General features: G+C 55.5%; 112 protein-coding genes and 3 pseudogenes (2 of these 115 cut by a window edge). 63 read left to right on the forward strand and 52 right to left on the reverse strand.

Going from position 1 to position 112,314, the window contains the following annotated elements:
- Positions 1 to 16: the end of a LysR family transcriptional regulator gene (locus tag MX657_RS10560; RefSeq protein ID WP_080327271.1), read on the forward strand. It extends 869 nt beyond the left edge of the window; only the last 16 of its 885 coding nucleotides appear in the window; its start codon lies off the left edge, out of view; the stop codon is at positions 14 to 16.
- 194 nt (positions 17 to 210) lie between these two features.
- Here MX657_RS10560 and MX657_RS10565 read toward each other — a convergent pair whose 3' ends face one another.
- From MX657_RS10565 to MX657_RS10580, 4 genes and pseudogenes are all read right to left on the reverse strand, one after another.
- On the reverse strand, positions 211 to 3,282 hold the full coding sequence (locus MX657_RS10565; RefSeq protein ID WP_346808400.1) for an efflux RND transporter permease subunit: 3,072 nt from the start codon (positions 3,280 to 3,282) through the stop codon (positions 211 to 213).
- Positions 3,279 to 4,427, reverse strand: coding sequence for an efflux RND transporter periplasmic adaptor subunit (locus MX657_RS10570; protein WP_346808402.1), 1,149 nt, complete (start codon positions 4,425 to 4,427; stop codon positions 3,279 to 3,281). The genes MX657_RS10565 and MX657_RS10570 overlap by 4 nt, the downstream gene beginning before the upstream one ends.
- 78 nt (positions 4,428 to 4,505) lie before the next feature.
- A pseudogene (locus MX657_RS10575) lies at positions 4,506 to 5,702 on the reverse strand (sensor histidine kinase).
- On the reverse strand, positions 5,699 to 6,394 hold the full coding sequence (locus MX657_RS10580; protein ID WP_080327267.1) for a response regulator: 696 nt from the start codon (positions 6,392 to 6,394) through the stop codon (positions 5,699 to 5,701). Before MX657_RS10580 ends, MX657_RS10575 begins: the two are co-directional and overlap by 4 nt.
- A 124-nt stretch (positions 6,395 to 6,518) precedes the next feature.
- Between MX657_RS10580 and MX657_RS10585 the strand changes: the two genes are divergently transcribed.
- Positions 6,519 to 7,304, forward strand: a complete 786-nt coding sequence (locus tag MX657_RS10585; RefSeq protein WP_080327266.1) for a MipA/OmpV family protein — start codon at positions 6,519 to 6,521, stop codon at positions 7,302 to 7,304.
- 28 nt (positions 7,305 to 7,332) lie between these two features.
- Here MX657_RS10585 and yajD read toward each other — a convergent pair whose 3' ends face one another.
- Complete coding sequence (gene yajD, locus MX657_RS10590; RefSeq protein ID WP_003857471.1) at positions 7,333 to 7,680, reverse strand: HNH nuclease YajD; 348 nt, start codon at positions 7,678 to 7,680, stop codon at positions 7,333 to 7,335.
- A 176-nt stretch (positions 7,681 to 7,856) separates the two neighbouring features.
- Here yajD and MX657_RS10595 point away from each other — a divergent pair, with 176 nt between their 5' ends.
- The gene (locus MX657_RS10595) at positions 7,857 to 8,882 is read left to right on the forward strand and encodes an LLM class flavin-dependent oxidoreductase (protein ID WP_217479658.1); all 1,026 of its coding nucleotides are present in this window, start codon (positions 7,857 to 7,859) and stop codon (positions 8,880 to 8,882) included.
- A gap of 28 nt (positions 8,883 to 8,910) precedes the next feature.
- A complete protein-coding gene (locus MX657_RS10600) occupies positions 8,911 to 9,858 on the forward strand; it encodes a zinc-dependent alcohol dehydrogenase family protein (RefSeq protein WP_346808545.1) in 948 nt (315 codons plus the stop codon).
- A 3-nt stretch (positions 9,859 to 9,861) separates the two neighbouring features.
- On the opposite strand, the gene MX657_RS10605 is transcribed toward MX657_RS10600, so the two are convergent.
- Positions 9,862 to 10,896, reverse strand: coding sequence for an AI-2E family transporter (locus tag MX657_RS10605; protein WP_080327264.1), 1,035 nt, complete (start codon positions 10,894 to 10,896; stop codon positions 9,862 to 9,864).
- A 133-nt stretch (positions 10,897 to 11,029) separates the two neighbouring features.
- Between MX657_RS10605 and MX657_RS23690 the strand changes: the two genes are divergently transcribed.
- The 3 genes from MX657_RS23690 to mdtI all read left to right on the forward strand — a co-directional run bounded on the left by MX657_RS23690 (position 11,030) and on the right by mdtI (position 11,995).
- A complete protein-coding gene (locus tag MX657_RS23690) occupies positions 11,030 to 11,200 on the forward strand; it encodes a hypothetical protein (RefSeq protein ID WP_429844846.1) in 171 nt (56 codons plus the stop codon).
- 116 nt (positions 11,201 to 11,316) lie between these two features.
- Positions 11,317 to 11,679: a multidrug/spermidine efflux SMR transporter subunit MdtJ gene (gene mdtJ / locus MX657_RS10610; protein WP_080328146.1), complete on the forward strand. Its 363-nt coding sequence runs from the start codon at positions 11,317 to 11,319 to the stop codon at positions 11,677 to 11,679.
- Positions 11,666 to 11,995: a multidrug/spermidine efflux SMR transporter subunit MdtI gene (gene mdtI, locus MX657_RS10615; RefSeq protein WP_025758607.1), complete on the forward strand. Its 330-nt coding sequence runs from the start codon at positions 11,666 to 11,668 to the stop codon at positions 11,993 to 11,995. Before mdtJ ends, mdtI begins: the two co-directional genes overlap by 14 nt.
- Before the next feature lie 37 nt (positions 11,996 to 12,032).
- Here mdtI and MX657_RS10620 read toward each other — a convergent pair whose 3' ends face one another.
- From MX657_RS10620 to MX657_RS10630, 3 genes are all read right to left on the reverse strand, one after another.
- A complete protein-coding gene (locus MX657_RS10620; RefSeq protein WP_333015970.1) occupies positions 12,033 to 12,854 on the reverse strand; it encodes a trypsin-like serine peptidase in 822 nt (273 codons plus the stop codon).
- 280 nt (positions 12,855 to 13,134) lie between these two features.
- Positions 13,135 to 13,509 carry an acid resistance repetitive basic protein Asr gene (gene asr / locus MX657_RS10625; RefSeq protein WP_032642591.1) on the reverse strand — a complete coding sequence of 125 codons (375 nt, stop codon included), beginning with the start codon at positions 13,507 to 13,509 and terminating at the stop codon, positions 13,135 to 13,137.
- 148 nt (positions 13,510 to 13,657) lie between these two features.
- A complete protein-coding gene (locus MX657_RS10630) occupies positions 13,658 to 15,145 on the reverse strand; it encodes a carboxypeptidase M32 (protein ID WP_346808405.1) in 1,488 nt (495 codons plus the stop codon).
- 264 nt (positions 15,146 to 15,409) lie between these two features.
- Between MX657_RS10630 and MX657_RS10635 the strand changes: the two genes are divergently transcribed.
- On the forward strand, positions 15,410 to 16,000 hold the full coding sequence (locus tag MX657_RS10635) for a hypothetical protein (RefSeq protein WP_346808407.1): 591 nt from the start codon (positions 15,410 to 15,412) through the stop codon (positions 15,998 to 16,000).
- A gap of 73 nt (positions 16,001 to 16,073) precedes the next feature.
- On the opposite strand, the gene MX657_RS10640 is transcribed toward MX657_RS10635, so the two are convergent.
- Entirely contained in the window at positions 16,074 to 17,327 is a 1,254-nt protein-coding gene (locus tag MX657_RS10640) for an MFS transporter (RefSeq protein WP_346808409.1), read from the reverse strand.
- A 121-nt stretch (positions 17,328 to 17,448) separates the two neighbouring features.
- On the opposite strand from MX657_RS10640, the gene MX657_RS10645 reads away from it, so the two are divergent.
- From MX657_RS10645 to bioD, 3 genes are all read left to right on the forward strand, one after another.
- Positions 17,449 to 18,345 (forward strand): LysR family transcriptional regulator, encoded by an 897-nt coding sequence (locus tag MX657_RS10645; RefSeq protein WP_346808411.1) that lies wholly within the window; start codon positions 17,449 to 17,451, stop codon positions 18,343 to 18,345.
- Between the two features lie 130 nt (positions 18,346 to 18,475).
- On the forward strand, positions 18,476 to 19,696 hold the full coding sequence (gene mlc, locus MX657_RS10650) for a sugar metabolism global transcriptional regulator Mlc (RefSeq protein WP_119914688.1): 1,221 nt from the start codon (positions 18,476 to 18,478) through the stop codon (positions 19,694 to 19,696).
- Positions 19,697 to 19,826: 130 nt separating this feature from the next.
- On the forward strand, positions 19,827 to 20,522 hold the full coding sequence (gene bioD / locus MX657_RS10655; protein ID WP_346808414.1) for a dethiobiotin synthase: 696 nt from the start codon (positions 19,827 to 19,829) through the stop codon (positions 20,520 to 20,522).
- Here the strand turns inward: bioD and clcB are convergent.
- From clcB to MX657_RS10695, 8 genes are all read right to left on the reverse strand, one after another.
- Positions 20,457 to 21,767, reverse strand: a complete 1,311-nt coding sequence (gene clcB / locus MX657_RS10660; protein WP_080327257.1) for a voltage-gated ClC-type chloride channel ClcB — start codon at positions 21,765 to 21,767, stop codon at positions 20,457 to 20,459. The two genes, bioD and clcB, sit on opposite strands and share 66 nt — an antisense overlap.
- A gap of 102 nt (positions 21,768 to 21,869) precedes the next feature.
- Positions 21,870 to 23,018 (reverse strand): osmoprotectant ABC transporter ATP-binding protein OsmV, encoded by a 1,149-nt coding sequence (gene osmV, locus MX657_RS10665; protein ID WP_119914686.1) that lies wholly within the window; start codon positions 23,016 to 23,018, stop codon positions 21,870 to 21,872.
- Positions 23,018 to 23,665 (reverse strand): osmoprotectant ABC transporter permease OsmW, encoded by a 648-nt coding sequence (gene osmW, locus MX657_RS10670; RefSeq protein ID WP_006808875.1) that lies wholly within the window; start codon positions 23,663 to 23,665, stop codon positions 23,018 to 23,020. The genes osmV and osmW overlap by 1 nt, the downstream gene beginning before the upstream one ends.
- A gap of 8 nt (positions 23,666 to 23,673) precedes the next feature.
- Complete coding sequence (osmX, locus tag MX657_RS10675) at positions 23,674 to 24,573, reverse strand: osmoprotectant ABC transporter substrate-binding protein OsmX (RefSeq protein ID WP_080327255.1); 900 nt, start codon at positions 24,571 to 24,573, stop codon at positions 23,674 to 23,676.
- Between the two features lie 18 nt (positions 24,574 to 24,591).
- Positions 24,592 to 25,302 carry an osmoprotectant ABC transporter permease OsmY gene (gene osmY / locus MX657_RS10680; RefSeq protein ID WP_080327254.1) on the reverse strand — a complete coding sequence of 237 codons (711 nt, stop codon included), beginning with the start codon at positions 25,300 to 25,302 and terminating at the stop codon, positions 24,592 to 24,594.
- Positions 25,303 to 25,575: 273 nt separating this feature from the next.
- Positions 25,576 to 26,319 (reverse strand): YoaK family protein, encoded by a 744-nt coding sequence (locus tag MX657_RS10685; protein WP_252001505.1) that lies wholly within the window; start codon positions 26,317 to 26,319, stop codon positions 25,576 to 25,578.
- A gap of 197 nt (positions 26,320 to 26,516) precedes the next feature.
- Entirely contained in the window at positions 26,517 to 27,701 is a 1,185-nt protein-coding gene (locus tag MX657_RS10690) for an MFS transporter (RefSeq protein ID WP_346808417.1), read from the reverse strand.
- 49 nt (positions 27,702 to 27,750) lie between these two features.
- Entirely contained in the window at positions 27,751 to 28,878 is a 1,128-nt protein-coding gene (locus MX657_RS10695) for an alpha/beta hydrolase (protein WP_080327252.1), read from the reverse strand.
- Positions 28,879 to 28,993: 115 nt separating this feature from the next.
- On the opposite strand from MX657_RS10695, the gene MX657_RS10700 reads away from it, so the two are divergent.
- Positions 28,994 to 29,878, forward strand: coding sequence for a LysR family transcriptional regulator (locus MX657_RS10700; protein WP_346808546.1), 885 nt, complete (start codon positions 28,994 to 28,996; stop codon positions 29,876 to 29,878).
- A gap of 112 nt (positions 29,879 to 29,990) precedes the next feature.
- Positions 29,991 to 30,950 carry a hypothetical protein gene (locus MX657_RS10705; protein WP_346808420.1) on the forward strand — a complete coding sequence of 320 codons (960 nt, stop codon included), beginning with the start codon at positions 29,991 to 29,993 and terminating at the stop codon, positions 30,948 to 30,950.
- A 107-nt stretch (positions 30,951 to 31,057) separates the two neighbouring features.
- On the opposite strand, the gene MX657_RS10710 is transcribed toward MX657_RS10705, so the two are convergent.
- Positions 31,058 to 31,375, reverse strand: coding sequence for a YebG family protein (locus MX657_RS10710; RefSeq protein WP_346808422.1), 318 nt, complete (start codon positions 31,373 to 31,375; stop codon positions 31,058 to 31,060).
- Positions 31,376 to 31,448: 73 nt separating this feature from the next.
- On the reverse strand, positions 31,449 to 31,799 hold the full coding sequence (locus MX657_RS10715) for a helix-turn-helix domain-containing protein (RefSeq protein WP_346808423.1): 351 nt from the start codon (positions 31,797 to 31,799) through the stop codon (positions 31,449 to 31,451).
- A 335-nt stretch (positions 31,800 to 32,134) separates the two neighbouring features.
- Here MX657_RS10715 and MX657_RS10720 point away from each other — a divergent pair, with 335 nt between their 5' ends.
- Together MX657_RS10720 and oqxB are read left to right on the forward strand one after the other, a co-directional pair.
- A complete protein-coding gene (locus MX657_RS10720; protein WP_080327249.1) occupies positions 32,135 to 33,310 on the forward strand; it encodes an efflux RND transporter periplasmic adaptor subunit in 1,176 nt (391 codons plus the stop codon).
- Positions 33,311 to 33,334: 24 nt separating this feature from the next.
- Positions 33,335 to 36,487: a multidrug efflux RND transporter permease subunit OqxB gene (gene oqxB, locus MX657_RS10725; RefSeq protein WP_119914679.1), complete on the forward strand. Its 3,153-nt coding sequence runs from the start codon at positions 33,335 to 33,337 to the stop codon at positions 36,485 to 36,487.
- 63 nt (positions 36,488 to 36,550) lie between these two features.
- On the opposite strand, the gene MX657_RS10730 is transcribed toward oqxB, so the two are convergent.
- The 3 genes from MX657_RS10730 to MX657_RS10740 form a co-directional block, all read right to left on the reverse strand.
- Positions 36,551 to 37,030: an RrF2 family transcriptional regulator gene (locus MX657_RS10730; protein WP_080327247.1), complete on the reverse strand. Its 480-nt coding sequence runs from the start codon at positions 37,028 to 37,030 to the stop codon at positions 36,551 to 36,553.
- 137 nt (positions 37,031 to 37,167) lie between these two features.
- On the reverse strand, positions 37,168 to 38,556 hold the full coding sequence (locus tag MX657_RS10735) for a sensor histidine kinase (RefSeq protein WP_252001509.1): 1,389 nt from the start codon (positions 38,554 to 38,556) through the stop codon (positions 37,168 to 37,170).
- Positions 38,556 to 39,233 carry a response regulator gene (locus MX657_RS10740; RefSeq protein WP_119914677.1) on the reverse strand — a complete coding sequence of 226 codons (678 nt, stop codon included), beginning with the start codon at positions 39,231 to 39,233 and terminating at the stop codon, positions 38,556 to 38,558. The genes MX657_RS10735 and MX657_RS10740 overlap by 1 nt, the downstream gene beginning before the upstream one ends.
- A 203-nt stretch (positions 39,234 to 39,436) precedes the next feature.
- On the opposite strand from MX657_RS10740, the gene MX657_RS10745 reads away from it, so the two are divergent.
- The 3 genes from MX657_RS10745 (at position 39,437) to MX657_RS10755 (ending at position 41,711) form a co-directional block, all read left to right on the forward strand.
- On the forward strand, positions 39,437 to 40,273 hold the full coding sequence (locus MX657_RS10745) for a MipA/OmpV family protein (protein WP_333015952.1): 837 nt from the start codon (positions 39,437 to 39,439) through the stop codon (positions 40,271 to 40,273).
- Positions 40,274 to 40,370: 97 nt separating this feature from the next.
- Positions 40,371 to 40,967, forward strand: coding sequence for a nucleotidyltransferase family protein (locus MX657_RS10750; RefSeq protein ID WP_346808426.1), 597 nt, complete (start codon positions 40,371 to 40,373; stop codon positions 40,965 to 40,967).
- A 186-nt stretch (positions 40,968 to 41,153) separates the two neighbouring features.
- Complete coding sequence (locus MX657_RS10755) at positions 41,154 to 41,711, forward strand: hypothetical protein (protein WP_252001512.1); 558 nt, start codon at positions 41,154 to 41,156, stop codon at positions 41,709 to 41,711.
- Between the two features lie 583 nt (positions 41,712 to 42,294).
- On the opposite strand, the gene MX657_RS10760 is transcribed toward MX657_RS10755, so the two are convergent.
- Positions 42,295 to 42,696, reverse strand: a complete 402-nt coding sequence (locus MX657_RS10760) for a cell envelope integrity TolA C-terminal domain-containing protein (RefSeq protein WP_346808428.1) — start codon at positions 42,694 to 42,696, stop codon at positions 42,295 to 42,297.
- 298 nt (positions 42,697 to 42,994) lie between these two features.
- Between MX657_RS10760 and MX657_RS10765 the strand changes: the two genes are divergently transcribed.
- Complete coding sequence (locus MX657_RS10765) at positions 42,995 to 44,710, forward strand: SulP family inorganic anion transporter (RefSeq protein WP_252001513.1); 1,716 nt, start codon at positions 42,995 to 42,997, stop codon at positions 44,708 to 44,710.
- Positions 44,711 to 44,750: 40 nt separating this feature from the next.
- On the opposite strand, the gene dmsD is transcribed toward MX657_RS10765, so the two are convergent.
- The 4 genes from dmsD to MX657_RS10785 form a co-directional block, all read right to left on the reverse strand.
- A complete protein-coding gene (gene dmsD / locus MX657_RS10770; RefSeq protein WP_119915522.1) occupies positions 44,751 to 45,365 on the reverse strand; it encodes a Tat proofreading chaperone DmsD in 615 nt (204 codons plus the stop codon).
- A 93-nt stretch (positions 45,366 to 45,458) separates the two neighbouring features.
- A complete protein-coding gene (ynfE, locus tag MX657_RS10775; RefSeq protein WP_346808430.1) occupies positions 45,459 to 47,897 on the reverse strand; it encodes a selenate/tellurate reductase subunit YnfE in 2,439 nt (812 codons plus the stop codon).
- A 131-nt stretch (positions 47,898 to 48,028) separates the two neighbouring features.
- A complete protein-coding gene (locus MX657_RS10780) occupies positions 48,029 to 48,295 on the reverse strand; it encodes a DUF1161 domain-containing protein (protein WP_080327238.1) in 267 nt (88 codons plus the stop codon).
- A 101-nt stretch (positions 48,296 to 48,396) separates the two neighbouring features.
- Positions 48,397 to 49,251 (reverse strand): benzoate transporter, encoded by an 855-nt coding sequence (locus tag MX657_RS10785; RefSeq protein WP_346808433.1) that lies wholly within the window; start codon positions 49,249 to 49,251, stop codon positions 48,397 to 48,399.
- Between the two features lie 191 nt (positions 49,252 to 49,442).
- On the opposite strand from MX657_RS10785, the gene MX657_RS10790 reads away from it, so the two are divergent.
- Positions 49,443 to 50,153 (forward strand): YnfC family lipoprotein, encoded by a 711-nt coding sequence (locus MX657_RS10790; protein WP_119915525.1) that lies wholly within the window; start codon positions 49,443 to 49,445, stop codon positions 50,151 to 50,153.
- 17 nt (positions 50,154 to 50,170) lie between these two features.
- Here MX657_RS10790 and speG read toward each other — a convergent pair whose 3' ends face one another.
- Together speG and MX657_RS10800 are read right to left on the reverse strand one after the other, a co-directional pair.
- Positions 50,171 to 50,731 (reverse strand): spermidine N1-acetyltransferase, encoded by a 561-nt coding sequence (gene speG / locus MX657_RS10795; RefSeq protein ID WP_023335540.1) that lies wholly within the window; start codon positions 50,729 to 50,731, stop codon positions 50,171 to 50,173.
- Complete coding sequence (locus MX657_RS10800; RefSeq protein ID WP_063145673.1) at positions 50,731 to 51,069, reverse strand: DUF1283 family protein; 339 nt, start codon at positions 51,067 to 51,069, stop codon at positions 50,731 to 50,733. Before MX657_RS10800 ends, speG begins: the two co-directional genes overlap by 1 nt.
- Before the next feature lie 152 nt (positions 51,070 to 51,221).
- Between MX657_RS10800 and MX657_RS10805 the strand changes: the two genes are divergently transcribed.
- The 5 genes from MX657_RS10805 (at position 51,222) to MX657_RS10825 (ending at position 57,033) form a co-directional block, all read left to right on the forward strand.
- Positions 51,222 to 51,548 carry a YnfA family protein gene (locus tag MX657_RS10805; protein ID WP_080327235.1) on the forward strand — a complete coding sequence of 109 codons (327 nt, stop codon included), beginning with the start codon at positions 51,222 to 51,224 and terminating at the stop codon, positions 51,546 to 51,548.
- Between the two features lie 110 nt (positions 51,549 to 51,658).
- Positions 51,659 to 52,873, forward strand: coding sequence for a D-mannonate dehydratase ManD (gene rspA, locus MX657_RS10810; protein WP_217479624.1), 1,215 nt, complete (start codon positions 51,659 to 51,661; stop codon positions 52,871 to 52,873).
- Positions 52,874 to 52,887: 14 nt separating this feature from the next.
- Positions 52,888 to 53,907: a Zn-dependent oxidoreductase gene (locus MX657_RS10815; RefSeq protein ID WP_346808436.1), complete on the forward strand. Its 1,020-nt coding sequence runs from the start codon at positions 52,888 to 52,890 to the stop codon at positions 53,905 to 53,907.
- Positions 53,908 to 53,980: 73 nt separating this feature from the next.
- Positions 53,981 to 55,348: an MFS transporter gene (locus tag MX657_RS10820; protein ID WP_252001520.1), complete on the forward strand. Its 1,368-nt coding sequence runs from the start codon at positions 53,981 to 53,983 to the stop codon at positions 55,346 to 55,348.
- 221 nt (positions 55,349 to 55,569) lie between these two features.
- Complete coding sequence (locus MX657_RS10825; protein ID WP_346808438.1) at positions 55,570 to 57,033, forward strand: mannitol dehydrogenase family protein; 1,464 nt, start codon at positions 55,570 to 55,572, stop codon at positions 57,031 to 57,033.
- A gap of 43 nt (positions 57,034 to 57,076) precedes the next feature.
- On the opposite strand, the gene ydfZ is transcribed toward MX657_RS10825, so the two are convergent.
- On the reverse strand, positions 57,077 to 57,280 hold the full coding sequence (gene ydfZ / locus MX657_RS10830) for a putative selenium delivery protein YdfZ (protein ID WP_080327230.1): 204 nt from the start codon (positions 57,278 to 57,280) through the stop codon (positions 57,077 to 57,079).
- A 286-nt stretch (positions 57,281 to 57,566) separates the two neighbouring features.
- Between ydfZ and MX657_RS10835 the strand changes: the two genes are divergently transcribed.
- Positions 57,567 to 57,998, forward strand: a complete 432-nt coding sequence (locus MX657_RS10835) for a universal stress protein (protein WP_346808440.1) — start codon at positions 57,567 to 57,569, stop codon at positions 57,996 to 57,998.
- A gap of 33 nt (positions 57,999 to 58,031) precedes the next feature.
- On the opposite strand, the gene MX657_RS10840 is transcribed toward MX657_RS10835, so the two are convergent.
- The gene (locus MX657_RS10840) at positions 58,032 to 58,718 is read right to left on the reverse strand and encodes a GntR family transcriptional regulator (protein ID WP_346808442.1); all 687 of its coding nucleotides are present in this window, start codon (positions 58,716 to 58,718) and stop codon (positions 58,032 to 58,034) included.
- Between the two features lie 91 nt (positions 58,719 to 58,809).
- Entirely contained in the window at positions 58,810 to 59,556 is a 747-nt protein-coding gene (gene ydfG, locus MX657_RS10845) for a bifunctional NADP-dependent 3-hydroxy acid dehydrogenase/3-hydroxypropionate dehydrogenase YdfG (protein WP_080327227.1), read from the reverse strand.
- A gap of 142 nt (positions 59,557 to 59,698) precedes the next feature.
- Between ydfG and dcp the strand changes: the two genes are divergently transcribed.
- Together dcp and MX657_RS10855 are read left to right on the forward strand one after the other, a co-directional pair.
- The gene (gene dcp / locus MX657_RS10850) at positions 59,699 to 61,732 is read left to right on the forward strand and encodes a peptidyl-dipeptidase Dcp (RefSeq protein WP_346808444.1); all 2,034 of its coding nucleotides are present in this window, start codon (positions 59,699 to 59,701) and stop codon (positions 61,730 to 61,732) included.
- 182 nt (positions 61,733 to 61,914) lie between these two features.
- Positions 61,915 to 63,123 (forward strand): MFS transporter, encoded by a 1,209-nt coding sequence (locus tag MX657_RS10855; RefSeq protein WP_346808445.1) that lies wholly within the window; start codon positions 61,915 to 61,917, stop codon positions 63,121 to 63,123.
- A 19-nt stretch (positions 63,124 to 63,142) separates the two neighbouring features.
- On the opposite strand, the gene MX657_RS10860 is transcribed toward MX657_RS10855, so the two are convergent.
- Positions 63,143 to 64,132 carry a 2-hydroxyacid dehydrogenase gene (locus tag MX657_RS10860; protein ID WP_346808447.1) on the reverse strand — a complete coding sequence of 330 codons (990 nt, stop codon included), beginning with the start codon at positions 64,130 to 64,132 and terminating at the stop codon, positions 63,143 to 63,145.
- Positions 64,133 to 64,342: 210 nt separating this feature from the next.
- Here MX657_RS10860 and MX657_RS10865 point away from each other — a divergent pair, with 210 nt between their 5' ends.
- The 3 genes from MX657_RS10865 to MX657_RS10875 are packed head-to-tail and all read left to right on the forward strand — an operon-like array spanning position 64,343 to position 67,489.
- On the forward strand, positions 64,343 to 66,982 hold the full coding sequence (locus MX657_RS10865; protein ID WP_346808449.1) for a YdbH family protein: 2,640 nt from the start codon (positions 64,343 to 64,345) through the stop codon (positions 66,980 to 66,982).
- The gene (locus tag MX657_RS10870) at positions 66,979 to 67,164 is read left to right on the forward strand and encodes a YnbE family lipoprotein (RefSeq protein ID WP_080327221.1); all 186 of its coding nucleotides are present in this window, start codon (positions 66,979 to 66,981) and stop codon (positions 67,162 to 67,164) included. The genes MX657_RS10865 and MX657_RS10870 overlap by 4 nt, the downstream gene beginning before the upstream one ends.
- Before the next feature lie 7 nt (positions 67,165 to 67,171).
- On the forward strand, positions 67,172 to 67,489 hold the full coding sequence (locus MX657_RS10875; RefSeq protein WP_080327220.1) for a YdbL family protein: 318 nt from the start codon (positions 67,172 to 67,174) through the stop codon (positions 67,487 to 67,489).
- Here MX657_RS10875 and feaR read toward each other — a convergent pair whose 3' ends face one another.
- Positions 67,490 to 68,398 (reverse strand): transcriptional regulator FeaR, encoded by a 909-nt coding sequence (feaR, locus tag MX657_RS10880; protein WP_119915799.1) that lies wholly within the window; start codon positions 68,396 to 68,398, stop codon positions 67,490 to 67,492. It lies immediately after the preceding gene.
- A gap of 241 nt (positions 68,399 to 68,639) precedes the next feature.
- Between feaR and MX657_RS10885 the strand changes: the two genes are divergently transcribed.
- Entirely contained in the window at positions 68,640 to 70,139 is a 1,500-nt protein-coding gene (locus tag MX657_RS10885) for an aldehyde dehydrogenase family protein (protein WP_346808452.1), read from the forward strand.
- Positions 70,140 to 70,189: 50 nt separating this feature from the next.
- On the opposite strand, the gene MX657_RS10890 is transcribed toward MX657_RS10885, so the two are convergent.
- Both MX657_RS10890 and MX657_RS10895 read right to left on the reverse strand, forming a co-directional pair.
- Positions 70,190 to 70,804: an FMN-dependent NADH-azoreductase gene (locus MX657_RS10890; protein ID WP_346808454.1), complete on the reverse strand. Its 615-nt coding sequence runs from the start codon at positions 70,802 to 70,804 to the stop codon at positions 70,190 to 70,192.
- Positions 70,801 to 71,565, reverse strand: a complete 765-nt coding sequence (locus MX657_RS10895; RefSeq protein WP_429844865.1) for an alpha/beta fold hydrolase — start codon at positions 71,563 to 71,565, stop codon at positions 70,801 to 70,803. The genes MX657_RS10890 and MX657_RS10895 overlap by 4 nt, the downstream gene beginning before the upstream one ends.
- 154 nt (positions 71,566 to 71,719) lie before the next feature.
- Between MX657_RS10895 and MX657_RS10900 the strand changes: the two genes are divergently transcribed.
- A complete protein-coding gene (locus tag MX657_RS10900; protein ID WP_346808456.1) occupies positions 71,720 to 72,673 on the forward strand; it encodes a GlxA family transcriptional regulator in 954 nt (317 codons plus the stop codon).
- 9 nt (positions 72,674 to 72,682) lie between these two features.
- Here the strand turns inward: MX657_RS10900 and MX657_RS10905 are convergent, their stop codons facing one another.
- From MX657_RS10905 to paaZ, 6 genes and pseudogenes are all read right to left on the reverse strand, one after another.
- Entirely contained in the window at positions 72,683 to 73,789 is a 1,107-nt protein-coding gene (locus MX657_RS10905) for a GGDEF domain-containing protein (protein ID WP_346808458.1), read from the reverse strand.
- Positions 73,790 to 73,907: 118 nt separating this feature from the next.
- Positions 73,908 to 76,181 carry a primary-amine oxidase gene (gene tynA, locus MX657_RS10910; RefSeq protein WP_346808460.1) on the reverse strand — a complete coding sequence of 758 codons (2,274 nt, stop codon included), beginning with the start codon at positions 76,179 to 76,181 and terminating at the stop codon, positions 73,908 to 73,910.
- Between the two features lie 286 nt (positions 76,182 to 76,467).
- Complete coding sequence (locus MX657_RS10915; protein WP_346808462.1) at positions 76,468 to 76,863, reverse strand: hypothetical protein; 396 nt, start codon at positions 76,861 to 76,863, stop codon at positions 76,468 to 76,470.
- Entirely contained in the window at positions 76,841 to 77,245 is a 405-nt protein-coding gene (locus MX657_RS10920) for a polymorphic toxin type 44 domain-containing protein (protein ID WP_346808464.1), read from the reverse strand. Before MX657_RS10920 ends, MX657_RS10915 begins: the two co-directional genes overlap by 23 nt.
- Positions 77,245 to 77,726, reverse strand: a pseudogene (locus MX657_RS10925) (Hcp family type VI secretion system effector). Before MX657_RS10925 ends, MX657_RS10920 begins: the two are co-directional and overlap by 1 nt.
- 215 nt (positions 77,727 to 77,941) lie before the next feature.
- Entirely contained in the window at positions 77,942 to 79,981 is a 2,040-nt protein-coding gene (gene paaZ / locus MX657_RS10930; RefSeq protein WP_346808466.1) for a phenylacetic acid degradation bifunctional protein PaaZ, read from the reverse strand.
- Between the two features lie 285 nt (positions 79,982 to 80,266).
- On the opposite strand from paaZ, the gene paaA reads away from it, so the two are divergent.
- From paaA to paaK, 11 genes are read left to right on the forward strand one after another with little or no spacing between them, the layout of a single operon-like run.
- Entirely contained in the window at positions 80,267 to 81,196 is a 930-nt protein-coding gene (paaA, locus tag MX657_RS10935; protein ID WP_244288133.1) for a 1,2-phenylacetyl-CoA epoxidase subunit PaaA, read from the forward strand.
- Between the two features lie 12 nt (positions 81,197 to 81,208).
- On the forward strand, positions 81,209 to 81,496 hold the full coding sequence (gene paaB, locus MX657_RS10940; RefSeq protein WP_003857353.1) for a 1,2-phenylacetyl-CoA epoxidase subunit PaaB: 288 nt from the start codon (positions 81,209 to 81,211) through the stop codon (positions 81,494 to 81,496).
- An 8-nt stretch (positions 81,497 to 81,504) separates the two neighbouring features.
- The gene (gene paaC, locus MX657_RS10945) at positions 81,505 to 82,251 is read left to right on the forward strand and encodes a 1,2-phenylacetyl-CoA epoxidase subunit PaaC (protein WP_346808470.1); all 747 of its coding nucleotides are present in this window, start codon (positions 81,505 to 81,507) and stop codon (positions 82,249 to 82,251) included.
- Between the two features lie 11 nt (positions 82,252 to 82,262).
- The gene (paaD, locus tag MX657_RS10950) at positions 82,263 to 82,760 is read left to right on the forward strand and encodes a 1,2-phenylacetyl-CoA epoxidase subunit PaaD (protein ID WP_346808472.1); all 498 of its coding nucleotides are present in this window, start codon (positions 82,263 to 82,265) and stop codon (positions 82,758 to 82,760) included.
- 7 nt (positions 82,761 to 82,767) lie between these two features.
- A complete protein-coding gene (gene paaE, locus MX657_RS10955; RefSeq protein ID WP_346808474.1) occupies positions 82,768 to 83,838 on the forward strand; it encodes a 1,2-phenylacetyl-CoA epoxidase subunit PaaE in 1,071 nt (356 codons plus the stop codon).
- Positions 83,835 to 84,602: a 2,3-dehydroadipyl-CoA hydratase PaaF gene (paaF, locus tag MX657_RS10960; protein ID WP_346808476.1), complete on the forward strand. Its 768-nt coding sequence runs from the start codon at positions 83,835 to 83,837 to the stop codon at positions 84,600 to 84,602. Before paaE ends, paaF begins: the two co-directional genes overlap by 4 nt.
- Complete coding sequence (gene paaG, locus MX657_RS10965) at positions 84,602 to 85,390, forward strand: 2-(1,2-epoxy-1,2-dihydrophenyl)acetyl-CoA isomerase PaaG (RefSeq protein WP_346808548.1); 789 nt, start codon at positions 84,602 to 84,604, stop codon at positions 85,388 to 85,390. Before paaF ends, paaG begins: the two co-directional genes overlap by 1 nt.
- A gap of 1 nt (position 85,391) precedes the next feature.
- On the forward strand, positions 85,392 to 86,816 hold the full coding sequence (gene paaH, locus MX657_RS10970; RefSeq protein ID WP_346808478.1) for a 3-hydroxyacyl-CoA dehydrogenase PaaH: 1,425 nt from the start codon (positions 85,392 to 85,394) through the stop codon (positions 86,814 to 86,816).
- Positions 86,806 to 87,228: a hydroxyphenylacetyl-CoA thioesterase PaaI gene (gene paaI, locus MX657_RS10975; RefSeq protein ID WP_080327202.1), complete on the forward strand. Its 423-nt coding sequence runs from the start codon at positions 86,806 to 86,808 to the stop codon at positions 87,226 to 87,228. Before paaH ends, paaI begins: the two co-directional genes overlap by 11 nt.
- Positions 87,228 to 88,433 (forward strand): 3-oxoadipyl-CoA thiolase, encoded by a 1,206-nt coding sequence (pcaF, locus tag MX657_RS10980; protein WP_346808479.1) that lies wholly within the window; start codon positions 87,228 to 87,230, stop codon positions 88,431 to 88,433. Before paaI ends, pcaF begins: the two co-directional genes overlap by 1 nt.
- Before the next feature lie 26 nt (positions 88,434 to 88,459).
- Positions 88,460 to 89,776 carry a phenylacetate--CoA ligase PaaK gene (gene paaK / locus MX657_RS10985; protein ID WP_080327200.1) on the forward strand — a complete coding sequence of 439 codons (1,317 nt, stop codon included), beginning with the start codon at positions 88,460 to 88,462 and terminating at the stop codon, positions 89,774 to 89,776.
- A gap of 56 nt (positions 89,777 to 89,832) precedes the next feature.
- Here the strand turns inward: paaK and MX657_RS10990 are convergent, their stop codons facing one another.
- Positions 89,833 to 90,669, reverse strand: coding sequence for an SIS domain-containing protein (locus tag MX657_RS10990; protein ID WP_346808480.1), 837 nt, complete (start codon positions 90,667 to 90,669; stop codon positions 89,833 to 89,835).
- Positions 90,670 to 90,887: 218 nt separating this feature from the next.
- Between MX657_RS10990 and MX657_RS10995 the strand changes: the two genes are divergently transcribed.
- The 7 genes from MX657_RS10995 (at position 90,888) to paaY (ending at position 97,888) form a co-directional block, all read left to right on the forward strand.
- Entirely contained in the window at positions 90,888 to 91,973 is a 1,086-nt protein-coding gene (locus MX657_RS10995; protein ID WP_119915553.1) for a porin, read from the forward strand.
- Between the two features lie 59 nt (positions 91,974 to 92,032).
- On the forward strand, positions 92,033 to 92,602 hold the full coding sequence (locus MX657_RS11000) for a DUF2057 family protein (RefSeq protein WP_346808481.1): 570 nt from the start codon (positions 92,033 to 92,035) through the stop codon (positions 92,600 to 92,602).
- A 9-nt stretch (positions 92,603 to 92,611) separates the two neighbouring features.
- Positions 92,612 to 93,526 carry an N-acetylmuramic acid 6-phosphate etherase gene (gene murQ, locus MX657_RS11005; RefSeq protein WP_346808482.1) on the forward strand — a complete coding sequence of 305 codons (915 nt, stop codon included), beginning with the start codon at positions 92,612 to 92,614 and terminating at the stop codon, positions 93,524 to 93,526.
- Positions 93,526 to 94,947, forward strand: a complete 1,422-nt coding sequence (murP, locus tag MX657_RS11010) for a PTS N-acetylmuramic acid transporter subunit IIBC (protein WP_346808483.1) — start codon at positions 93,526 to 93,528, stop codon at positions 94,945 to 94,947. Before murQ ends, murP begins: the two co-directional genes overlap by 1 nt.
- A gap of 14 nt (positions 94,948 to 94,961) precedes the next feature.
- The gene (pbp4b, locus tag MX657_RS11015; protein WP_346808484.1) at positions 94,962 to 96,260 is read left to right on the forward strand and encodes a penicillin binding protein PBP4B; all 1,299 of its coding nucleotides are present in this window, start codon (positions 94,962 to 94,964) and stop codon (positions 96,258 to 96,260) included.
- Positions 96,261 to 96,346: 86 nt separating this feature from the next.
- Positions 96,347 to 97,282, forward strand: a complete 936-nt coding sequence (gene paaX, locus MX657_RS11020; protein WP_119915558.1) for a phenylacetic acid degradation operon negative regulatory protein PaaX — start codon at positions 96,347 to 96,349, stop codon at positions 97,280 to 97,282.
- A 9-nt stretch (positions 97,283 to 97,291) separates the two neighbouring features.
- Positions 97,292 to 97,888, forward strand: coding sequence for a phenylacetic acid degradation protein PaaY (gene paaY / locus MX657_RS11025; RefSeq protein WP_346808485.1), 597 nt, complete (start codon positions 97,292 to 97,294; stop codon positions 97,886 to 97,888).
- Here paaY and MX657_RS11030 read toward each other — a convergent pair.
- Complete coding sequence (locus MX657_RS11030) at positions 97,797 to 99,068, reverse strand: serine hydrolase domain-containing protein (RefSeq protein WP_346808486.1); 1,272 nt, start codon at positions 99,066 to 99,068, stop codon at positions 97,797 to 97,799. The two genes, paaY and MX657_RS11030, sit on opposite strands and share 92 nt — an antisense overlap.
- A gap of 200 nt (positions 99,069 to 99,268) precedes the next feature.
- On the opposite strand from MX657_RS11030, the gene MX657_RS11035 reads away from it, so the two are divergent.
- The 4 genes and pseudogenes from MX657_RS11035 to MX657_RS11045 all read left to right on the forward strand — a co-directional run bounded on the left by MX657_RS11035 (position 99,269) and on the right by MX657_RS11045 (position 102,296).
- Complete coding sequence (locus MX657_RS11035; protein WP_346808487.1) at positions 99,269 to 100,045, forward strand: isocitrate lyase/PEP mutase family protein; 777 nt, start codon at positions 99,269 to 99,271, stop codon at positions 100,043 to 100,045.
- A complete protein-coding gene (locus MX657_RS11040; protein WP_346808488.1) occupies positions 100,029 to 101,075 on the forward strand; it encodes a bifunctional transcriptional activator/DNA repair enzyme AdaA in 1,047 nt (348 codons plus the stop codon). Before MX657_RS11035 ends, MX657_RS11040 begins: the two co-directional genes overlap by 17 nt.
- A 72-nt stretch (positions 101,076 to 101,147) precedes the next feature.
- Positions 101,148 to 101,260, forward strand: a pseudogene (locus MX657_RS23695) (MarR family transcriptional regulator); the annotation flags it as partial.
- A 109-nt stretch (positions 101,261 to 101,369) separates the two neighbouring features.
- Positions 101,370 to 102,296, forward strand: coding sequence for a LysR substrate-binding domain-containing protein (locus MX657_RS11045; protein WP_119915563.1), 927 nt, complete (start codon positions 101,370 to 101,372; stop codon positions 102,294 to 102,296).
- 46 nt (positions 102,297 to 102,342) lie between these two features.
- Here the strand turns inward: MX657_RS11045 and MX657_RS11050 are convergent, their stop codons facing one another.
- The gene (locus MX657_RS11050) at positions 102,343 to 102,813 is read right to left on the reverse strand and encodes a hypothetical protein (RefSeq protein ID WP_080327187.1); all 471 of its coding nucleotides are present in this window, start codon (positions 102,811 to 102,813) and stop codon (positions 102,343 to 102,345) included.
- Positions 102,814 to 103,105: 292 nt separating this feature from the next.
- Between MX657_RS11050 and MX657_RS11055 the strand changes: the two genes are divergently transcribed.
- Complete coding sequence (locus MX657_RS11055) at positions 103,106 to 103,582, forward strand: WbuC family cupin fold metalloprotein (RefSeq protein WP_346808489.1); 477 nt, start codon at positions 103,106 to 103,108, stop codon at positions 103,580 to 103,582.
- Between the two features lie 51 nt (positions 103,583 to 103,633).
- On the opposite strand, the gene MX657_RS11060 is transcribed toward MX657_RS11055, so the two are convergent.
- The 3 genes from MX657_RS11060 to MX657_RS11070 form a co-directional block, all read right to left on the reverse strand.
- Positions 103,634 to 104,233, reverse strand: coding sequence for an NAD(P)H-dependent oxidoreductase (locus MX657_RS11060; protein ID WP_346808490.1), 600 nt, complete (start codon positions 104,231 to 104,233; stop codon positions 103,634 to 103,636).
- 74 nt (positions 104,234 to 104,307) lie between these two features.
- Positions 104,308 to 104,901 (reverse strand): TetR/AcrR family transcriptional regulator, encoded by a 594-nt coding sequence (locus MX657_RS11065; protein ID WP_119915566.1) that lies wholly within the window; start codon positions 104,899 to 104,901, stop codon positions 104,308 to 104,310.
- Positions 104,902 to 104,990: 89 nt separating this feature from the next.
- Positions 104,991 to 105,458: a DUF1348 family protein gene (locus MX657_RS11070; protein WP_346808491.1), complete on the reverse strand. Its 468-nt coding sequence runs from the start codon at positions 105,456 to 105,458 to the stop codon at positions 104,991 to 104,993.
- 104 nt (positions 105,459 to 105,562) lie between these two features.
- On the opposite strand from MX657_RS11070, the gene MX657_RS11075 reads away from it, so the two are divergent.
- Positions 105,563 to 106,138, forward strand: a complete 576-nt coding sequence (locus MX657_RS11075; protein WP_346808492.1) for a TetR/AcrR family transcriptional regulator — start codon at positions 105,563 to 105,565, stop codon at positions 106,136 to 106,138.
- A 54-nt stretch (positions 106,139 to 106,192) separates the two neighbouring features.
- Here MX657_RS11075 and MX657_RS11080 read toward each other — a convergent pair whose 3' ends face one another.
- Positions 106,193 to 106,972 (reverse strand): SDR family oxidoreductase, encoded by a 780-nt coding sequence (locus MX657_RS11080; protein ID WP_119915569.1) that lies wholly within the window; start codon positions 106,970 to 106,972, stop codon positions 106,193 to 106,195.
- 89 nt (positions 106,973 to 107,061) lie between these two features.
- On the opposite strand from MX657_RS11080, the gene MX657_RS11085 reads away from it, so the two are divergent.
- Positions 107,062 to 107,439, forward strand: a complete 378-nt coding sequence (locus MX657_RS11085; RefSeq protein ID WP_080327179.1) for a winged helix-turn-helix transcriptional regulator — start codon at positions 107,062 to 107,064, stop codon at positions 107,437 to 107,439.
- A 75-nt stretch (positions 107,440 to 107,514) separates the two neighbouring features.
- Here MX657_RS11085 and MX657_RS11090 read toward each other — a convergent pair whose 3' ends face one another.
- Both MX657_RS11090 and MX657_RS11095 read right to left on the reverse strand, forming a co-directional pair.
- Positions 107,515 to 108,303, reverse strand: a complete 789-nt coding sequence (locus MX657_RS11090) for a hypothetical protein (RefSeq protein ID WP_080327178.1) — start codon at positions 108,301 to 108,303, stop codon at positions 107,515 to 107,517.
- A 1-nt stretch (position 108,304) separates the two neighbouring features.
- Positions 108,305 to 108,502, reverse strand: a complete 198-nt coding sequence (locus MX657_RS11095) for a hypothetical protein (protein ID WP_024908361.1) — start codon at positions 108,500 to 108,502, stop codon at positions 108,305 to 108,307.
- Positions 108,503 to 108,759: 257 nt separating this feature from the next.
- Between MX657_RS11095 and MX657_RS11100 the strand changes: the two genes are divergently transcribed.
- The 5 genes in view from MX657_RS11100 to MX657_RS11120 are tightly spaced (at most 1 nt apart) and all read left to right on the forward strand, a layout consistent with a single transcriptional unit that may run on beyond the window.
- Positions 108,760 to 109,194 (forward strand): nuclear transport factor 2 family protein, encoded by a 435-nt coding sequence (locus tag MX657_RS11100; RefSeq protein WP_080327177.1) that lies wholly within the window; start codon positions 108,760 to 108,762, stop codon positions 109,192 to 109,194.
- A complete protein-coding gene (locus MX657_RS11105; protein ID WP_346808493.1) occupies positions 109,191 to 109,910 on the forward strand; it encodes an SDR family NAD(P)-dependent oxidoreductase in 720 nt (239 codons plus the stop codon). Before MX657_RS11100 ends, MX657_RS11105 begins: the two co-directional genes overlap by 4 nt.
- Positions 109,907 to 111,166 carry an NAD(P)/FAD-dependent oxidoreductase gene (locus MX657_RS11110; protein ID WP_346808494.1) on the forward strand — a complete coding sequence of 420 codons (1,260 nt, stop codon included), beginning with the start codon at positions 109,907 to 109,909 and terminating at the stop codon, positions 111,164 to 111,166. The genes MX657_RS11105 and MX657_RS11110 overlap by 4 nt, the downstream gene beginning before the upstream one ends.
- Before the next feature lies 1 nt (position 111,167).
- A complete protein-coding gene (locus MX657_RS11115) occupies positions 111,168 to 111,890 on the forward strand; it encodes a DUF1365 domain-containing protein (RefSeq protein ID WP_346808495.1) in 723 nt (240 codons plus the stop codon).
- Positions 111,887 to 112,314, forward strand: partial view of an SAM-dependent methyltransferase gene (locus MX657_RS11120; RefSeq protein WP_252001554.1) — the 5' end (the start) only. It continues 793 nt past the right edge of the window; only the first 428 of its 1,221 coding nucleotides appear in the window; its start codon is at positions 111,887 to 111,889; the stop codon falls past the right edge of the window. The genes MX657_RS11115 and MX657_RS11120 overlap by 4 nt, the downstream gene beginning before the upstream one ends.

A 112,314-nucleotide genomic window follows, 5' to 3' on the forward strand; every position in this document is an offset into this window, starting at 1 on the left:
GGAAAGTTTAGTGTAAAACCGCCACCGGAGAGGAGCCGCCCGTTCATGACACCGCGCGCCAATCCGTTCCATGGCATTCAGCAGGCGAGGCGTGGGTTCGTTTGCGCAGTTTAGCCGCAGCAGCTGACGGAGGATGAGATCCCCCGGATCCTGAGGAACCGTTTTGCGCTGACTGCTGCGTAATCTGCCGGGGAACGATTGAGCCTCAGCTCACCTTTCTTCTGCGGCTTTGCGCTGAGTCCCCCACTGTAACAGCAGGCTAAACGACGCGGGTAATACGGTCAGCGTTACCAGCGTCGCGACCAGCAGCCCGCCGATAATCGCATAGGCCATTGGCCCCCAGAATACCTGATGAGAGATCGGGATCATACCCAGAATGGCGGCGCATGCGGTCAGACAGATGGGCCTGGCCCGATGCTCCGCGGCCGCCACAATCGCGGCATCGTTTGCCATCCCCTGCGCAAGATTACTGTCTACCTCGCTAATCAGTATCACCGCGTTACGCACGATCATCCCCGCCAGGGCGATGACGCCCAGCAGCGCGACAAACCCCATCGGCGTGCCGCCGGGCAGCATAGCCAGCACGATCCCCGGTAAACCAAACGGGGCCATCAGAAGCGCCAGCAGCATCCGGGAATATCGGCGCAGCTGAAGCATCAGCAGCATCAACATGATGACAAGCGTCACCGGAAGAACGCTAAAAACGGAACTGTTCCCCTTATCTGATTCGGCAACCGCGCCGCCTTCTTCTATGCTGTAACCGGCAGGCAGCTCCGCGCGCAGCGTGTCGATCGCCGGACGCAGCGCCGCCGATACCGCTTCGGCCCTCAGCCTCGGCGCAAGGTCAGTTTGCACCGTAATAAAAGGCAACCGCTGTCGACGCCAGATGACCGGATCGTCCACGCTCCAGACCGGCGTCGCGACGGCGCTGAGCGGAATTTTTTTACCGTCATTCCCCTGAACGGTCAGCGAGGAGAGGGTGGCGGTGCTGTGACGTTCATTGTCCGTGGCCCGCAGCACCACGTCGACAAGGCGATCGTTATCCCTGACTGAGGTGACAACACTGCCGGACCAGAGGGTATTCAAGGTGCGGGCGAGAGCTTCTGACGATATTCCTGCCGCCCTGGCCGCCGTCTGATTCACCTTCAGAGTAATGATCCTCTCCGGCTCTCCGGCCGTCTGGTTAACCTCGCGCGACAGCGGCGATTGGCCAATCGCGTCGGCCAGACGGTTCGCAAGCGCCCGGACCTGCAGATAATCAGGCCCGCTCACCCGGTATTTGATTGGCCAGCCGACGGGCGGCCCAAGCTCCAGGGGCGACACGCGCGTGATGATGTCGCTAAACTGCGCCGCCAGCAGCCTGTTCAACTGCCCATGCAGACGATCCCGCGCCTGAAGATCCTTCGCCACCACCACAATCTGGGCGATGTTTTCATTTTCCAGCAGCACGTCCATCGGCAGGTAAAAACGGATGGCTCCTGACCCGACGTACGTCGAGTAGCGCTCAATATTGCTGTTGCCGGCCAGCGCGTGTTCCAGCTTTTCCACCTCTCTTAACGTTTCCGGCTGCGACGCGTTGGCCGGAAGCGTCAGGCTGACCAGCAGCTCAGGCCGGTCCGACGCCGGGAAGAACTCACCCTGCATAAACGTGGTGCCGTACACGGACAGCCCCAGCGCGGAAAGCGCAATCAGCACGGTGGCGAGGCGGTGACGCAGCGCCAGCCCTAAAAGCCGCCCGTACCCGCGCGCGATCCTTCCGGGGCCTGCCGCGCGATGTCTGACCTTCTCCGGCAGCAGCCACGTGCCCGTCAGCGGCGAAAACAGGATCGCGACAACCCAGGAGCAGAGCAGGGCAATCAGCACTACCGCAAACAGGGAAAAACAGTATTCACCAGCGCTGGAGGCCGCAAAACCAACGGGAATAAACCCGGCAATCATCACCAGGGTTCCGGTGAGCATCGGGAAGGCCGTCGTTTTGAATGCATGGGTGGCCGCATGCCGACGGGAATCCCCGGCTTCCAGTCGGGAGACCATCGTTTCGACGGCGATCATGGCGTCATCCACCAGCAGACCCAGCGCAATGATCAGCGCCCCAAGCGAGATACGCTGAAGCCCGATGCCGGCGAGCATCATGCCGGCAAACGTCATGGCGAGCACCAGCGGAATGGTCGCAGCCACCACCAGCCCCGCCCGCAAACCCAGCGAGACAAATGAAACCGCCAGCACGATAACAACTGCTTCAATAAGCACCCGGACAAAACCGCTTACCGCGTCACTGACCACCGCCGACTGATCGGCAACTTTCACCATCTCAATACCGTGCGGCAGCCCGGCGCTGAGGGCCGCCATTCTGGCGTTCAGCGCAGCACCGAAACGCAGCATGTTGCCCGTTGGTGCCATCGACACCGCCAGCCCGATGGCCGGTTTGCCGTTTACCCGGTACGCGGGGGCCGGCGGCTCGGCGGCTTCCCGGGTGACGGTGGCGATATCGGTCAGCGGAATATAGCGATTGTTAATGTGCAGCGTGACGGCGCGTAAACTCTCTTCGGACGTGAGCGCCCCGCTGACCTTGATCGCGATGTTATCCTGCCCGGTACGCATAACGCCAGCCGGGACAACCGCGTTTTGCGCCCGCAGCGCATCGGCGACCGCCTGAATATCCAGCCCCATACCCGCCAGACGGGCCGGAGAAAAGGCGAGAACGATCTGCTCCTGCTGTTCGCCCAGCAGGGTGGTTTTGCCGATATCCGGCAAGGAGGCGAGCTCACGACGTATTGTCTCAACGCGGTCCCGCACTTCCCGTAAGGTGTAGCCGTCGGGAATAAAGCCGTAAATCGTGCCGAACGTATCGTCAAATTCGTCGTTCACGGCCGGGCCCTGAACGCCTTCCGGTAAAGACGGCGCGATGTCCTGCATTTTTTTGCGGATCTGATACCAGATGTCCTGCACCTTTTGCGGCGGGGTATCGTCGCGAAGATTCACATGGATAACCGCGCTCCCGGCGCGGGTTTCACTTTCGAGATAATCAAGCCAGGGCGTTTCCTGCAGCTTTTTTTCAAGCGTATCGGTCAGCAGACGGGTGGTATCCGTTACGGACGCGCCCGGCCACTGCGCGGAGACGACCGCCGTTTTAATGGTAAAAGCCGGGTCTTCATTACGCGGCAGTTTTTCATAGCAGAATACGCCCATCGCCACGATCAGCAGCATGAAGAAACTGACCATCTGCTGATGGTTAAGCGCCCATGCGGACAGGTTAAATTTCGCTTCCGGTTTCGTGTTCATGGCTGAACCTCCCCGGGTACCACCGGCTCTCCGGAACGGAGTTTGCTCACGCCAGCCGTAATCACCCGGTCGCCTGGCTCAAGGCCGGAGGCGATAATCACCGAGGAGGCCGTATAGCAGGCGGGTACCACCGCGCGCAGCTGCGCCTGCGAATGCGGGTTAATCACGAACACCGCCGGTCTATCGCCTGTTCGGCTCAGCGCCGATGCGGGAATGACGTAACCTCGCGGGCCAGTGGAGGGCAGGGTGACGGTGACGCTGGCACCCAGCGCCATCGCCGCTGGCGGGTTTATCAGGGTGGCCCTGACGCGCCAGGTGCGGGTCTGAGGATCGGCCTGCGGGGTGATATCCCGCAGCACGGCAGATGCCTGTACCGACGGGTCGCTGAGCAGGGAAACCCGCACTTCCGCCTTATCCAGCGGCGGTATCGCATTGGGCGTGGCGATATCAAACGCTACGTCGCGAGCCTCACCGGTTGCCAGCGTAAGCACCGTCTGTCCCGCGCTGACAACCTGGCCCGCAGAGGCGCTCACCTCGGTGATCGTGCCGGTTTGTGGGGCGATCAGGCGCGTCCAGCCAAGGCTTTCGCGGGCGTTACGCCATGCGGCCTCGCTGCTTTTTAATCGCGCGCGGGCGACAAGCCAGTCCGCGCGGGCGCTGTCGAGTTGCGTGCGGGCTATTGCGCCCGTCGGCATGAGCTTTTGCATTCGGCTGACGTTAAGCGCGGCAACCTGCGCTGAGGCTTTGGCCCCTTCATAGTCGGCCGTTGCGCTGTCGAGCTGATTTTGTCCGGTGGTATTTTCAAGCGTGGCCAGCAGCTGTCCGGCGGTGACACTGTCACCAATATCAACGCTACGCGTCAGTATCCGGCCACCGGTGCGAAAGCTCAGCGTCGTTTCATCGTGGGCATGGATCTCACCGGTTCTTTCCAGCGCGGGAAGGGATTGGGCGGTGCCAACGACAACGTAGCGCACCGTACGCACTGGGGCAGGCTTGTTTTCCTGTTTGTCACCGCAGCCGGTGAGCGGAAAAATCACCAGCGCGAGCAGGACCAGAGGGAGAAAATTTACCCAGGAAAGGGTGCGCGCCACGCCGTACAGATGGTGCAGGCAGTGGCGGAGGGAGAGAACAAATTCGTCTGACATAACGCCGCTCCATAAAGATGAGGGCGTTATTAAATGCGCGCTACGTCGAGAAAGATTCGATGTTCTGTCAAGGGTTTATCAAGAGTGGATATTTTCATTACCGGACGGCTGCCAGGGTAACAAAATACGCACCGCAAGGCCGCCCGTTTCCGGTAATGAGGCCTCTATCGTGCCCCCATGTGCCTGACAAATCGCCCGGGCGATAGACAAACCGAGGCCGCTGCCGCCGGAATGCCGCGCGCGGGACTGCTCCTCACGGCTAAAGCGCCTAAACATGTCCGGTAAGAACTGGGGGGATACGCCCGGTCCGTCATCGTGAAATTCAATGGCTTAATGCCCGCTGGCGTAGTGCAGCGCCACCTCAAGATGGCCGCCTTCGCGCCCGTAGCGTAGTGCATTTTCCATAAGGATAGTAAATACCTGCCCCATGCGGAACGCATCGCCTCTGAACGGGCACGTACGCGGGTTACGTAGCGTAATCGTAAAATGATGCGCTTCGGCCTGCGGCATGATCCAGGCCGCCCGCTCCTGAATCAGCTCATCCAGAGAAAAGGCCTGCTCTTCCAGCACCAGATTTCCCGCGTCCGCTAACGAGAGAAGGTGAAGCTCATCGGTCAGGCGATTGAGATGCTGAAGCTGTTTCATCACCATTCCCAGCTGCACCGGGCTGGCATCAAACACACCGTCCAACATGCCCTGCAGACGACCAATGGCGGCCGTCAGGGGCGAGCGCAGCTCGTGCGCCATCGCGACGTGCGAGGCGCGGAGCTCTTTTTCATAGCGGGCGAGTTGCCCCGTCATGGAGTTAAAGTCGTTTGCAAAGCTGACCATTTCCGCTGGCGCATCCTTGACCAGTTCCGCCTGACGGCCAAACTGCCCGTCGGCGACATCTTTGGCGGCATCGCGAAGACGGCTGAACTGCAGCGCCAGCGGTCGGGCGTGTTTTAACCCCATCACCACAATAAACGGGATCATCACCAGCACCAGCAGGGCCACCGTAACCCAGTCCGCAGAGGCGATGGATGGCGTGGAATAACTCAGCCCCCACCAGGTATCCACAATGCTGTGGAAGCGGGCCGGATCGGCCTGTGGGTTCTGGCTGAGCGTCAGAAATTCCTGCCGGACCGCCGCTGGCATTCTGCCCATTATCCAGTAGTTCTGTACCGCATAACGTAGCCACATGCAGGTGGCAATGACGATCACGCTGCCGATGGCCAGTGCCAGGATACGCGCGCAAATCCAGCGCCAGAGAGAGGAGTGTCGGTTTTTTATCATGGTTGTCTGAACCTGTATCCCACGCCGCGAACGTTAATCAACACGCCGGAAATACCCGACGCTTCGAGTTTTTTACGCAGGTTATAAATATGGGTGTCCACCACGCGCTCCAGCGCCTCGCTTTCCGGCAGACAGTGTTCCAGCAGGTACTGACGGGAAAAGGGGCGTGCGGGAGAGCGCAGCAGCGTTGCCAGAAGCGAGAATTCCGTTGGCGTAAGATCGAGCATCACGGGCGCGTCGCCGCCGTTATCCACGCTCGCCACAATGGCGGCCACATCCACCTCCAGCGTTTGCCAGCGAAGGATCTCGTCGTCTGTCTCTTTTTTACTGCTGCGTCGCAGCACCGCCTGTACGCGAGCCACGACTTCTCCCGGATGATAGGGTTTCACAACATAATCATCGGCACCGTACCGCAGGGCACCAATGCGATCGGGGGTGTCGCCCATGGCGGTGACCATGATCACCGGTACATCGCTTTTACGACGCAGTCCGGCCAGCACTTCGGTGCCGTTAAGCCCGGGCAGCATCACGTCCAGCAGGATGAGGTCGGGTTTCCACCGCTGCGCCATATCCAGCCCGGAAAGGCCGTCTCCGGTAATGGTGACATCGTAATTTTCACGACGTAAATAGGCTTCAAGCACGCCAGCCGCATCGGCGTCATCTTCAATAATCAGCACTCTTCTGGACAACATCCGTTCACCTTGACCGTTTCTTAACACTATCCCGACGATTCATTGATTTAGCCAAACCATACTGCGCCAACATTGTGTGGCAGACCCTGAATCAGCAGACGCCCGCGTCTGCGTGGAGAACAGTATGATAGCGATAAAAAAAGGCCTGTATATGACCGTTCCGCTGCTGATGGCCGTTGCCTCAGGTGTGCAGGCGGATGATGACGCCGCTTCCGGCACTTTAACCGTCGGGCTGGGCGGTCACTATGCCCCCCGTTATTCAGGTTCAGACAAGCAGGTGTGGCAGGTGGTTCCTGTGCTGCAGGGGCGCAAGGGTGCTTTCTTTATTGATGCACAAAAAGGAGTGGGATATGACCTGCAAAACGACAGCGGTTGGTACCTGGAACATACGCTGGGTTACGACCTCGGGAGGGCAGAGAAAAATTCTGGCTGGCGTGAGGGCGCAAACAATCTGAAGGGGATGGGGGACATTGATGCCACCCTGAATACCGGCCTGGCCGTCGGCTGGCAGGCTGCGTCCTGGCTGAGCGTTGAGGGTAAGGCGACGCTACCGTTAACGGACAGCCAGGGCGTAAGTTATCAGGCGTCCGTTACGTTGATTCCCCTACAAAACAGCGAGGACACGATCGCCCTTCAGTCTGCGGCTCTGTTTGGCGACAGCCGTTATCTGAATACCTGGTATGGGGTCAGCGAGCAGCAGAGCCGCCGCACCGGCTATCGCCGCTATTCAGCGCCGGGGGGATTTTATGGCGTCGACACCAGCCTGACCTGGAGCCACCAGTTCGATGCTCACTGGGGGACGGTCCTGAGCGCGGATTATACCTGGCCTGGCGACCATGCGAATGAAAGTCCAATAGTGATGCGGCGCAATGAGGGGTCTGCAACCGCCGCTATCACCTGGACATTTTAAAATCGCGGAGCACGAGCGGACGAGAAGATTATTTCTTCTTATCCATCATCGCTTTTAAATCGGCAAACGGGTTAAACGTGGCGACACCCACGTCTTTTTGCGCGTCTTCACCGGCGACCACGGTGGTGCCGTACTGATCCGCTTCGGTGTATTTCGAATGCTCGTGATCGTGACAAAACAGGCACAGCAGCTCCCAGTTGCTGCCATCTTCCGGGTTGTTAGTATGGTCGTGATCGATATGGTGAACCGTCAATTCACGCAGATTGGAATAGACGAACTCCCGCGAGCAGCGTCCGCAGACCCAGGGATAGATTTTTAATGCTTTCTCGCGATAGCCGCTTTCCAGTCGCGCGTAGTTTTTAGGGATCAGAGCCATTGCCGGTTTTACCTGCCATGAAAAAGTGGGGGATATTATATCCATTATGGGGCGGAATGACGAACCCCTCTATTCCGTCAATTTATTTGATGCTTTCCGTTAAATAAACGGCATTTATTCTTACGGGGTAATGCGTAAAGTGGACAGAACGCAACGCATTATCAGGACACAGGGTTATGAAAAAGATCGGGTTTTTATCGTTTGGTCACTGGACGCCTTCGCCGCAGTCCGGCACGCGTTCGGCGGCGGATACGCTGCTGCAGTCCATCGACCTGGCCGTGGCCGCCGAAGAGCTGGGGGCGGACGGCGCCTATTTCCGCGTGCACCACTTCGCCCGTCAGCTGAGTTCGCCGTTCCCTCTGCTGGCGGCAATAGGCGCGAAAACGAAAACCATTGAAATCGGTACGGGCGTGATTGATATGCGCTATGAAAACCCGATGTATATGGCCGAGGATGCGGGCGCGGCAGATCTGATCTCCGGCGGCCGTTTGCAGCTTGGCATCAGCCGCGGCTCCCCGGAGCAGGTCATTGATGGCTGGCGTCATTTCGGCTATGTCCCGCAGGAAGGGGAAAACGAATCGGACATGGCGCGCCGTCATACCGAGGTGCTGCTTGAGGTGCTGCGCGGCGAAGGGTTTGCAAAGCCGAATCCACAGCCGATGTTCCCCAATCCGCCTGGGCTGCTGCGCCTGGAACCGTATTCCGAAGGGTTGCGGGAGCGCATCTGGTGGGGCGCCGGTTCGAATGCGACGGCGGTATGGGCCGCTAAGCTCGGCATGAACCTGCAAAGCTCAACCCTGAAAGACGACGAAACCGGCGAACCGTTCCATATTCAGCAGGCAAAACAGATCCGCGCGTACCGTCAGGCGTGGAAAGAGGCAGGGCATACGCGGCTGCCACGCGTCTCGGTCAGCCGCAGTATTTTTGCCCTGATGGACGACCGCGACCGGATGTACTTCGGCGCCAGCCGCAACGACAGCGATAGCGTTGGGTATCTTGATGAGAAAACGCGCGCGATATTCGGGCGCAGCTATGCCGCGGAGCCTGACAGGCTGATTGAGCAGTTGAAAAAGGACGAGGCGATTGCCGAGGCAGATACGTTATTACTGACCGTGCCGAACCAGCTCGGTGTGGATTATAATGCGCACGTGATTGAGTCCATTCTCAAACATGTCGCACCGGCAATGGGCTGGCGCGATTAAGTATTCCGCCTTCAGCCATGAGATTGTGATGGAAAACCTGGCCCTCTGGTATCGCCGTTTTGGCGAGCCGGAATCTGTTCTGCAACCTGAAGCCGCGCCGCTGGAGACGCTTGCGCCGGGTCACCTGCGCGTGCAAATGCTGTATGCGCCGGTGAACGCGTCCGATCTCATTCCCATTACCGGTGCCTATCGCCACAGAACCCCGCTGCCCGCCGTCGCGGGGTATGAAGGCGTCGGCGTTGTCATTCAGGCGCCCGCGTCGTTTGCGCATCTGCCGGGTAAACGCGTTCTGCCGCTGCGCGGGCCGGGCACGTGGCAGCACTATGTTGATTGCCCGGCAGAGTATGCGATCCCCGTGCCGGACGATATCGATTCACGCCTGGCCGCGCGGGCCTATATCAACCCGCTGGCGGCGCAGATGATGCTGGCCCACTTCCCGCCGCAGGGAAAACGGGTGCTGCTGACGGCCGCCGGTTCGGATTGCGCCATTCTGCTCGGGCAGTGGGCGCATCTGACGGGGGCAGAGGCGGTGTACGGTATTCATCGTTCGCCCGTTCACGCTGAACGGCTGGAGGCGATGGGGATCGTTCCTGTCGCACAGCATGACATGCAGCGGATTCGCTCCGTTGCCGCACGTGCCGACGTCGTTTACGATGCAACCGGCGGGACGCTGGCGGACGCAATCCTGAGCGTGATGCCTGAGCAGGGCGTATTTGTTTGCTACGGGCTGCTCTCCGGGCAGACCTTCCGCCAGCAGCGGCCCCTGCCGCGCGTAGCGTGGTTCCATATTCGTAACTATCTGGATGGGCTCAGCGCAGAGGCGTGGCGCGCTGAGTTTGACCAAATCTGGCCCCGGATGCGCGCCAGTGAGTACAGCCCCGGTACGGTGTACCCCCTGACGGAATGGCAGAGGGCGCTCAGCGCGTATCGTGAAGGGGGAAGGGCAAGCAAGCCCCTCCTGTCGATGGCGGAATGACGGCTATTGATGGCTCATGTCGCTCAGCAGCACGGCGATGCTTTGCCCGCCCGCCGTCTGTTCCAGGCCAATCTTCACGATAATGGTCAGCGGAACGGAGAGCAGCATGCCTACGGGGCCGAGCAGCCAGCCCCAGAAAATCAGGGATAAAAAGACCACTAGTGTGGAAAGCCCCAGCCCGCGTCCCATCATCCGCGGCTCAAGAATATTCCCGAACACCAGGTTAATCGCCAGATAGCCTGCCAGCAGAACCAGCGCGTCATAAAACCCGCTGAACACCAGCACCTGAAGGATAGGGGGGATCGCCGCCAGCACGGAGCCGATGTTGGGAATATAGTTGAGCGCAAACGCCAGTAAACCCCAGACGAACGCAAAGCGGACGTCCAGCGCCACCAGCATCCCCCAGACGACCAACCCGGTGACCAGACTAATGGCGGTTTTCAGCACCAGATAACGTGAAACGCTGTCCAGCGCGCGCTGAATAGCTCCCATTCCTTCAACCGGACGAACCATCATTTGCTGTAACTTTGCGGGCAACTGCGGCACCTCCAGCAGCATGAACACCACCGTTAAAAACAGCAGGAAAATGGAGGTCATGGCATTGGAAAGCTGTGTTAACAGGCTGGTGACAATGGTCATCGCCGCGTTGGGATCGATATATTTAAGAAGATCTTCAACCGAGATTTCTATTCCCGCGCGCTGCAGCCAGGGTTCAAGTTGCAGCAGCGGTATCGCCAGCGAGGAACGGTATTTCGGCAGCGTTCGCGCCAGTTCGTTCAGGGAGTTACCCAGATACGCAACCAGTAATACCATGGCGACAATAATGACGCTAATCAGCAGGGTAATCGCCAGCACGCGCGGGATGCGCAGCCGCGTCATGCGCTGGACCAGCGGGTTAAGGATCACCGCAACAAACAGGGCCAGAATAAAGGGCACGATGATATCGGCGGCAAAACGAACGCCCGTGAGTATAATCACCAGCATGCCCAGCATGATGACAATTTTTAACCCGTTCAGGGTAATAATGGGTTTAGCCATGGTGACTCCGAAATACGCTTTTTATTTATAATAAAGGGTAAACGCCTTGCAATAAACTAACCAAAATCAAACGAGATGGGTAAAGAATTGAAAAGACTTTGAGTAAATTCCTGGCTTATGGTACAAATCTGGTGTGTTCAACTACCGAGGACAATTTTCATCCGCAAAGACGAGAAGCAACAACGCGGATAATTGTAATTTTATGGACAATTTGTTCAGGACGTATTCTTCAAACAACACTGCTGCATTTTCTACCTCCTTCTGCCTGATTGCTGGTGAGCAACACTGGCGCACCGCACTATAGTCACCTCTTCTGCCTGAGCTGGCGCTACGCGCTTAGCTGTCTGATTTAATTTCATATTTTTGGTTTGCTGCATGCGGCGGGCCACGATGGATTATATTCTCAAGCAGGAGATAAACATGTTTTACTGGATCTTATTAGCCCTGGCAATTCTCGCTGAAATTACCGGCACGCTGTCTATGAAATGGGCAAGCATCAGTGAAGGCAATACCGGTTTTATTTTAATGCTGGTAATGATTTCCCTTTCCTATATTTTCCTCTCGTTTGCGGTGAAGAAAATTGCGCTGGGTGTGGCCTATGCGCTGTGGGAAGGGATCGGTATTTTATTGATTACGCTGTTCAGCGTTCTGATATTCGACGAAACATTAACAACAATGAAGGTCGCCGGGTTAACGACGCTGGTTGCGGGTATCGTGCTGATTAAATCAGGTACCCGTAAACCGACAAAACAGCAGAAGGAGCAGAACCATGCAACAGTTTGAATGGGTACATGCGGCCTGGCTGGGGCTCGCCATCGTGCTGGAGATCCTGGCAAACGTTCTGCTGAAGTTCTCTGACGGTTTTCGTCGTAAAGTTTACGGCCTGCTGTCGATTGCCGCGGTGCTGGGGGCGTTCAGCGCCCTGTCTCAGGCGGTGAAAGGGATCGATCTTTCGGTGGCCTATGCGCTGTGGGGCGGTTTTGGGATCGCCGCTACCCTGGCCGCGGGCTGGGTGCTTTTCGGGCAGCGTTTAAATAATAAAGGCTGGATAGGGCTGATCTTGCTGCTGGCGGGCATGATCATGATAAAACTGGCCTGATATGTAGTGATCCTGATTTTCAGGCCTCCGCGCTGGCTTACTCTTTAGCCAGCGCTTCCAGCTTATCGCGAAAACCGGTGACGGAGAGAGCCCGGTTATCGGCTCGCCAGCGGTCTTTCGCCGCCGGAGCGGAGCTTTGGACCCCAATCAACTGCCAGCCATTATCAGTTTTCAGCATCAGCGGTGAACCGCTGTCACCGGGCAACGTATCACACTGGTGGGAGAGCACGCTGGTCTGCGCCCAGCCCGTCACGATACAGTCCGTATGGGTGTAAAGCACATCAAGATGATCGACAGGGTAACCTGACTGCGTTACCTTGCGGTCGGCGGCTTTCAGCGCAGCGGTGAGCGCCGCTTTATCGCCGTCAAATAACGGCAGCGGCGTAATGCCTGAAGGTGGGTAGCGCAAAATAATCAGGCCAAAATCCCACGAGGCCGCCGCGGGCGGCACAATCCAGCCGTCTCCATCCGCTTTCAGACGCTTACCGAGCGACGCATCCACCCGGCCTTCAATGCCGTGGATTTCATAGCGCCAGATCCCTTTTTGCGACACGAATCGTAAGGCAACTGCTTTGTCTGGCTTGCCGTTGGGGGGCGTCAATAAGCAGTGGCCTGCCGTCAGGGCTAATTGCGGGGTGATCAGCGTTGCGGTACACAGGTTACCGCTGGCGGTTTCTAGCTGCCCTATAGCGTCCCAGGGCGCCTGAGTAGGATCGCTGACGCGAGTACGATCGTCATGACCGAAAAAAAGCGTCTTTAGCTCTTTCGCGCTAATGGCATCATCACCGCCATCATCCGCCTGTGAAAATCCAGAAAAAAGACCAAACGTTCCCAGCAACAACACAACAGATTTACGCATATCACACTCTGGTGGGGGTAATTATGATTATTAAAAGTGAACCCTATGAAAATACTATAGACGGGACAGCGCTAAAGTGGGAGTAAAATCAGCGTGCTACAATCAGGAAAGATAAAAATGGCTTGCGATGAGCGCGCATAAAATAAGCAGGATAAGAATCAGCTCAAACCGATAGCGTCGCAGCATACGCCCTCCGGATAAAAAAAAACGGCGCAGAACCTTTTCCGGTTCAGCGCCGGTTTACCAACGTGCCCCGAAGGGCACGGTTAAGCTTGTACGCTTACGCAGCTGGCTGTGCAGCTGGTTTAGCAGCTTCGTGTTTTACTGCTTTTTTGTGATGCTTTTTCGCAGCCTGCGCTTTCTGCTCTACGGCTGGTTTGGCGGCTTTCTTGTGGTGCTTTTTCGCAGCCTGAGCTTTCTGTTCTACAGCTGGTTTAGCGGCTTTTTTGTGGTGCTTTTTCGCAGCCTGCGCTTTTTGTTCTGCAGCCGGTTTAGCGGCTTTGTGGTGTTTCTTGTGATGTACGGTTTTTGCTGGCGCAGCGGTGGTTGTTGCAGCAGGTGCCGCAGCAGCGGGTGCAGCAGTGGTTTCAGCAGCAAACGCAGCAGAAGACAGACCCATAGCAGCGGCAACAACCAGAGCTAATACTTTTTTCATGTTCATACCCTCGAATTTGGTTTTTCATTTAACCCCACTGCGGGGCCGTTGAAATAACTATAACCCTGTAAATTCGGGGTTTCCGTGAGTGATTGGTATCGGCGTGTAACCATATGTACAAGGCCGGGGAAGAACCCCGGCCCTGTCATTACAGGTAGCGTGAGGTGAGGTGTTCGCGGAAGTAGCGGATATTCAGATCTTCCCCCGTCGCCTGGGTGATTAACTGCGACGTGCTGAAGCGGCTGCCGTGCTGCCAGATGTTCTGACGCAGCCAGTCAAACAGCGCCGAAAAATCACCCTCAGCGATGGCGGTCTGCAGGTCAGGAAGCGCGGTCTTTGCTGCATGGAACAGCTGCGCGGCGTACATCGCGCCCAGCGTGTATGACGGGAAGTAACCAAATCCGCCGTCGGTCCAGTGGATATCCTGCATACAGCCGTTTCGGTAGTTCTCTTTGGTGGATAAACCGAGCCACGCCTGCATTTTCTCATCCCACAGGGCCGGAATATCGTCCACCTCGATCTCGCCGTTAATCAGCGCGCGCTCAATCTCATAGCGCAGTACCACGTGTGCCGGGTAGCTCACTTCGTCAGCATCGACGCGGATATAGCCTGGCTTCACGCGCTGGTTCCAGGCGATAAAGTTCTCTTCGCTGAACGCCGCCTGGGTGCCAAAGCGGGCGTGGATCGCAGGGAGAAGGTGTTTGAGGAAGGCTTCACTGCGTCCCAGCTGCATTTCAAAGAACAGGCTCTGGGATTCATGGATCGCGGTTGAGCGGGCGAGGGCAACGGGCTGGCCTGCCCACGCACGTGGAAGGTTTTGTTCGTAGCGCGCGTGCCCGGTTTCGTGGATCACGCCAAACAGCGCGCTGAGCAGTTCATCCTCGTCATAGCGCGTGGTGATGCGTACGTCTTCCGGTACGCCGCCGCAGAACGGGTGCGCGCTCACGTCCAGGCGTCCGCCGTTAAAATCGAAGCCAAGCATCTTCATCGCTTCCAGCCCCAGCTCGCGCTGGGTTGCCGTCGGGAAGGGGCCCTGCGGCGGAACAAATGACCGCTGAGCCTGCTTCTCTACCACGTTCGCCAGCAGGTCCGGCAGCCAGGTTTTCATATCACCAAACAGCACGTCCAGGCGCGCGCTGGTCATATCCGGTTCAAAAATATCCAGCAGCGCGTCGTACGGCGTGCTGCCTTTGGCCTCGGCGCGCAGACGGGCCTCTTCACGGCTGAGTTTCACCACTTCTTTTAAATTGGCGGAAAAACCCTGCCAGTCGTTGGCGGGGCGCTGAGTACGCCAGGCGTGCTCGCACCTGCTGCCCGCCAGCGATTTGGCTTCCACCAGCGATTCCGGCAACAGGGTAGCCTGCTGGTAGTGGCGCGTCATTTCACGCAGGTTGGCTTGTTCGACGTCATTCAGATCTTCCCCTGCTGCGGCCGCTAACAGGTCGCCGACTTTTTTATCGGTCAGGATCTGATGTTGCAGGACGCTCATCTCCGCCAGCGCTTCACCGCGCGCGGCGCTGCCGCCTGGCGGCATCATGGTGAACATGTCCCAGCTGGCGATGGAGGAGAGGTGGGAGAAGCGGGAGAGACGCTGGAAGGTTTTAGTAAGCGATTGATAGGAATAATTATTTTTCATTCTATATTCTCGTTGTGTTTGAAGGTCGTAACGAGCATACAGATATTCAGATCTGATTAAAACAGATGTTACTTACCCAAATGATGTTAATGCTTACCATATTCAAATATAGGTGACAAATGAATGTAGCTATTTATATTCACCTTATGAATTATTCAAGAGTTAAATATAGCTCTTAGAGTCAAATACAGAATCGCACATAAGAATATTCTTAACCGGCGCGATTTTCATAGCGTCAAAATCAATTAACAGGCAACTCATATAATGAATAAATTTATTTTCTGCGCGATTTCAGCAGCTTTGTTAGCCGGCTGCGCGATGCAACCCATCCCTTCCCAGTACAGGAATGCCACAATTACACTTGTTGGGCAAAGTAAGGCAGAAGCGATGACTGATTTAGGGATACCAACACGAACAATGCCCGTCAATGGTAGCCAGACAATGTATCAATGGGACAGCAATCAAGGTACAACTTCTGCTGGTTCGTTTAGCACAGACACCAATGGTGTGGCGGTCGGTAATTCCACTTATCAGGGATATGGTAATGGTTTCTCCGGGGGGGCGGTTGGAACATCTGAGAACACTGGAAATTATGGTAGTGCTACTGCTACTCATATTTGTGCATTGTCATTATTAATAGATAATAAAACGGATAAAGTGCTTTCAGGTACATTTAATGGAACTGTTGATGATGCTTGCATGAGCCATTTCAGCAATGTTATTACATTAGACCCTAATGCAGTTAATGCTAATAAAGCAGCAATAATGCATAACCAACATGTGAAAGAGGCTAAAGCAGTGGTTGGTGTATTGGCTATAGTAGGCGCAGGTGTTGCAGCCTACAATAATCGCTGAGCTAATTCACGCAAAACGAAGGCCGTATATTTCGGCCTTTCGTAATATGCCATAACGGTTGTTCAATAAAATGTTAATGCAAACGCTGATGCAGACTTCCCCCCACCAGCAGCGCCGCGCACAGCATCAGCGCGATAAACCCGCCCACGCCGTTCCAGCCGTAGTGATGCCAGAACACGCCACCGAGCGTCCCGGCGATGCTGGAACCCAGGTAATAGCTAAACAGATACAGCGACGATGCCTGTCCTTTGGCGCGACGCGCGCGAGGGCCAATCCAGCTGCTAGCGACGGAGTGAGCGGCGAAGAACCCTGCTGAGAAGAGCAGCATCCCGGCAAAGATGAGCCACAGGGAAGAGAAGAGCGTCAGCAGCAGGCCGAGCAGCATCACCCCTGTAAACACCAGCATCACCGGCCCGCGACCAAAGCGCGCCGTCATTGCCCCGGCTTTCGGCGAGCTCCACGTGCCGGTGAGATAGGCCACGGAAAGCAAACCCACAACGGCCTGATTCAGATGCCAGGGCGAGAGCATCAGCCGGTAGCCAATATAGTTAAACAGCGTGACGAATGAACCCATCAGCAGGAATCCCATCAGAAACAGTCGTGGCAACCCTTTGTCGCGCCAGTGCAGACGGAAGTTGATAAACAGCGTTTTCGGGCGCAGAGAGGTCGGGCGAAAATGACGCGATTCCGGCAGGATTTTCCAGAACATCAGCGCAGATGCCAACGCGAAACATCCGATCACCGCCAGCGCGATGCGCCAGCTGAAGAAGTCAGTAAATATCCCGCTCAGCAGACGCCCGCTCATGCCGCCAATTGAGTTCCCGCTGATGTACAGCCCCATCGAAAAGGCAACGAAGCTCGGGTGGATCTCCTCGCTGAGATAGGTCATCCCGACCGCCGCCACGCCGCTGAGCGATAGCCCAATCAGCGCGCGCATCACCAGAATGCCGTGCCAGCTGGTCATCATCGTAGAGAGCAATGTACAGACCGAGGCCAGCATCAGGGCGGTAACCATCACCTGTTTACGGCCAATAGCGTCGGAGAGCGGGCCGGTAAAGAGCAGACCAATCGCCAGCATCGCGGTTGAAATAGAAAGGGAAATACTGCTGCTGGCGGGCGATACGCCAAACTCATGCGAAAGAACGGGCAGGATCGGCTGAACGCAGTAGAGCAGGGCAAACGTTGCCAGACCGGCCGAAAAAAGCGCCAGCGTGACGCGCATAAATTGGGGGGTACCGCGTTTGATGTACTGAACCGGCTGCGATGCTACAGGCAAATCATTAATATCTCTGGCCGGATCGATATCAATGGTAGTTGTACGACTCACACAATTTCCTTGCTTAAACATCCCCGTGATTTCTGGTGACGGGTATGACCACCTGTTCAGGGTAGGAAAATGTTAATATTCTGTCTAATATATTAATAATCTCAAATGATACTTTAAAAATATGAATATCGAGCTGCGTCATCTTCGCTACTTTGTAGCCGTCGCTGAGGAACTTCATTTTGGCCGCGCGGCGGCAAGGCTGAATATCTCTCAGCCGCCGCTCAGCCAGCAGATTCAGATCCTTGAACAGCAGGTGGGGTCGCGTCTTCTGGCCCGCACTAACCGCAGCGTGAGCCTGACGGCAGCGGGAAAACAGTTTCTGGCCGACAGCCGCCAAATCCTGAGCATGGTCGACGACGCCGCCGCGCGGGCGGAACGGCTCTATCTCGGGGAAGCCGGAGAGCTGCGGATCGGGTTTACTTCGTCCGCGCCGTTTATCAGCGCCGTATCGCAGACGCTTTCGTCATTCCGCCGTCATTTTCCGGATGTGCATATTCAGACGCGCGAAATTAATACCCGCGAGCAGATTGCGCCGCTGAATGAGGGGGCGCTCGATCTGGGATTGATGCGTAATACCCAGCTGCCGGACACGCTGGCGTGGGAGGTGATCCTGCGTGAACCGCTGATGGCGATGATCCCGCAGGATCACCCGCTGGCAACGCGTCCGACAGTTTCGCTGGCAGAACTGGCAAAAGAGCCGTTTGTCTTTTTTGACCCGCAGGTCGGAACGGGACTGTATGACGATATTCTGGGGCTGATGCGCCGCTACGATCTTGCCCCGGTCATCACCCAGGAGGTGGGAGAAGCGATGACCATTATCGGTCTGGTTGCCGCCGGGCTGGGCGTGTCGATACTCCCGGCCTCCTTTAAGCGGGTACAATTGCGTGAAATGCGCTGGGTTACCATCACCGAAGAGGATGCCGTTTCGGAGATGTGGCTGGTGTGGTCAAAACATCGTGAACAGAGTCATGCTGCGCAGCGCTTCAAACAGCAGTTAATTCGCGCCTCAGTCGTCTGATATTTTGCATGAAAAACGGGTAAAATTGTGCGGTAAATCACATGGCTAAGTAAATATTTGACGGCAACCATGGAAGTGCTTCACCATAGCCAAAAGTTTATTTCGAAGCTCGAAAATAAGGGAGTACGAGGTGGTTGCTGATAGTCAGCCAGGGCATATCGATCAGATTAAGCAGACCAACGCTGGCGCGGTGTATCGCCTGATTGATCAGCTTGGTCCGGTTTCGCGTATCGATCTTTCGCGCCTGGCACAACTGGCACCTGCCAGTATCACCAAGATTGTCCGCGAAATGCTGGAAGCGCACCTGGTCCAGGAGACGGAAATTCAGGAGCCGGGCAGCCGTGGCCGTCCGGCGGTCGGGCTGGTGGTTGAGACGGAAGCCTGGCACTACCTGTCACTGCGCATCAGCCGCGGGGAGATCTTCCTGGCACTGCGCGATCTCAGCAGCAAGCTGGTGGTGGAAGACCAGCTCGAACTGCCGCTCAACGCCGAGGAACCGCTGCTCGATGCGATTGTCTCCCATATCGATCGCTTTTTTATCCGCCATCAGCAACGGCTTGAACGCCTAACGGCGATTGCCATCACCATGCCCGGCATTATTGATACCGAAAATGGTATTGTTCACCGCATGCCGTTTTACGACGATGTTAAAGAGATGCCCCTGGGCGAAGTGCTGGAAAACCATACCGGCGTGCCGGTCTATATTCAGCACGACATCAGCGCCTGGACGATGGCGGAAGCGCTGTTCGGCGCGTCGCGCGGTGCGCGGGATGTCATTCAGGTGGTCATCGATCATAACGTCGGCGCGGGGGTGATTACCGATGGACGTCTTCTCCACGCCGGAAGCAGTAGCCTGGTTGAAATCGGCCATACCCAGGTCGATCCGTACGGTAAGCGCTGCTACTGCGGGAACCATGGCTGTCTGGAGACCATTGCCAGCGTGGAAAGCGTGCTGGAGCTGGCGCAGGTGAGGCTCAGCCAGTCCATGAGCTCCTCGCTGCACGGCCAACCCCTGACGGTGGATTCACTCTGCGCCGCCGCGCGCCAGGGGGACTTGCTGGCGAAGGACATTATTACCGGCGTAGGGAATAACGTGGGCCGCATTCTGGCGATTATGGTGAATCTGTTCAATCCCCAGAAAATCCTGATTGGCTCACCGCTGAGCCAGGCGGCGGAGATCCTTTTCCCGGCGATTACGGCCTGTATTCAGCAGCAGTCGCTACCCGCCTACAGCAGGAATATTGCCGTGGAAAGTACTCAGTTTTCCAATCAGGGCACAATGGCAGGTGCGGCGCTGGTCAAAGATGCCATGTACAACGGCTCGCTGCTTATCCGCCTGTTACAGGGTTAACTCTTTTCCGCAGATGTAAGAAAAATTGCGCTATCTCAAGCCGGGTAGCGCACGCATCCCGTAGACTTCCTCCACTGAATTATTTACCTGGTTGATATTTTCGAAGCATACCCAAGAGGTGGAGTGAGTCATGCTTAAGCGTTTCTTTGTTACTGGTACAGATACCTCTGTCGGCAAGACCGTTGTATCCCGCGCATTGCTGCAGGCTCTGGCAGCAAGCGGTAAACGCGTCGCAGGGTACAAACCGGTCGCAAAAGGCAGTAAAGAGACGCCAGAGGGATTGCGTAATAAAGACGCCCTGGTGCTGCAAAGCGTCTCGTCGCTGGAACTGCCTTACCACGCGGTCAATCCCATTGCGTTAAGCGAAGATGAAAGCAGCGTGGCGCACAGCGGCCTGATTAATTATCCCCTGTTATCCGACGGCCTGGCGAACCTGAGCGAGAAGGTTGATCACGTCGTCGTCGAAGGGACGGGGGGCTGGCGTAGCCTGATGAATGATTTGCGCCCGCTGTCTGAATGGGTCGTGCAGGAACAGCTGCCGGTGGTGATGGTAGTGGGTATCCAGGAAGGGTGCATCAACCACGCGCTGCTGACGGCGCAGGCGATTGCCAATGACGGCCTGCCGCTGGTTGGCTGGGTGGCAAACCGCATTAATCCGGGCCTGGCGCACTACGCGGAGATCATCGACGTGCTGAGCACCAAACTGCCTGGCCCGCTGGTGGGCGAGCTGCCTTATCTGCCTCGCGCCGAGCAGCGTGAGCTAACGCAGTACATCGATCTCTCTGCCCTCGGTAGCGTGTTGACCGTAGATCGAGTCGTGGCGTAACGTCCGCGACAGTACGGACGCCATCACGCAGGCGACCAGTAAACCGGGCAGTAAAACATACTGCCCGGTCATTTCACAGACCATCAGCGCCGACATAATGGGCGCATGCGTGGTCGCAGCGAGCAGCGTTGCCATTCCCGCCAGCCCCAGCAGAATCGCCGTCTCTGAACCCGGCAACCACAGCGCGAACAGCTGCGCGAACAGCATCCCCGTTGCCATACCGACAAACAGCGTGGGCGTAAACACCCCGCCCGGCGCCCCCGAACCGCTGCTTGCCAGCACCGCCAGTAATTTACAGATAAACACCCCGGCAACCACCGACAGCAGCGGCGGCGCGAGCAGAAAAGCCTGAACCACGCTGTAGCCGTTCCCCCACACCTTTGGCGTCAGAAGTGACAGCAGGCCGACGATCAAGCCGCCGAGCGCCAGCTGCCACGGCGGCGAAAGCTTAAGACGCAGGAAAAGCCCGTGGCTGAACGCCATCAGCCACATCAGCAGCGGCCCGCAGAGACCTGCCACCAGCCCCATCGCGACCAGCAGGGCATAATCCGCCGCGGTGAGGATGCCACTCAGATGGACCTCGTAGAGCGTACCGGCACCGGGTGCCAGAAGCTGCGTGGTAAGAAGTGCCACCACCGCCGCGATAACCACCGGGCCGAGCGAGGCCAGCATCAGCGTGCCAAACAGAATCTCAGCAATGAACAGGCTTCCGGCTAAGGGGGCGTGGTAGGCGCTGGCCATCCCGGCGGCGGCACCACAGGCGATCCATAATTTCCATTCGGATTTGGGCGTAAAGCGCCGGGCGAAAAAGGAGGCGGCGAGGGCGGCAAGCAGGATCATCGCCCCTTCGCGGCCGATGGCGCTTCCGCTGGCAACGACCAGCAGCGACGCAAGGGATTTCACAAGGCTGGCGCCGTAGTCAAACTGGCCGTCACCGGTCTCCAGCGCTTCCATATAATCGGTCGGCGCGTGGGGACGCTGGGCGTTCAGGCGCTGCCATCCCCAGAGCAGCAAACCGGCAGCCAGCCCACCCAGCGCTGGCGTTAGCGCGCGTCGCCAGGGTGAGAGCGACGCGGCGGCATTCACCAGGCTGCCGCTGTCGTTGCTGAGAAGCAGCCACTCCAGCAGGTACATGCTGTGACGGAATACCGCAACGGCCAGCGCGGCCAGCACGCCGGTGACGGTGGCAATCAGCAGTCTGCGAAACATCGCGCGGATGTCGGGATAAGCGTGAAGACGTTGCATGGGTCGCGATTAAACGGGGACGATACGATATTGTGGCGGGAAATCGCGGGGTTAGCAAAAGGTATGCGTGCGAAAAAGCCGGGCGATGCCCGGCAGGAAAGATTAACTCTCGCTATGAATATTCAGCGCCCGGCGCGTACGCCCTGAGCTCAGGTACTCAGCAATATAGTCCTGAGAAATCTCGCCGTTGTAGCGCCCGTCCTCGTCCACGATCGGCATCCAACTGGTGTTGCTCTCATACAGACGGGAAAGCACCACGCGCAGGTTGTCCTCGGCCTTGCCGGTCATGCGGAACGGATGCAGAATGTCGGCGCAGGTACCGCTGGCGTTGCGGGCTTCGCGACGCTTAACAAAGCCCAGCGGCTTGCCATGCTCGTCAACCACGGTAATTGCGCGAATATCGTTATCGTCCATGGTGGCAAACGCGTCAGGAAGCGGAGTAGATCCCCTCACCGTAATGGTTGGCTGCTGGTCGGTGACGTCGCCTGCGGAAACCAGCAGCAGGCGCTTCAGCGTGCGGTCCTGACCAACAAACGAGCCGACAAACTCATTCGCCGGTTTCGCCAACAATTCGTCAGGGCTGGCGCACTGGACGATTTTCCCCTGACGGAACACCGCAATACGGTCGCCGAGCTTCAGGGCTTCGTCGATGTCGTGACTCACCAGCATGACGGTTTTCTTCAGCTTGCGCTGCATCTCCAGGAACTGGTTCTGGATCACCTCGCGGTTGATCGGGTCCACCGCGCCGAAGGGTTCATCCATCAGCAGTACGGGAGGATCCGCCGCCAGGGCGCGGATGACGCCGATACGCTGCTGCTGGCCGCCGGACATCTCGCGGGGGTAGCGGTGGAGGAACTTGTGCGGATCCATTGCCACCATGTCCATCAGCTCTTCGGCGCGGGTTTTGCAGCGCGCTTTATCCCAGCCCAGCATGCGCGGCACGACGGTGATGTTCTCTTCAATGGTCATGTTCGGGAACAGACCAATCTGCTGGATCACATAGCCAATGTTGCGGCGCAGGGTCACGGTGTCCATCCCGCTGGTGTCCTCGCCGTTAATCAGGATGTTCCCGCTGCTTGGGGTGATGAGGCGGTTAATCATCTTCAGGGTGGTGGTCTTCCCGCAGCCGGACGGGCCGAGCAGGACGCACATTTCCCCTTCGGGCACGTTCAGGTTGACGTTGTCGACGGCTTTAAAGGTCTGGCCGTGTTTCTGTGAAAATTGTTTGGTGAGGTTTTCCAGTTTTATCATTATCGAATCCCCTTTGGAGTCAGAACCACCTGCAGACGGTGCAGCAGCCAGTCGAGCACAATCGCTAAAAGACAAATCATCAGCGCGCCCGCAATCAGCATACGAATATCGCTTCCGCCGATGCCGTTAAGCAGCAGCAGGCCAAGCCCGCCCGCGCCAATCACGGCGGCGATTGCCATCACGCCGATGTTCATCACCACCGCAGTGCGGATCCCGCCGAAAATCACCGGCAGCGCCATCGGAATTTCGACCCAGCGCAGACGCTGCCAGAAGGTCATGCCGATGCCGCGTCCGGCTTCGCGCAGGCCCGGCGGCAGGCTGTCGAGCGCGGTATGGGTGTTACGCACAATCGGCAGCAGCGAGTAGAGAAACACCGCCGTGATCGCGGGCAGGGCACCAATACCCTGACCGATCAGTGAAAACAGCGGGATCATCAGGCCAAACAGGGCGATGGACGGAATGGTCAGTACGATGGTGGCAATCCCCAGCACCGGCGTCGCCAGCCACTTGTGCCGCACAATCAAAATGCCCAGCGGGACGCCGATGATAATCGCTAAGCCCACGGCCAGCGCCACCAGCCACAGATGCTGCAGCGTCAGGGTTAACAAGTAATCCCAGTTGTCCAGAATGTAGTGAATCGTCTCCATAGCGCCTCCTACAGCAGCTGCTTGCTACGCAGAAAATCGCGGGCGACCTGCTGCGGCGACTGATGGTCGATATCCACCTTCTTGTTCATTTCGGTGATAACGTCGTTGTTAAGCTGGGCGGAGAGGGTGTTGAGCGCCTCTTCCAGGCCGGGGTTGGCCTCCAGCGTGTCCTTACGCACCACCGGCGTCACCGCGTAGCTCGGGAAGAAGCCTTTGTCGTCCTCCAGCACCTTCAGGTCGAAGCCCTTCACCCGCCCGTCGGTGGTGTACACCAGCCCGGCATCGACGAAGCCGTCGCGCACCGCGTTATAGACCAGGCCTGGGTCCATCTGGCGAATTTGCGGGCGATCCAGTTCCATGTTGTACGCCGCCTGCAGCGGCTTCATGCCGTCGCTGCGTCCGGCAAACTCCAGGTCTAAGCCCAGCAGCCAGTTTTTGTCCGGGTTGGTTTTACGGATCTGCTCAATTTTCGCCACCATCTCCGACATGGTGTTGATATGCTCCGCCTCGGCGCGCTTGCGCTGCATGGCGAAAGCATAGGTGTTGTTCATGTCGGCGGGCTTGAGCCACACCAGACCGTGCTTCGCGTCGAGTCGCTTCACTGTCTCGTATGATTCCTGCGGCGACATGCGCTTGTTGATGTGGTTGAAGATGATCAGCGACGTGCCGGTGTACTCCCAGGTCATATCAATCTGCTTGTTGATCATCGCGTTGCGGGAGATCACCGTGGCGATATTGGTTTTTGGCTGAACCTGGAAACCTTTCTTTTGCAGGTACTGTACGGTCATCGCCGAAAGAATGTGCTGTTCGGTAAAGCTCTTGGTCGCCAGAATCAGCGGGGCTGACATCGCCTGGCCGGTGAACAGCGCGGCGGCACAGAGCGCCGTCAGGCTGGAAAACAGTCTCATAAAAGCTCCTTGTTATTGTTATCGAGCGAGATGGGGGCTCATCACGCGACCCAGCGCCGCCAGCAGGGTGTCGAGGATCAGGGCGAACAGGGCGGTGGCCGCCGCGCCGAGGATCAGGGTCGGGAAATCGTTCAGATAAATGCCCGGGAAAATCAGTTCGCCGTAGCTGCTGGCGCCAATCAGGAACGCCAGCGGTGCGGTACCGACGTTAATGGCGGTGGCGATGCGGATCCCTGAAAGCATGACCGGCCAGGCACTGGGCAGCTCAACCTGACGCAGGCGCTGCCATTTGGTCATCCCAATGCCGTTTGCCGCTTCCAGTAACGACGCGGGAACCGAGCACAGCCCGGCGTAGGTATTGCGCACAATCGGCAGCAGCGAGGCGAGGAACAGGGCGATGATGGCGGGCGTATCGCCGATACCAATCACCACCATCGCCAGCGCCAGAACGGCCAGCGGCGGTAGAGTGTTGCCAACGTTGAAGATTTGCATCACGTATTCGGCGACGCCCCGTGCGGCCGGGCGGCTCAGCAGAATACCGGCCGGAATACCCACCAGCAGGGCAAAAAACATCGACGAGAAAACCAGAATCATATGCTGTTGCCCGAGATAGACCAGGTCAACCTGGCGCGCCTTGATTGTCTCAAGCCCGATCCCCCAGACGAGGAGGGCGAGGACCACGATGATAGCGCCGACAAACAGCAGCGAACGTTTGAGTAATGGGTGCATTGCGGTGTGTCTCCCTGTGCGCATGCGTTATAGCAACCATCGGTTGCCTGTTGTTATGCCATGTTTCGGCAGGGGTATCTCACCTATAGCAAGCGTTTGGGAAGGGTTCCAGCGAAGGGGGAAAATCAGTAACCCCATGAAACTAGTGACAACCTAAGGTCAGGCCTTATGGCGTAAGGCCTGATTATGGGGCAGGCAGAATAGTCCTAAAGCATGTTTCATAAAGTGACGGTGTCACGTTTATTACTATCTCGTCACACCCACAAGCAATCATTATCTGTTTAGCAGAGGACGAACGCGGCGTACACGCACTGAGATGTTTATTATGGACGCCGTCGCGATTACGGCAAGCATCAACCCGAGCGCCAGCATGGCGTTAAACCCAACCCACCTGAACAGCAGCAGTCCCGCGATACCGCCCGTCATAAACGAGAACAGGGTGGTTAAATGGGTTTTCAGCTGACTTTTTTGCGCCGCCGTATCTTTGGAGTAATCCCTGCGCAGCATCGCCACCAGTACGGAGGCCAGGGATATCCCCGCGTCCGTCAGCGTGCCGGTTATGTGCGTCGATCTCACCCGTCCGCCGGAAAGCTGCGTGGAGGTGGAGTTGTGAATGCCCATCAGACCGCAGAGAAAAAGAATAATTTCGCGGTTGCTGGTGAGGGCATGAAAATACATTTCGTAAAACGAGACGCCGGTCAACAATATCCCCTCGACAAACAGGATCTGGCAAAAAACCAGCCTGACGTTATGGATAATGCCCCATATTACAATCATGCGGGCAAGAATAGCGCCTGCGACAAAGGAGAGAATAATTGAGCCGAAGAAAATAATATCGCTCAGGTCGGTGGAGGAGACTTCGCTGGATAATTGTGAGGTGTTACCGGTCATATGTGAGGGAAAAAAACCAAACGCCCCGAGAGCGATGGCATTCAGCAAACCTGCCGAGGTCGCCAGCCAGAGAGCAAGCCGACGATCCTCCTGGTGCGTGCGTTCTTTCTTGAGTCTAATCAGCAAGAATACCTCCGGGTTGAGCTTTGCCTGAATAGTCAGGCTAGCAAAGCGGTGCAACGGGCTGTCCAGGATATGGCTTAATTATTATTCCCTCTGACGCGCTTAAGGGTTTAGTAATTAAATAAAATATCCTTGCTCAAGATGCGGATGTGAATAATGAAAACCTTGCCGTTATTTCCGTTCCCTTTAACCCCGCCGCGCTATCGGTGGAGACGTAAAAGCATAAACGTCAGCACAGCTGCACTGAGGAGCAATATTCCACTTAGGGCAAACGTGCTCTGCCAGCCGAGATGATCGAACGCCACACCGCCCATCGTTGAACCGAGCGCAATGGCGAGCTGGATCACCGCGACCATCAACCCGCCACCAGCTTCGGCATCTTCAGGCAGCGTTCGCGCGATCCATGTCCACCATCCCGTGGGCGCCGCCGTCGCCAGCAGTCCCCAGAAGCCTAAGAGCAGGGGGACGATCCAGATGCTGTGTCCGGTCAGGAGCAACGCGCCTGCAATCGCGGCCATCAACAGGGGGATCGCCATTAACGTCAGGTAAAACGCCGCGTTAAGAACCAGGGCGACGAGCAGGGTGCCAACGAAACCGGCAACCCCGATGGCGAGCAAAATCATCGATAACCCGGAGTCGCTAACCTGCGTGACAGTCTCAAGAAACGGACGCACATAGGTAAACAGCGCAAACTGTCCCATAAAGAACAGGCCGCAGGCCGCCAGACCGACGGAAACCGCAGGGCGGCGGAATAGCCGAAAGACGCTTCCCCGCGATGCACCGTTTTTATTTCCTTTCATATCCGGCAGGCTAAACCACTGCCAGAAGAAAGCCGCTATCGCCACGGGCACCAGACAAAGAAAGGCACCGCGCCAGCCAAGTGTGGCACCCAGGTAGCTGCCAAGAGGGGCGGCCACCACCGTTGCCAGCGCGTTACCGCCATTGAAAATGGCAAGCGCGCGAGCGACCTGATGTTGCGGCACAAGGCGAATGGCCGTTGCGGCAGACAGGGACCAGAACCCGCCGATAGCAATGCCGATCAGGGCACGACCGAGCATATACATCAGATAGTTCGGGGCGAAACCAATAATGATCCCCGAGAGCGCCATCAGTAGGGTCATTCCCAGCAGAAGGTATTTACGATTTATATTCCCGGCAAGCTGTGCAAGGAAGAGGCTGGTCAGGACCGCCAGCGCGCCAGATATGGCAATCCCCTGGCCAGCAAGCCCCTCCGTAACGCTTAAATCTCTGGCAAGCGGGGTGAGCAGACTTACGGGCATAAATTCCGAGGCAATCAGAACGAATACGCAGAGTGTCATGGCAAAAATGCCGCCCCAGTGCGCGTGTTCCTGATTTTGCGAGGTGGTGTGGTTTAATATGGACATAGTCAGATTTCGCGAAGAGCCGCCCGGTGAAAACGGGCGGCAGAGGAGTTTATTTCAGGCTGGTTTTAAAGAACTGCTCAAACTGTGCAAAAGGGATCTTCCCGGCAACGTTGTCGTAAAGATCGACATGATTTGCGCCTGGAACAATCACCAGCTCTTTATGCTTGCTGCCGACTGCTTTAAACGCATCTTCAGCAAAATAGCGGGAGTGCGCTTTCTCACCGGTTACAATAAGCGTTGGGATAGTAATTTCCCCGGCATAGCTCAGCAGTGGCATGTTCATAAACGATAGCGGCATGGTCGCTGTCCATGCACCAGTGGAGTTAACGGAGCGGACATGGAAGCCGCGTGGCATGCGGTAGTAGTCGTAGAACTCTTTCAGTACCGGATGCGGATCCGCGGGCAAGGTCTCCGGCAGAATACGTTCAGCCGCCGTTACCTTGCCGTTCTCATCGACATAAATGTCATGGCCGCCATGCGCGAAGGTACCGTTCTCTGCATCTTTCCAGCGCTGTTCGTTCAAATACTGCAGAACGGCACGGCGGTCAGCTGTTGAATAGCGATCTTTACCGTCGCCCACGCCGTGACCCATCGCCCGGCTCATATCATACATTACGCTGGTGGCGACCGCTTTTACGCGCGTATCCATGGATGCTGCATTCAGTGCCATGCCGCCCCAGCCGCAGATGCCGAGAATACCGATGCGGTTACGGTCGACTTCACTCTGCAGTCCCAGGAAATCCACTGCCGCGCTAAAGTCTTCGGTGTTGATGTCCGGCGAGGCGACGTTACGCGGCTCGCCGCCACTTTCGCCCGTATAGGATGGATCGAACGCCAGGGTAACAAACCCTTTTTCCGCCAGTGTCTGCGCATAGAGTCCGCTGGACTGCTCTTTGACCGCGCCAAACGGCCCGCTGACCGCAATCGCCGCCAGCTTACGGTCACCACGGTTTTTAGGAAGATAAAGATCGCCCACCAGGGTGATACCGTAACGGTTCTGGAAGGATACTTTGCGGTGGTCGACCTTATTACTTTCGGCGAAGGTTTTGTCCCATGTTGTCACCATTGAAACAGGCGCGTTTGGGTTGGTGGTTTCTGCATAACTCATTGAGGTCACTCCACTTAATGATGCGCATAGCAGCATCGCTAAAGACAATTTTTGGGTGATTGTTTTCATGAAAAGGGGCCCTGTGTTGTTGTGGTACAGGAATTATAATTAGCAGAAATAGTGCTGATTAGAGGTCAAATGCTGCTAGAATTAATACCATATTGTTATAGATTGGTTGGGCATGATGGCAAAGCGGGAAAACTATAATGAGCTGTACCTGTTTATGCAGGTTGTAAGAGAGGGGAGCTTCACGGCGGCTGCGCAAAGACTTGGGCTGGCGCAATCCGGGATCAGCCGTTCGGTACGCGAACTGGAAGAGCGGCTGGGCGTTCAGCTTCTGGTTCGCACTACCCGTAAGCTGTCGCTGACCCACGCCGGGGAGCAGCTTTATAAAACCGCCGAGCCCGCCTTCGATACGCTGGATTCAGGCCTGGCGACCCTGGCCCATTACCGCCAGACGCCGTCCGGCACGGTGCGTATTAATGCCAGCCAGCACGCTATCGACAAATGTCTCCTGCCAAAGCTCGCCATTTTTAAACAGCGTTACCCCGACATCAGGCTGGAACTGATGAATGAAAGCCGCTTCGTAGACATTATCGCCGAACGTTTCGATGCGGGTGTCCGATTGGGCCCGGAGGTGGGACAGGGTATGATCGCGGTGCGCATCACGCAGGATATGGAAATGGCTGTGGTGGGCACGCCGGAACATTTTCGGCGCTACGGTTTTCCGCAAGTGCCGGCAGAACTAAATGCTCATCCCTGCATTGCTTACCAGTTTGCCGATGGCAATTTATATCAGTGGGAGCTCGTACAGGACGGCAAGAAAATAACCCACTCCCCGGTAGGGCAATGGGCGCTGTCGGACAGCTATATGGAAGCTGAAGCGGCTCGTCTGGGGCTCGGTCTGGCCTATGTTCCGGTGGAACTGGTGGCTGACGATCTGGAGCGCGGCACGCTTATTCGGGTGTTGCAGCGCTATAGCCTGCGCATGGACGGGCTGTACCTCTATTATCCGCACCGTAACGTGTCGCCAGCTCTGAGGGCGGTGATTGATACGTTGAAAATTTAGATGGGGGTATTCTCTACGATAAATGAAATGAACATTGGCAAAATTCTCTATTCTCTGGTGAATGGAGAGCATGATGTGGCTTTTTACGCTTAACTAAATAGAGTACTTCATAATGATTAATGAAAAAGTTCATGCGGATCCCATCGACAAACTGGCAGCAGAGTTTGATGCGAGTGAGAACGCAAGGTACCTGTATACGAAAGAGAAATCTACCAAGCAGGTAATAAAAGATATACGAGATACCGTCTTACTCCTTAAAAGAGAAAACGATGATGATAAATTCAATAAGGAATGGAGTTCATCTATAGCACTTAACATATTAGCTTTTGTGGCGATAATGATATTTTTATTCTCTACGGGTAATCGAAGTGATTCTGATTTTATAGAGGAGTTGAAGTTGCCCGCATACATTATATCAATAATGTTATCAACGGCATGGATAGGGATTAATATTGAAAAAACGCTGGTATTCAAAGAGATTTGGAAATTTAATACGGCGAAAATTATACTTTCTTTATCGTTTACCGGATTGATTGTCTATTGTACCTCAGAGGCTTCTGCTATAATAAATGAAGTGTTTAATATCGACCCCTCATTTTTTCCTTTTACAAGAAGCTTTCTTGTTGCTTATCTTTTCTTCAAAAAAATTTCTTTTCTCGTTTATCTTCTCGCTATTGCTGGCGTTGTTTGTGTTATAAATATACTGGCTTACTTTAAGTCAAAATGGGACGGAAAAAATGAGGTGGAATTTTCTTTTGGGGCACTCCTTTATATATTCTTTACATGCATGTTTAGTTACTTTGCCCTGGGGTGGGTGAGTAGTGATTTCAATGATGAAGTATTAAACAGAAAAGTATATTTATTAGCTCATCAACTAGATTTTAACAAAAAAAACGCGTGCTCAAATTTAAAAGATGGCGAAGCGAGTGTAATTTATCTGGGACCAAACCAGGATAAAGTGCTTGTAGATTTCAATAACGAAGAAATATTAACGGCGTCCAATTTCCTTGAGGGAACATACTGGTACGCAAATAACAATAAAGAATTAAAGATCTTACCATGCCTGCATTAATGCAGCTCTCTCGTTGCTGGAGAACGCTTACAGAGCAAGAACATCAAAAAAGCCGCAAGCAGCTTTCTGCTTGCGGCGACAGGAACGATGTTAAGCTGGGCTGACAATCAGGCCGCTTTCATAGCCCTGATTTTTTTCGTGTCAGCCGCGTCGGATTCTGTTTTATCCGCTGCAGCTTGAGCGTTGAGGTCGGGAAGCTTGCTGGTACGCAGAATATGCTGCACGGTCTCTCTCTGCTCGGCGAGATACATGCCAAGATTTTCAGCCTGCGTTTCATCCATCTGCATGCCGCTTTGCAGCAGCCAGTCGGTGAACGCGTCTGCCATATCGAGCAGTTTGTCGTGAGCATCGGCCTCTTTCTTGCTGGCAAAAGTCATTTTCTCTACACCTTTTCTTACGACAACAAATTTTGTTTCAACAGCCATCGTGCACCTCGCTATACTGTATTTATATACAGTATAGCAGCAACAAATCGACGTTGCAGCAAAATATGTATTATTAGCGTAGCTGCTGCGTTTCCGGGCCACCCATGCTCCGCCGCCATGCCCCGGGCGCCTGACCATATTGACGCTTAAAGCTGCGGTTGAAGGACTGCTGGGAGTCAAAGCCCAGCGCGATCGCCACGTTCAGAATCGGCTCGTCACTGTGGGTTAAGCGCTCCATCGATTTTTGCAGCTTCTGCGCGCGAATATACCCGGCGAGGGGATAGCCCGTATGTTCCTTGAACAGACGCTGGAGGTGCCATTTTGAATAGCCGGAACGCCTGGCGACGGACTCAATGTCCAGACGGCTATGCAGGTTGTTGTCGATCCAGTCGAGTAGATCATGCATAAATGCGCCAGTGTTCATCTGATTACTCCCACGCAGCATAGTAAAAGTATCTTTGTCTGTTGCATTAAAAGGTGGCGCGTTTTTGAGTTAATTGCAAGTTTTATTGTTGCATTTAAATCCCTGCCTGAAACGGGTCTTTTAACATCGACTCAAATAGCACATAAAGTGCAACAATTATTCTTGCACTTAGTTAAGCGCCTTCCTACAATCGCCGCGATAGTGTATTCGCAACTGTTACAGTTTTGTGGCGATGAACGACACAAATGGCCTTAAGCCAGCTACCGGACAAAGGAAGTGGCGCGGCGTCTCCCGCAGCGTCTTGCCCGGCGGCTACAATTACCGGAATAAAAATAATGAGCCTGCAAAAAACCTGGGGTAACTATCATCTGAGCGCGCTGGGGGCGGTGTTACTCTCCCTGGTGCTCGCCGGGTGTGACGACAGCGTCGCGCAAAATGCCGCGCCGCCTGCGCCTGCCGTCAGTGCCGCTGACGTGGTGGTAAAATCCATTAGCCAGTGGGATAGTTTTAATGGTCGGATTGAAGCGGTAGAAAGCGTTCAGCTGCGCCCGCGCGTCTCCGGATACATCGATAAAGTGAATTACACCGACGGCCAGGAAGTGAAAAAGGGCGAGGTGCTGTTCACGATAGATGACCGAACCTATCGCGCGGCGCTGGAACAGGCGCAGGCGAACCTGGCAAGAGCCAAAACGCAGGCGAGCCTGGCGCAAAGTGAGGCTAACCGTACCGATAAGCTGATTAATACTCATCTGGTCTCACGGGAAGAGTGGGAGCAGCGTCGTTCGGCTGCCGTTCAGGCGCAGGCCGACATTCGCGCCGCGCAGGCGGCGGTGGACGCCGCTCAGCTCAACCTGGACTTCACCAAAGTGACCGCGCCTATCGACGGCCGCGCCAGCCGGGCGCTGATCACCAGCGGGAACCTGGTGACTGCGGGCGACACCGCCAGCGTGCTCACCACGCTGGTTTCGCAGAAGACGGTTTACGTCTATTTCGACGTGGATGAGTCAACCTACCTTCACTACCAAAATCTGGCCCGCAGCGGGCAGGGGGCGTCCAGCCACCATACGGCGCTTCCGGTTGAGATTGGCCTGACGGGCGAGGAGGGTTATCCCCATCAGGGCAAGGTAGATTTCCTGGATAACCAGCTGACGCCGAGCACCGGTACCATCCGTATGCGCGCGCTGCTGGATAACGCGCAGCGTCAGTTCACGCCGGGGCTCTTTGCCCGCGTCCGCCTGCCGGGCAGCGCGGAGTTCAACGCCACGCTTATCGACGACAAAGCGGTGCTGACCGATCAGGATCGTAAATACGTTTATATCGTGGATAAAGAAGGGAAAGCGCAGCGCCGTGACATCACGCCCGGGCGGCTGGCCAACGGTTTACGCATCGTGCAGCAGGGTCTGAAGCCAGGCGATAAAGTCATCATCGATGGTTTACAAAAAGTGTTTATGCCGGGTATGCCGGTTAACGCCAAAACCGTTGCTATGACCGCCACCAGCGCCCTCAACTGATCCCTTGACCTGAGAATCCTACCCATGGACTTTTCCCGCTTTTTTATCGACAGGCCGATTTTTGCCGCGGTGCTGTCGATTCTGATTTTTATTACAGGATTGATCGCCATCCCGCTGCTGCCGGTGAGCGAATATCCTGACGTCGTGCCGCCAAGCGTGCAGGTGCGCGCGGAGTATCCGGGCGCCAACCCGAAAGTAATTGCCGAGACCGTGGCGACGCCGCTGGAAGAGGCGATCAACGGCGTTGAAAACATGATGTACATGAAGTCCGTCGCGGGCTCCGACGGCGTGCTGGTGACTACCGTCACCTTCCGTCCGGGTACCGATCCGGATCAGGCGCAGGTGCAGGTGCAAAACCGCGTCGCGCAGGCCGAGGCGCGTCTGCCGGAAGACGTGCGGCGTTTGGGCATCACGACACAGAAACAGTCCCCGACGCTGACTTTGGTTGTGCATCTGTTTTCGCCAAACGGTAAGTACGATTCCCTGTATATGCGCAACTACGCCACGCTAAAGGTGAAGGACGAGCTGGCGCGCCTGCCTGGGGTCGGCCAGATCCAGATTTTCGGCTCGGGTGAATACGCGATGCGCGTCTGGCTGGATCCCAACAAGGTGGCGGCGCGCGGGCTGACGGCCTCGGACGTGGTCACCGCGATGCAGGAGCAGAACGTGCAGGTGTCCGCCGGGCAGCTTGGCGCGGAGCCGCTGCCGAAAGAGAGCGACTTCCTGATCTCCATTAACGCCCAGGGCCGTCTGCATACCGAAGAAGAGTTCGGCAATATTGTCCTGAAAACGACGCAGGACGGTACGGTCGTCCGCCTGCGCGACGTGGCGCGTATCGAAATGGGGTCCGGCAGCTACGCGCTGCGTTCCCAGCTGAACAATAAGGACGCGGTCGGGATTGGTATCTTCCAGTCGCCGGGGGCGAACGCCATTGATTTGTCTAATGCGGTACGCGCCAAAATGGACGAGCTCTCCACGCGTTTCCCGGAAGATATGAAGTGGGCGGCACCTTACGATCCGACGGTTTTCGTGCGTGACTCGATCCGTGCGGTGGTGCAAACGCTGCTGGAAGCGGTGGTACTGGTCGTGCTGGTGGTGATCCTGTTCCTGCAAACCTGGCGCGCGTCGATCATTCCGCTGATCGCGGTGCCAGTGTCGGTGGTGGGAACGTTCAGTATTCTCTACCTGCTCGGCTTCTCGCTGAATACCCTGAGCTTGTTCGGGCTGGTGCTGGCCATTGGTATCGTGGTGGACGACGCCATCGTGGTGGTGGAAAACGTCGAGCGAAATATCGAAGAGGGGCTGGCGCCGCTTGCGGCGGCGCATCAGGCGATGCGGGAAGTGTCCGGGCCGATTATCGCGATTGCACTGGTGCTGTGCGCGGTGTTTGTGCCGATGGCGTTCCTCTCCGGCGTAACCGGGCAGTTCTACAAGCAGTTTGCGGTGACGATCGCGATTTCCACGGTCATCTCCGCCATTAACTCGCTGACGCTCTCTCCGGCGCTGGCGGCACTGCTGTTAAAACCGCACGGCGCGCCGAAAGACTTCCCGACCCGGCTTATCGATCGTCTGTTCGGCTGGATTTTCCGTCCCTTTAACCGCTTTTTCCATCGCAGCTCAAACGGCTATCAGGGGCTGGTGGGCAAAACGCTGGGACGACGCGGGGCGGTATTTGTGGTGTATCTGCTGCTGCTCTGTGCTGCAGGCGTGATGTTTAAAGCGGTTCCCGGCGGGTTTATTCCGACGCAGGATAAGCTGTACCTGATTGGCGGCGTGAAAATGCCGGAAGGTTCGTCGCTGGCGCGCACCGACGCGGTGATCCGCAAAATGAGCGAAATCGGGATGAATACCGAAGGCGTGGACTACGCGGTCGCGTTCCCGGGACTCAACGCGCTGCAGTTCACCAATACGCCGAATACCGGGACGGTGTTCTTCGGCCTGAAACCGTTCGACCAGCGTAAACATACTGCTGCAGAGATAAATGCTGAAATCAACGCGAAAATCGCGCAAATCCAGCAGGGCTTTGGCTTCTCCATTCTGCCACCGCCGATTCTGGGGCTGGGTCAGGGGTCAGGCTACTCGCTGTACATCCAGGACCGCGGTGGTCTGGGCTATGGCGCGCTGCAAAACGCGGTGAACACCATGTCCGGGGCGATTATGCAGACGCCGGGAATGCACTTCCCGATCTCAACCTATCAGGCTAACGTTCCGCAGCTGGACGTGCAGGTTGACCGCGATAAGGCGAAAGCGCAGGGCGTGTCGCTGACCGATCTCTTCGGGACGCTGCAAACCTATCTGGGCTCGTCGTACGTGAATGACTTCAACCAGTTCGGGCGTACCTGGCGAGTGATGGCGCAGGCCGACGGGCAGTTCCGCGACAGCGTGGAAGATATCGCGAATCTGCGCACCCGCAATAACCAGGGCGAAATGGTACCGATTGGCAGTATGGTGAATATCAGTACCACCTACGGGCCGGACCCGGTGATTCGCTACAATGGTTACCCGGCGGCGGATTTGATTGGCGATGCCGACCCGCGCGTACTCTCGTCCACACAGGCGATGACGCAGCTGGAAGGGATGTCGAAGCAAATCCTGCCGAACGGGATGAACATTGAATGGACGGATCTGAGCTTCCAGCAGGCGACGCAGGGCAACACGGCGCTGATCGTCTTCCCGGTCGCGGTACTGCTGGCGTTCCTGGTGCTGGCGGCGCTGTATGAAAGCTGGACGCTGCCGCTGGCGGTGATCCTCATCGTGCCGATGACCCTGCTCTCCGCGCTGTTTGGTGTCTGGCTGACCGGCGGCGATAATAACGTCTTCGTGCAGGTGGGGCTGGTGGTACTGATGGGGCTGGCCTGTAAAAACGCGATTCTTATCGTGGAGTTTGCCCGCGAGCTGGAAATTCAGGGCAAAGGCATTATCGAAGCCGCGCTGGAAGCGTGTCGCCTGCGTCTCCGTCCGATTGTGATGACCTCCATTGCCTTTATCGCCGGGACCATCCCGCTGATCCTCGGCCACGGGGCGGGGGCAGAAGTGCGCGGCGTCACCGGGATCACGGTCTTCTCCGGAATGCTGGGCGTGACGCTGTTTGGTCTGTTCCTGACGCCGGTCTTCTACGTCACGCTGCGTAAATTCGTGACGCGCGGCAAAGTAGAAAGAGAGGTTCTTCCCGCGTAGAACGTTGCAGATAACAAAAAACCGCCTTCACAGTGAAGGCGGTTTTTTTGCACTCAAGAAAAGTTAAAGGGCTTCTTTATATTTGGCGATAAGCTCAGGCACCGGATCGCAGCCGCTGGTATCGGCCTTTTTGACCTCTTCCAGGGCACTTGCCACGGTGTGGCGGGCTAATACCGCTAACGAAGCCTCTTCGGCTTCTTCGGAGATAGATTTGAAGTACCAGCAGGCGTTAGCGCTGACCACGCAGCGGGCCGGTACGTCAGGGCGCGACGCCCACAGTTTTTTATCTTCGATGACCGAAAGGTAGATGTCGCGCAGAGTGATCTCTTCCGCCGGGCGACCAAGATGAATTGAGCCGTTACGGCCAAGCGTCGAAACAATAATGCCGTCACGCGTCAGCGGAACCATCAATTTTCGGATGAAGCTCGGGTTGGCTTCCAGGCCGTAAGCCAGAATCGCACTCGTCGAACGTTCTCCTAGTTGCTCCGCCATCGCTACGCTGAGAACCATCTGCAAAGCTGTCGGGAAGCGGTAATCTAACATTTCTCTTTCCTGGGTTGCGGTGAATCTTGTTCTTTTTGGCACCGCAGAGGTGAATAAGCAATAAACAACAATATAACAAATACGGGAATTTTTTTGGAGCAATCTGCGGCATTTGCGATCGAACCCCCTGTTCCTGTTTAGCTAAACGTGCGGTCCGGGAAGTCAACCGTCACCAGGAGGCCACCTTCCGCTGAGGTACACAGGTTTACGCTGCTGTTATGTTGCTGCGCCACCGCTTTAACGATGGCAAGCCCCAGTCCGCTCCCGCTTTGCACCTGATTAGGGTCGCGGAAAAACCGGTCGAACACGCGCTCTCGTAGTTCAACCGGAATGCCAGGCCCCGCATCGGAGACGCGAAGCTGGGCTACTTTATCTGATGAGCGAACATCAACCTGAATCCGCCCGCCTTCAGGACTGTACTTCACGGCATTTTCAATCAGATTATCTATCAGCGACATCAGGCGTTCCCTGACGCCAGCGATCCAGACTTCATCCTCAGAGAAGAATTCCAGTTCAATCCTGCGCCCGGATGCCAGCGGCTCCAGCGCAGCCATCCGCTCTTGTATGAGCGTGGTTAGCGGCACGGGCTGCATATCCGTGTCAATGCGCGCTTCGCTGTGCATCATCAGCAACAGCTGGTTGACGAGACGGGCGGCCCGGCTGTTGCTGCGCACAATCCCTGCAAGCAGCTGCCGCTGGCTTTCGCTGCTCACCCAGGACTGCAGCGCCTCAACGTTGATTCGCATCGCCGCCAGCGGTGTACGCAACTCGTGCGCCGCGTCAGCAATGAAAACCCGCTCCCGTTCAGCGCTTTCACGCACTCTGGCAAGAAAATCATTAATCGCGTCCACCATCTGGCGGAGCTCCTTATGCCCAGGAACAGCCTTTAAAGGGGAGAGATCGTCTGGCGAACGTAATGAAATTTCATTAACCACCTTGCTCCAGGGGCGCATCGCAATGCGGATTGACAGCCACGCAGGAAACAGAAGAAAAGGAATGCACACCAGCAGCGGCATAATGTAGTAGCCCCGCGAGTTCAGGTAGATAAAGAAGTTCCAGCTTCCGGCAGGGGTGAAAAGGGTGACCTCCACGTTGGAGTGGGGGGATTTGAGCGTGCGGCTCGTCCAGGCGTGACCTTCACTCTGAACGCGCTGCATTTCGCCCAGTCTGGTGTTTTTTACCCCCGTAGGTGCACCCTCAGATGAGAAAATGACCTCGTTGTTTTTGCGAACGATCAGGTTAATCGACAGCTCAGGATCTTCACCGCCTCCATAGCCTTCCCGCAACGCTTTGCTGAACGCTTCCAGGACATCATTACGATCCTGCGGGCGCTCGTCACTGAGCTCAACCAGCGTAAAAATGGTTTCGTAGGTCTTACTGCCCGTGAGTATCGGGGGGCTACGCAGGTCTTCCAATAAAATAAAGGTCAAAAAAAGACACCACAGCAGGGTAAGCAGCAGCATCTGGGCGATGATAATTCGCCGTACCAGCGTTGGACGCCTCAGTTGGTGCCAGACATTTCGCATTAATCTGTCACCTTCTGGATAGCGACGGTATCAATGACATACCCGACGCCCCGCACCGTTCGTACATAGCCGTCGCCGATTTTTCGCCGCAAATTCCCCATATGCACGTCGAGCGCATTGCTGAGATTTTCCTTTGCGCCAAATATCCTCTCTTCCAGGAACCGTCGCGTAATCACGCGATCAGCGCGCAGCATTAATGTTTCAAGCAGCGCGTATTCGCTTGCCGTCAGCTCAACGTGACGCGCGCTCACCGTCACGCGCCGCGTAGGCGAGTGGAGGGACAACCCCCGAATTTCTATCGCTTCATTTTCAAAACCGTAGCTGCGCCGCGCAAGGGCTCTTACTCTCGCCAGCAGTTCGGCGAGAACGAAGGGTTTGACAAGATAGTCGTCTGCGCCAGCATCCAGCCCGCACAGGCGATCCTGCAGCGTGCCTCGCGCCGTCAGGATGATGACCGGGATCCCCTTAAGCTGCTGGCGCAAGCGCGTCATCAGGCTCATGCCGTCGCCGTCGGGCAGCCCCAGGTCGAGCAAAATAAGTTCCGGCACGCAGACGTCAAGCTGATGCAGCGCATCCTCTTTACGGCGGACCCATATGACATCAAATCCTTGATCTGCAAGGGCGATACGTACGCCATTGCCGAGATCCAGGTCGTCTTCGATCAGTAAAATTTTCACACTGGTAACTGTATCAACCGTGAATGAAGAACAACTTAAGAAAAAAACGGTATCAGGAAATCTGCCAGGTTGACAGCGCCCGCACGTACTTCAGCGTTTCTTCATTTTCGGCTCATAAGAACCTCAGGGTGAGTATTCAGAATGAGTGCTCTGGCGTGTAAACCGCTTGTATTGCAATCATTTGAATCCAAAGGACTTCTTCAATGAGAAACATCGAACTGCGTCATACGTTCCCCTATTTACTCCCGGGCCGCAGCCTGAAAAACATCGTGCCGGGCGTCATTCTGGCGCTACTGGCCACCCCGGTACTGGCGGCAGAGCAGAAGCAGGGCAACGTGCTAACTCTGGGGGGAGGCGTGGACGTAGCGCCACGCTACTCGGGTTCGGATAAAAGCCGGGTCTCAGCAGCTCAGGTAGTGGATTATTCCATGGCAAATGGTTTCTTTATCAGCACCACGCGGGGCATTGGTTACGGAAACAACATTGGCAACCTGGATTACAACGCCGCAGTGAGCTACCGAACGGGCCGTAAAGATAAAGATGTGAGCAGCGATTCGATCAGCTCCGGCAGCGACTACCTGCGGGGGATGGGCGACATCAAAGGCTCTGCTATCGTGGTGCCAGGTCTGGGATATAAGGTGACCGACTGGCTCAATCTGCAGTTGCAGGCTGAGATCCCGGTTTCAGAGAGAGACAACGGTGAAGCGGTGCATTTCGGCATTAGCAGCCCGCTCTATACGTCATCGACAAATGAGGTTACGCTGGCGCTGACCGGCAGCTGGGGCTCCGACAAGTACATGCAAACATACTATGGGGTCAATGCCACCCAGTCGGCCGCATCGGGTTTTGCCCGACATGACGCCGGGGCCGGAATTTATGCTTATTCAATGAACCTTGACTGGACCTACAGGCTCACTTCACGCTGGAGCGTCCTTACCTCCGCGGGCGTTACGCAGCTGACGGGGGATGCGGCCGACAGCCCGATCGTGCAACGTAAAACGTCCCCAACGGGAAGCCTGAAGGTGACGTACAGCTTCTGATTGCGGTTTGTTTATGGATATGAGCGCGCAATAGCGACATATATAAGCCGCTCCGCTTAAGATAGCGGGGCGGACCCGTTTACTGACAGGAATAATCATGGACTATCTCAATTCATTGCAGAGAATATTGTCAGTGGATCCTTCACGAATGCGGGTTCTTAATGCGGTCCGTGATTTGCAACTTCGTGACTGCTGGGGCGGGGCGGGTTTCGTCAGGGATGCCGTATGGGATCATATGCATGGAGACTGGCATCATTCCTTATCCGGCGATGTTGATGTCGTCTGGCACGATCCCGCACGTTGTACGCCAGACGATGAACGTCATCTGGAAAAAGAACTTAAACAGCGGTTACCCGCTTTTGACTGGTCCGTAAAGAATCAAGCCAAAATGCATCTGCGCAATGGCGATAATCCCTACCACTCAACAGAAAATGCGCTGCTGTACTGGCCAGAAACCGCGACGGCCGTGGCCGTCAGAGTGGGCGATAACGATCTGATTGAGGTTATTGCACCCTATGGTCTTAATGACCTGGTTGAATTGCGGTTAAGACCGACGCCCGCATTTGAGCGTGAGAAGTATGATGTCTTTAGGCGACGGGTTGATGAGAAGCGTTGGCTAGCGCGTTATCCTCAGTTGCAGGTCGTTACTCTACTGATTGAACCACAATCTGATGAGATGCCTCATGTAGCTTAAATAACCGCTCATGAAATCCTTTTTTTTGCCGATATAATACGGGTGCTTATTTAGGGTGAAAACAAAGCCTTTGCTTCACCTGTTTACCCATTTGCAACCTTGCTGACTATCACCAGATAAATTGAAGTTGTAATTTCAGCTGGTCAATGCAGCGGGAGCAAAACAATCTCGATAAGGAGTGATTAAGTGGCAGTTGTACAAATTGAGTGGGACTGGCTGCACTGGAACTGCCGTCAGACCTGGAAAAAAGACGTCCTCCCAGAATTACAAAGCAGAGGCGTTACTCAGGAAGATCTGAAACGGTGCGTTTATGTTATCAGGCTTAATGGTCTGTTTGCTATTGAGTACCCACGCGGCATTTCCCCCACAGTCTACATTGGTGAAGGAAACTTTGAACAACGCATTACTCAGCATAAGAACTGGTTGATGGACCTTGCGGACCTGCAAGGCGAGTATGAGTTCCTCATTGGCTATTGTTTCCCTCGGGCGAGAAACGCCTCAAAGGTTTATTCTGAGTTCGAAGCGATGCTCATTCATGAATTCCGCGACATTTACGGCGCGGCGCCATTGCGCAACAAGCAAATGGAATTTCAGAAGTCAAATCACGAGTTTTATCCAATCAGCGAAATACGTAGCGCTATAATGATTGGCAAAGGGACACGTTTTCATTGGTCGGTAAAACCTATGAAAAGTTCATCCATGTATGATGTTTACCAACTCACTCAGGAACAGGCTATCATTTAATAAGATAATCTTAATAAAATATTATTTGAAATACCAATTTAGGTCCTCAAGTTACCTGTAATGAAGGTCCGATGTGAGCGAAAAGCGGACACGATTACCAACTTCAGCTATTATGGTTTACGAAGTTTTGTTTAAGGCGTTCTTTCCCCTTCAGGTAGATGCTCGCAAGAAACATCAGTTGTTTTTCTTATCGCATCATTCCTGATTGGACAGCAATTTCGATTAAAGGAGGAATCAATGTCACATTCATCATCAAAAAGAAAAGTCTTAGACATAGAAGGTCCTCTTGCGCATAGAGCATCACACGCACGGAGTTGCGCAAACCACGTTGCGAATAGATTGGGAATCACCCGCAGCGAGCTATTGATGAAGGTTGAGAGTGATACAGGCGCAAGTCTGATATCGCCACTCACAGAAGATGAGTTAATGAAAGCGTTTTATTATATGGAAAACCTTTAAGAGCGACTGCTATGAGCGATCTGCAGACTTTCAAAATACATGCTTTCATCGTTCAGACTAACATAGCCTGAAGCAAGAGTGCGGCGGTGAGCAAAGCGCGGTCATTCAAAACATTATCATGGTACTAACCGCGCATATCGAAGCGGGTTTTTTGAAAATCTCTATAAACTTCCGGATTGCTGAAGGCCGGGAATTTGGCTTTATGGGCGGCCGATATTATCGCTTCGCAATAGGCTCTATTGCCATTGCTGGTTGAGATGCTTAAAGGCGTGCCATCCTGAGCAAATTCCATATGCAACCTGCATTTTTTCCCTTTCCAGTTTTGCGGCTCTTCAATTTCGGCATTGATGGCCGCCCTGATTGCCCGCGCTTGCGCGCCCCATTCATCCTGATCGTCCCAGCGTCCTGAACCGCAATTACCGGTTGCCGTGGTCTTATGGCAACCGGAAGGGTGTAGCGGCGCGCAACCCGCGGCCAGGTTCACCAGTATAGCCACCATAGCGATTTTCTTTACTGATTGAGACATTCCCACTTCTCACCCCGCAATCCATTTAAACTTCAGTAATATTTAAGTATTGTTCCGTAATTCCTGGCCTCTTTTCAACTACCAATAACGGTTTACAACGTCGGCAACCGGGCTGCCGGGACCCCCTCCGACTAACCGGTCGTTTTTGAATTATGTTTAACACCAGTCTGAATATTAAAATAGTTAAGCATTTATAGGGCCTGAGCGGCGGGGCCTTCGTCCGGAGCATTTGAAAGCCAGAACCTCACTTAAAAGTGTGCCAACATTTCGCGGGTAATATTAATGTCCGGAGAATAACGTGTTCGGAAAGCTATTGTTGAACTACATGCCAGGGTTACAAAATTTGCTAGCCTACGATAAAAGCTGGCTAAAAGATGATGTTAAAGCCGGGTTATCCGTTGCGGCTGTCGCGCTTCCCGTTGCTATTGCTTATGCTGAGCTGGCGGGGGTTGGGGCAATAGTAGGGCTGTATTCCTGCGTTTTACCGATGATAGCTTACGCACTGTTTGGCTCTTCACGTCAGCTTATTGTGGGTCCTGATGCCACGACCTGCGCGGTGATTGCGGCCGTCGTGTTTCCTCTTTCTGCGGGAAATCCAGAACTGCACTGGCAGCTGACGATCGTCATGACATTGATGATGGGCGGATGGTGCCTGCTGGCCAGTAAATTTCGCCTGGGCGCGCTTGCCGATCTGCTTTCTCATCCCATTCTTACTGGTTTGCTTAATGGCGTAGCCGTGACGATTATTGTCGGGCAATTAGGCAAGGTTTTGGGAATAAAGCTAGATGAAGCACAGGTTATTGAGAAAATAATGGCCTTGCCAGGCCGAATTTTAGACAGCCATCTATTAACAATAGGAATATCGCTTTTAACGTTAATTATTTTAATGGTTATCAAAACGTATCGTCGCCACTGGCCGGCACCTCTGATTGCCATTGTAATAACAACGCTACTGGTATGGGGAACATCTGCGCAACAGTACGGTATCGCTACCATTGGGGGGGACGGCTTCCAGTCTGGTTTACCTGTCGTTCACTGGGGGGCGTTCCAGCCCGGTCCCATGCGTGATTTAGTGATCCCGGCGCTGAACCTGGCTTTGGTCAGCTTTGTCAGCCTGATGCTGACCGCGCGCAGTTTCGCCGCGAAAAATGGCTATGAAATTGATGCCGATGCTGAGTTCAGGGCGCTGGGTATTGCGAACCTCATGTCAGGATTATCTCAGGGGTTTGCTATCAGTGGCGCCGATTCCCGGACTGCGGTTAATGATTCCGTTGGGGGGAAAAGTCAGCTGGTTTCCATTGTTGCAGCCTTACTGATAGGTTTAGTCGTGGTATTTTTCACTCAGCCATTACAATTTATTCCGGTATCTGCATTAGGTATTGTTCTGATGTACGCCTCCTGGTCATTAATTGATCTGCGCGGATTATGGAACCTGAGGCGCAGAAATAAACAGGCATTTCGCCTGGCCTTTTTCACGTTTGGCTGTGTGTTAATTATCGGCGTTATCCAGGGGATCGGCCTTGCGGTGTTGCTTGGCCTGTTACAGTTCCTGCGTACAGTATTTCGTCCCTCTGAGCACTTACTGGGCACTGACGAAAATGGGATGATTCACTCATTAGGTAATACAACCGATATTAAAATGGTTCCAGGCGTGCTGATGTATCGATTTAACTCACCGTTGACCTATTTTAATGTAGCTTATTTTAAACGCCGGGTGTTGAACTTAGTTGATGGTGCAGCATTACAGCCTAAATGGGTGATTATTGATGCAGTGGCTTGCTTCACCTATTCAGACATTAGTGTCCTGGCAACCATAAATGAGTTAAAGCGCGACCTGAAAGCTCGGCAGGTTACGTTAATCCTGGCGGGCAGGAAAACGGAATTAACGCGCTGGTTTAAAGATAGTCGGCCAACAATGAATGATGATGACATGATTCTGGCACCAGACCTCTATCTCGCACTTCGGTTCATTCAAAGCAAAGAGAGTATGAGTGAATCAGGTGGTGATGCATAAATTAAAGGCTTGCCCGCCACCCGCAAGCAAGCCACCTCTCTTAACGATACAGTGTCTTTTCCGCAACCGGAACAAGCAACCCGGTTCGCCAGTCCGCGAGCGTCAGCTGCGCAAGTTTGGCCAGCGCGGTATAGAACGGATGCCCGGCGTTATCGACAAACACCGAGAGGAAGCGAGTGCTCCACGGCAGCAGGTGCCATGCCAGAAGCCGATCGCACTCCGCCTCGCGGCCATTCTCAGCCAGCCACGCCGCCAGCAGCAGCAGCGTACCGAAATGATCTTCCGGTTCGTTTTGCTGCATCTCAAAAGCGATGCCGTTTTCGCGCATCCACTGGCGCAGCGCGAGCGTTGACTCACCAAACAAGACGGATTCGCGGTCCAGCCAGACGGAACCCCAAGGCGGAGCGGGCAGGGCATAAGGGCCAATAAATAGCCGTTGCCACGCGTCCGTAAGCGGTTCATCGGCAGGCTCGGCAAACGTTTTAGCGACAGGCAACAGGCTTTCGCGAGGCAGGGGCCAGTCCTCAATCCATTCGCCAGCCGTAAGTGCCTGCACCAGCGGCGCAGTCTGCTCGTTATCTGGCGCAAAATAAAACAGCGCGCCCAGTACGCGGGCGCTGAACGCGAACGAGTCACGGTGTGAGACGTCTTTCATTAAACCTTCCTTGCTCGCGCGGAGTCAGCCCGCGCGACTGTGTTAACCAATTTTACAGACCATAGAATAAACCACGGTCGCACATTTCACCCTCTAGACCTTCTCGATCTGCACCAGATTGGTGTGCTGAGGGTTGCCTTTTGCCAGCGGTGACGGACGATGCGTGGTCAGGGTGTTGATGCATGAGCCGTGATCGATGCGGTCGCCATTCATATTGGCGTCGTGCCAGGCTCCCTGGCCCATGGCGCTTACACCGGGCATGATGCGTGGCGTCACTTTCGCTTCAATTCGCACCTCACCGCGAGCGTTAAAGACGCGCACGATATCGCCGTTTTTAATGCCACGTTTCGCGGCATCAACGGGATTAAGCCAGACCTCCTGGCGACAGGCGGCTTTCAGCACGTCGACGTTACCGTAGCTGGAGTGGGTGCGGGCTTTGAAGTGGAAACCGAACAGCTGCAGCGGGAACTGCGCTCGCTCCGGAGCATCCCAGCCGTCAAAGGTCGAGGCGTAGACGGGGAGAGGGCTGATGGTTTCGTCTTTTTCCAGCTCCCAGGTGGCCGCAATATCCGCCAGCATGCTGGAGTAAATTTCTATTTTCCCGGATGGCGTTTTCAGCGGATTGGCTTCCGGATCCTCGCGGAATTTTTTATAGGCCACAAAGTGTCCGTTTGGATCTTTGCGCTTATAAATACCCATTTTTTTCAGCTCGTCATAGGACGGCAGTTTGGGGTCTTTTTCGAGCATTTTGGCATACAGATACTGCAGCCACTGCTCCTGCGTGCGGCCTTCGGTGAATTTCTGATGAATATCCGGCCCGAGGCGTTTCGCCACTTCGCTCATGATCCAGTAGATGGGTTTGCGCTCAAACTTCGGTGCGGTCACGGGCTGGAGGAAAATCAGGTAGCCCATATTGCCCGCATAATCGTTAGGAATGATGTCTTCCTGCTCGACGGTCATCAGGTCCGGCAAGACGATATCGGCATACTTCGCTGACGAGGTCATGAAATTGTCAATGACGACAATCATTTCGCACTTGCTCTCGTCCTGCAGGATATCGTGCGTTTTATTGATGTCGGAGTGCTGGTTAATGATGGTATTGCCCGCGTAGTTCCAGATGAACTTAATCGGCACGTCCAGCTTCTCTTTGCCGCGCACGCCGTCGCGCAGGGCGGTCATTTCCGGTCCGCGGGCGATGGCATCCGTCCAGCTGAAGCAGGAAATTTGCGTTTTAACCGGGTTTTCCGGCAACGGCATACGTTCAATGGTGATGGTGTACGTCGATTCGCGCGCGCCGCTGTTGCCGCCGTTGATCCCCACGTTACCCGTGAGGATCGGCAGCATCGCGATGGCGCGGGACGTCAGTTCACCGTTCGCCTGACGCTGTGGTCCCCAGCCCTGACAGATATAGGCCGGTTTGGCGGAGCCGATTTCGCGGGCAAGCTTAATGATGCGATCCGCTGGAATACCGGTGATGCGCGAGGCCCACTCCGGCGTTTTCGCGGTGCGATCGTCGCCCTGGCCGAGAATATACGCTTTGTAGTGACCATTCGCAGGGGCACCTTCCGGCAGCGTTTTTTCATCGTAGCCGACGCAGTATTTATCGAGGAACGGCTGGTCCACCAGGTTTTCGTCGATCAATACCCACGCAATACCCGCAACCAGGGCGGCATCGGTGCCTGGACGGATCGGGATCCACTCGTCTTCGCGTCCGGCTGCCGTGTCGGTATAGCGCGGATCGATGACGATCATGCGGGCGTTGGAGCGCTCGCGAGCCTGCTCCAGATAATACGTGATCCCGCCGCCGCTCATGCGGGTTTCCGCCGGGTTATTGCCGAACATCACCACCAGTTTGGTGTTTTCGATATCGGAAGTGCTGTTGCCATCGTTGCTGCCGTAGGTGTATGGCATCGCACAGGCGATTTGCGCCGTGCTGTAGGTGCCATAGTGGCTCAGGAAACCGCCATAACAGTTCATCAGGCGCGCCACCAGCGAAGCGTAAGGGGAGGAGCGGGTGATATTGCCGCCGACAATGCCAGAGGAGTAGTTAATGTAGACCGCTTCGTTGCCGTATCTGGCGATTACGTCTTTCAGGCTGGCAGCGATCGTGTTCAGCGCTTCGTCCCACGAGATGCGCTCGAACTTGCCCTCACCGCGTTTGCCCACGCGTTTCATCGGGTAGTTCAGACGGTCAGGATGGTTGATACGACGGCGAATAGAGCGGCCGCGCAGGCAGGCGCGAACCTGATGATTGCCATAGGTATCGTCACCGGTATTATCCGTTTCGACCCAATAGACCTCATCATCGCGAACATGCAGGCGCAGCGCGCAGCGGCTGCCACAGTTGACCGAGCAGGCGCCCCAGACCACTTTATCTTCTGTCGGTTTGATTGCGTTTTGTACCGCAGCGGCGGCGCTTTTCAGTCCAAAAGGCAACGAGATGCCACCGGCGGCAAGCGCCAGAGAGCCTATCGCCGTGGATTTAACGAGTGTTCGACGGCTAATCCCGCCGTGGTGTTCAACATCGGACATGGCTCACCCCATCATTATCATTGCGTATTATTTTTCCCGTAATTACAACCGGGCTAATGATGGGGTGAGTGTTACTTATTTGGGGTTACTAAATATTAATCCTTATCAAATCAAAGGAAATTGAGGGCAAATTACTGAGCCTCAGCGGCCCCGCTGCCTGAACGGGTGTACAAAATTTTAAAGGTGTCGTTGGCGCAGTGACCCACCACCTGCGTACCTGGCTGGTCGGCCTGGTCGTTCGGCACAATGCTTAGCGTAAAACCTGATTCAGGCACGCCGTTGTTGATAATTTTCTGCTGAATGTCGCTTTTCACGCGTTCGCAGGAGTCCGGGGCAGCCAGGGCGGCCGTTGAAGCACTCATTAACAGCAGGGCGGTAATCCAGGGTAACCGTTTCATCTGTAGCTCCTTTTCTCTGTGTAGAGGATAAGCATAGCAGGATTTAGGTAAGCTTTTGTTTTATGACTATCTTTCTGAATAGTCCTGGTGCTTTGCCAAAATCATAAGATGAATTGCGAATACTTATGCTGATTTTCTACCAGATAGGAAGGCAGGGTGCGTGTGGAGACTTCTTTTTTGACCAGTTTTCGGTCACGTCCCCAGATGTCTTCTGCATTGCTGATAACCTTCATAATATGTTCCGGGTTATTGAATTCCGGCAGATCGTATTCAGTATGGGAAATGGTCGACATCTTCTCGGAAATTCTCTCAGGGGTCATTACCCATGAAAAATGCCAACCGCCATCCCGTACAATCCTGTTATTGATTTTTAACCAGTTCCATTTGAACCATGACCAGTTTTTATCTTTGCGGGCTCGCTTCCAGTTTCTGAACGATTCAGGTTCACCGTGGAAGAAATGTTTAAGGTTGTAATAAGACGTGGCGCGAGGCAACGTGCATTTTCTCGGCGTATCATCCATGTTATGAACTTGCAGATTGAACTGATAATTGAACACATTTTGATGAATGGTTGTGCAAAGTGCTTTCGGATTAATAGCCTGAACCGTTTGGGGCATAAAGATTTCATCAACGTCTGAGACGAGAATCAGATCGTCATCAGACGCGTTTTTTAAGCCGTTCATAATAGAGTTGCGAAGTGCTGCTTCATTTGCCCAAGCGTCAACCTCGTTATTATTCGCGTTTTTTAAGATGGGTTGTTCATCAAATGGCACATAAATAATTTTGTCTTTAAATTTTGCGAATTTCTCAATGTCGAAGTGCAAACTTCGCGGTTTACCCGTAAAGGAGTGTGTTGCTTCAACAATGACAAAACGGTCAACGACATTAGCAAGAGTATGTAATCTGATGTCGAGTAACATATCTTCGTCATAGTACAAAAAGCAGTCGTAAATCATGATGTTAACCCGAAAATAGCCGAATAAGATTTATAAAAGTATTGAAACCTGCGCGCCCAAAGTAGTCATTTTGACCTGTCACGTCAATGCAAATGGGGAAATTAAAAAGAGTGAATAGATCAAGGATTTTCTGTTCTGTAAGTTGCTGTATTTGCTAATATGTCCTTATCTCTATCCGAACGGTAAATGATGTGAAGAAATACGCAGCGATAACGCTCCTGGCAGCTACTCTCGCGGGTTGTGACAACAACTCCGCACCGCTGTCGTTTACGCCCGAGATGGCGAGTTTCTCGAACGAGTTTGATTTTGATCCTTTGCGCGGCCCGGTCAAAGACTTTACCCAGACGCTGTTCAACGAGAAAGGCGAAGTGTCCAGGCGGGTCACCGGCACCGTGTCGACGGAAGGGTGTTTCGATACCCTGGAACTGCACGACCTGGAAGCGAATACCGGCGTTGCGCTGGTGCTGGATGCCAATTACTACATCGATGCTGAAACCCAGCAGCGAAAAGTGAAGCTGCAGGGAAAATGCCAGCTGGCTGAACTGCCGTCAGCTGGCGTGACGTGGGATACCGACGATAACGGTTTTGTAGTAGCGGCGCACGGTAAAGAGATGGAAGTGAAGTACCGCTACGATGCCGATGGCTATCCGCTGGGCAAATCCACGGTCTCCGGAGATCAGCATTTATCGGTCCAGTCGACGCCGTCTAAGGATGTCCGCAAAAGAATGGATTACTCGGCAGTAAGCATGTTAAACGACAAGCCGCTGGGCAACGTGAAGCAGAGTTGCGACTACGATCGACACAATAACCCCGTAAGCTGCGATCTGACGATCACGGACGATAGCGTCAAACCCGCCGTTGAGCGCAAGTACACCATCAAAAACACGATTGAATATTACTGAGAATGAAACCGCGCAAATTACTGCGCGGTTGGTTTCAGCAGGCTGGCGCCTGACGGCTTGTGACCGGCCAGATGCTGATGCTGGAAAATGCACATGCGAATGGTGTTGCGGTACTCACCGTTGATAAAGAACTCGTGAATCAGTTCTCCCTCCACCATAAAGCCCAGCTTGCGGTAGATATGGATCGCTTTTTCGTTCTCCTTATCCACAATCAGGTAAAGCTTGTAGAGGTTCAGGACGTTGAATCCGTAATCCATCGCCAGCTTTGCCGCCCGTGAGGCGAGACCTTTCCCCTGATGCTCGGGCGAAATGATGATCTGGAACTCCGCCCGGCGGTGAACGTGGTTGATTTCAACCAGCTCCACCAGCCCGGCTTTTTCGCCTTCACACTCCACCACAAAACGACGTTCGCTCTGATCGTGAATGTGTTTGTCGTAAAGATCCGACAGTTCGACAAAGGCCTCGTAAGGCTCTTCGAACCAGTAACGCATCACGCTGGCGTTATTGTCGAGCTGGTGGACGAAGCGCAGGTCTTCCCGCTCCAGCGGACGGAGTTTCACGTCGCAGGAAGCCGACATTATGGGGCTACCGTACGACCAGTGCGGCGATCCAGGCAGCGCAGGGTGTTAGGCTCCCAGTAGGCGTTGACGTTCGCACTTTGCTGACACTTATCGCGTGCGTCAAAAGCGACATCTTCTTTGTCCCACTCTTTCTCAGCACGTTTGTTGACCTTCTGGCGAAGGCTGCGGGTGTCATTCCATTGTTCTTTGTCCATGGCGGCGTTCTGACGGCTTTGCGCGCTGTCACCAGACTCGATAACGAGCTTGCTGGTTTCCGCTGTCGCAGAGGCGGCAAAGGCGAACGATGACAGCGCCAGCAGGGCTGTCAGACAAAGGCGTTTGCTTAATGTAGTCATAGCGTTTCCTTTTAAATGGGTGCAGATGAGCAGGTTTCCCCGTTCAGATTCTACACCAAAGAGCAATAACGGCATACCCGCGGAGCAAGCATGGGAAAGTAAAGGTCATTATCAGGTATGATGCCTAAATAGATCCTCACCTGACGTTAACTATGTTCAAAACGACGCTGCTTTTTTTTGCTACCGCGCTATGCGAAATCATCGGCTGCTTCCTGCCCTGGCTCTGGCTGAAGAAGGGAGGGTCCGTATTGCTGCTCATCCCGGCTAGCGTCGCGCTGGTCCTCTTTGTCTGGCTGTTAACGCTGCATCCGGCTGCCAGCGGTCGCGTCTACGCCGCTTACGGTGGTGTCTATGTCTGTACTGCGCTGCTGTGGTTACGCGTGGTGGACGGCGTCAAGCTCAGCGCGTACGACTGGACCGGCGCGCTGGTTGCCCTGTGCGGTATGCTGATCATTGTGGCAGGATGGGGGCGTACCTGAGTCCCCGGGTTTTGTGATCGTTCGCTAATTTTACGATCATTATACTTGTATGGTAGTAGTGCAGATGAGTAAATTTCCAACATCACAACGAACGATGTAAGGAATGGATTATGAAGATTGTCGGGGCTGAAGTGTTTGTAACCTGCCCGGGGCGTAACTTTGTCACCCTTAAAATCACCACCGATGAGGGGATTGTGGGGCTCGGCGACGCAACGCTGAACGGGCGTGAGCTCTCCGTTGCTTCCTACCTGAAAGATCATCTCTGCCCGCAGCTGATTGGTCGCGATGCGCACCGTATCGAAGATATCTGGCAATTCTTCTATAAGGGCGCCTACTGGCGCCGTGGTCCGGTCACCATGTCGGCCATTTCCGCCGTGGACATGGCACTCTGGGACATCAAAGCCAAAGCGGCCAACATGCCGCTCTACCAGCTGCTGGGCGGGGCATCCCGTGAAGGGGTAATGGTCTACTGCCACACCACCGGGCACACCATTGACGACGTGCTGGAAGATTACGCTCGTCATAAGGAGATGGGTTTTAAGGCGATCCGCGTGCAGTGCGGCGTGCCAGGTATGAAAACGACCTACGGCATGGCTAAAGGGAAGGGGCTGGCCTACGAGCCTGCCACCAAAGGTGACTGGCCGGAAGAGCAGCTCTGGTCCACCGAGAAATACCTCGATTTTACGCCAAAACTGTTTGACGCGGTGCGCAGTAAATTTGGCTTCAATGAACATCTCCTGCACGACATGCACCACCGTCTGACGCCCATCGAAGCGGCGCGTTTCGGCAAGAGCATCGAAGAGTTCCGTATGTTCTGGATGGAAGATCCAACGCCTGCGGAAAACCAGGAGTGCTTCCGCCTGATCCGCCAGCATACCGTCACGCCAATCGCCGTGGGCGAAGTGTTCAACAGCATCTGGGACTGCAAGCAGCTGATCGAAGAGCAGCTCATCGACTATATCCGCACCACCATCACCCATGCGGGCGGGATCACCGGGATGCGCCGCATCGCGGACTTCGCGTCGCTCTATCAGGTGCGTACCGGCTCACACGGCCCGTCCGATCTGTCACCGATCTGCCACGCGGCCGCGCTGCATTTCGACCTGTGGGTGCCGAACTTTGGCGTGCAGGAATATATGGGCTACTCCGAACAGATGCTTGAGGTCTTCCCGCACAGCTGGCGCTTTGATAACGGCTATATGCATCCGGGTGACAAGCCGGGGCTGGGCATTGAGTTTGATGAAAAACTGGCGGCGAAATACCCGTACGATCCGGCTTATCTGCCGGTGGCCCGCCTTGAAGACGGCACGCTGTGGAACTGGTAACCGAGGAGCGAACGATGAAAAGCGTAGTGATTCAACAGCCGAATCAACTGGTGATTGAAGAGCGCCCGCGCCCGGAGCCAGGCGCAGGGGAAGTCCGCGTCAAAATCAAACTGGCCGGGATCTGCGGGTCAGACAGCCACATCTACCGTGGACATAATCCGTTTGCTAAATATCCGCGCGTGATCGGCCACGAGTTTTTTGGCGAAATCGACGCCGTGGGCGAGGGCGTAGAACCGTCCCGGTTAGGGGAACGCGTTTCGGTGGATCCAGTGATCAGCTGCGGGCACTGCTACCCGTGCTCCGTCGGTAAGCCTAACGTCTGCACTTCACTGGTGGTGCTGGGCGTTCACCGCGACGGCGGATTCAGCGAATATGCCGCCGTACCCGCGAAAAATGCCTGGCGCATCCCGGATGCGATCCCGGATAAACACGCCGTCATGGTTGAGCCTTTCACCATTGCCGCCAACGTGACCGGGCAGGCGAATCCCACCGAACAGGACGTTGCGCTGATCTACGGCGCAGGGCCGATGGGGCTGGTCACCGTACAGGCGCTGAAAGGCGTCTACAACGTGAAGCAGGTTATCGTCGTGGACAGAATCAATGAGCGTCTGACCATGGCCCAGCGCAGCGGTGCGGACTGGGTATTCAACAACGGCGAACAGTCGCTGCAGGCCGCGCTGGAGGAAAAGGGCATCAAGCCGACGCTGATTATTGACGCCGCCTGTCATCCGTCGATTTTACAGGAGGTGGTAACCCTGGCTTCTCCCGCTGCGCGGATCGTTTTGATGGGCTTTTCCAGCGAACCGAGCCAGGTTGTCCAGCAGGGCATCACCGGCAAAGAGCTGGCGATTTTCTCTTCGCGCCTGAATGCCAACAAATTCCCGGTCGTCATCGACTGGATGCAAAAAGGGCTGATCGACCCGGAAAAACTGATCACCCATACCTTTGACTATCACCATGTAACAGACGCCATCGAACTGTTTGAGAAAGACCAGCGGCAGTGCTGCAAAGTCTTACTGACGTTCGGGCAATAACCCTACACGCGGTTAAGAGCCCGCGAAGACGGGCTCTCAGTGGTACGCATCTTACCTTTTAGAGATAGCCATTATGACGCAAGCACAACCTCAAAGAACCACCTCCGATCTGGTGAAAGCCGCCGTCTCCGGCTGGCTGGGCACCGCGCTGGAATTTATGGATTTCCAGCTCTACTCGCTGGGGGCGGCACTGGTATTTCATGAAATCTTCTTCCCGGAACAGTCGGCCGCGATGGCGCTGATCCTCGCGATGGGGACCTACGGCGCAGGGTACATCGCGCGTATTGTCGGGGCCTTTATCTTCGGCAGAATGGGCGACAGCATTGGCCGTAAAAAAGTGCTGTTTATCACCATCACTATGATGGGTATCTGCACCACGCTGATTGGCGTGCTGCCAACCTACGCGCAGATCGGCATTTTTGCCCCCGTACTGCTGGTGACGCTGCGTATTATTCAGGGGCTGGGCGCCGGGGCGGAGATCTCCGGGGCTGGGACCATGCTGGCGGAGTACGCCCCGAAAGGGAAGCGCGGCATCATCTCCTCGCTGGTAGCGATGGGGACTAACTGCGGGACGCTAAGCGCAACGGCGATCTGGGCCATCATGTTCTTCGCCCTTGACCGTGAACAGCTGCTCGCCTGGGGCTGGCGCGTGCCGTTCCTCGCCAGCGTCGTGGTGATGATCTTCGCCATCTGGCTGCGAATGAACCTCAAGGAGAGCCCGGTCTTTGAGAAGGTGAACGATGCACAAACAGCGCAGCCGGACACCTCGCTGGGTTCAATGGTAAAAAGCAAATCCTTCTGGCTGGCGACCGGTCTGCGTTTCGGTCAGGCGGGCAACTCGGGTCTGATCCAGACGTTCCTTGCCGGTTATCTGGTCCAGACGCTGCTGTTTGATAAGGCCATTCCGACCGACGCGCTGATGATAAGCTCCATTCTCGGGTTTATCTCCATCCCGCTGCTGGGCTGGCTTTCCGACAAAGTAGGCCGCCGGGTGCCGTACATCATCCTTAATATCTCCGCCATCATTCTGGCGTACCCGATGCTGTCGATCATCGTCGATAAAAGCTATGCACCCGGGACGATCATGCTCTGCATCATCGTTATCCATAACTTCGCCGTCCTGGGGCTGTTTGCCCTGGAAAATATCACCATGGCGGAGATGTTTGGCTCGCGGAACCGCTTTACCCGTATGGCTATCTCCAAAGAGGCGGGCGGTCTGGTGGCGGTGGGCTTTGGTCCGGTACTGGCGGGGATCTTCTGCAACATGACAGGTTCCTGGTGGCCGATTGTTGCCATGCTGGTGGCCTATTCTGTGATTGGGCTGGTCTCGGCGATCCTGATGCCGGAAGTGCGCGACCGTGACCTCAGCGCGGCGGAAGATGCTGCGGAGGCCGCGCCAAAAGAGAGCGTGGCTTACGGTGCGGTCTCCACGCGGCGCTAACGGTTTATATCTCGCGTGACTTATCACACAACTTTTTGTTTATGTCACACCACTTGAGCAAAAGTTAATATAAATCAAAAACACAAACGGCAGTATCAGTATGGTTGATGGCAGTTATTTTTTCACCCCAACTGCCATTCTAGTTGGTGTAGTCAGCAGGCACGGCCGCGCTTGAATAGCGCGGCCGTGATTCACAGCTTTCTAATTAACGAGTCTTAATCATGGAAAACCGGTTATTACAGGCGAAAGCGACGCTTCCTCAGTACGATCGCAGCAGCCTTAATGCACGCATTGTTCATTTAGGGTTTGGCGCATTTCACCGTGCGCATCAGGCGGTGTATGCCGACATTCTTGCGGCGGAACACGGCAGCGACTGGGGCTACTGCGAGGTTAACCTGATTGGCGGCGAGCAGCAGATTGCCGACCTGAAAGCGCAGGATAACCTCTACACCGTGGCGGAGATGTCCGCCGATGCGTGGACATCCCGCGTGGTTGGCGTGGTCAAAAAAGCACTGCATGCGCAGGTCGATGGGCTGGAGAGCGTGCTGGCGGCGATGTGTGAACCGCAGGTGGCGATCGTTTCGCTGACCATCACCGAAAAAGGCTACTGCCACTCTCCGGCAACCGGGCAACTGATGCTCGATCATCCTTTCATCGTCGCCGACCTGAAAAATCCGCATCAGCCGAAATCCGCACCGGGCGTGGTGGTGGAAGCGCTGGCACGACGCAAAGCGGCGGGGCTGCCTGCGTTCAGCGTGATGTCCTGCGACAACATGCCGGAAAACGGTCACGTCATGCGCAACGTAACCTGCGCTTACGCGCGGGCGGTAGACAGTGAACTGGCGGACTGGATCGACGCGAACGTCACTTTCCCGTCAACCATGGTGGATCGCATTGTACCGGCGGTCACTCCCGATACGCTGGATAAAATCGCGCAGCTGACCGGCGTTCGTGACCCGGCAGCGGTGGCCTGCGAGCCGTTCCGCCAGTGGGTCATTGAAGATAACTTTGTGGCCGGGCGTCCCGAGTGGGAAAAAGCCGGGGCTGAGCTGGTGTCAGACGTCATTCCGTTTGAAGAGATGAAGCTGCGGATGCTCAACGGCAGCCACTCGTTCCTGGCGTATCTTGGCTATCTGGCCGGTTACCCGCATATCAACGACTGTATGGAAGATGAGAACTACCGCATCGCCGCTCGCGCGTTGATGCTTAACGAGCAGGCGCCGACCCTAAAAGTAAAAGGCGTCGATTTAGAACACTACGCCGATCTTTTGATTGCCCGCTACAGCAACCCGGCCCTGCGCCATCGTACCTGGCAAATCGCGATGGACGGCAGCCAGAAGCTTCCACAGCGTATGCTCGATTCCGTGCGCTGGCACCTGGTACATCAGAAGCCTTTCCCGCTGCTTGCGCTGGGCGTGGCAGGGTGGATGCGTTATGTTGGCGGCGTGGACGAGCAGGGTAACGCCATTGACGTGAGCGACCCGCAATTGGCGGCGATCCAGGCGGCGGTGAAGGGGAGCGCGGAAGGGGAAAGTCGGGTTAAGGCGCTGCTCGGCATTGAGGCTATCTTTGGTAAAGAGCTGCCGCAGGAAAACGTCTTTGTCGCGGCGGTGATGAGCGCATACGAGTTGTTACTGCAGAGGGGGGCGAAGGCCGCGGTGGCTGAACGCGTGTCTCACCTGTAATCCCTGATATGCCGCCGTTTGCGGCGGCATAACACGCGCACGTTTAGTGCATACCCAGGCGAATCAGCTCGATCGGTTCGAACTTACCGTCGCATCCTTCCACTTCCACCGTTTTGCCACGACGCACCTGCGCGGCATCAAGCCCTTCGCTGTGGATCGCCTTAATCACACCCGTTTTGCCTGTGCCGCTGATCATGACGCGGCTGCCGGTGGTGATTGCATTGCGGTTACGGTCGTATGTCATCATGGTATTTTCTCCTCTCTAACCGGTCGTTACGGCGCTATTTCAGGTTTTGCCGTTCACGGGGCATATAAATACGCCTGTCTGCATTTCATTTTTTTGTTTTTGATCAAACTCACACTTTTTTCTTTATTCAGCGACGCGCTGACGGTTCACGACAGCAATTTACAAAGCAGACACTTATTTTCCATTGCTGATAGTTTCGCGGTGGGATCGTTGAGGGTTGGTTTATATTGCCGATGCCATTCTGGATACAGGAAATAACCCTTCATCGGAATAAGGAGCCAGGCTTATGTATAAGAAAATTTTGATGCCTGTTGATGTGTTTGAAATGGATTTGAGCGACAAAGCGGTTCGCCACGCGGCAAACCTTGCGAAGGCTGAGGGCGCATCGATTACCCTGGTCAACATTTTGCCTGCCAGCAGTCGGTCTCTGCTGCGCGGATTCAACGCCGATATTAAAAAGTTCGAAGAGTATATGACCGCAGAATCCGGAAAGAAAATGAACGAGTTAAAAAGACTGTTCGATATCGCCCCGGAGAATATTCACTCTCTGGTTCGTTTTGGCAATGTCCGCGATGAAATTATCAAGCTGAGCAGAGAAGGGGAATATGATGCGATCGTCATCGGGTCAAAAAATCCAGGCATTACGACCCATCTGCTGGGGTCAAATGCGGAATCAATTCTGCGTTACGCCACGATTCCGGTGCTAGTCGTTCGTTAATCATCTCGCCGCTCCCGAAAGGGGCGGCGAAAATTACTCTTCGCTAAACCACTCGCTATTTTCCTGGCGAATAAGCTGCACGGATTCGCTAATTTCCTGCAGATGGAGCGTCATGGCTTTTTCCACACCTTCCGGGTCGCGTTTTTCAAGCGCGCTGAAAATATCATGATGCTGGCGGAGCAGCATTTCCGGCGGTGATACATGATCCAGGCTCATGTAGCGCACCCGGTCAATGGTGGCCTTGATGTTTTCAATCGTATCCCAGGCTAACTGACAATCTGCAATCTGCGCCAGCTTCTGGTGGAATTCATCGTCAAGCTGAAAGAAATCGTTGAGCTGCTTACGGTCAATCGCAATGCGCTGCTGGTGAAGGTTCTGCTCCAGCAGGTAACACTGGTTGTCGTTGACGAGCGTTGCGGCACGGCGCGCTACCGCGCATTCAATAGCCTGGCGAACGAAACAGCCATTACGCACCTGAGAAAGGGAAATTTTATTTACATAGCTGCCGCGCTGGGGGCGGATCTGAATCAGGCCATTCTCGGCAAGTTTAATAAACGCCTCGCGCACCGGCTGACGGGAGACATCAAAACGCACGGACACCTCTTTTTCAGAGAGCGGCGTTCCCGGCGGGATCAGGCAATGGACGATATCGCGGCGTAAAATACGATAAATTTGCTGATTAACGGGCTGGGTAGGGTTGAGTTGCGATTCAGCGGCCATGGGTTGTGATTTCTCAGAGAGTTAACCCGAACATACTACCATTCTTTTACCCGGCATCACATACCCGGCCCGCAGGCCGGGAGAGCATCATTTAGCCGCGATGGACGTTAAGCCCGGCGAAACTCTGGCTGACCGGCATCATTTCCACGGTATTGATGTTGACGTGTTTTGGCAGCGTCGCGACCCACCAGACCGTTTCGGTGATGTCCTCTGGCGTCAGGGCATTGGCGTTTTCGTAGGTTTTATCCGCTTTCGCATCGTCGCCTTTGAAGCGTACGTTGGAGAATTCGGTGCCGCCCACCAGGCCCGGCTCGATATCGGTAACGCGAATGGCGGTGCCGTGCAGGTCGGTACGCAGGTTGAGGCTGAACTGGCGCACAAACGCTTTCGTCGCGCCATAGACGTTGCCGCCCGCGTAAGGCCAGCTCCCGGCGGTAGAACCGATGTTGATAATGTGGCCACGGTTGCGCTCGACCATGCCCGGCAGCACCGCGCGGGTCATATAGACCAGCCCTTTGTTGTTGGTGTCGATCATGTTTTCCCAGTCTTCAACGCTGGCTTTGTGAGCGGGCTCCATGCCCAGCGCCAGACCGGCGTTGTTGACCAGCACGTCGATGGCGCGCCACTCTGACGGCAGGTTAGCAATCATCTCTTCAATGGCCGCGCGGTTACGCACGTCCAGCTGCGCGGTCAGGATGCTGTCACCTAAATCGTCCTTCAGCTCCTGGAGGCGCTCCTGACGGCGGCCCGTTGCAATCACCTTATGCCCGTTGGCGACGAAGCGACGCGTGATACTTTCACCAAAACCCGCCGTTGCCCCGGTAACTAAAATAATCATCTCACTGTTCCTCAACGCTTTTTGTGTTGTACTAACATAGCACGGCCGCAGAGGATGCGTTAAGGCCACATTTGTATGACGGCATTGCAGCCAGTGGCGGCCTGGCCTACTCTGGGAAGATACCCGTACTCAGGAGTGAAAGATGTCGGTCACGAATCCCTTTTTTGACATTAGCCTGTTGCCTTACCAGGCTCCGCGTTTTGATGAAATCAACGACAGCCACTATCGCCCGGCCTTCGACGAAGCGCTTCGCCAGAAGCGCGCGGATATTGACGCTATCGTTACTCAGTCCGCTGCACCGGACTTCAACAATACCGTGCTGGCACTGGAAAAAAGCGGCGTTATGCTCTCGCGCGTCAGCAGCGTATTCTTCGCTATGACCTCCGCGCATACTAACGGTTACCTGCAGGAGCTGGAGGAGCAGTTCTCCACTGAACTTGCCGCGCTGGCGAACGATATCTGGCTGAACGACGCGCTCTTTTCCCGCGTGGAGAGCGTCTGGCAGGATCGCACCGCGCTGGACGCCGAATCACGTCGGCTGGTCGAGGAGACGTACCAGCGCTTTATTCTTGCCGGTGCGCGCCTGAACGAGACAGAAAAAGCCGAGCTGAAGGCGCTGAATACCGAGGCTGCAACCTTGACCAGCCAGTTTAATCAGCGCCTGCTGGCTGCCGATAAGGCGGGCGGGCTGGTGGTGGATTATGCGCACCAGCTTGAAGGCCTCAGCGCAGATGAGATCGCTACCGCTGCGCAGGCCGCCGCGGAGCGTGGGCTGAACGATCGCTGGCTGATCCCACTTCTGAATACCACTCAGCAACCCGCGCTTTCAGCGCTGCGCAATCGTCAGACGCGCGAAAATCTGTTTAACGCAGGCTGGACGCGTACCCAGAAAGGGGATGAAAACGACACCCGAGCGCTCATTCTCCGCCTTACGGCGCTGCGCGCGCGGCAGGCCAGCCTGCTGGGCTTTAAGGATTACGCGAGCTGGAGCATCGCCGACCAGATGGCGAAAACCCCGGAGGCCGCGCTGACCTTTATGCGCGGCATTGTGCCCGCGGCGCGTGCCCGTGCAGAGCGCGAGCAGGCCGATATTCAGAAAGTGATTGATGACGAGCAGGGCGGCTTCACCGTGCAGGCCTGGGACTGGGCCTTTTATGCCGAGCGTGTGCGCCAGGCGAAATACGCCCTCGATGAGGCGCAAATCAGGCCCTATTTTGCGCTCAATACCGTATTGCAGGATGGCGTATTCTGGGCGGCCAGCCAGCTGTTTGGCATCCGCTTTGTGGAACGGTTCGATATTCCGGTTTACCACCCGGACGTCCGCGTATGGGAAATTTTCGACCACACCGGTGAGGGCATGGCGCTGTTTTACGGCGACTACTTTGCCCGCGATTCCAAACAGGGCGGGGCCTGGATGGGCAATTTCGTCGAGCAATCCTTCGAGTTTGCTGCCCGCCCGGTGATCTATAACGTCTGTAACTACCAAAAACCGGCTAACGGCGGCGTTGCGCTTCTCTCCTGGGATGACGTGATAACCCTGTTCCACGAGTTTGGTCACACCCTTCACGGCCTGTTTGCCAGCCAGCGTTTCGCCACGCTCTCCGGCACCAATACCCCGCGTGATTTCGTTGAATTCCCGTCGCAAATCAACGAGCACTGGGCCAGCCATCCGCAGGTGTTTACCCACTATGCCCGCCACTACCAAACCGGTGAACCGATGCCGGACGCGCTGCGGGAAAGCATGCTTAATGCAACCCAGTTCAACAAGGGTTATGACATGACCGAGCTGCTGGGCGCCGCACTGCTGGACATGAACTGGCACGGCATCGGTGAAGCGGTTTCGAGCGTGGAGGATTTTGAAGCAGCAGCGCTGAAAAAAGAGGGGCTGGATCTGCCCGCCGTACCACCGCGCTATCGCAGCAGCTACTTTGCCCATATCTTCGGCGGCGGCTACGCGGCGGGGTATTACGCCTACCTGTGGACGCAAATGCTGGCGGACGATGGCTATCAGTGGTTTGTCGAAGAGGGCGGATTGACGCGTGAAAACGGGAAAATATTCCGCGAGGCGATTTTGTCGCGCGGGAATAGTACTGATTTAGCTGAACTTTATCGAAACTGGCGCGGGCACGATCCGAAGATTGAGCCGATGCTTAAAAACCGCGGCCTGGAGGACTGAGCCAGCCGCCCGGCGGCGCTTCGCTTGCGCGGGCCTGCGGATGCCGTAGGCCAGCTAAGCGCAGCGTCGTCCGGCCAGAAACGCTGTGCCTATTATTAGATCACGTAGTTTTTGGGTTTGCTGCGGGCTGTTAAACTCAGCTTACCTTTTTGTACGATCCCCCTGGTTCAGGCCGACGCTCTATGTCTCTTCGTTCGCTGCGGGCGTTATGCCTCACAAGTTTTTTCATTGCCGACGTCCGCGACGGCCTCGGTCCTTTTCTCGGCATCTTTCTGACAGAACGCCACTGGACGCCTGATGATATCGGCATTCTGATGACTGCCGGTGGGCTGGCGGGATTACTGGCTACGCTCCCGGCGGGGGTGATTACTGACACGTCGCGGAACAAACGCACCGTGCTGGCGCTGCTCTGCATTTTGATCACCCTGAGCACGCTGCTGCTCTGGTTTAGCCAGCAGACCAGCCTTGTCGCCGTCTCGCAAATCGTCACCGGCATCTGTGCGGCGTTTGTCGGGCCGCTGGTCGCCGGGATAACGCTGGGCCTGACCGGCCAGCGCGGGTTTAGCGCGCAGATGGGTAAAAACGAGGCGTTCAATCATGGCGGTAATTTTGTCACCGCCGTGATAGCAGGCGGCATTGCCTGGTACTGGGGCGTCGGCGGGATTTTTCTGCTGATGACCTGCACGACGCTGCTGACGCTCTGCGCGCTGCTTGCCATCCGTAACGGGGACATTGATAACGATGCGGCGCGAGGGCTTTCATCTTCAGGTAACGTTCCTGTCCCCGGCTTCGCGGTGTTAATTAAAAACCGGGCGCTGTTTGTGACCGGGCTGACGCTGCTGCTGTTCCACCTGGCGAACGCCGCACTGCTTCCGATGCTGAGCATGAGGGTTGCCGCGGCACCCGCCTCGATCAACCCTGGCCTGTTCGCGGCAGGCACCGTTATCATCTCGCAGGCGGTGATGATCCCCGTTGCCATCTGGGTTGCAGGCCGAATAGAACGTTACGGCTACTGGCACCTGATTATGCTGGCATTGCTGGTGATGCCGGTGCGCGCGGTGCTGGCAGCCATCACGGACGCACCGTTGATGATGGTTCCGGTACAAATTCTCGACGGACTGGCCGCCGGGATCCTGGGCGTCGTGGTACCGTCGTTTATCGTGGTGTTATTGCGCGGGAGCGGGCACGTCAATGCCGGGCAGAGTGTGGTGATGCTGATGCAGGGCATTGGCGCATCCATGAGCCCGGCGTTAACCGGCACGATTGCCGGTCATTACTCTTTTGCGACGGCATTCAGCGTGCTGAGCGCGATTGCGCTGGGGGCCGTTCTGCTCTGGTGGCGGGTTGCGCACCGAAGCTGGGAAACCGACAGTACGCCGGGTGGTGCATAGCCATCACCCGGCGTCACGCTTATGCCAGTTCGTTAAGGCACGCTTCACCTTTTTCCAGCTGCTTCAGGTTACCGAGCGTGGTTTCAGAAATGCTGATCAGCGCTTCGGCAGTCAAAAACGCCTGGTGGCCAGTAAACAGGACGTTATGACAGGCTGACAGACGGCGGAACACGTCGTCCTGGATCACATCGTTGGACTTGTCTTCGAAGAACAGATCGCGCTCGTTCTCATAAACATCCATCCCCAGCGCGCCAATTTTCTGGGTTTTCAGCGCTTCGATAGCGGCCTGAGAGTCAACCAACCCGCCGCGGCTGGTGTTGATGATCATCACGCCATCTTTCATCTTGTCAAACGCCGCCTGGTTAAGCAGGTGGTAATTTTCCGGTGTTAGCGGGCAATGCAGGGAGATCACGTCAGACTGCGAGAACAGGGTCGGCAGGTCGACGTATTCCACGCCCAGCTCCAGCGCCGCAGCGCTTGGGTAGGGGTCGAACGCCAGCAGACGCATGCCGAAGCCTTTCAGAATGCGCAGGGCAGCCACGCCAATTTTACCGGTGCCGATCACGCCCGCGGTTTTGCCGTACATGGTAAAGCCGGTCAGCCCTTCCAGAGAGAAGTTGGCATCACGGGTGCGCTGATAAGCGCGGTGAATACGACGGTTAAGCGACATCATCATGCCAATCGCATGTTCCGCCACCGCTTCCGGGGAGTAGGCCGGGACGCGCACTACCTTCAGACCCAGCTCTTTCGCCGCGTCGAGATCCACGTTGTTAAAGCCCGCACAGCGCAGGGCGATGTACTTCACCCCCTGTTTTTTCAACTCTTCCAGCACCGGGCGACTGCCGTCGTCGTTAACAAAAATGCAGACGCCTTCACAGCCGTGCGCCGTTTTGGCGGTTTTTTCGGACAGCAGAAAGTCGAAAAATTCAAGCTCAAACCCGTAAGCCTCGTTAACATGTTGCAGATACTTTTTGTCGTACTGCTTTGTGCTATATACCGCGAGTTTCATAAGACTTTCTCCAGTGATTTTGCATTCACGTTAGCATGATTAAAATTATCTTACAATTTATAAAATATTATTGAATTCAATAAGTTCTATCAATTATTCTAGAACATCTATCCTTAAAAATGGCATTCCCTTCAACTGACTGGCTAAACATGCGACAATATTCGGCATTGCCGGCTTAATTCTTTCGAAAAATCAGGATATTAACTGCCCATGAAGGGTAAATACAAAGCCGCCATTGCGGTTTTACTGCTGTTGATTTTGGTGCCGCTGACGCTGCTGATGACGCTCGCCCAGTGGGTGCCGACGCTCGCCGGGATCTGGCTTCCGGTTGGAACGCGCATCGCTTTTGAAGAGAGCCCCAAACTCACCCGTCACGCGCTGGTGATCCCCGATCTCCGCTATCTGGTGGAAGAGTGCGAAATTGCCCGCATTGATAACGTGACGCTGTCACATCCGAGCCGCTGGAAGCTGGATATCGGCTCGCTGGATCTTAACGCCGTCTGTCTGAGCAAGATTCCCCAGTCTGCGCCCTCAACCGTCGCGCCCAAAACGCTGGCACAATGGCAGGCGGTGTTACCGAACACCTGGCTCACCATTCACCGTCTGACGCTCTCTCCCTGGCAGCAGTGGCAGGGCGAGCTTAATGCGTCACTGACGCCCTCCAGCCAGGAGATCGCTTACAAAGGCGAGCAGGTCAGCATTAAAGGCACGCTTCGCGGTCAGACGCTCTCGGTCAGCCAGTTTGATGTACAGCTCCCGGACCAGCCGCAGCCCATTAAGCTGGTGGGTGAGTTCACGCTGCCGCTGGTTCCGGACGGCGTGCCGGTGAAAGGCCACGCGGTAGCCACCTTTAACGTGCCACAGTTAACGTCCCTGGTCGATGCCGATCTGGACTGGGAAGATAATCAGGGACAACTGGTGGTCATGGCGCGGGACAACCCCGATCCGCTGCTTGACCTGCCGTGGCAGGTCACGGCGGAGCAACTGAACATCAGCGACGGACACTGGAACTGGGATCTCTCCGGTATGCCGCTCAGCGGTCGGGTTTCCCTGCGTGCCGAAAACTGGCAGCAGGGGCTGGAAAAAGCCACCCTGACCGGACGGCTGAACGTATTGACGCAAGGCGATGCGGGGAAAGGCAACGCGGTACTGAATATTGGGCCCGGCAGGCTCAGTATGGAAAACAGCGACATGCCGCTGCATCTGAGCGGCGAGGCGAAGCAAAACGATCTTATTCTTTACGCCAAATTGCCCGCCAGACTAACCGGCAGCCTGTATGAACCGCAGCTCGACTTCCAGCCCGGCGCGCTGCTCCGCTCGCGCGGGCGCATTATTGACTCACTCGATATCGATGAAATCCGCTGGCCGCTGGCGGGCGTGAAGCTGACGCAAAAGGGCGTGGACGGCCGTCTACAGGCTATTCTGCGTGCTCATGAAAACGAGATGGGCGATTTTGAACTCCATCTGGACGGTCAGGCCAACGATTTTATCCCCGATAACGGCCTGTGGCAGTGGCGCTACTGGGGAAAAGGCGGCTTTACGCCAATGAATGCCCGCTGGGATGTCGCCGGGAAAGGCGAATGGCGGGATAAACTCATCGAGCTCACCGCGCTCTCCACCGGTTTTGACAAGCTCCAGTACGGCACGATGGAGGTCAGCAAGCCGCGCCTGGTGCTGGATCATCCGGTGCGTTGGCTTCGCGATCCGGAAAAACCGACCTTTAGCGGCGCGCTGTCGCTCAATGCCGGGCAAACCCGGTTCGCTGGCGGCAGCGTTTTGCCGCCGTCGGTCCTGACATTCAGCGTCGACGGCACCGACCCGACGATTTTCCAGTTTAAGGGCGATCTCCGTGCGGAAAAAATTGGCCCGGTACAGGTAAACGGCCGCTGGGACGGGGAGCGCCTTCGCGGACAGGCCTGGTGGCCGAAACAGTCGCTCACCGTCTTCCAGCCGCTGATCCCGCCGGACTGGAAAATGACGCTACGCGACGGGGAACTCTATGCGCAGGTCGCCTTCTCGGCGGCAGCCGAACAGGGCTTTGAAGCGGGCGGGCACGGCGTGCTGAAATCCGGCAGCGCCTGGATGCCGGATAACCAGATTAACGGCGTCGATTTTGTGCTGCCGTTCCGCTTCAGCGAGGGGACCTGGTCCCTGGGCACGCGCGGCCCGGTTACGTTGCGCATCGGCGAAGTGGAAAACCTGGTGACCGCGCGCAATATTACCGCGGACCTGCAGGGGGATTATCCCTGGACAGAGGACAATCCGCTGCTGCTCACTAACGTGAAGGTGGAAACCCTCGGCGGGAAGATCACCATGCAGCAGCTGCGGATGCCGCAGCACGATCCGGCGCTGCTGCGCGTGGACAATATCTCCTCCAGCGAGCTGATTAGCGCCGTCAATCCGAAGCAGTTTGCCATGTCAGGCCCGGTCAGCGGGGCGCTGCCGTTCTGGCTGGACAATGAAAAGTGGATCATTAAAGATGGCTGGCTGACCAACCCCGGGCCGATGACGCTGCGTGTTGACAAAGATACGGCTGACGCCATCGTGAAAGATAATATGGTTGCGGGCGCGGCGATTAACTGGCTCCGCTACATGGAAATTTCGCAGTCGTGGACGAGAATCAATTTAGATAACCTGGGTGAATTAACCATGCAGGCGACCATCAAGGGGACCAGCCGCGTGGACGGCAAAAGCAGCTCCGTCAACCTGAACTATACCCATGACGAGAATGTCTTTACCCTGTGGCGCAGCCTGCGTTTTGGTGACAACCTGCAAACCTGGTTTGAGCAACACGCGGCGATACCCGCTCTGCGCAGTTCGACTGGCAAGGAAAGTGAGGAACAACAATGAAAAAGATGGCTGGTGCGCTCACCGTTGCCGCGCTACTGACCGGCTGTACGCCGCGCATTGAAGTCGCTGCGCCAAAGGAGCCGATTACCATCAATATGAATGTCAAAATCGAACATGAGATCCACATCAAGGTCGATAAAGACGTTGAAACCCTGCTGAAATCGCGCAGCGATCTGTTCTGAGGACGCCATGAAACGATTAGCGTTGATTTTACTGGCCCTGAGTATAAACGTGCAGGCGGCTGGGCTGACCTTAAACGATGCCCGGGCGCAGGGGCGCGTGGGGGAAACCCTCAGCGGTTATCTTGCTCCGATCCAACAGGATGCTGAAACGCTGGAGCTGGTGAGCCGCATTAACGCGGCGCGCACGGAGAGCTATCAGAAGCTCGCCGACAGCAATAATTTACCGGTCGATGAAGTGGCGAAAATGGCGGGGCAAAAACTGGTTGCTCGGGCGCAGCCGGGCGAATACGTCAAGGGCATTAACGGAAAATGGCTTAAAAAGTAGCTAGCGGTAGCGCTTGCGGTATTCACCCGGCGAGACGCCAAAACGCTGCTTAAAGGCCGTTGAGAAATGGCTATGGTCGGTAAACCCCCAGCTGTAGCCAATGCCCGCCAGCTTTTCATCATCGCCGGTGGATTGCAGTACCTGCGCACAGAGATCCAGACGACGGTTTTTAATGTACTGCGCTACCACCAGTCCCTTCTCGGCAAACATGCGGTAGAGGCTGCGCACGGACATTCCGCTCTCGGCAGCAATCCATTCCGGGCGCAGCGCTTCAGACTGAATATGGTCGTCAATCAGTGCCACCACATGCTGGAACTGGCGCTCCTTACGCGGCTGCATCACGTCGCGCTGCTGAAAAGCGGGGCGCAGCAGGCAGATCATCGCTTCGAGCGCCGCTTCACTCTCCCGGTCACTCAGGTCGGCATTGCTCATGCTCTCCATCAGCAGGCGATGGCTCAGCTGTACAGTGGGCAAGGTGCGGGAAAGGGCCGTTGCGCAGTTTATCTCCTGAAAGCGGCACTGCTGCTCAATAATCTGACGGGGAACCAGCAGCGAAATCTGGCGGGATTTTTCCCGCCAGTTGATTGAGCAGGGGCGCGATGCGTCAAGCAGCGTAATATCACCGGTTTTAAGCAGCGCGCGACGGTCATCCTGCTCAATTTCCGCGCTGCCTTCAAGCTGGAAGACGGTGTAGAACCAGGCATCATTACTCTGCTGGATCTCCTGATGAGAGCGGAACAGGTTTACCCCGCCTGCAGTGACGGTACTGAGCTTCAGGCTGCGCGCATAGCTGGTCTCCAGCTCACCGAAGAATTTGCCCCCGGTGGGCTGGGCGTTAAAACGCCCGCAAACCTGGTTAATTTGCGCCAGCCACTGCTGATACTTTTCCTGGTCACTTGCACACGCCATCGCTTCTCTCACTGCACCGTCAACGTTTTCGCATTGTTGCATTTGTGTTGCATTTTGTCAGAGCTATGAGGCTGACTATAGGAAAGAACACTCACCGGTAACAGCGATATAAGCGGCAATTATCGCGAATTGCGGCACCTGTCACAGGTGGCAAAGCGAATGTCACAGAGACAAAAGCGAGAATGCAAAACCCCACTTAGACTGGATTAACACCCTGAGAATAACAACGAAGGAGTATCCTATGTCTGAATCACAGGTGGCCATTCTGCCTGCCGTGCAGCAGTTTTTAGACCGACATCATGGCCTGTGGATTGAAGGGCGTCAGGCCGCGTCAGACAGTGAAAAGCGGCTGAATGTCTACAACCCGGCCACGGGTGAGGTGATTGCCTCGACCGCCGATGCCAGCGTCGATGACGTTGACCGCGCGGTGATGTCCGGCTGGCGCGCGTTTGTTGCCCGCAGCTGGGCCGGAAAATTACCGGCGGAGCGCGAGCGGATCCTGCTCCGTTTCGCCGATCTGGTCGAGCAGCACGGCGAGGAGCTGGCCCAGCTTGAAACGCTGGAGCAGGGGAAATCGATCAACATCTCCCGTGCCTTTGAAGTCGGCTGTACCCTGAACTGGATGCGCTATACCGCCGGGCTGACCACGAAAATAGCCGGTAAAACCCTCGATCTCTCCATCCCGCTGCCGCAAGGTGCGCGCTACCAGGCGTGGACGCGCAAAGAGCCGGTTGGCGTGGTGGCCGGGATTGTGCCCTGGAACTTCCCGCTAATGATCGGGATGTGGAAAGTGATGCCAGCGCTGGCCGCGGGCTGCTCTATTGTCATTAAACCGTCTGAAACCACGCCGCTGACCCTGCTGCGCGTGGCGGAGCTGGCCAGTGAAGCGGGCATTCCGGACGGGGTATTCAACGTGGTGACCGGGAGCGGCGCGGTGTGTGGCGCAGCGCTGACCTCGCACCCGCATATCGCGAAGGTGAGCTTTACCGGCTCAACGGCTACGGGTAAGCAAATTGCCCGCGCGGCGGCGGACACGCTAACCGGGGTGACCCTGGAGCTGGGCGGGAAAAACCCGGCCATCGTGCTCAAGGATGCGGACCCGGCGTGGGTGATAGAAGGATTAATGACCGGCAGTTTCCTCAACCAGGGGCAGGTGTGCGCGGCGAGCTCCCGCATTTATATTGAAGCGCCGCTGTTTGACACGCTGGTCAGCGGGTTCGAACAGGCGGTGAAATCCCTGAGCGTCGGGCCGGGCATGTCGCCGGAGGCGTTTATCAACCCGCTGGTGTCGCGCGCGCACTGCGATAAGGTGCAGACCTTCCTCGACGAAGCGACGTCGCGCAACGCGGAGCTGATCGTGGGTAACCGCGGCCCGGAAGGCAAAGGCTATTACGTCTCGCCTACGCTGGTGGTGAACCCGGATGCCGCGCTGCGGTTAACCCGGGAAGAGGTGTTTGGTCCGGTGGTCAACCTGGTACGGGTATCCGACGGGGAAGAGGCGCTCCAGCTGGCAAACGACACCGAATATGGCCTGACGGCCAGCGTCTGGACGCAGAACATCAGCAAGGCGCTGGAGTATACCGACAGGCTGCAGGCGGGCACCGTCTGGGTGAACAGCCATACGCTGATTGACGCCAACCTGCCGTTCGGGGGCATGAAGCAGTCCGGTACAGGACGTGATTTTGGCCCGGACTGGCTGGACGGCTGGTGCGAAACCAAGTCGGTTTGCGTGCGGTATTGAAAACACTGCCGGGTAACGCTGCGGTTACCCGGCAGGCTTTAACCCGGCGGCTATTTTAATGCTGCGGCGATGACCGATGGAATAGCGTCAAACGCCTGTGCAACGCCTTTAGTCCGGATCTCCTCACTGCGCGTCGCCCCTTCGGCACGAACGAATTCCACTCTGTCGATGCCCAGAAAGCCAAAAAATTTCTGCAGGTATCGCTCCTGAAAATCCATGTCTTCGATTGGCGTACCGTGATATATCCCACCGCGGGTTGAAACGACGACAATCCTTTTTCCGGTCGCATGCCCCACCGGGCCCGTCGGGGTATAGCTGAAGGATTTTCCCGGCTGGGCCAGTCGATCTAACCAGGCCTTAAGCTGCGTTGAGACGGAGAAGTTATACATAGGCGCACCTATCACGATGAGGTCGCTATTGAGAAATTCGTTCACAAGCTCCTCGGACAGCGCGTGTTCGCGGACTTCTTCAGCCGTAGCGTCCGCGGCTATCAGCAGCGGTCGGAAGCCCGCAGCAACGGTGCCGGTGAGATGGGCGATGGGGGTTTTAACGACGTCGCGATAGATCACCCGATCTGACGCGAGCTGGCGAACCACCTCTGCCGTCAGCTGACGTGAAAGTGAGAACTCGCCGTTAATGCTTGAATCTATATGCAGGATATTCATTTTTTTGTTTCCTTTGCGTCGGTCTGGGTTGCTTGTTCGATAAACTGGCTGACGGTATCCGGGTGGGAAATCATCGACATATGGCTGCTCTTAATACGCATGACGGTGGCGTTCATGGCGCCGGCAAGCTGCTGCTGGACGCCGGGAGAAAGGGCGCGATCGTCTTCGGTTATCAGATACCATGAGGGTTTTTCGCGCCAGGCGGCATGTTCTACCTTCTCGCTAAAGGCGTTTGCCGCGATGGGCTGCTGCGTTGCCGTCAGCAGCTTTACGCGTTTGAGAGGCAGGTCATTGGCCATCGTGCGCTGATAGGCATCGGGATCGTCCAGCCAGATCAGTCCATTTTTATCCGGGCGCATGTCGGCCATCGGGGCGTTAATGCGGGTAAGAAGAGAGGTGACCGATTCACCGCTGTCGGGGGCAAGGGCGGAGAGAAAAATCAGCTTTTTCACCTTCGGGTTATTGCCTGCCTGAGCGATGACCGCGCCAGCCCAGGAGTGACCGACAAGGATCACTTCCCCTTGCTGACGGTCAATGACACGCTCAGTGGCGGCGACGTCATCTTTCAGCGAGGTCAGAGGGTTCTGCACTGCCGTGACGTGGTAGCCTCGGGTCTGCAAACGGTCTATCACTTCCTGCCAGACGCAACCATCGGTAAAGGCACCGTGCACCAGGATGATGTTATTAATCCGCGCCTGAACAGGCTGCGATGCAGCCATGCAAAGCAAAGAAAGAAGAACGGGCAAGCGTGTCGGTTTCATAGGCGTGACGTAATTTCCTGAGAGACGTTGAAGCACAGTGTAACGAGAGGCGCAAAGAAGCTTGTAGTGTCTGAAATGACGGTTAACATACGAAATCAGACATTTTATTCGGGCCTGAATCATGAGAATTGGCATTTTAGCGTTACCCGGAAGTATGAAATCCGCCGTGGCTGGGCTCTGCGACATGTTCTGGCTCGCTAACGAGGTGATTGCCCAGCAGCCGGACGGCGAGGGCATATCGCCATTTGAGGTGGTCATCATCACGGCGGAAGGAAAGCCGGTCCCGGACGCGCAGGGTCGACTGATCGAGACCGATGAGGGCTTTGTCACCGGGGGAACCTTCGACCTCGTGATTGCCTGCGGGATGAAGCTTGACGAGCAGAAACGCCCGGTCTCGTTAGCGGCGGTCCACGAGGCTGGCGCATGGCTGCGCGGCCAGTATGATAAAGGCGCGATGCTTGCGGGAGCCTGTGCCGGTGGGTTGGTTCTCGCCGAGGCGGGGGTGCTCAATGGGCGGGCATGCACGACGACTTGGTGGCTTTACCATACTTTCCGCCAGCGTTACCCGCTCAGCAAACCCGTCTGGGGTAAAGCGCTGGTGCAGGACGCGCGGGTTATCACCTCCGGCGGCCCGCTCTCGTGGGTTGACCTGGCGCTGCATATCATCCGTCTGCACGCGGGGCAGAAGCTGGCGCGTCTGACGGCCGACATGGCCGTGGCGGACAGCCAGCCGTTGTCTCAGCAGGTTTACGCGCCAGCAGGTTTTTTAAATTCGGTACATCCGATGATAATGAAAGCGGAACATATCGTCCGGTATGAAAATCCGGCGATTACCGTAGAGCAGCTTGCCCGGGCGCTGAATATGACCACTCGAACCCTTCACCGAAAAATGGCGGAGGAGATGAATGAAAGCCCTAAAAACTTTTTGACGCGCATGCGTATTGAAAAGGCGATGCGTCTCCTGGAGCAGCCGGGGTACGTCATAGCGCAAATTGCCGGCGATTGCGGTTACGCTGACGACACGGCATTCAGGCGCGCATTCACTGGCGTGACGGGAATGTCGCCCGGCCAGTATCGCAAGTGGATCGCCGGGCGTCATGCGGAATAGCCGCCTTTCTCACCGGCATGCTCGATCCCGCCCGGCCTCCTTCGCCCGATACAGCGCCGCATCGGCGCGGGCAATAATCTCGGTACCCGCAAGCCCCTCGACCATACCCGCAATCCCCATGCTCACGGTGACATGGTCGCTAACGGTTGACGCGCCGTGCGGTATGGACTCCGCGCGCAGGCCGTCCTGAATGCGTATGGCAACCTTTTCGGCGATATTTTCCGGGCAGTTAAACAGGATCACCACAAACTCCTCGCCGCCGTAGCGTGACACTACATCGTCAGGCGTTCGTACTGACTGCTTCAATACCCGCGCCACGCGCGTCAGACATTCGTCACCCGCCTGATGCCCGTAGGTATCGTTGTAACGTTTGAAATAGTCGATATCCAGCATGATCAGCGAGAACGGTTTCTTCTGCTCAACCGCGTTCTCCAGCACCACCTCCATCTTCCGGCGATTGGCGGTTTTGGTTAACGGATCCTGATGCGCCAGCGCATCCAGTCTGGAGATCAGCAGCTGATTTTGCTGGTTACGCCGCCAGGCTTCGTCAAACCAGCTCAACAGGATGAAACGCCCGCAAACCAGGATCAGCGAAAACACGCTCCAGATGACCACGAAGTGAAGATTCAGGCCGTTATTCAGTGTCCAGCTGGCTACCGGCAGGGTGATCCAGAGCGGGAGCACAAAGGCGAGCAACCCTTCAGGATAAAAATAGAGCGCCGTTAAGCCAGCGAGTAATAAAATGACGCACAGCGGCCAGACGTGTGGCAGCAGTAATTGGGTGATAAACCAGAAGCAGGATATCGACCAGATAGCGCTACAGATAAACAGCACCACGCTGATACCGGCAATGCGCCGCCAGGCCATCAGGATCAACGCGGCAGAGAGGATAATAATGCCGAGCATGGATGCATCGACCATTTTTGTCAGCTGCGGCGAGTGGGGATAAAGGGGATCGCTGGCGTTAAGCAGAACGTGGCGCAGCAGAATCATCACGGCAAAGCTGATGTTGACGAAGGCCAGCCAGGGCAGGTTCATCGCCAGCCCGTGCATAACCATGGCGTGGCGCGTCGGCCAGGTTGCGCGCTCAAGTGTCGGTTTTTTTCTTTTTTCCATAAAATTCTTTCCCGTCCGGGGGATAAATCATTCAAATGAGATATCAGTAACTATAAGCAAGCCCGGACGATCCTCAAACGCCGGGGCAAAAAAAACCGGGCTATTGCCCGGCAGGTGGTTATTTTTCGTCTTTCTTCTTCCCGAGCGTTGGCGTCTCGTCGAAGAAATTCCACGGTTTAAGCAGGGTATGCACCCATTCCGTTGGCATGATCGGCCACTCTTCCGCGCGGGCGACGTGGGTGGTGCCAGTGGTCATCCAGACCACGTCATCCTGGTCGTTCAGCGATTCGTTATCCTTGCTGTACTGCCCCAGGCCCGTGTCGTGGATGGAGCGGTTCGGGAATTTTCCTTCCGGGTAGAGTTCATCCGGGTGGTAACGGGTCACCCACAGCTGTTTGTCCATAAAGCTCAGGCGATGGTAGATCCACTCGTCCGGCGCAAACTTCGCGCCGGTTGCCACGGGGTGCGTACCGCCCGCGTAAGGGATGATCTGGTACGAGACCGGGTTGCCCATGCGGTTCTCTTTGCTGGTGTTGCTCAGCAGGCGAATGGTGCCCGGATCGAATTTCTGCGCCGCCTGCTGTTCAGTATCAATGTCATACTGGTTCACCTGCATGGTGCTGGTGCGCGGTCCACCGGCGGTATTCGGCTTCACTTCCGGGTCCATCGCCACCAGCTTGTTGTTGATGCCATCCACGTCCATATCCAGGCGGAAGTTATAGATGTGCTGGTGAGTGGTGCCCACAATGTTATGGTCGATCAGCGTACCGTAACGGGTGTCATCTTTCGCGGTGGCATCGTGCATGGTTTTCGCCTGAACGCCTTTTACCGCCTCGATACCGGTTGCGCCAGCATCAATGCCGATGGTGCCGTTTTCGTGGAATACCCAGTCGAAGATGTAATCGTAGTTGCCAACGGTACTCACCCAGCGCACCACCAGCTCGCGACGCTCGGCGCTGACGTTGGGCTGGCCCATCTCCTGATGCTTATATTCCGGCCCGGCATAGCGTTCAAAAATGGCGATTGCGCACGGGATCTCCATCGGCGCGCCGGTGTAGTCTGGGATGGTTTCGTTAAGCATTACGGCGTTGGACGGCACGTCCTTCCCGCGCACCAGTGGGGAAGTCAGGGTACCCATGCCGTAGTCACCGGAGTCGAGATAGGCCTTAAAGTACCAGCCCACGTCCGGATCGCCATAAGGGACAATCATGCCGCCGAGCGAACCCTGATACATCACCTGACGCTTTTTACCGTTGTCGTTGTAGGTGACGGTCGAAATCATTGGGCCGACGCGGGAGTCCAGGCTCAGGTGGAAATCCCAGTTCTGCCAGTGCACCATGTCGCCGGTGATGGTGTAGTTCTTGCCTTCCGGCTCGATAATTTCCAGCGGTTTTTTCGGCGTCTCTACGCGGTCGCGGCCATCATACGGGCGCGGGGCGAGCGGAACCGGGATGACCGGGCCTTCTTCAATTTTCTGGATCTTCTTCTGCTCAAGGTCGACCACGGCCACCAGGTTCTCGATCGGATGCGCCCAGTAGTTGCCGTCGCCGACGTCCAGATAGCTCACCACCTTCAGCAGGCGGTCTTCCTGTTTCAGGCCGTCTTTACCGTCGAAATAGCCGACGGTCAGCGGCGTGGTAATCACTTTTTTCGGGTCGGTGATGCCGTGTTTTTTCAGCACCTCAGCAAACTCTGTGCTCTCGTTGATAATCTGCTGAACCGCGGTGAAATCATCCAGCAGCACCATGCCGTGCGCGTCTTTCACCGCTTCCCAGCGCAGGATTTTTTTTTCCTTCAGGTCCACCACGCTTTCGATAACGTGCTTGCCGTCGAGCATGACGATCTTCGCCTGGCGAGGGGCATCCACTGCCGTACCGTTGAGCACAAAGTCCCACACTTTGGCTTTCGCTGGTTCCGCAAGGGCGATCTGGGTAAAGCGGGTGTTTGGTTTAAAATCCGCAGAGGCTTTCACGATCTCCACGGCCTGCTTAATTTCGTCCGCCGTTAGCGCGTTCAGCGGGTGAGGGCGTTTTTCAACCTGGAAGGTCTGGTCAAGGCCGGACTGGAAAACATCGTTGATGAAGGTCTCTGGGATAAAGGCTTTTTTGCCCTTCATCACTACCGGCACCTCGAGTTTGAGGGTTTGACCGTTGACGATGGCGGTTTTTGCGCCCGGTTTGACCTTCACAAAGGCACCGTCTTTCGCAATGGTGAACATCTGTGCGTAATCATCCCACTGCACGTCCGCGCCAAAATCCTGCAGCGTTTTGTCCATCGGGACCATATGTGCCTCGCTGCCGTGGGCGAAAACAGGGGATTGCCAGGCGCAACACAGCGCAACGGCCATGGCCAGCGCCGTTCTACGGGCAGAAAAAGAAGAATTGCTTCCCATCGTAGACCTCATCTTGTTGTGTTTATACCCGTCATACTTCAAGTTGCAGGTGCGTTGGCTGCGCTCACTCACCCCAGTCACGTACTTATGTACGCTCCCGGGGATTCGTTCCCTTGCCGCCTTCCTGCAACTCGAATTATTTAGGGTATATTGTGTTGTGACAGCCTTATCCTGACAGGCCCATGAGAAAAGCGTTTGCCTGCATCTGCCAGGTTATTTGTTGATCTTGCCAGGTTAAAAAAAGAGCGGGGATAGGTCACATCCCCGTTATAAAGACCTAATGTGATTAATAAGCTGATCTATCGAGATGAATACGCACATCGAGCCCAACAGCAGTGAAGGAGTAAATATTTCCGCGAACACGAAAGTAAATTTCTCCATTTGTGACCGTTGCAGCGGCCTTTGCATCGTTGGTAATCATGACAGGTTCGATATCTGATACGTGAGACATAAACTCTTCGGTGCTTTTTCTTGCATCATAGAGATAAAAATGAAACGTATCTTTAGATAAAGAACTTGCTTCTACCTGGGTGATATACAGAGTTAAACGATCATTAACCCTAATTCTTTCCTTAAAATTTTCATACGCGGTAAAAAGATCGCGGAAAGGGTACAAGATAAACCCCAGGAAAATGAAAACCACTACCCCGATTCGCCAGTTAAAACCCCGAGCGTCGCGCATAATCTATTCCTGCTCTAATCCATAACTGATCAACGGGGTCATCTCCACAAGCACTGGCACCCTGATATTTTGCAAATTCTACCGGATCGCTTGTGCCTGCAAGGATCTGCGCAGTACCTGCGCCGCGCAGCAGCACTCCATCAGGTATGCCCGCCGCCGCGCCAACCGCACCGTAATGGAAATTGCCAAAGTTGGCATATTCCGCACGGCCCTGCTTATAATCCCATGGACCATGGTTCCTCACCATTTGATAAAACCAGACGTAAGTCATCAATGATGCGCCACCATGAAATCGAGCGATAACCATATGGCTGACAACATCAACGCCTGGTGGCGAAAATGAAGAAATATCATATGGAGTAAAATACAAAGAAGTCCGCATTAACGTTCTGCCCAGCTATCTGCGAACTGCAAATTACCGTCGCGATACGTCCAGGTTATTTTGTCGTAGCGTAGTTCCACGACTTCAAGATGGTTGTGTTTTTCTTTCATCAGGTCTTTTGTGTCATGCATTAATGGCGTAACGGAAACCACGCGAATATTATCGAGATGCATATTGTAATATTCTATTTCCTGTCCGGCGTCATTAATGCGATACCACCTGAACTCCGCTGTTTTAAGGTTTGCCCAGTAGCAACTGCTTTCATCAGGTAGGGCGAAGATGAATCAATTTCTTTTTGAAAAACGACTGGCGCATGGTTGCGTTTACTGGTGATTTTACCGGTCAGTGGATCCGTTGGCAGGCGGAGGTTGTGCGTAAAGCCGGTGACTTCAATGCTTCCCTCGCGGTCACGAATATCCACTGAGCCTGTGATTTTTGCTCCGCCATCATCAGTTAAAAAAAGATAACCAGGGATTGCCATAATCTATTACTCTTCCATGTAATTTAATCCGGGAACATTCCCGTTGCTAAATAATAACCATGCTAATTACGTGGTCAATTTGCTTAATGTTTCTGGTTGTAACTTATCCAGACTATGCTGACTGGATGATTTGGTTAACAAAATCCATCCAGTCAGGTTTTCGCTTAAGGCTGTTTTGATGCGCTCAAATCATTAAAGCAAATAGTTGCTTTTGATTAATCATCACCCCGCTGGCGCGCCACCAGCGTCAGAATGGAGTAGAGCGCCACGGCCTGCTGGTGCTGGTTGAAAATCTCAACCGCCCACTCTACCACGCCGGTCGGTTTCTCCTCGGCGGTACGCTGTTTCTTCAGCGTTTTACGTTTGCAGGTCAGGCGCACCTGAATGGTGTCGCCCGGCTTGACCGGCTCGATAAAGCGCAGGTTTTCCATACCGTAGTTGGCAATCACCGGCCCGACGCCCGCGTCGACAAACAGTCCCGCCGCGGCGGAGATCAGGAAGTAGCCGTGGACCACGCGTTCGCCAAAGATCGACTCTGCCGCACCGATCTTGTCCATATGGGCGTAGAAATGGTCTCCGCTCAGGCAGGCAAAGTTCACAATGTCCGCTTCCGTGAGGGTGCGGCGCGGCGTAAGCAGGCTGTCGCCCGGCTGTAGCTCCTCGAAGTATTTGCGGAACGGATGCACGCGATCTTCCTGCACCGTTGCGCCACGCACCCACTGTTTGCCAATGGCGGCCAGCATCGACGGGCTGCCCTGAATCGCGGTGCGCTGCAGGTAGTGTTTCACCGCGCGCAGGCCGCCCAGCTCTTCGCCGCCGCCCGCGCGCCCCGGGGCGCCGTGGACCAGCTGCGGCAGCGGGGAGCCGTGGCCGGTGGACTCTTTCGATGACTCCTCGTTAAGGATCTGAATACGCCCGTGGGCGCGCGCCGCGCCGGCAATAAACTGGCGGGCAATCGCCGAATCGGCTGTGACCAGCGTCCCCGCCAGGCTGCCGCCGCCCGCGCGGGCAAGCTGCATGGCGTGGTCTGCGCTGCGATACGGCATCAGCGTAGCGACCGGGCCGAAGGCTTCGGTATCGTGCACGGCAGGCGTTTCATCCGGCTGAGGGCAGAACAGCAGGGTCGGCGGGAAGAACGCGCCCGCGGCCTGTAGATCCGTTTTGCCGCCAAGACGGATTTGGCAGCCTGCGGCGATCAGCTGATCCACTTTCTCCTGCACGTCCGCCCGCTGTTCGGCGTTGACCAGCGCCCCCATCTTCACGCCTTCCTGCGCCGGGTCGCCCACCACCACCTTTTCCAGGCGGGCAATCAGCGCCTGGCTTACGGCATCAACCTGGCTTTGCGGGACGATAATCCGGCGAATGGCGGTACATTTCTGCCCGGCCTTGGCGGTCATCTCGCGGACCACCTCCCGGATAAACAGCGCAAATTCCGGCTGTTCCGGCGTGACGTCTTCCCCCAGCACGCAGCAGTTCAGGGAGTCGGCTTCCATGGTAAACGGTATTGAATTCGCCACAATATTCGGGTGCACGCGCAGGCTTTGCCCGGTGCTGGCGGAGCCGGTAAAGGTCACCACGTCCTGGCTGTCGAGCTGGTCGAGGAGATCGCCCGCGCCGCCGCAAATCAGGCTGATGGCGCCGTCCGGCACCAGCCCGCTGTCCACGATGGATTTCACCATCGCCTGAGTCACCTGCGCGGTAGCGGTGGCGGGCTTGATGATGGCGGGCATTCCGGCCAGCCAGGTCGGTGCCAGCTTTTCCAGCATCCCCCAGCAGGGGAAGTTAAAGGCGTTGATGTGCACCGCCACGCCGGATTTTGAGGTGAGGACGTGGCGCGCCGCAAAGCCGCCTTCTTTCGACAGCGGGATCAATTCATCTTCCGGCCACAGCGTGTCGTCAGGCAGCTCGCGGCTGCCCAGACTGGCGTAAGTGAAGAGGGTGCCGATGCCGCCCTCAATATCGACCCAGCTGTCCGCTTTCGTCGCGCCCGTCTGGGCGGACAGGGCATAAAACGTCTCTTTCTCGCTAAGCAGGTGCTTCGCCACCGCTTTCAGCATGGCGGCACGTTCGATAAAGGTCATGGCGCGCAATGCCTCGCCCCCATGCTCAATGGCATAGCGACGGGCGGCCGCCATGTCCAGCCCTTCGCTGGTCACTTCCCAGAGTGCTTCGCCGCTGATGGCGTGATGAATCGCGCGTTCGCGGCCCCGGCCAGATTGCCAGGTACCGGACAAGAAGCTGGCTAACTGCTGCATCGCTTATCTCCAAATGTTTCGTTATTTCACTATTAATAGTTTGATCGTGAATCATAAAAATCAAGCTGTGTTTTTAATGAATTGTTAACGTTGTGATCTGGCTGGACGAATCGCCTCGCGTAAACGCGCTTTGCAAAAGGCCTGAAGTAAAAGCCTTGCGAGCAGCATCACAAAACCGGGAAACAATTCTTGGGGTTATATTTAACCTTTGTGTAACTTTTAAAAAACAAAGTGATTCAACATTTCGCTTTAATTTGCAAACTAACGAATCATAAAGGTGATGACGTGACGCAAGAACAACGGTTTGAGCAGCGCATAGCGCAGGAGACGGCGATTGAGCCTCAGGACTGGATGCCGGACGCCTACCGTAAAACGCTGATCCGCCAGATTGGTCAGCACGCGCACTCCGAAATTGTCGGCATGCTGCCGGAAGGGAACTGGATCGCCCGCGCGCCAACGCTGCGCCGAAAGGCGATCCTGCTGGCGAAAGTGCAGGACGAAGCCGGACACGGGCTCTACCTCTACAGCGCGGCGGAAACGCTGGGCTGCGCGCGGGAAGACATCTACCAGAAGATGCTCGACGGCAAGATGAAATACTCCTCCATCTTTAACTATCCGACCCTGAGCTGGGCCGACATTGGCGTGATTGGCTGGCTGGTGGACGGTGCGGCCATCGTCAACCAGGTGGCGCTGTGCCGGACCTCGTACGGCCCGTATGCCCGCGCGATGGTGAAAATCTGTAAAGAAGAGAGTTTCCACCAGCGCCAGGGCTTTGAGGCCTGCATGGCGCTGGCGCAGGGGAGTGAAGCGCAGCGTCAGATGCTGCAGGACGCCATCAACCGCTTCTGGTGGCCGGCGCTGATGATGTTCGGGCCGAACGACGACAATTCGCCAAACAGCGCTCGCAGCCTGGCCTGGAAAATCAAGCGCTTCGGTAATGACGAGCTGCGCCAGCGCTTTGTCGACAACACGGTGCCGCAGGTGGAGATGCTGGGCATGACGGTGCCGGATCCGGATCTGCGTTTCGATGAAGAGAGCGGTCACTACCGCTTCGGTGAAATCGACTGGCAGGAGTTTGACGAGGTCATTAACGGGCGCGGCATCTGCAACCACGAGCGCCTGGCCGCCAAGCGTAAAGCCTGGGAAGAGGGCGCGTGGGTGCGGGAAGCCGCGCTGGCGCACGCCGAAAAACAACGTACCCGTCAGGCCGCATAAGAGGAAATAACCATGAGCAATGTCTACTGGCCGCTGTACGAAGTGTTCGTACGCAGCAAACAAGGGTTATCGCACCGTCACGTGGGCAGCCTGCATGCCGCCGACGATCGCATGGCGCTGGAAAATGCGCGCGATGCCTACACCCGCCGCAGCGAAGGCTGTTCTATCTGGGTGGTGAAGGCGAGCGAGATTGTTGCCTCCCAGCCGGAAGAGAGCGGCGAGTTCTTCGACCCGGCGGAAAGCAAGGTTTACCGCCATCCGACGTTCTACACCATCCCTGACGGCATCGAGCATATGTGAGGCAAAGAATGAATTCAGTGACTGCCTATGCCCTGCGTCTGGGCGACAACGGTCTGGTGCTTTCCCAGCGTCTCGGTGCCTGGTGCGGCCACGCGCCGGAGCTGGAGATTGACCTCGCGCTTGCCAATATCGGCCTCGACCTGCTGGGGCAGGCGCGCAATTTCCTGGCCTACGCCGCGCAGTTAGAAGGCCAGGGCGATGAAGACACCCTGGCGTTTGGCCGCGATGAGCGCCAGTTCCGCAACGTCCTGCTGGTGGAGCAGCCGAACGGCAGCTTCGCCGACACCATTGCCCGCCAGTACCTGATGGATGCCTGGAACGTGGCGCTGTATGAGCGTCTGGTTCAGAGCACGGACAGCCAGCTGGCCGCCATTGCCGCCAAAGCGATTAAAGAGGCGCGCTACCACCTGCGCTTCAGCCGCGGCTGGCTGGTGCGGCTGGGCGACGGGACCGAAACCTCCGCGCAAAAAATGCAACAGGCTATCGACAACGTGTGGCGTTTTACGGCGGAGCTGTTTGAAGCCGATGACGTCGAGCTGGCGCTGATTGAATCCGGCGTGGCGGTGGACCCGCGAACTCTGCGCCAGCCGTGGGAAAGCGAGGTGTTTGCCGGTCTTCACGAAGCCACCCTGAGGATCCCCGAAGAAGCGGCGTACCGCACCGGGGGCAAGAAGGGGCTCCATACCGAACATCTGGGCCCGATGCTGGCGGAAATGCAGTATCTCCAGCGCGCGTATCCCGGTCAGCAGTGGTAAAGGAGAACGCTATGCAACGCCTCGTCGACATCGCGCCCGCGCAAATACCTGAGATCTGGACACTGCTAAGCCAGATCCCCGATCCGGAAGTGCCGGTGTTAACCATCACCGATTTAGGCATGGTGCGCAGCGTGAAGGCGCAGGGGGAAGGCTGGGTCATTGGCTTCACGCCCACCTACTCGGGCTGTCCGGCAACCGAACACCTGCTGGGGGCGATCCGCGATGCGATGACTAAACGCGGCTTTACCCCGGTGCATATCGTGCTCCAGCTTGAACCCGCCTGGACCACCGACTGGATGACCGCCGACGCGCGCGAGCGCCTGCGGGCGTACGGCATCAGCCCACCTGTGGGGCATAGCTGTCACGCGCACGCGCCTGTGGAGGTGAGCTGCCCGCGCTGCGCCAGCTCCGACACCTCGCTTATCAGTGAATTTGGTTCGACGGCCTGCAAAGCGCTCTACCGCTGCAATACCTGCCGCGAGCCCTTCGACTATTTCAAATGTATCTGAGGCTGCCATGACAACGTTTCATTCATTAACAGTGGCAAAAGTGGAACCCGAAACCCGCGACGCGGTGACCATCACCTTTGCGGTGCCGCAGGCGCTGCAGGAGGCCTACCGATTCCGTCCCGGCCAGCATCTGACCCTGAAAACGACGCTGGGCGAGGACGAGCTGCGTCGCTGCTACTCCATCTGCCGGAGTACCGCCCCGGGCGAGATCAGCGTGGCGGTGAAAGCTATCGACGGCGGGCGCTTTTCCCGCTATGCCCGGGATGAGATCAAAGCGGGTATGGCGCTTGAGGTGATGGTTCCGCAGGGGCAGTTTGGCTACCAGCCGCAGGCTGAACGTGAAGGCCACTACCTGTCGATTGCGGCAGGCTCCGGGATCACCCCGATGCTGGCGATTATCTCCGCCACGCTTGCGACCGAATCCAACAGCCATTTCACCCTGATCTACGGCAACCGCAGCAGCCAGAGCATGATGTTCCGCCAGGCGCTGGCGGACCTGAAGGACAAATATCCGCAGCGTTTACAGCTGATCTCCATCTTCAGCCAGGAGCGGCTGGACAGCGATCTGCTCTTTGGTCGCATCGACGGGGAAAAGCTGCGGGCGCTGGCGAAAACCCTGATCAACTTCCGCCAGTACGACGAGGCGTTTATCTGTGGCCCGTCGGCGATGATGGACGATGCCGAGGCCGCGCTGAAGGCGCTGGGGATGCCGGAGAAATCCATTCACCTTGAGCGCTTTAACACCTCCGGAATCACCGTTAAGCGCGCGGTGCACGTACAGGCCGACGGACAGAAAGTGACCGTGCGCCAGGACGGGCGCGACCGTGAAATCACCCTGACGGCGGACGACGAAAGCATCCTGGATGCCGCCCTGCGTCAGGGGGCGGATCTCCCGTATGCCTGCAAGGGCGGCGTGTGCGCCACCTGTAAATGCAAAGTGCTGCGTGGGAAGGTGGACATGGCGACCAACTACAGCCTGGAGCCGGACGAGCTGGCCGCCGGATACGTGCTGAGCTGCCAGTCGCTGCCGTTAACCGCCGACGTGATTGTCGACTTCGACGCGAAGGGGATGGCATGAGCGAACTGATTGTTACCCGTCATGGCCGCGTGCTGCAGCTGACGCTCAACCGTCCGGCGGCGCGCAACGCCCTCAACAATGGGCTGTTGACGCAGCTTGCTGAGCAGCTTGAGGCTGCCGCCGTGGATGCCGACATCGCCGTCTGTGTGATTTACGGCAGCGAGCGCTGCTTTGCCGCCGGGGCCGATCTCAATGAAATGGCAGAGAAAGACCTGCCCGCCACCCTGAACGATATCCGCCCGCAGCTGTGGGCGCGCATTAACGCGTTTAACAAACCGCTGATTGCCGCCGTGAACGGCTTCGCGCTGGGCGCAGGCTGTGAGCTAGCGCTGCTGTGCGACGCGATCATTGCCGGTGACAACGCCCGTTTCGGCCTGCCTGAAATCACGCTGGGCATTATGCCCGGCGCGGGTGGCACCCAGCGTCTTATCCGCAGCGTGGGTAAATCCCTTGCCAGCAAAATGGTGCTGACCGGCGAGAGTATTACCGCAGAGCAGGCGCTGAGCGCCGGGCTGGTGAGCGATGTCTACCCGGCAGCGCTGACGCTGGAGTACGCCCTGAAACAGGCGGGGCTGATGGCGCGCCACTCTCCGCTGGCGCTGCAGGCGGCGAAGCAGGCGCTGCGCCAGTCGCAGGAGGTGCCGCTCCAGGCCGGACTCGCGCAGGAACGCCAGCTGTTTACGCTGCTTTCCGCCACCGAAGACCGCCGGGAAGGTATCGACGCCTTCTTACAAAAACGCACCCCCGACTTTAAAGGACGCTAATTGTGGAATTTATTCTCAGTCACGTAGAACAGGGCGTAATGACCATTACGCTGAACCGTCCGGAGCGCCTGAACAGCTTTAACGACGTGATGCACCAGCAGCTAGCCGAATGCCTGAAACAGGCCGAGCGGGATGACACCGTTCGCTGTCTGCTGATCACCGGGGCAGGACGCGGATTCTGCGCCGGTCAGGATCTGAACGACCGCAACGTCGACCCCAACGGCCCGGCGCCGGATCTGGGGATGTCCGTAGAAACCTTCTACAACCCGCTGGTGCGCCGCCTGGCAAAACTGCCGAAGCCGGTCATTTGTGCCGTAAACGGCGTGGCGGCTGGCGCGGGGGCGACGCTGGCGCTCGGCTGTGACATGGTGATTGCCGCCCGTTCCGCCAACTTTGTGATGGCCTTCAGCAAGCTCGGCCTGGTGCCGGACTGCGGCGGTACCTGGCTGCTGCCGCGCGTGGCCGGACGCGCCCGCGCCATGGGGCTGGCGCTGCTCGGGGACAAACTCAGCGCCGAACAGGCGCAGGCGTGGGGGATGATCTGGCAGGTGGTGGACGACGACCAGCTCTCCGCCACCGCACAGCAGCTGGCGCTGCATTTTGCGTCTCAACCGACCTTTGGGCTGGGGCTGATCAAGCAGGCCATCAACGCCGCGGAAACTAACACCCTGGACGCGCAGCTCGATCTTGAGCGCGACTATCAGCGCCTGGCCGGACGCAGCGACGATTACCGCGAGGGCGTCAGCGCTTTCCTGGCGAAGCGCGCGCCGAACTTTACGGGGAAATAAGATGCTGAACATACGGACTGTCGCCGTGATTGGCAGCGGCACGATGGGCGCGGGGATTGCCGAAGTGGCGGCAAGCCACGGTCATCAGGTTCTGATTTACGATATTTCTGCCGACGCCATTTCCCGCGCGATTGACGGCATTCGTCAACGCCTCGCGTCTCGGGTAACGCGCGGAAAGCTTTCTGCGGACGCGAGCGGACAGATCCTCGCCCGGCTGGTTCCTGCGACGGATATCGATGCGCTGGCATCGGCAGATTTGGTTATTGAGGCGGCATCCGAACGCCTTGACGTCAAAAAAACACTGTTTGCGAAACTGGCAGAAATTTGCCCGCCACAGACGCTGTTGACCAGCAACACCTCATCCATCTCCGTCACGGCGATTGCCGCTGATATTCACCACCCGGAGCGCGTTGCCGGGCTCCACTTCTTCAACCCGGCGCCCGTAATGAAGCTGGTGGAAGTGGTGAGCGGGCTGGCGACCTCTCCGGAAGTGGCCGACGCGCTGAGCGAGCTGGCGCTGAACTGGGGCAAGCAGCCCGTTCGCTGCCACTCAACGCCGGGATTCATTGTCAACCGCGTAGCCCGTCCGTTCTATTCCGAAGCCTGGCGCGCGCTGGAAGAGCAGGTCGCGCCGCCGGAGGTAATTGATGCAGCCCTGCGCGAAGGCGGCGGTTTCCCGATGGGGCCGCTGGAGCTGACCGACATGATTGGTCAGGACGTCAACTTTGCGGTGACCTGCTCGGTATTTAACGCCTTCTGGCAGGAGCGTCGTTTTTTGCCCTCGCTGGTGCAGCAGGAGCTGGTGCTGGCGGGAAGGCTGGGCAAAAAGAGCGGGAAGGGCGTTTATGACTGGCAGGGCGAGAAGCCCGAGGTGCGCTGGGCAGAGGCCGTGAATGACAGCTATAGCCCGATGCGAATGGAAAAGAAACGTGACGGTGTCACAGAAATTGATGATCTGTACCTGATTGAAACGCAGGGCGAAACCGCGCAGGCGCTGGCGCTGCGGCTGAACGGCCCGGTGGTGGTGGTGGACCGCATTGAGCGTGACGTCGCGGTCATCGCCGCCGCCGCCAGCAACCCGCATACCGCGACGCAAAAAGCCATCCGCTACCTGCAACAGCAGGGGCTCCGGGTGGTACAGATTGCCGATTATCCCGGCCTGCTGGTCTGGCGCACGGTGGCGATGATCGCCAACGAAGCGCTGGATGTCCTGCAAAAAGGGGTCGCCAGCGAGAAGGACATCGATACCGCCATGCGCCTCGGCGTGAACTACCCGAGCGGCCCGATTGCCTGGGGCGAGCGACTGGGCTGGCAGCGTCTGCTGACGCTGCTGGAGAACCTGCAGCGTCATTACGGCGAAGAGCGCTATCGCCCCTGTTCACTTCTGCGCCAGCGCGCGCTTCTGGAGAGTAGCTATGAGTCATAACGCCTGGCGCAACGCCCGCGCCATGTATGAACAGGACGCCTGCGCGCAGGCGATGGGGATGGACATCGTCGACATGGACGACGGCTACGCGGTGGTGTCCATGACCATCACCCCGCAGATGCTCAACGGCCATAAAACCTGCCACGGCGGACAGCTGTTTTCGCTGGCAGACACCGCCTTTGCCTACGCCTGCAACAGCCAGGGCCTGGCGGCGGTAGCCTCCGGCTGCTCGATTGATTTTCTGCGTCCGGGCTTTGCCGGGGACACGCTCACCGCCACCGCGCGGGTGAAGCATCAGGGCAAGCTGACCGGCGTGTATGACATTGAAATCCAGAACCAGCAACAGAAAACCGTCGCCCTTTTTCGCGGAAAATCTCACCGCATCGGCGGCAACGTGACAGGAGAGGCCTGATGGGTGACGCATTTATTTGTGATGGCGTTCGAACGCCTGTGGGGCGCTACGGCGGCGCGCTTTCCGCCGTTCGGACTGACGATCTCGGCGCCGTGCCGCTGCGCGCGCTGCTGGCCCGTTACCCGCAGCTCGACCTTGAGCGGATTGACGACGTGATCTTCGGCTGTGCCAACCAGGCGGGGGAAGATAACCGCAACGTGGCGCGCATGTCATCGCTGCTGGCCGGGCTGCCGCAGACGGTGTCCGGAACCACCATTAACCGCCTCTGCGGGTCGGGGCTGGACGCGATTGGTTTTGCCGCTCGCGCCATTAAGGCGGGCGACGGCGACCTGCTGATTGCGGGCGGCGTGGAGTCCATGTCCCGCGCGCCGTTTGTGATGGGCAAAGCCACCGCCGCGTTTCAGCGTCAGGCGGAAGTATTTGATACCACCATCGGCTGGCGATTTGTGAATCCGCTCATGCATCAGCAATTCGGAACTGACAGTATGCCGGAAACGGCAGAGAATGTAGCTGAATTGTTAAATATCAGCCGTGCCGATCAGGACGCGTTCGCGCTGCGCAGCCAGCAGCGTACCGCGCAGGCGCAGCAGAATGGCATTCTGGCGCAGGAGATTGTGCCGGTGCAGGTGCCGGGCAAAAAAGGGGCGGTCACCGAGTTCAGCGAAGATGAACATCCCCGTGCGGACACCACGCTCGAGCAGCTCGCCGGACTGAAAACGCCGTTCCGTAAGAACGGGGTGATCACGGCGGGCAATGCCTCCGGCGTCAACGACGGCGCGGCGGCGCTGATCGTCGCCAGCGAGCAGATGGCGCTGGCGCAGGGGCTCGTTCCGCGCACGCGGATCGTGGCGATGGCGACGGCGGGCGTGGAGCCGCGTCTGATGGGGCTCGGCCCGGTACCCGCCACCCGTAAGGTGCTGGAGCGCGCCGGGCTGAGCATTAACCAGATGGACGTGATCGAGCTTAACGAAGCGTTCGCCGCGCAGGCGCTGGGCGTGCTGCGTCAGCTGGGCTTGCCGGATGATGCCGCGCACGTCAACCCGAACGGTGGCGCGATTGCGCTGGGTCACCCGCTGGGCATGAGCGGCGCCAGGCTGGCGCTGGCCGCGAGTAACGAACTGCACCGACGCGGCGGGCGCTACGCGCTGTGTACGATGTGCATCGGTGTGGGTCAGGGCATTGCCATGATCCTTGAGCGTGTTTGATCAAATTACAATGTGAGCACCCTACAATGACAAATACAACAAAGCTTGATCCGATTGAAACGGCCTCCCTTGACGAGTTACAGGCGCTGCAGACCGCGCGTCTGAAGTGGACGCTGCACCACGCCTATAACAACGTGCCGATGTACAAACGCAAGTTTGACGCCGCGGGCGTTCACCCTGACGATTTCAAAGAGCTGGCGGATATCCGCAAATTCCCGTGCACCACCAAGCAGGACCTGCGGGATAACTATCCTTTCGATACCTTTGCCGTGCCGATGGAGCAGGTGGTGCGTATTCACGCGTCATCCGGCACCACCGGCAAACCGACCGTTGTCGGTTACACCCAGGGCGACATTGACAACTGGGCCAATCTGGTGGCCCGCTCCTTGCGCGCGGCGGGCGGCAGCGCGAAGGACAAAATTCACGTGGCGTATGGTTATGGCCTGTTTACCGGCGGACTGGGGGCGCACTACGGCGCCGAGCGTTTAGGCGCGACGGTGATCCCGATGTCCGGCGGCCAGACGGAGAAACAGGCGCAGCTGATCCGTGATTTCCAGCCGGACATGATCATGGTGACGCCATCCTACTGCCTCAACCTGATTGAGGAACTGGAGCGTCAGATGGGCGGCGACGCCAGCGGCTGCTCCCTGCGCGTGGGCGTCTTCGGCGCCGAGCCGTGGACGCAGGCCATGCGGCGCGAAATCGAAAAACGCTTAGGCATTACGGCGCTGGATATTTATGGCCTCTCCGAGGTGATGGGGCCGGGCGTGGCGATGGAGTGTATTGAAACCGCCGACGGCCCGACCATCTGGGAAGATCATTTCTACCCGGAGATCGTCAACCCGAACGACGGCACGCCGCTGGACGACGGCGAGCAGGGCGAACTGCTGTTCACCACGCTCACCAAAGAGGCGCTGCCGGTGATCCGCTACCGCACCCGCGACCTGACGCGCCTGTTGCCGGCGACCGCGCGCAGCATGCGGCGCATGGACCGGATCGGCGGGCGCAGCGACGATATGCTGATCATCCGCGGCGTCAACGTCTTCCCGTCTCAGCTGGAAGAGGAGATTGTGAAGTTTGAACATCTCTCTCCGCACTACCAGCTGGAGGTGAACCGTCGCGGACATCTTGATTCACTTTCCGTGAAGGTGGAGCTGAAAGAGAGCAGCTTAACGCTGACGCACGAGCAGCGCTGCCAGGTGTGCCACCAGCTGCGCCACCGCATTAAGTCGATGGTGGGGATTTCCACCGACGTGATGATTGTGAACTGCGGCAGCATCCCGCGCTCGGAGGGGAAAGCCTGCCGGGTGTTTGATCTGCGTAAAGCGGCGGCCAACGGTTGATATCTGATTCCTCATCCTCTTCCGGGGATGAGGAATTTCTGGAAACTTACAAATGGCTATTCAAGTTTGTTAATCAGCTCTCGACTTTGTTTAATCATAGACGATGCGCGAACATCGTTTAATTGCAGAAGCCCGATAAATATTAAATCGGTAATACAGTTTTGTGCTGTACGTGACGTGATAGATGAACTTCTCCATTCATCTTCATTAGATAAAGTATCTAACGAATAGTCTGCTATTCGTCTGAGGGGACTTTTCATCATCGAAGTGATTGCGATAATGGTCGCACCTTTTTCTTTGGCAGCATTGGCTGCAATGGTAATCTCTTTCTTCTTACCGGAATAAGATACGACGATCTGAATATCATCTTTCGTCAAAGCCTGAGCAACCGTTATTTGCACATGCGTATCAACTTCACAGGTGACGTTGTACCCAATTTTCATCAATTTAAAAGCCAGATCTTTAGCAACTAAGGCTGACCCTCCTAAACCAATGACTTGAATACGTCTTGCTTTGTTGATTTTTTTTATTATTTTTTCAAGCAGCTCAAAATTGATACATTCTGTCGTTTTGGTTATAGCGACATTCTTTTCATGAATTAATTTCTCAGCTATAACATTTAAGGGGTCTTCTGTATTTATAGAGCTGTGAAGTGTTTTATTTTTGGTTTTATTACCTTCAACAATTAACGCAATCTTGAGTTCAGTAAATCCTTTAGCACCGAGTTTTTTAGCAAATTTCGTTATAGATGATTCACCAATCTGCAGTTTGTTTGCAATAGATGTCGTTGTTGCATCTTTAAGCTGTGCAATGTTATTTATTATATATATCGCAATCTTACGTTCAACATTCGAAAAACTATTTAATCCCGCCTTCAATTTATTTAAATACACGGTAATGTACCTTTAAAAAAGACAGCCAATCAGCCAGCAAATATAACCGCATGAATTCATAAGTGCAAATTATATTTTATTAAAAATGAGTAATTTATTTTGACAGATGTCACAACCTTTTAAAAAGGAAAATTTTTTTCCTTTTTTTTAATCCGAAACGTGATCAACAATTCCTGTCGCACAATTTGAGTGTTTCACAGCAATTATAAGGATTATTTATGAAGAAAGGGTTGAGGTATTTACCGTATTTATTAGCAGCTTTCGCTGTTTCATCTCATGCTGCTGTCATCTATCAGGCTAATGATGGCTCAAACATTGATCTTTATGGCCGTCTGGGTTTCAACGTTTCAGATAAAAAAACAGGTGATACGAGCGGTGATTTTGACGCCCGTATTGGCTTCTCCGCCCGCCAGGCTATCAATGACAAGATAGCGATAATCGGTTTTACGCAATACCAGGTTAACGCTGCTGAATACGCTAACAACATTAAAGCGGAAGATCCCGATGATTTTACAGCACGCTATGTTTGGGCTGGTGTGGATTTAGCTGAATACGGCAAGATAACAGGGGGGCGCGTTTCATCTGGCCTGATCATGTTCACTGATATCGGAGATGTGTTCGCAAGTTCTGATGTGGCGGCAGCGCGCCAGGCTAACTTTATCGATCCAACGGCAGTGCAGGTTTTCCGCCAGGACGGCACGATTCAGTATCAGAATACGTTCGGTAACGTTGATTTCTCCACCGCCTATATTCTCGGTAACAATAGCTCTGATCTTGATTACGGCGTCAACACCGCTGTGCGCTATACGCTCGATATGGGCGCTGCTGGTAAACTGCAGCCGGTTCTCGTCGCACAGAAATCAAAAGCAAGTCATGATGAAACATCTGCGCAGTCGGATGATAATGCAGATGAATATACAATGTGGGGGGCCGGTAGCCGTTACTATATCGGCGACTTTATGTTTGGCTTGCTCTATTCCGAAGATACCGTGCAATATCTGGATGGTCGTCCGGACAGCACAGATAAAGATTATGAAGCCACTCTCGTTTATTCACTGACACCTGAGTGGTGGTTCAGAACCGGCTATCGTCATTTAGAAAATGAGGACGGCGATGAGCTCAAATTACGCGACACTACATTCGAAGTGCAGTACAAAGCGACTGCACGTAGTTCTGTGTACGCCTCTTACTCATGGCGCAACGGTGAGGCAGGAAAAAATCGCGTAACGGGTAGTACCGTATCATTTGGTGGTAGCGATCCTGCTGATGATTATTTCCATGTTGGTCTGCGTTACGAGTTTTGAATTTATTAATACGCATAATGAGGGTGATAAACCCTCATTGCTTTACGAGGGTCAGGTCAATGAAAAGATTATTTCTCGCGTTGCCTTTGTTTTTCTCGAGCATGGTCATGGCACAAACCAGGTTAGAACTGGGTGATAATGTTGTTGCACTTGCGGCCGCAAACGCAAAAGTGTCTATGTTTTCAAGAGAGATTGCGCTGCCGGAGGGTAAACAACAGTTAGTGGTCAGGTTTGATAGCGCAACAAACCCCGAGTCTGTAAATCAGGGACGGGGAAGATTAACATCCGCACCTTATATTATCTCATTTAGCTATGAGGGTTCTGCACCCGTTTTATTATCGGCAGGCAAAGTCAGCGACGAAAATGAGGCAAAAAGTGAAGCAATAAATCCATCATTTTCTTTAACCGCAAACGGCGTGCCGGTTACGTTCTCATTAAAGAAGATAGACCAGGAAAGCGTCAACGCCTTCACGGACTATAAATCTATGCTTGTTACTGATATCAGCGAGCCAGCAGAGGTTAATGTTCAGCCCGAAGTGCGGGAAGGAATTGAAAAAGCCAAAAAAGCATATTTAAATCTTTCTGATAAACAAAAATTAATTTTTATGAAATGGTTGATGAACAACTAAGGGAATGTTATGAGTTTAGATCTTGGCAAGCTAGTTACGGAAGGTTCTAATTCTGCATCTATGGAATTAGACCGTTTATCAACTTTAGAAATGTGTTCAGTCATTAATAATGAGGATAAAAAAGTCCCCGATGCGGTGGAGTCATGTTTACCACAAATTGCAGAGGCGGTAGACATGATCCATGCTGCGTTAAAAAATGGAGGGCGGTTATTATATATCGGCGCGGGTACATCCGGTAGATTGGGCGTGCTTGACGCGAGTGAATGCCCTCCTACTTATGGTGTTTCGCCATTGTTAGTCAGGGGGATCATTGCCGGTGGAAGAACGGCATTGACTGATGCTGTAGAAGGGGCTGAAGATTCCAGAGTTGATTCACTAAGCGATCTTTCTGCCTATGGCGTGGATAATTGTGACGTCCTTGTCGGTATTGCTGCCAGCGGTCGCACCCCGTATGTCGTTTCAGCGCTGGAGCATGCTAAAAACGTTATAGGATGCAAAACGATAGCAATATCATGCAATCCTGATAGCCCAATCAGCCATATTGCTGATATTGCAATAACGCCTGTCGTCGGTCCTGAGGTGATTACCGGCTCTTCACGAATGAAAGCCGGTACTGCGCAAAAACTGATACTTAATATGCTTTCGACCTGCACGATGGTAAAGATGGGTAAGGTCTACGGTAATTTGATGGTTGATGTGGTTCCTACCAATCTTAAATTAATCGAGCGTCAGGTCATGATAGTCGTCGACGCCACCGGATGTACTCGAACCGAAGCATTACACGCGCTTAAACAAAATAATCAGAACTGCAAGCAGGCAATTGTTATGCTCACTCGAAAATGCAGTTCTAAAATTGCCGCAGAACTTCTTGAGAAGTACGACGGATCTACTCGTTTAGCAATAGAGCAGGGAGTGGCTGAATAATGTCTAAAAATATCAGTAAGGATTTGCTCATTTCCATTCTTGAACTGGTTGGCGGAAAAGATAATATTGAAACATGCGGTAATTGCATGACCCGCTTACGCCTCAAGGTTACATCGACCTCTTTGATATCTGCATCGATTAAAGAAGAATTAAAGGGGCTGGTAAACGGTGTAATTATCAATGGTAGCGAAGTACAAATCGTTTTCGGTACGGGGAAAGCAAATCGTGCAGCAGACGCTATGAATGCTCTTTTAGGCAAAAAAGACTTAAATGCTATCGCTGCGGAAAAGAAAAATGAGATGAAAAGTAAACAGCAATCATCTCTGCAACAATTTCTCGCCAATTTTGCCACCATTTTCACACCGCTTATTCCTGGGTTTATCGCCGCTGGCTTAATGCTCGGTATCGCAACGTTACTCAGTACGGTATTGCATGTCGCACCGGATGCTAAAGGTGTGCTACCTGATGCGTTGAACTTTCTCAAAGTATTCAGTAAAGGCTTGTTTACCTTCCTGCCGATACTGGTTGGATACAACGCGCAAAAAGCATTTGGAGGGACAGGGGTTAACGGTGCAATAATCGCGGCGCTCTTTATTCTTGGCTATAATCCGTCGGCAACGGTGGGCTATTTTTCTGGTTTACAGGATTTCTTCGGTCATACCATTGATCCGCGCGGTAATATAATCGGCATACTGCTGGCTTCTTATGCTGGCGCTAAAATTGAACGTTTCCTGCGCAATTATATTCCGGATGAACTTGAAATGATTCTGACGTCAATGTTCACTCTGGTTATCACGGCTGTTGTCACCTATATCATTATCATGCCAATCGGGGTGTGGCTGTTCCAGGGGATGTCCTGGCTGTTCATGCACCTGAACAGCAATCCGCTGGGATGTGCTGTTCTTGCGGGAGTATTCCTGATAGCCGTTGTATTTGGTGTTCATCAGGGCTTTATTCCCGTTTATCTGGCGCTGATGGATACACAAGGCTTCAACAGCCTGTTCCCTATACTTTCCATGGCCGGGGCTGGGCAGGTTGGCGCTGCGCTGGCACTGTACTGGAAAGCAGATAAGGCTTCCACGCTGCGTTCACAGATAAAAGGGGCCATCATTCCCGGCTTATTAGGCGTTGGCGAGCCGTTAATCTACGGCGTGACGTTACCCCGCATGAAACCCTTTATTACGGCATGCATCGGCGGCGCAGTTGGCGGTCTGTTTATTGGTACCGTTGCTCAATTTGGGCTACCAGTGGGTCTCAACAGCGCATTTGGTCCGTCCGGGCTTGTTGCTTTGCCTCTTATGACTTCAGAGAGGGGGATTCTTCCTGCTATTGCAGTCTATGGGGGCGGCGTTCTGATTTCGTACATTGCAGGGTTTATGCTTACAGCAATGTTTGGCAGTAAAAACGTTGATCTTGATTAATTAAGGGAATAGCGATGAAACTCAAAATGATTGCAACTCTGCTGCTGGCCTGTTCTGTATCGGCTTTTGCTGCTGACTATCCTGTGCTGACAAGCACAAGCCCGGACAACGTTGGGTTTGACATAAAGAAACTGAATAGGCTTGATACCTGGGTTCAGCATCAGATTGATGCCGGGTATTCAGGTATGAATATTCTTGTCATTAAAGACAATCACATCGTGCTGCAAAAAGCCTGGGGTTATGCAAAAAAATATGACGGCTCTGTGTTGCTTGCCGATCCGATCAAAGCGACCACCAGCACCCTGTACGATCTGGCTTCGAACACAAAAATGTATGCAACCAATTTTGCGTTGCAAAAGTTGGTATATGAGAAAAAGATTGACGTCAATGACCTGGTTTCAACCTATTTACCTGGTTTCGGCGATTCTGCAGAAGATAAAATTAAAGGAAAAAGTAATCTTCGTATTACAGATATTCTCCATCACGTTGCCGGGTTCCCTGCCGATCCGCAATATCCAAATAAAAACGTAGCAGGTGAGTTATTCTCACAGGATAAACCTACTACGCTGGAAATGATTAAGAAAACGCCACTGGAGTACAAGCCGGGAACAAAGCATATCTACAGCGATGTTGATTATATGATACTCGGTTTTATCATTGAATCCGTCACAGGAATGCCGCTTGATAAGTATGTTGAAGAAAATATTTATCAGCCGCTCGGCCTGTCACACACCGTATTTAATCCTTTATCTAAGGGATTTTCAAAAACGCAAATCGCAGCTACTGAACTTAACGGTAATACGCGCGATGGTGTAATCAGTTTCCCTGACATTCGTAAAGAAACAATCTGGGGTCAGGTACATGACGAAAAGGCCTGGTACTCCATGGGGGGCGTCTCTGGTCATGCCGGATTGTTCTCTAACACAAGCGACATGGCGGTGCTGATGCAGGTTATGTTGAATGGTGGCGGCTACGGGAAGGTCAAGCTCTTCGACAAGGCAACAGTAGAGCAGTTTACGCGCAGTTCTGCCGACGATGCTACGTTTGGCCTGGGCTGGCGTGTGAACGGTAACGCTTCAATGACGCTAACTTTCGGCGTGCTCGCCAGTTCTGAAACGTATGGGCACACGGGATGGACGGGAACACTGACAGCTATCGATCCCGTTAACAACATGGCTATTATCATTCTGGGAAACAGACCACACTCACCAGTGGCGAACCCTGCGGTGAATCCAAACGTGTTTGTCAGTGGCTTGTTGCCAGCAGCGACATATGGCTGGATTGTCGATCAGATATACGGGGCATTGAAATAAAACAGAAAAGGGGCTCGACAGGGGCCCTTCCGGTATCTTTCAGATTCCTGTGCTATGATTCATCCACGAAAAAAAATAACAACAGAATGAATCACATGAATAAACTCGACGCCTTTATCCAGCACGCGGTTAGCTCGGTGCCCATCAGCGGAACGTCGCTGATTTCCTCATTGTACGGTGACGCGCTTTCCCACCGCGGCGGCGAGATTTGGCTCGGCAGCCTCGCCGCATTGCTTGAGGGAATGGGATTTGGTGAGCGCTTCGTGCGCACCGCGCTGTTTCGCCTCAACAAAGAGGGCTGGCTGGATGTTTCACGCATCGGGCGGCGCAGCTTTTACCGCCTGAGCGATAAGGGGCTGCGTTTAACCCGTCGCGCGGAGAATAAGATCTACCGCGCAGAGCTGCCCGCCTGGGACGGCAAGTGGCTGTTGCTGCTCTCCGAAGGGCTGGACAAAACCACTCTTGCCGACGTCAAAAAACAGCTGATCTGGCAGGGGTTTGGCACGCTGGCGCCGAGCCTGATGGCCTCGCCGTCGCAGCATCTGGCGGATGTGCAGTCCCTGCTTCACGATGCCGGTGTGGCGGAAAACGTGATTTTCTTCGAAGCCCACTCGCCGCTGGCGCTGTCGCGTGCGGCGCTGCGTTCGCGGGTGGAAGAGTGCTGGCAGTTAACCGAGCAAAACGCGATGTACGAGACATTTATCGAATCGTTCCGCCCGCTGCTGCCGCTGTTGAAAGAGGCCGCGCCGGAGGAGTTGACGCCGGAACGCTGTTTCCAGATCCAGCTGCTGCTGATTCACTTTTATCGTCGCGTGGTGCTGAAAGACCCGCTGCTGCCGGAAGAGTTGCTGCCCGCGCACTGGGCGGGGCAAAGCGCCCGTCAGCTCTGCATTAATATCTATCAGCGTGTCGCGCCGGGGGCGCTGGCCTTTGTCAGCGAGAAGGGTGAAACCTCCGTGGGCGAACTGCCCGTGCCCGGCACGCTCTACTATCAACGCTTTGGTGGCCTTACAAGCGCATAAGGAGTGAAGATGCCAGTTTATCAAATTGACGGTCTGACGCCGGTGGTGCCGGACGAGAGCTATGTTCACCCAACGGCGGTGCTGATTGGCGACGTGATTCTGGGCAAGGGCGTGTATGTTGGACCGAACGCCAGCCTGCGCGGTGATTTTGGCCGTATCGTGGTGAAAGACGGCGCGAACATTCAGGATAACTGCGTGATGCATGGTTTCCCGGAACAGGACACGGTGGTGGAGGAGGACGGGCATATCGGCCACAGCGCCATCCTGCACGGCTGCATCATCCGCCGCAACGCGCTGGTGGGCATGAATGCGGTGGTAATGGACGGGGCGGTGATTGGTGAAAACAGCATCGTCGGTGCGGCGGCGTTCGTGAAGGCGAAAGCGGAGATGCCTGCCAACCATTTGATTATCGGTAGCCCGGCCAAAGCGATTCGCGAGCTGAGCGAGCAGGAGCTGGCATGGAAGCGGCAGGGCACGCGTGAGTACCAGGTGCTGGTAGAGCGCTGCAAGCTAACTATGCACCAGGTTGAGCCGCTGCGCGAGGCTGAGCCTGACCGGAAACGGCTGGCGTTTGATGAGAACTTAAGGCCGAAGTCGGCGATGTAGGGGTAAGGCCGTCTTTTTTCGCCATATCCATCAATAGCGCGATGCCAATATAGTTGCTCCAGTTAAACGTATTTTGCAGCACGACCACCGCATTGCCCCTGTCTTTGTCATAACCGATAAAGCTGGAGTAGCCACCGATATAGCCGACCTGATAGGTGATTTTTTCGAGGCCAATATAATCGGTGGTCCAGGCAATGCCCTGCACCCCGTCAGGGCGTTGAATATCGGTATTTCTGACTTCGTCAAAGACGCTGTCCAGCAAGGGATTGTGGGTCGTAGAGACGTGATAGCGGGCATAGGCCGCCAGATCTTCGGCGTTACTGTATAAACTCGCTGCCGCCACCATGTTGTTGGAAAAATGCCAGTCCGGAGTGAGCTGCCCGCGCGGGATAAATTTTGGCTGATCGCCCGCGTGGCCGAGCGCCCGCTGAGGGTATCCTTTGAGCAGCTGGGGCGTAAAGCTGCTGTTAACCATCTGCAGCGGACGGAAAATATAGCGCGAGGCTAAACTCTGAATATCTTCGCCGGTTTTATGCTTGAGGATGTAGCCGATAAGGGCGTAGCCGGTATTGGAATATTGCGGCGTTTTATCTCCCGGCGCGCGCCAGTTCGCAAGATAACGCAGCACGTTATCGCTATCCAGCTCACCATAAAAATTATCACCCGTACTTAAATAGCGGATAAATTTTCCGAGCATCGGAACGTCCATATTCTGGCGCGGAAGGCCGGAGGTGTGGGTTACCAGCTCCAGCAGAGTAATTTTTTTTGCATCCGCGCTAAGCGGCGTTCCTGGCGGGAGTAAGGTCGTCAGGTTGTCGTTCCAGTTCAACTGCCCCTCACTGACCAGACAGGCCACCACTTCCGCCGTGATCCCTTTGCTGAGCGAGCCGAGAGCGAACAGGGTATCTGGCCTGACCGGGTAACGATGGACTGCATCGGTTACGCCCCAGGTGTAAAACTGCGGTGAGCCGTGATTGTGGATCACCGCGACCGTCATCCCGGGAACGGATTTTTGCGCCATATAGTGTCGCACTACACTGTCAACGTCGCCATCCAGCGATTCATGGGTGAGGAGTTCCTGAGTACCTTCCGGGGAGGACATTTGCGAGAGCGTACCACAACCGCTAAGTAGTGGGAGGGTAAGCAGAAGCCAGCGAATTTTTTTTGTTGTGTTCTGCATACCTGATAGCGAGAGAGGTGGTCATTGGCGCGGCAGGAATGTATCACACTTAGCCTGTATGAATGTAAACTTTCTGCACGAAAGACGCCGCGTAGGTGGAATTCAGACTAGGCTTGCTAAAAAATGGTCGTCTGAATTTCGGTTGTGACGTTCTTCCTGAATGCTTAGATTCATTTTCAATCTATTGAGAGGATATGAATATGAACTTTGCAGAACTCCACAACCAGCATGAGCCCCTTCTTATCGCTAACGTCTGGGACGCCGCCAGTGCTGTCGCAGCGCAAGAAGCAGGTTATCAGGCACTGGGAACGTCCAGCGCAGCAATAGCGTCCACGCTGGGATATGAAGACGGGCAGGGAATGCCGTTTAATGAGTTATTTTATATAGTCACCCGTATCCGGGCGGTCAGCAACCTGCCATTGAGCGTTGACATGGAAGCAGGGTACGGTGATTCAGCCGAAGAGATAGTCTCTAATCTCAGGCGCCTTGCTCAGACAGGCGTATCAGGCGTCAACCTTGAAGACAGTAGAGTCATTAATGGGAGGCGTCAGCTTGACGATGTCTCTGATTTTTCCCGTAATCTGAAAACAGTATGCAATGCGCTGAGAAGCGAAAATTGTAGCCTGTTCCTGAATATCCGGACTGACACTTACCTGCTCGGGCATGAAGACGCCTTGCAGGAGACGATATTACGGGGTCAGAGCTATAAAGCTGCAGGTGCTGACGGCCTGTTTGTTCCCTGTCTGACGTCAGAGAAAGACATCAGCCTCATCGCAGAGGCAACGCATCTGCCTCTGAACGTCATGTGTATGCCCGATCTTCCGTCGTTCGACAGGCTGAAACTGGCCGGGGTAAAGCGCATTTCAATGGGCAATTTTGTTCATTCAGCCATGCAGTCAAAGCTGACTGATGTCATGCAAGCGATACGAACTCGTCAGACGTTTGAAGGACTTTTTGGTGATGAAAATAATCGATAAGAATTTGTGTGATATCTGGTATCAGGCATTGCTCGAACGAGCTTCAGAATATACCGGCGTATTTTTTGTTGGCGTCAAAACCACCGGCGTATTCTGCATTTCGGTATGCCGGGCACGAAAGCCCAAACGCGAAAATGTCGAATTTTATAAAGATGCCAAATCTGCCCTGGCGGCCGGGTTTCGTCCCTGTAAAGTCTGCAGACCCGCTGAAAATGCACACAGCGCGCCATTATTTGTTGAGCAGGCGCTTGCGCTTGTCAGGCGCGATATTAAATCCCGTGTATCTGACCCTGAGCTTCGCCAGCATGGAATCAGTCCGGAGCGGGTAAGACGCTGGTTCCTGCAACATCACGGCATCACTTTTCAGGCTTTCCAGCGAATGCAGCGGGTGAACGTTGCCCTGCAGGAGCTGAAAAGCGGACGAACGGCGACTGACGTTGCGCTGGACAATGGCTATGAATCCCTGAGCGGATTTGGTTACACCTACAAGCGGCTTACTGGCGCAGCGCCGACTCAGGTAACTCAGGTAATTGTCATTCATCGGTTTACCACTACGCTTGGGCCTATGTTTGTCTGTGCGACAGAGCGGGGCGTTTGTCTGCTGGAGTTTACCGATCGCCGGATGTTAGAAACAGAATTTCGCGATATCCAGCGTTTATTTAACGCCAGAATTGTCACCGGAGAAAACAGCCATACCCGGCAGACAGTAAAAGAAATCAGCGAGTATTTTGATGGAACTCGCCGACAGTTTGATCTCACTGTAGATGCCCCGGGCAGTGATTTTCAGCAATCCGTCTGGCATGAGTTGCGTGCAGTTCCCTATGGGCAGACCTTACACTATCAGGTGATTTCACAACGGCTTAATAAGCCAAATGCTGTGCGCGCCGTCGCTGCAGCTAATGGCGCAAACCGGATTGCGATTGTGATCCCTTGTCACAGGATAATTGGAAAAGATGGAAAGATGACAGGTTATGGTGGTGGCATTTCGCGCAAAGAATGGCTCATTGAGCATGAGAAAAACAACGCTTAATTGTGTGATGAGCCAATGCGGACATACGGTTAGCCACCAGCAACCGATAGCCTTTTTCACTCAGAACTCGAAGAGCCGTATTGCCTTTCGCCCACGGAGCTGTATAAATCGTTGCTGATTACCTCGGGGCGCTGACGAACCGGCTCAACTATCTGGAAACGCAGGGCTTATTCAACGCATTATCCATTCTCTGGGCGTTACTGCTAACATTTCCGCCTGAAGAATTGAGTGACCAGTAGCTGAGTGCCGATAATAAAAATAACACCCTGATCGCACCTCGCTGAAAGGAAAAGTATGTCTTTACCGCCACTGTACGCCCTGCGCGCGTTTGAAGTTGCTGCGCGGCTGAACTCCTTCAGCAAAGCGGCTGAAGTACTGAATATCACGCCGGGCGCGGTTAGCAGACATGTCCGGACGCTTGAAATGTGGTTCGATTGCGAGCTGTTTAAACGGCAAGGGCCAAGAGTGGAGGTCAGTGAAGCCGGGCGTATTCTGGCTGGCCAGCTTAGCGAAAGCTTCTCGAATATTGAGTGGGCCTGTCGCGCATTCCGCAGTGAAAATCACCTTCTGCGCCTGAAAGCGCCCAGTACCCTGACGATGCGATGGCTCCTGAACGTTCTCAAATCCTTTCGCGAGAACCATGCGAAACCGAAAATCGAAATCGCCAGCGTCTGGATGGACTTCGACACCGTTGACTTCAGCCGGGAGCCATACGATTGTGCGATCCTGCTCGGGAATGGCTATTTCGGCGAGTCAACGGAGAGCCGGTTGCTGTTCAGCGAATGGCTTATCCCGGTTTGTCCGCCGTCATTGCTTGAGTCTGCCCGGCACCAGCTTCCTGAGTGCGATCTTATCCACCCCTCTCCCGACAGGCGGGACTGGAAGCGCTGGCTGAAAAGAACAGGGCTTTTCCCCGGGCTCGACATGAGCGGCGGAATAGTGTTCGACACCCTCGAGCAGGGAAGCCTGGCCGCCATGCACGGTCACGGCGTGGCGATGGCCGATCTCCGGCTCACGCTGGAAGCACTGAAAAGCGGCCTGCTCGCGCTGCCCTTCAGGGAGGCGATAGCAACGGGGGACGGCTACTATCTTGTGTGGCCCAAAAACTCGCTCAGAAGACAGAGCATTGAACGTCTGCTGGGGTGGCTTAACCTGAATTCGCCGGTAGTTCCTTCTCTGGATATCGTCTGTCTTGAGTATGATGAAAAGCGGCTTTCTTGAATTAAACAGGATATTCCTTACGGGCAATCCTGCCTGTTTGATAAGTTTACGCGTAGGGGATATTCGCCATCTTCTTATATCTTTCCGGCAGGGCGCTATTCAGGTTAAGTAATTTATCCAGAATATAAAGCGCAGGCGTTCCCTTTGCGCGCTCTGCTTCGATCAGCGCAGCGCGTAACACATTGGCGGCCGAGGTCATTTTACGGTAGTAATCCTCTGACTCCGGTGTCTTTACTTCACCGGACTCGGCGTAACGCCCCCGGGGCCAGTCCGCGAAGTCAGGCTGGGGAAGGAGTCCATCGTCTGTTGGAATATGGGCTGAGAGTAACGCCTCGGCATTACCGGGAGCGCTCTGGGCAAAGGAGAGCAGGTGCAGTCGATGTATAAATGGCGAAATCGCTTCCGAACGATGACGTTCTGAGGAAAGTAAGGTGATTAGCGCAGGTATATGTTCATCAGCGGTGCTTTTTTCTGGTGACAGGGTTTTCATTAAATGGAATAAAACATCGAGTGTCATAGGTGCTCCATATCCGCACATTTTTATTTATTGTTTTAACGTCGCTATCTGTTTTGACAGCGGTATACCAGGGGTAAATGGATGGTATTTCAGTGCGGTTACGTTTGAAAAACGATAAATAGTGGCAGTCAATGTGAGTTTTACTCAACGTGGCGCTCTGGGCCCCCACATTGCAGATCCTCTCACTGCAGCGTTTTGTTGCACAAACGCCATAGCTTACCGGCTTTTCAGAATGGTATAACGTCGTGCAGCAATCGGCTTGCCGTTAATCGCCACATCCTCAAAGGCTTATATGAAACAAATTACCTTAAGTGACCTGCAGCTGCAGAGCGAGCAGGCTGCACAGTCCCCGCGCTTACGTGCGCATCGTAATTTACACCCTGACCTGAGCGACCCGGTGCAGCGCCTGGCTATCGCCATGGAGCCGGGCACCTATGTTCGTCCGCATCGCCATCCGCACACGTTTGAACTGCTGACGGCGCTGAGCGGTCGTTTTCTGGTATTGAATTTTGACGACAGCGGTAATGTGACCCGGCGCGTGGTGTTAGGTGAAGAGTGCAAGGTGCTGGAGATGGATGCTGGCACCTGGCATGCCGTGCTGTCGCTGGATAAAGGCGGCGTCATTTTTGAGGTAAAGCACGGGGGGTACCAGCCTGTTCCTGAGCACGATACCGCCCCATGGGCACCGGCTGAGAACGCGCCCGGAACTGCGGAGCTGATGAAATGGTACGCCCAGGCGCAGGTGGGTGACGGGGGTTTTATCCTGTAATTTTCCTGTAGTGTGTCCGACGCGTTGAAAAGCGCGACGGCACCGGACGCTTTACTGAATGCTGCCGAGTCTTTGCAAAAAATCTTCAACCTGCTCAGGCGCAGCCGTGTCTGCCTGGTAAAGGATATCGAGCTTAACGTTCTTCAACCCGCAGAAGCCAAATACCCCTTCGATAATCTGCGTCTGAATCGCTGTCGAATAGCCGTGCTTGTCGAATCCGGCGAGATCGCTTCCGCCGGTGGCAATCAGGCGGACGGGAACGTCCCGTAAGTTGCCCACAATCCGGCCATCGTCGGCCACCTTATACGCCCAGTTCAGGGTTAATACGCGATCGAACCAGCCTTTCAACAGCGCGGGGACCGACCACCAGTAAATGGGGAAGACAAACACCAGCATATCCGCTCGCTCGACGCGCTGCTGCTCGCGCAGAATATCGTCGGGAAGCGCGCTCGGATCGCCGTGATATAAATCCAAATCGGGGCGAGAAAACGCCGGATTAAACCCTTCTGCATGAAGATCGGCGATCTCAACCTGCGTACCTTGCTCGCGTAATTTACCGGCAATGCGGGCGACCAGCGTATGGGATAACGACGTGTCGACAGGGTGAGCCGTCACGATCAGCGCGTTGTTTGTAGCGTGTGTTGCAGACATAGCGACCTCGAAGTGGGTGAGAATTGGTATCTATATTACTATTGGTAACTTAGCTGTCAATCCGCTCCCAACGATCATTTTGTGCTATTCGCGTAGGTCTCCAGCACGCCCGACATCGCGCCGCTGAGCATATCTTCTGCAACATTGCGGGCCAGCACGCCGTTACCGGCGGCGGTGCTGAGCGCATCCGCCGCGCCAATGATGGCCGTCAGTGCGGCTTCTCCCTGAACGCCTTTCAGCACGATAAACGGGGAAAGCGCGGTGCGCAGGCAGTCGGCGCACTCGGCCACGCACGCCTCACGAAACGTCTGCAGCGCGCGGGAGCCGGATAGCGCCGCCGCAATCGGACCCGTTTCAGGCCCGGCGGTAATGGCGCAGTCAATATAGGCAGCGCTGAAAAAGCGGATCGTCTTCTCCAGCGTTTTGCTGTCGACCGCCAGCGTCTCCCTGAACTTCGCCAGCTGCCGATCGCTATAGTCCTGGTAGAGCGCCATCAGCAGCCCTTCGCGATCGCCAAAGTGGTCGTAGGGAATGGGCTTGGTCACGTTGGCCCGCTCCGCCAGGTAGCCCAGCGTCAGCGCCTCCGTGCCTTGCTGACGAACGATTCCGCGCGCGACTTCCAGCAGCTGCACGCGGCGATCCTCTTTTCTTAAGCGCTTAACAACCATGCTTTCCTCGGGTCAGTTATCTACTCATGGTAGTTTACGCGTTTAGGCAGGGTGCTGCACCCGTTGTTTCCCGGAGCGGAACCGGAACTTCAAAGCCCAAGTTCGCTCAGAGAAGGGTGATCGTCCGGGCGTCTGCCCAGCGGCCAGTGGAACAGACGTTCAGATTCTTTTATCGGCATATCGTTTACGCAGGCAAAGCGGCGCTTCATCAGCCCGTCCGGCTCAAACTCCCAGTTCTCATTGCCGTAAGAACGGAACCAGTTGCCGGAATCATCGTGCCATTCATAGGCATAGCGCACCGCGATCCGGTTATCCGTAAATGCCCAGAGCTCTTTAATCAGGCGGTAACCCAGCTCTTTTTTCCATTTCCGCGCCAGAAACGCCTGGGCTTTCTCGCGGTTGGTGGCGAACTCCGCGCGGTTGCGCCACTGGGTATCCAGCGTATAGGCCAGCGCGACTTTTGCCGGGTCGCGGCTGTTCCAGCCGTCTTCGGCCAGTCTGACTTTTTCGATGGCGCTTTCGCGAGTGAAGGGCGGTAATGGAGGACGTGTGTTCATAGCGATAACCTCAGTGTTGAATTAAGTAGACAGGTCTGTCTACCTGATGTAATCTATGCCTGAAAAATAACGCTGTCAACATCCGTTTTGAGGCCGTCGAAAAAATGAAATCAGAATCCGCAAGTAACGAAACAAAAGTCAGCGTCAGGGATAAAATATTACTTACGGCGCACGATCTGTTTTATTCCACAGGCTTCAGGGCGACGGGGGTGGATACGCTGATTAAGGCGTCAAAAGTCACCAAGGTGACTTTTTATCGCCACTTTCCGAGTAAAAGTTTGCTTATTCTCGCCTATTTGCACTATCGGCATGAAATATGGATTAGCTGGTTTGAAGCTACGTTACGTCGACATCTGGACGAAGGCGAATCACCTTCTGATGCGATATCCGCAACGCTTCACGAATGGTTTATCTCACCCGATTTTCATGGCTGCGCGTTTATTAACGCCAGCGCAGAGGCAAAATCCGAAGAGATTGAGAATGAAATTAAAGAGATATGCCGAGACCATAAAACAGAAACAAAGAAAAAAATCGAAATGTTCGCCGGTATAACGGATGAAAAGACCTGTAACGACATTATGATGCTTATCGACGGGGCTATTATCCATGCCCAAATGGGAATGGATACAGAATCAGTAATAAACGCGTTGAAAACGGGTCTGGAAAAGCTGACGGGCTAATGACATGACTCTGTGCTTAATCAGCCCTCATCCGGGGTCGATTAAGCACCCGCGTTACACCGTCGGGATGGTGCCGCCATCAATGACAAATTCAGTACCCGTAATACTCGCAGCATGCGATGATGCGAGGAAGACGATGAGGTTAGCCACTTCAATCGGCCTGGCAGGGCGTCCCAGCGGTATTCCACCCAGCGACTTCATAATAATCTGCTTGCCGCCTTCGTAGTCTGTGCCTGCCTGCGTAGCCAGCCTCTCCGCCAGCGCCACCGCGGCCTCGGTTTCGATCCAGCCGGGCGCGACGCGTACAACACGAACCCCCTTAGGCGAGACTTCTTTTGAAAGGCTTTTACTGTAGGTCGAGAGTGCCGCTTTAGCCGCTGCATACGCGGTGGTGGATTCCGGTAACGGCAGTTCGCGCTGAATAGAGGTCACATGAATAATTACCCCGTTTCCCTGAGCAAGCATTCCGGGAAGCAGGGCGCGATCCAGGCGAACGGCGGGCAGCAAATTAAGATTAAGCTCCTGCTGCCACGCTTCTTCTCCCAGCGCAGCAAAACCGCCAACGGGTGAAGTGGAACCGCCTGCCACATGAATAATCACGTCGACGCCTCCCATCTGTTCCTGAACGGCCGATGCGACCAGGTCACATCCTGCAGTTGTCGTAAGGTCAGCGGTTACGAATGTATCTGCGATATTGACCTCCGGCTCATGGCGCGCCGTGGTAAATACCGTTGCACCAAGTTGTTTTAAAAGCCCGACGACTGCTTTTCCCAGCCCTTTTGTGCCAGCGGTAACAAGTACGCGCTTGCCTGTGAAATTAATATCTAATGACATGACCATAACTCCCGTTATTTACAGTACGGGTATATTCAACATAGACTGAGAAATTGACAAGTACGCACGAAAAAGTGAGTTACTAAATTATGAGTAAGTTTTATAGTCCGGAATCTGCCGCAAGCGGCGTGGAGCAAGTATTACGGCTGCTCGAAGGCCGCTGGAAATTAATTATTCTTTTTCATCTTTTTGACGGAAAAGTGCAGCGTTACTCTGATTTCGAAAAACTGATCCCCGGTATTTCCCAGAAGATGCTGGCGCAGCAGCTTCGACAGCTTGAGTCCGACGGTATCGTTTCGCGGATGGTCTATCCTCAGGTACCACCAAAAGTGGAATATCGACTCACCGAATGGGGGCAGGCATTATGCCCGGCGCTCGATGCCATGCTGAAATGGGCAGAAAAACGCGAGGATTACGCGAGCCCGGCATCCGATGTAAGCGCTATAAAGATCCCCAACGGAGAATGACGCCTTAAACTAATGTCATTCGCCGTTCGTTAATGCGGGTTATTAGCATCCCCTCACAGCAGAGCATACTCAGGATTATGGGGATGTCTCTTTAGAAAGAGGGGGGGCGTCCCGCTGCGCCAGGGACAGCGCGCTGGCGCTGGCGGGGTCGAACAACGAGATGCTCTCAATCTGATTGAGCAAAATCACCTTTCGGAAAGACATGGCGCTGCGGGGTTCTGAATCGAGCGTGATGTCATGCTCCGCATACCACTTGCTGTAATTATTCTCGATGCGCAGATTCATCGTTTTCTCGTCTCTGTATCCGCTTAACATCGGGATCAGCACAATATTGGCCGTTTTTTCATATTCCAGCGTCGCGGTGTGGATCATGCCGATGTAAATCCGCCGCGACCGGAGCGTCACCTGCGCCAGCTCGCCTTGCTCCATACACTGATACAGCAGCTGTTCAATACCGCTCGACTGGGCAAGACGCTTGTAGAGCTTTTTCCGGCTTTCACCGTCCAGCCTGGCGCTGCCTGCCCAGTTAGAACGGTAGAGGCAAAATAGGATGGCAAACGCCAGCATCACCACCACCGGCGCCTGAATGCCTAAAAAACTCCAGTTCATAAAGTCGACTTGCCAGTCGGTATATTTCAGTGAGGCAAAATGGAAAGCGTTGTTGGCGGCGGAAAGGGTGAACAGCAGTAGCCAGAGTAACCCCGTGGCGATTACGCCCTGCAGAACGAAAATACAGCCGTACAACGCAACGAGAAAATAGACGTCCCAGCCGAAAGAACGCTTGATTTTAAAGCGGGTCGACAGGTCGCGGCTGGTATACCAGTACCCGCAAACCATCAGCACCATAAATATCGCCGTTCCCATATCAGGCCCTCTTCAGCGTGTTGACGTGACGCAGAAAATCCTGCCTCACCTCGTTGCTTTTGTAGTTCACCGACGCGTTCCCGTCCTGGTCGATAATGATGCGATCGCCGTCTTCCACGGCTTCAATAATTTCCTGCTGGCTCATTACCTGGAGCAAGGATTCGGGGCTGGAGAAAAGCGAGAGAAAGAAACGTTTCATGTCAGGCATCCTTATGAATAAAAAGGATAAGCCTGGAAGATGACGGCTGAGTTTGCCTTAAGGATAACCTGAAAGTGAAAGCGGGGTGGCGGCTACGCCTTACCCGGCCTACAAAACCGTCAAAGGATTGAGTTGTCAAATCGTTGATATTTATAGCTAATAAAAAATAAATTTGCACAAACTTGGACAAGTAACGTTAATTGTGTAAGTTTTAATTATGCGATTACGCCACGTTGTTTACAGCCAGGATGTGACCCATGAGCACTTTGCCCTCTGTCGTGAGTCGGTTTGTTGAGTACTACACCGCACTGGATAGCCAGCCGCCTTCGGCGCTGGTCGGGCTTTACCATTCGAATGCCGCGCTTATCGATCCGTTTGGCGAACACGACGGCATCTTCGCGCTTCAGCGCTATTTCACCCATCTGCTGGCTAACGTCGAGCATTGCCGTTTTACCATCGATCCGCCGCTGTGCAGCGGGAACCGGTTCGTTGTCACCTGGGTAATGCACTGGTCGCATCCGCGCATTGCCGGAGGGGAGCCTCTTGAACTGCCCGGATGTTCGGTAGTGGACACCGAAAACGATCTCATCACGCGTCAGCGGGACTACTACGATGCGGGAGAAATGATCTACGAACATCTTCCACTGCTCGGCTGGGCGGTACGCGGCGTGAAGCGGAGGGTCAAATCATGAAGACGGTGCTGATTACCGGCGCAAGCTCGGGCATTGGCGCCGGGCTGGCGAAGTCCTTCGCCGCTGACGGCTACCACGTGATTGCCTGCGGGCGCGATCCGGCGCGCCTCGAAACGCTGCATCAAACCTGCCCCAATCTCTCCGTTCGCCTGTTCGATATGACAGACAGGGACGCCTGTCACCAGGCGCTGAGCGGCGTTTACGCCGATCTGGTTATTCTCTGCGCCGGTACCTGCGAATATCTCGACGGCGGCGTGGTGGATGCGACGCTGGTGGAGCGGGTCATGAACACCAATTTTCTCGGGCCGGTGAACTGCCTGGCCGCGCTGCAGCCGCAGCTGGCTGCCGGCAACCGCGTGGTGCTGGTGAGCTCGATGGCCCACTGGCTGCCTTTTCCACGGGCAGAGGCCTACGGCGCGTCCAAAGCGGCACTGAGCTGGTTTGCTGAGAGCCTGAGGCTGGACTGGGAGCCAAAAGGGATTGCCGTGACGGTGGTCTCTCCGGGCTTTGTCGATACGCCGCTGACGCGAAAAAACGATTTTGCCATGCCCGGCAGGGTGAGCGTCGACGAGGCGGTCAAGGCGATCCGTACCGGTCTGGCGAAGGGCAAAATGCATATCGCGTTTCCGGTCGGGTTTGGCCTTATTTTGCGGCTGCTCTCCGGGCTGCCTGCGTTTCTTCAGCGCGCGCTGCTGCGCAGGATGGTGCGTTCATGAACATTGCGATTATCGGCAGCGGCATCGCCGGGCTGACCTGCGCCTGGCGCCTGGCAGGGCACCATCAGGTCACTCTGTTTGAAGCGGGATCCACGCCCGGCGGCCATACCGCAACGGTTGACGTCTCAACGCCACAGGGCACATACGCGATCGATACCGGGTTTATCGTCTACAACGATCGCACCTATCCGCGCTTTATGGGCCTGCTCAGCGAGCTCGGCATCAGCGGGCAAAAAACGCAAATGAGCTTTTCGGTGCACAACCCCGTGACGGGGCTTGAGTACAACGGTCACACCCTGACGTCGCTGTTTGCCCAGCGCCGAAACCTGGTGAATCCGGCATTCTGGCGGCTCCTCGCGGAGATTGTCCGCTTTAACCGCCTGGCGAAAGCGGCGCTGGGCGGGGAGGTGGACCCGAACGCCACGCTGCAGACGTTTCTGGACCAGCACGGCTTCACGCCGTTTTTTGCGCGCCACTACATTCTGCCGATGGGGGCCGCCATCTGGTCATCGTCGCTGCAGGAGATGAAGCGCTTCCCGCTGCCGCTCTTTTTAGGTTTCTTCCACCACCACGGCCTGCTGGATATCACCCATCGCCCGCAGTGGTACGTGGTGCCGGGCGGCTCGCGGGAGTATATCCGCGCCATGCTCGACAAGCTGGGCGACCGTCTGAAACTGCATCTTAATTCACCGGTGCAGCGCGTGAGCCGCCACGCGCGCGGCGTTACGCTTCAGCTCGAAAACGGCAGCCAGGGTTTCGACCAGGTTATTTTTGCATGCCACTCCGCCACTGCCCTGGCGATGCTTGATGACCCGACGCCCGTAGAGCGCGAAGTGCTGGGCGATATCGGCTGGCAGCGCAACGAGGTTGTTTTGCACAGCGATCCGCGCTGGCTGCCGGTGCGCCAGCGCGCGTGGGCGAGCTGGAACTACCGCCTGGGCGCGCAGGAGCAGGCCAGCGCCTGCGTTACCTACAACATGAATATTCTGCAGGGGTTGCCTGCGGGCAGCCCGCTGTTCTGCGTCACCCTGAACCCGGACACGCCGGTGGATAAACGCTTCGTCCTGCAACGCTTTGTCTATGAGCATCCGCTGTTTAACCCGCAAAGCTGGCGGGCGCAGGCGCGGCGCGGCGAGATCAACGGCCAGAACCGGAGCTGGTTCTGCGGCGCTTACTGGTACAACGGTTTTCATGAAGACGGGGTACGCAGCGCGCTGGACGTGGTCAATGGGATAGCCGCCGGGGAGGGGAACTGAGATGAACAGCTGCCTCTACCACGGCGTACTTCGTCACCGCCGCCTCCAGCCGAAAACCCACGAATTTACCTACAGCGTCTTTATGGCCTGGCTGGATCTCGATGAACTGCCGCTGCTGCCGTCCGTCGGCGTGCGGCGCAACCGCTTTGCCGCCGCCGCGTTCCACGACGCGGACTATCCGCTCGGCACGCCGCTTAAAGAGAACGTGCTGAACAGGCTGGAGAGCCTGACCGGGGAGCGTCCCACAGGGCGGGTCATGCTCCTGACGCAGCTGCGCTATTTCGGGTTTCATTTCAACCCGGTCAATTTTTACTACTGCTATGACCAGGACAACACGCTTCGCTGGGTGCTCGCCGAGGTGCGCAACACGCCGTGGAACGAGCGTCACTATTACGCGGTCGACGGGCAAAATGCTCAGCCCACGGAGAAAGCGTTTCACGTTTCTCCCTTCAACCCGATGGACATGATCTACCACTGGCGCTTCAACAACCCGGACAACACGCTGCATATGCACATTGAAAATCATCAGGAAGTAAAGGTATTTGACGCCACGCTGGCCCTGCGCCGGGAGCCTCTGACCCGCACGGCGCTGCGCTCGCTGCTGCTGCGCATTCCGCTGATGACCCTGAAAACCGTTCTCGCCATTTACTGGCAGGCGCTGCGGCTGTGGCTCAAGCGCGTGCCGCTGTATAACCATCCCGTCAGCAGGAGTGAACGCTCATGACCGATCCCGTCTTTGCGCTCGAACCCGATATCCCGCGCAACGTCCGCGTGGCGCGCTGGCTGCTGTTCCGTCTGTTAAGCGGCATTCGCGGCGGCTCGCTCACGCTGCGTGAAGGTGCGCAGACCTTTCATTTTGGCGAGACATCCTCCGCGCGACATGCCGAGGTGCAGATCCTCACCTCCGGTGTCTACTGGCGTATCTTAACGGGCGGTAGCCTCGCGGCTGCAGAAGCCTGGATGGATGGCGAATGGGAAACCGCGCACCTCACGTCGCTTCTGGAACTGCTGGCGCTCAACGGCGAGGTGCTCGGACGTCTGGAAAACGGCTTTCGCCTGCTCGGCAGGCCGCTGGAACGCCTGCGCCACTGGACGCGGCGTAATTCTCGCGCGCAGGCGCGTGAAAATATTGCCGCCCATTACGACCT

The organism is Enterobacter chuandaensis (genome assembly GCF_039718975.1).
GTDB classification, from domain to species: Bacteria; Pseudomonadota; Gammaproteobacteria; order Enterobacterales; family Enterobacteriaceae; genus Enterobacter; species Enterobacter chuandaensis.

What these genes read in the sequence shown, in the direction of transcription:
- MX657_RS10820 (WP_252001520.1), top strand. Translation starts at nt 53,981, where the DNA reads ATGACGCAAGCACAACCTCAAAGAACCACCTCCGATCTGGTGAAAGCC.
- MX657_RS10600 (WP_346808545.1), top strand. Translation starts at nt 8,911, where the DNA reads ATGGAAAACCTGGCCCTCTGGTATCGCCGTTTTGGCGAGCCGGAATCT.
- MX657_RS11075 (WP_346808492.1), top strand. Translation starts at nt 105,563, where the DNA reads ATGAAATCAGAATCCGCAAGTAACGAAACAAAAGTCAGCGTCAGGGAT.
- MX657_RS10905 (WP_346808458.1), bottom strand. Translation starts at nt 73,789, where the DNA reads ATGGAAAAAAGAAAAAAACCGACACTTGAGCGCGCAACCTGGCCGACG.
- MX657_RS10785 (WP_346808433.1), bottom strand. Translation starts at nt 49,251, where the DNA reads ATGATTTACGACTGCTTTTTGTACTATGACGAAGATATGTTACTCGAC.
- MX657_RS10920 (WP_346808464.1), bottom strand. Translation starts at nt 77,245, where the DNA reads ATGCGGACTTCTTTGTATTTTACTCCATATGATATTTCTTCATTTTCG.
- MX657_RS10885 (WP_346808452.1), top strand. Translation starts at nt 68,640, where the DNA reads ATGTCTGAATCACAGGTGGCCATTCTGCCTGCCGTGCAGCAGTTTTTA.
- osmW (WP_006808875.1), bottom strand. Translation starts at nt 23,665, where the DNA reads ATGGAGACGATTCACTACATTCTGGACAACTGGGATTACTTGTTAACC.
- mdtJ (WP_080328146.1), top strand. Translation starts at nt 11,317, where the DNA reads ATGTTTTACTGGATCTTATTAGCCCTGGCAATTCTCGCTGAAATTACC.
- pcaF (WP_346808479.1), top strand. Translation starts at nt 87,228, where the DNA reads ATGGGTGACGCATTTATTTGTGATGGCGTTCGAACGCCTGTGGGGCGC.
- MX657_RS10570 (WP_346808402.1), bottom strand. Translation starts at nt 4,427, where the DNA reads ATGTCAGACGAATTTGTTCTCTCCCTCCGCCACTGCCTGCACCATCTG.
- MX657_RS10825 (WP_346808438.1), top strand. Translation starts at nt 55,570, where the DNA reads ATGGAAAACCGGTTATTACAGGCGAAAGCGACGCTTCCTCAGTACGAT.
- asr (WP_032642591.1), bottom strand. Translation starts at nt 13,509, where the DNA reads ATGAAAAAAGTATTAGCTCTGGTTGTTGCCGCTGCTATGGGTCTGTCT.
- MX657_RS10760 (WP_346808428.1), bottom strand. Translation starts at nt 42,696, where the DNA reads ATGTCTCAATCAGTAAAGAAAATCGCTATGGTGGCTATACTGGTGAAC.
- MX657_RS10580 (WP_080327267.1), bottom strand. Translation starts at nt 6,394, where the DNA reads ATGTTGTCCAGAAGAGTGCTGATTATTGAAGATGACGCCGATGCGGCT.
- MX657_RS10815 (WP_346808436.1), top strand. Translation starts at nt 52,888, where the DNA reads ATGAAAAGCGTAGTGATTCAACAGCCGAATCAACTGGTGATTGAAGAG.
- MX657_RS10855 (WP_346808445.1), top strand. Translation starts at nt 61,915, where the DNA reads ATGTCTCTTCGTTCGCTGCGGGCGTTATGCCTCACAAGTTTTTTCATT.
- MX657_RS10620 (WP_333015970.1), bottom strand. Translation starts at nt 12,854, where the DNA reads ATGCGTAAATCTGTTGTGTTGTTGCTGGGAACGTTTGGTCTTTTTTCT.
- MX657_RS11065 (WP_119915566.1), bottom strand. Translation starts at nt 104,901, where the DNA reads ATGGTTGTTAAGCGCTTAAGAAAAGAGGATCGCCGCGTGCAGCTGCTG.
- MX657_RS10805 (WP_080327235.1), top strand. Translation starts at nt 51,222, where the DNA reads ATGTTCAAAACGACGCTGCTTTTTTTTGCTACCGCGCTATGCGAAATC.
- MX657_RS10565 (WP_346808400.1), bottom strand. Translation starts at nt 3,282, where the DNA reads ATGAACACGAAACCGGAAGCGAAATTTAACCTGTCCGCATGGGCGCTT.
- MX657_RS11110 (WP_346808494.1), top strand. Translation starts at nt 109,907, where the DNA reads ATGAACATTGCGATTATCGGCAGCGGCATCGCCGGGCTGACCTGCGCC.
- paaD (WP_346808472.1), top strand. Translation starts at nt 82,263, where the DNA reads ATGCAACGCCTCGTCGACATCGCGCCCGCGCAAATACCTGAGATCTGG.
- MX657_RS11050 (WP_080327187.1), bottom strand. Translation starts at nt 102,813, where the DNA reads ATGACACTCGATGTTTTATTCCATTTAATGAAAACCCTGTCACCAGAA.
- speG (WP_023335540.1), bottom strand. Translation starts at nt 50,731, where the DNA reads ATGTCGGCTTCCTGCGACGTGAAACTCCGTCCGCTGGAGCGGGAAGAC.
- MX657_RS10645 (WP_346808411.1), top strand. Translation starts at nt 17,449, where the DNA reads ATGAATATCGAGCTGCGTCATCTTCGCTACTTTGTAGCCGTCGCTGAG.
- MX657_RS11030 (WP_346808486.1), bottom strand. Translation starts at nt 99,068, where the DNA reads ATGCAGAACACAACAAAAAAAATTCGCTGGCTTCTGCTTACCCTCCCA.
- MX657_RS11115 (WP_346808495.1), top strand. Translation starts at nt 111,168, where the DNA reads ATGAACAGCTGCCTCTACCACGGCGTACTTCGTCACCGCCGCCTCCAG.
- paaE (WP_346808474.1), top strand. Translation starts at nt 82,768, where the DNA reads ATGACAACGTTTCATTCATTAACAGTGGCAAAAGTGGAACCCGAAACC.
- MX657_RS10860 (WP_346808447.1), bottom strand. Translation starts at nt 64,132, where the DNA reads ATGAAACTCGCGGTATATAGCACAAAGCAGTACGACAAAAAGTATCTG.
- pbp4b (WP_346808484.1), top strand. Translation starts at nt 94,962, where the DNA reads ATGAAACTCAAAATGATTGCAACTCTGCTGCTGGCCTGTTCTGTATCG.
- MX657_RS11090 (WP_080327178.1), bottom strand. Translation starts at nt 108,303, where the DNA reads ATGGGAACGGCGATATTTATGGTGCTGATGGTTTGCGGGTACTGGTAT.
- paaC (WP_346808470.1), top strand. Translation starts at nt 81,505, where the DNA reads ATGAATTCAGTGACTGCCTATGCCCTGCGTCTGGGCGACAACGGTCTG.
- ynfE (WP_346808430.1), bottom strand. Translation starts at nt 47,897, where the DNA reads ATGTCCGATGTTGAACACCACGGCGGGATTAGCCGTCGAACACTCGTT.
- MX657_RS10700 (WP_346808546.1), top strand. Translation starts at nt 28,994, where the DNA reads ATGGCAAAGCGGGAAAACTATAATGAGCTGTACCTGTTTATGCAGGTT.
- MX657_RS11105 (WP_346808493.1), top strand. Translation starts at nt 109,191, where the DNA reads ATGAAGACGGTGCTGATTACCGGCGCAAGCTCGGGCATTGGCGCCGGG.
- MX657_RS10800 (WP_063145673.1), bottom strand. Translation starts at nt 51,069, where the DNA reads ATGACTACATTAAGCAAACGCCTTTGTCTGACAGCCCTGCTGGCGCTG.
- rspA (WP_217479624.1), top strand. Translation starts at nt 51,659, where the DNA reads ATGAAGATTGTCGGGGCTGAAGTGTTTGTAACCTGCCCGGGGCGTAAC.
- MX657_RS10630 (WP_346808405.1), bottom strand. Translation starts at nt 15,145, where the DNA reads ATGAAAAATAATTATTCCTATCAATCGCTTACTAAAACCTTCCAGCGT.
- feaR (WP_119915799.1), bottom strand. Translation starts at nt 68,398, where the DNA reads ATGGCGTGTGCAAGTGACCAGGAAAAGTATCAGCAGTGGCTGGCGCAA.
- dcp (WP_346808444.1), top strand. Translation starts at nt 59,699, where the DNA reads ATGTCGGTCACGAATCCCTTTTTTGACATTAGCCTGTTGCCTTACCAG.
- dmsD (WP_119915522.1), bottom strand. Translation starts at nt 45,365, where the DNA reads ATGAAAGACGTCTCACACCGTGACTCGTTCGCGTTCAGCGCCCGCGTA.
- osmV (WP_119914686.1), bottom strand. Translation starts at nt 23,018, where the DNA reads ATGATAAAACTGGAAAACCTCACCAAACAATTTTCACAGAAACACGGC.
- MX657_RS10835 (WP_346808440.1), top strand. Translation starts at nt 57,567, where the DNA reads ATGTATAAGAAAATTTTGATGCCTGTTGATGTGTTTGAAATGGATTTG.
- MX657_RS11085 (WP_080327179.1), top strand. Translation starts at nt 107,062, where the DNA reads ATGAGTAAGTTTTATAGTCCGGAATCTGCCGCAAGCGGCGTGGAGCAA.
- MX657_RS10890 (WP_346808454.1), bottom strand. Translation starts at nt 70,804, where the DNA reads ATGAATATCCTGCATATAGATTCAAGCATTAACGGCGAGTTCTCACTT.
- mdtI (WP_025758607.1), top strand. Translation starts at nt 11,666, where the DNA reads ATGCAACAGTTTGAATGGGTACATGCGGCCTGGCTGGGGCTCGCCATC.
- MX657_RS10995 (WP_119915553.1), top strand. Translation starts at nt 90,888, where the DNA reads ATGAAGAAAGGGTTGAGGTATTTACCGTATTTATTAGCAGCTTTCGCT.
- MX657_RS11100 (WP_080327177.1), top strand. Translation starts at nt 108,760, where the DNA reads ATGAGCACTTTGCCCTCTGTCGTGAGTCGGTTTGTTGAGTACTACACC.
- yajD (WP_003857471.1), bottom strand. Translation starts at nt 7,680, where the DNA reads ATGGCTCTGATCCCTAAAAACTACGCGCGACTGGAAAGCGGCTATCGC.
- MX657_RS10840 (WP_346808442.1), bottom strand. Translation starts at nt 58,718, where the DNA reads ATGGCCGCTGAATCGCAACTCAACCCTACCCAGCCCGTTAATCAGCAA.
- murQ (WP_346808482.1), top strand. Translation starts at nt 92,612, where the DNA reads ATGAGTTTAGATCTTGGCAAGCTAGTTACGGAAGGTTCTAATTCTGCA.
- paaI (WP_080327202.1), top strand. Translation starts at nt 86,806, where the DNA reads ATGAGTCATAACGCCTGGCGCAACGCCCGCGCCATGTATGAACAGGAC.
- MX657_RS10750 (WP_346808426.1), top strand. Translation starts at nt 40,371, where the DNA reads ATGGACTATCTCAATTCATTGCAGAGAATATTGTCAGTGGATCCTTCA.
- MX657_RS10870 (WP_080327221.1), top strand. Translation starts at nt 66,979, where the DNA reads ATGAAAAAGATGGCTGGTGCGCTCACCGTTGCCGCGCTACTGACCGGC.
- ydfG (WP_080327227.1), bottom strand. Translation starts at nt 59,556, where the DNA reads ATGATTATTTTAGTTACCGGGGCAACGGCGGGTTTTGGTGAAAGTATC.
- MX657_RS10780 (WP_080327238.1), bottom strand. Translation starts at nt 48,295, where the DNA reads ATGAAACGGTTACCCTGGATTACCGCCCTGCTGTTAATGAGTGCTTCA.
- paaB (WP_003857353.1), top strand. Translation starts at nt 81,209, where the DNA reads ATGAGCAATGTCTACTGGCCGCTGTACGAAGTGTTCGTACGCAGCAAA.
- MX657_RS10595 (WP_217479658.1), top strand. Translation starts at nt 7,857, where the DNA reads ATGAAAAAGATCGGGTTTTTATCGTTTGGTCACTGGACGCCTTCGCCG.
- MX657_RS11045 (WP_119915563.1), top strand. Translation starts at nt 101,370, where the DNA reads ATGTCTTTACCGCCACTGTACGCCCTGCGCGCGTTTGAAGTTGCTGCG.
- tynA (WP_346808460.1), bottom strand. Translation starts at nt 76,181, where the DNA reads ATGGGAAGCAATTCTTCTTTTTCTGCCCGTAGAACGGCGCTGGCCATG.
- MX657_RS11055 (WP_346808489.1), top strand. Translation starts at nt 103,106, where the DNA reads ATGAAACAAATTACCTTAAGTGACCTGCAGCTGCAGAGCGAGCAGGCT.
- MX657_RS10705 (WP_346808420.1), top strand. Translation starts at nt 29,991, where the DNA reads ATGATTAATGAAAAAGTTCATGCGGATCCCATCGACAAACTGGCAGCA.
- MX657_RS10635 (WP_346808407.1), top strand. Translation starts at nt 15,410, where the DNA reads ATGAATAAATTTATTTTCTGCGCGATTTCAGCAGCTTTGTTAGCCGGC.
- MX657_RS10915 (WP_346808462.1), bottom strand. Translation starts at nt 76,863, where the DNA reads ATGCGCGACGCTCGGGGTTTTAACTGGCGAATCGGGGTAGTGGTTTTC.
- paaX (WP_119915558.1), top strand. Translation starts at nt 96,347, where the DNA reads ATGAATCACATGAATAAACTCGACGCCTTTATCCAGCACGCGGTTAGC.
- bioD (WP_346808414.1), top strand. Translation starts at nt 19,827, where the DNA reads ATGCTTAAGCGTTTCTTTGTTACTGGTACAGATACCTCTGTCGGCAAG.
- MX657_RS11080 (WP_119915569.1), bottom strand. Translation starts at nt 106,972, where the DNA reads ATGTCATTAGATATTAATTTCACAGGCAAGCGCGTACTTGTTACCGCT.
- osmY (WP_080327254.1), bottom strand. Translation starts at nt 25,302, where the DNA reads ATGCACCCATTACTCAAACGTTCGCTGCTGTTTGTCGGCGCTATCATC.
- MX657_RS10900 (WP_346808456.1), top strand. Translation starts at nt 71,720, where the DNA reads ATGAAATCCGCCGTGGCTGGGCTCTGCGACATGTTCTGGCTCGCTAAC.
- MX657_RS10690 (WP_346808417.1), bottom strand. Translation starts at nt 27,701, where the DNA reads ATGTCCATATTAAACCACACCACCTCGCAAAATCAGGAACACGCGCAC.
- MX657_RS10585 (WP_080327266.1), top strand. Translation starts at nt 6,519, where the DNA reads ATGATAGCGATAAAAAAAGGCCTGTATATGACCGTTCCGCTGCTGATG.
- MX657_RS11000 (WP_346808481.1), top strand. Translation starts at nt 92,033, where the DNA reads ATGAAAAGATTATTTCTCGCGTTGCCTTTGTTTTTCTCGAGCATGGTC.
- MX657_RS10745 (WP_333015952.1), top strand. Translation starts at nt 39,437, where the DNA reads ATGAGAAACATCGAACTGCGTCATACGTTCCCCTATTTACTCCCGGGC.
- MX657_RS10730 (WP_080327247.1), bottom strand. Translation starts at nt 37,030, where the DNA reads ATGTTAGATTACCGCTTCCCGACAGCTTTGCAGATGGTTCTCAGCGTA.
- MX657_RS11035 (WP_346808487.1), top strand. Translation starts at nt 99,269, where the DNA reads ATGAACTTTGCAGAACTCCACAACCAGCATGAGCCCCTTCTTATCGCT.
- osmX (WP_080327255.1), bottom strand. Translation starts at nt 24,573, where the DNA reads ATGAGACTGTTTTCCAGCCTGACGGCGCTCTGTGCCGCCGCGCTGTTC.
- paaH (WP_346808478.1), top strand. Translation starts at nt 85,392, where the DNA reads ATGCTGAACATACGGACTGTCGCCGTGATTGGCAGCGGCACGATGGGC.
- clcB (WP_080327257.1), bottom strand. Translation starts at nt 21,767, where the DNA reads ATGCAACGTCTTCACGCTTATCCCGACATCCGCGCGATGTTTCGCAGA.
- MX657_RS11095 (WP_024908361.1), bottom strand. Translation starts at nt 108,502, where the DNA reads ATGAAACGTTTCTTTCTCTCGCTTTTCTCCAGCCCCGAATCCTTGCTC.
- MX657_RS10875 (WP_080327220.1), top strand. Translation starts at nt 67,172, where the DNA reads ATGAAACGATTAGCGTTGATTTTACTGGCCCTGAGTATAAACGTGCAG.
- oqxB (WP_119914679.1), top strand. Translation starts at nt 33,335, where the DNA reads ATGGACTTTTCCCGCTTTTTTATCGACAGGCCGATTTTTGCCGCGGTG.
- MX657_RS11060 (WP_346808490.1), bottom strand. Translation starts at nt 104,233, where the DNA reads ATGTCTGCAACACACGCTACAAACAACGCGCTGATCGTGACGGCTCAC.
- paaF (WP_346808476.1), top strand. Translation starts at nt 83,835, where the DNA reads ATGAGCGAACTGATTGTTACCCGTCATGGCCGCGTGCTGCAGCTGACG.
- MX657_RS10695 (WP_080327252.1), bottom strand. Translation starts at nt 28,878, where the DNA reads ATGAAAACAATCACCCAAAAATTGTCTTTAGCGATGCTGCTATGCGCA.
- paaZ (WP_346808466.1), bottom strand. Translation starts at nt 79,981, where the DNA reads ATGCAGCAGTTAGCCAGCTTCTTGTCCGGTACCTGGCAATCTGGCCGG.
- MX657_RS10715 (WP_346808423.1), bottom strand. Translation starts at nt 31,799, where the DNA reads ATGAACACTGGCGCATTTATGCATGATCTACTCGACTGGATCGACAAC.
- paaK (WP_080327200.1), top strand. Translation starts at nt 88,460, where the DNA reads ATGACAAATACAACAAAGCTTGATCCGATTGAAACGGCCTCCCTTGAC.
- MX657_RS10735 (WP_252001509.1), bottom strand. Translation starts at nt 38,556, where the DNA reads ATGCGAAATGTCTGGCACCAACTGAGGCGTCCAACGCTGGTACGGCGA.
- ydfZ (WP_080327230.1), bottom strand. Translation starts at nt 57,280, where the DNA reads ATGATGACATACGACCGTAACCGCAATGCAATCACCACCGGCAGCCGC.
- MX657_RS11070 (WP_346808491.1), bottom strand. Translation starts at nt 105,458, where the DNA reads ATGAACACACGTCCTCCATTACCGCCCTTCACTCGCGAAAGCGCCATC.
- MX657_RS10865 (WP_346808449.1), top strand. Translation starts at nt 64,343, where the DNA reads ATGAAGGGTAAATACAAAGCCGCCATTGCGGTTTTACTGCTGTTGATT.
- MX657_RS10605 (WP_080327264.1), bottom strand. Translation starts at nt 10,896, where the DNA reads ATGGCTAAACCCATTATTACCCTGAACGGGTTAAAAATTGTCATCATG.
- MX657_RS10895 (WP_429844865.1), bottom strand. Translation starts at nt 71,565, where the DNA reads ATGAAACCGACACGCTTGCCCGTTCTTCTTTCTTTGCTTTGCATGGCT.
- MX657_RS10720 (WP_080327249.1), top strand. Translation starts at nt 32,135, where the DNA reads ATGAGCCTGCAAAAAACCTGGGGTAACTATCATCTGAGCGCGCTGGGG.
- murP (WP_346808483.1), top strand. Translation starts at nt 93,526, where the DNA reads ATGTCTAAAAATATCAGTAAGGATTTGCTCATTTCCATTCTTGAACTG.
- MX657_RS11040 (WP_346808488.1), top strand. Translation starts at nt 100,029, where the DNA reads ATGAAAATAATCGATAAGAATTTGTGTGATATCTGGTATCAGGCATTG.
- MX657_RS10710 (WP_346808422.1), bottom strand. Translation starts at nt 31,375, where the DNA reads ATGGCTGTTGAAACAAAATTTGTTGTCGTAAGAAAAGGTGTAGAGAAA.
- paaY (WP_346808485.1), top strand. Translation starts at nt 97,292, where the DNA reads ATGCCAGTTTATCAAATTGACGGTCTGACGCCGGTGGTGCCGGACGAG.